The 115343-nt window shown below is 64.5% G+C and carries 79 protein-coding genes and 1 riboswitch (1 of these 80 cut by a window edge); of the genes, 49 read left to right on the top strand and 30 right to left on the bottom strand.

What is annotated here, in order from left to right:
- Positions 1 to 71: 71 nt before the first annotated feature.
- Entirely contained in the window at positions 72 to 1043 is a 972-nt protein-coding gene (locus tag B0E50_RS08890) for a LysR family transcriptional regulator (protein ID WP_077440820.1), read from the top strand.
- 145 nt (positions 1044 to 1188) lie between these two features.
- Complete coding sequence (locus tag B0E50_RS08885; RefSeq protein WP_077440819.1) at positions 1189 to 2313, top strand: serine hydrolase; 1125 nt, start codon at positions 1189 to 1191, stop codon at positions 2311 to 2313.
- A gap of 21 nt (positions 2314 to 2334) precedes the next feature.
- On the opposite strand, the gene B0E50_RS08880 is transcribed toward B0E50_RS08885, so the two are convergent.
- Both B0E50_RS08880 and B0E50_RS08875 read right to left on the bottom strand, forming a co-directional pair.
- Entirely contained in the window at positions 2335 to 3936 is a 1602-nt protein-coding gene (locus B0E50_RS08880) for a winged helix-turn-helix transcriptional regulator (protein WP_077440818.1), read from the bottom strand.
- Positions 3937 to 3996: 60 nt separating this feature from the next.
- Positions 3997 to 4794, bottom strand: coding sequence for an undecaprenyl-diphosphate phosphatase (locus tag B0E50_RS08875; RefSeq protein ID WP_077440817.1), 798 nt, complete (start codon positions 4792 to 4794; stop codon positions 3997 to 3999).
- A gap of 285 nt (positions 4795 to 5079) precedes the next feature.
- Between B0E50_RS08875 and B0E50_RS08865 the strand changes: the two genes are divergently transcribed.
- Together B0E50_RS08865 and B0E50_RS08860 are read left to right on the top strand one after the other, a co-directional pair.
- Complete coding sequence (locus tag B0E50_RS08865) at positions 5080 to 7101, top strand: tetratricopeptide repeat-containing sulfotransferase family protein (RefSeq protein ID WP_077440815.1); 2022 nt, start codon at positions 5080 to 5082, stop codon at positions 7099 to 7101.
- A 79-nt stretch (positions 7102 to 7180) separates the two neighbouring features.
- On the top strand, positions 7181 to 9739 hold the full coding sequence (locus B0E50_RS08860) for a TonB-dependent receptor (protein WP_174575034.1): 2559 nt from the start codon (positions 7181 to 7183) through the stop codon (positions 9737 to 9739).
- Between the two features lie 159 nt (positions 9740 to 9898).
- Here B0E50_RS08860 and B0E50_RS08855 read toward each other — a convergent pair whose 3' ends face one another.
- On the bottom strand, positions 9899 to 10117 hold the full coding sequence (locus tag B0E50_RS08855) for a 4-oxalocrotonate tautomerase family protein (RefSeq protein WP_077440814.1): 219 nt from the start codon (positions 10115 to 10117) through the stop codon (positions 9899 to 9901).
- A gap of 219 nt (positions 10118 to 10336) precedes the next feature.
- On the opposite strand from B0E50_RS08855, the gene B0E50_RS08850 reads away from it, so the two are divergent.
- The 5 genes from B0E50_RS08850 to ntrC all read left to right on the top strand — a co-directional run bounded on the left by B0E50_RS08850 (position 10337) and on the right by ntrC (position 16423).
- On the top strand, positions 10337 to 10882 hold the full coding sequence (locus tag B0E50_RS08850; protein WP_254427222.1) for an OsmC family protein: 546 nt from the start codon (positions 10337 to 10339) through the stop codon (positions 10880 to 10882).
- A complete protein-coding gene (locus B0E50_RS08845) occupies positions 10882 to 11871 on the top strand; it encodes an AraC family transcriptional regulator (protein WP_077440812.1) in 990 nt (329 codons plus the stop codon). Before B0E50_RS08850 ends, B0E50_RS08845 begins: the two co-directional genes overlap by 1 nt.
- A 424-nt stretch (positions 11872 to 12295) precedes the next feature.
- Positions 12296 to 13705, top strand: a complete 1410-nt coding sequence (gene glnA / locus B0E50_RS08840) for a type I glutamate--ammonia ligase (RefSeq protein ID WP_077440811.1) — start codon at positions 12296 to 12298, stop codon at positions 13703 to 13705.
- Between the two features lie 341 nt (positions 13706 to 14046).
- A complete protein-coding gene (locus B0E50_RS08835; protein WP_077440810.1) occupies positions 14047 to 15051 on the top strand; it encodes an ATP-binding protein in 1005 nt (334 codons plus the stop codon).
- Positions 15044 to 16423, top strand: coding sequence for a nitrogen regulation protein NR(I) (ntrC, locus tag B0E50_RS08830; protein ID WP_077440809.1), 1380 nt, complete (start codon positions 15044 to 15046; stop codon positions 16421 to 16423). The genes B0E50_RS08835 and ntrC overlap by 8 nt, the downstream gene beginning before the upstream one ends.
- A 96-nt stretch (positions 16424 to 16519) precedes the next feature.
- Here the strand turns inward: ntrC and B0E50_RS08825 are convergent, their stop codons facing one another.
- Positions 16520 to 20398 carry a glycosyl transferase family 36 gene (locus tag B0E50_RS08825; RefSeq protein ID WP_077440911.1) on the bottom strand — a complete coding sequence of 1293 codons (3879 nt, stop codon included), beginning with the start codon at positions 20396 to 20398 and terminating at the stop codon, positions 16520 to 16522.
- A gap of 203 nt (positions 20399 to 20601) precedes the next feature.
- On the opposite strand from B0E50_RS08825, the gene B0E50_RS08820 reads away from it, so the two are divergent.
- From B0E50_RS08820 to gnd, 3 genes are all read left to right on the top strand, one after another.
- Positions 20602 to 21921: a glucoamylase family protein gene (locus B0E50_RS08820; protein ID WP_077440808.1), complete on the top strand. Its 1320-nt coding sequence runs from the start codon at positions 20602 to 20604 to the stop codon at positions 21919 to 21921.
- Positions 21921 to 23441 carry a mercuric reductase gene (locus tag B0E50_RS08815; RefSeq protein WP_077440807.1) on the top strand — a complete coding sequence of 507 codons (1521 nt, stop codon included), beginning with the start codon at positions 21921 to 21923 and terminating at the stop codon, positions 23439 to 23441. The genes B0E50_RS08820 and B0E50_RS08815 overlap by 1 nt, the downstream gene beginning before the upstream one ends.
- 101 nt (positions 23442 to 23542) lie before the next feature.
- Positions 23543 to 24448 carry a phosphogluconate dehydrogenase (NAD(+)-dependent, decarboxylating) gene (gene gnd, locus B0E50_RS08810; protein ID WP_077440806.1) on the top strand — a complete coding sequence of 302 codons (906 nt, stop codon included), beginning with the start codon at positions 23543 to 23545 and terminating at the stop codon, positions 24446 to 24448.
- 185 nt (positions 24449 to 24633) lie between these two features.
- Here the strand turns inward: gnd and B0E50_RS08805 are convergent, their stop codons facing one another.
- From B0E50_RS08805 to B0E50_RS08790, 4 genes are all read right to left on the bottom strand, one after another.
- Positions 24634 to 25338, bottom strand: coding sequence for a LytTR family DNA-binding domain-containing protein (locus B0E50_RS08805; protein WP_077440805.1), 705 nt, complete (start codon positions 25336 to 25338; stop codon positions 24634 to 24636).
- A complete protein-coding gene (locus B0E50_RS08800; protein WP_077440804.1) occupies positions 25338 to 26387 on the bottom strand; it encodes a histidine kinase in 1050 nt (349 codons plus the stop codon). Before B0E50_RS08800 ends, B0E50_RS08805 begins: the two co-directional genes overlap by 1 nt.
- Positions 26388 to 26418: 31 nt before the next feature.
- Positions 26419 to 27081, bottom strand: a complete 663-nt coding sequence (locus tag B0E50_RS08795; RefSeq protein WP_077440803.1) for an alpha/beta hydrolase — start codon at positions 27079 to 27081, stop codon at positions 26419 to 26421.
- Positions 27082 to 27143: 62 nt separating this feature from the next.
- Positions 27144 to 27797 carry a cysteine hydrolase family protein gene (locus tag B0E50_RS08790; RefSeq protein WP_077440802.1) on the bottom strand — a complete coding sequence of 218 codons (654 nt, stop codon included), beginning with the start codon at positions 27795 to 27797 and terminating at the stop codon, positions 27144 to 27146.
- Positions 27798 to 27924: 127 nt separating this feature from the next.
- On the opposite strand from B0E50_RS08790, the gene B0E50_RS08785 reads away from it, so the two are divergent.
- From B0E50_RS08785 to B0E50_RS08775, 3 genes are all read left to right on the top strand, one after another.
- Positions 27925 to 28875, top strand: a complete 951-nt coding sequence (locus tag B0E50_RS08785) for a helix-turn-helix domain-containing protein (protein WP_077440801.1) — start codon at positions 27925 to 27927, stop codon at positions 28873 to 28875.
- Between the two features lie 127 nt (positions 28876 to 29002).
- Positions 29003 to 31468, top strand: a complete 2466-nt coding sequence (locus tag B0E50_RS08780; RefSeq protein ID WP_077440910.1) for a prolyl oligopeptidase family serine peptidase — start codon at positions 29003 to 29005, stop codon at positions 31466 to 31468.
- Between the two features lie 104 nt (positions 31469 to 31572).
- Positions 31573 to 32166 carry an HAD family hydrolase gene (locus B0E50_RS08775; RefSeq protein WP_077440909.1) on the top strand — a complete coding sequence of 198 codons (594 nt, stop codon included), beginning with the start codon at positions 31573 to 31575 and terminating at the stop codon, positions 32164 to 32166.
- A 27-nt stretch (positions 32167 to 32193) separates the two neighbouring features.
- On the opposite strand, the gene eda is transcribed toward B0E50_RS08775, so the two are convergent.
- From eda to zwf, 4 genes are all read right to left on the bottom strand, one after another.
- Positions 32194 to 32847 (bottom strand): bifunctional 4-hydroxy-2-oxoglutarate aldolase/2-dehydro-3-deoxy-phosphogluconate aldolase, encoded by a 654-nt coding sequence (gene eda / locus B0E50_RS08770; RefSeq protein ID WP_077440800.1) that lies wholly within the window; start codon positions 32845 to 32847, stop codon positions 32194 to 32196.
- Positions 32848 to 32961: 114 nt separating this feature from the next.
- Positions 32962 to 34779 carry a phosphogluconate dehydratase gene (gene edd, locus B0E50_RS08765; RefSeq protein WP_077440799.1) on the bottom strand — a complete coding sequence of 606 codons (1818 nt, stop codon included), beginning with the start codon at positions 34777 to 34779 and terminating at the stop codon, positions 32962 to 32964.
- A 57-nt stretch (positions 34780 to 34836) separates the two neighbouring features.
- Positions 34837 to 35550, bottom strand: coding sequence for a 6-phosphogluconolactonase (gene pgl, locus B0E50_RS08760; RefSeq protein ID WP_077440798.1), 714 nt, complete (start codon positions 35548 to 35550; stop codon positions 34837 to 34839).
- A 119-nt stretch (positions 35551 to 35669) separates the two neighbouring features.
- Positions 35670 to 37133, bottom strand: a complete 1464-nt coding sequence (gene zwf / locus B0E50_RS08755) for a glucose-6-phosphate dehydrogenase (RefSeq protein WP_077440797.1) — start codon at positions 37131 to 37133, stop codon at positions 35670 to 35672.
- 312 nt (positions 37134 to 37445) lie between these two features.
- Between zwf and B0E50_RS08750 the strand changes: the two genes are divergently transcribed.
- From B0E50_RS08750 to B0E50_RS08725, 6 genes are all read left to right on the top strand, one after another.
- The gene (locus tag B0E50_RS08750; protein ID WP_077440796.1) at positions 37446 to 38198 is read left to right on the top strand and encodes a GntR family transcriptional regulator; all 753 of its coding nucleotides are present in this window, start codon (positions 37446 to 37448) and stop codon (positions 38196 to 38198) included.
- Positions 38199 to 38232: 34 nt separating this feature from the next.
- The gene (locus B0E50_RS08745) at positions 38233 to 39243 is read left to right on the top strand and encodes an SIS domain-containing protein (RefSeq protein WP_254427235.1); all 1011 of its coding nucleotides are present in this window, start codon (positions 38233 to 38235) and stop codon (positions 39241 to 39243) included.
- Between the two features lie 7 nt (positions 39244 to 39250).
- A complete protein-coding gene (gene nagA, locus B0E50_RS08740) occupies positions 39251 to 40390 on the top strand; it encodes an N-acetylglucosamine-6-phosphate deacetylase (RefSeq protein ID WP_077440794.1) in 1140 nt (379 codons plus the stop codon).
- A 117-nt stretch (positions 40391 to 40507) separates the two neighbouring features.
- Positions 40508 to 40742: riboswitch (cobalamin riboswitch) on the top strand.
- 127 nt (positions 40743 to 40869) lie between these two features.
- Positions 40870 to 42807, top strand: a complete 1938-nt coding sequence (gene btuB, locus B0E50_RS08735; RefSeq protein WP_077440793.1) for a TonB-dependent vitamin B12 receptor — start codon at positions 40870 to 40872, stop codon at positions 42805 to 42807.
- Between the two features lie 270 nt (positions 42808 to 43077).
- Positions 43078 to 46233, top strand: coding sequence for an efflux RND transporter permease subunit (locus tag B0E50_RS08730; protein WP_077440908.1), 3156 nt, complete (start codon positions 43078 to 43080; stop codon positions 46231 to 46233).
- A gap of 212 nt (positions 46234 to 46445) precedes the next feature.
- Complete coding sequence (locus B0E50_RS08725; RefSeq protein ID WP_077440907.1) at positions 46446 to 49625, top strand: efflux RND transporter permease subunit; 3180 nt, start codon at positions 46446 to 46448, stop codon at positions 49623 to 49625.
- 23 nt (positions 49626 to 49648) lie between these two features.
- Here the strand turns inward: B0E50_RS08725 and B0E50_RS08720 are convergent, their stop codons facing one another.
- From B0E50_RS08720 to B0E50_RS08700, 5 genes are all read right to left on the bottom strand, one after another.
- Positions 49649 to 50122, bottom strand: a complete 474-nt coding sequence (locus tag B0E50_RS08720) for a DUF3617 family protein (protein ID WP_077440792.1) — start codon at positions 50120 to 50122, stop codon at positions 49649 to 49651.
- Between the two features lie 111 nt (positions 50123 to 50233).
- A complete protein-coding gene (locus B0E50_RS08715; protein ID WP_077440791.1) occupies positions 50234 to 52276 on the bottom strand; it encodes an alkaline phosphatase family protein in 2043 nt (680 codons plus the stop codon).
- 210 nt (positions 52277 to 52486) lie between these two features.
- On the bottom strand, positions 52487 to 54136 hold the full coding sequence (locus B0E50_RS08710) for a multicopper oxidase domain-containing protein (protein ID WP_077440790.1): 1650 nt from the start codon (positions 54134 to 54136) through the stop codon (positions 52487 to 52489).
- 214 nt (positions 54137 to 54350) lie between these two features.
- Positions 54351 to 55634: an MFS transporter gene (locus tag B0E50_RS08705; RefSeq protein WP_077440789.1), complete on the bottom strand. Its 1284-nt coding sequence runs from the start codon at positions 55632 to 55634 to the stop codon at positions 54351 to 54353.
- A gap of 83 nt (positions 55635 to 55717) precedes the next feature.
- Complete coding sequence (locus B0E50_RS08700; RefSeq protein WP_077440788.1) at positions 55718 to 56311, bottom strand: DUF2239 family protein; 594 nt, start codon at positions 56309 to 56311, stop codon at positions 55718 to 55720.
- Between the two features lie 156 nt (positions 56312 to 56467).
- On the opposite strand from B0E50_RS08700, the gene B0E50_RS08695 reads away from it, so the two are divergent.
- The 3 genes from B0E50_RS08695 to B0E50_RS08685 all read left to right on the top strand — a co-directional run bounded on the left by B0E50_RS08695 (position 56468) and on the right by B0E50_RS08685 (position 60150).
- Positions 56468 to 57838 carry a pitrilysin family protein gene (locus tag B0E50_RS08695; protein ID WP_077440787.1) on the top strand — a complete coding sequence of 457 codons (1371 nt, stop codon included), beginning with the start codon at positions 56468 to 56470 and terminating at the stop codon, positions 57836 to 57838.
- Complete coding sequence (locus B0E50_RS08690; protein ID WP_254427221.1) at positions 57835 to 59358, top strand: pitrilysin family protein; 1524 nt, start codon at positions 57835 to 57837, stop codon at positions 59356 to 59358. Before B0E50_RS08695 ends, B0E50_RS08690 begins: the two co-directional genes overlap by 4 nt.
- A 264-nt stretch (positions 59359 to 59622) precedes the next feature.
- The gene (locus tag B0E50_RS08685; protein ID WP_168170848.1) at positions 59623 to 60150 is read left to right on the top strand and encodes an acyloxyacyl hydrolase; all 528 of its coding nucleotides are present in this window, start codon (positions 59623 to 59625) and stop codon (positions 60148 to 60150) included.
- A gap of 93 nt (positions 60151 to 60243) precedes the next feature.
- Here the strand turns inward: B0E50_RS08685 and B0E50_RS08680 are convergent, their stop codons facing one another.
- From B0E50_RS08680 to B0E50_RS08660, 5 genes are all read right to left on the bottom strand, one after another.
- Positions 60244 to 61764, bottom strand: coding sequence for a DHA2 family efflux MFS transporter permease subunit (locus B0E50_RS08680; RefSeq protein ID WP_077440785.1), 1521 nt, complete (start codon positions 61762 to 61764; stop codon positions 60244 to 60246).
- Positions 61765 to 61826: 62 nt separating this feature from the next.
- Complete coding sequence (locus B0E50_RS08675; RefSeq protein WP_077440784.1) at positions 61827 to 63017, bottom strand: efflux RND transporter periplasmic adaptor subunit; 1191 nt, start codon at positions 63015 to 63017, stop codon at positions 61827 to 61829.
- A gap of 10 nt (positions 63018 to 63027) precedes the next feature.
- On the bottom strand, positions 63028 to 64482 hold the full coding sequence (locus tag B0E50_RS08670) for an efflux transporter outer membrane subunit (protein WP_077440783.1): 1455 nt from the start codon (positions 64480 to 64482) through the stop codon (positions 63028 to 63030).
- Positions 64483 to 64504: 22 nt separating this feature from the next.
- Positions 64505 to 64984 (bottom strand): MarR family transcriptional regulator, encoded by a 480-nt coding sequence (locus B0E50_RS08665; protein WP_343124473.1) that lies wholly within the window; start codon positions 64982 to 64984, stop codon positions 64505 to 64507.
- A gap of 53 nt (positions 64985 to 65037) precedes the next feature.
- Positions 65038 to 65310 (bottom strand): hypothetical protein, encoded by a 273-nt coding sequence (locus B0E50_RS08660; protein ID WP_077440781.1) that lies wholly within the window; start codon positions 65308 to 65310, stop codon positions 65038 to 65040.
- 227 nt (positions 65311 to 65537) lie between these two features.
- Here B0E50_RS08660 and B0E50_RS08655 point away from each other — a divergent pair, with 227 nt between their 5' ends.
- The 5 genes from B0E50_RS08655 (at position 65538) to B0E50_RS08635 (ending at position 69617) form a co-directional block, all read left to right on the top strand.
- Positions 65538 to 66353, top strand: a complete 816-nt coding sequence (locus B0E50_RS08655; RefSeq protein WP_077440780.1) for a helix-turn-helix transcriptional regulator — start codon at positions 65538 to 65540, stop codon at positions 66351 to 66353.
- A 132-nt stretch (positions 66354 to 66485) separates the two neighbouring features.
- The gene (locus B0E50_RS08650; protein WP_077440779.1) at positions 66486 to 67031 is read left to right on the top strand and encodes a DsrE family protein; all 546 of its coding nucleotides are present in this window, start codon (positions 66486 to 66488) and stop codon (positions 67029 to 67031) included.
- A 26-nt stretch (positions 67032 to 67057) separates the two neighbouring features.
- Positions 67058 to 67978 carry a substrate-binding domain-containing protein gene (locus B0E50_RS08645; protein WP_077440778.1) on the top strand — a complete coding sequence of 307 codons (921 nt, stop codon included), beginning with the start codon at positions 67058 to 67060 and terminating at the stop codon, positions 67976 to 67978.
- 11 nt (positions 67979 to 67989) lie between these two features.
- Positions 67990 to 68667 (top strand): c-type cytochrome, encoded by a 678-nt coding sequence (locus B0E50_RS08640; protein WP_254427220.1) that lies wholly within the window; start codon positions 67990 to 67992, stop codon positions 68665 to 68667.
- Complete coding sequence (locus B0E50_RS08635) at positions 68664 to 69617, top strand: c-type cytochrome (RefSeq protein WP_077440776.1); 954 nt, start codon at positions 68664 to 68666, stop codon at positions 69615 to 69617. Before B0E50_RS08640 ends, B0E50_RS08635 begins: the two co-directional genes overlap by 4 nt.
- An 83-nt stretch (positions 69618 to 69700) precedes the next feature.
- Here the strand turns inward: B0E50_RS08635 and B0E50_RS08630 are convergent, their stop codons facing one another.
- The 3 genes from B0E50_RS08630 to B0E50_RS08620 form a co-directional block, all read right to left on the bottom strand.
- On the bottom strand, positions 69701 to 70234 hold the full coding sequence (locus tag B0E50_RS08630) for a TlpA disulfide reductase family protein (protein WP_077440775.1): 534 nt from the start codon (positions 70232 to 70234) through the stop codon (positions 69701 to 69703).
- A gap of 67 nt (positions 70235 to 70301) precedes the next feature.
- Positions 70302 to 71339, bottom strand: coding sequence for a transporter (locus tag B0E50_RS08625; RefSeq protein WP_077440774.1), 1038 nt, complete (start codon positions 71337 to 71339; stop codon positions 70302 to 70304).
- A 300-nt stretch (positions 71340 to 71639) separates the two neighbouring features.
- On the bottom strand, positions 71640 to 71999 hold the full coding sequence (locus B0E50_RS08620; RefSeq protein ID WP_139350558.1) for a DUF2946 domain-containing protein: 360 nt from the start codon (positions 71997 to 71999) through the stop codon (positions 71640 to 71642).
- A gap of 287 nt (positions 72000 to 72286) precedes the next feature.
- Here B0E50_RS08620 and B0E50_RS08615 point away from each other — a divergent pair, with 287 nt between their 5' ends.
- From B0E50_RS08615 to B0E50_RS08575, 9 genes are all read left to right on the top strand, one after another.
- Entirely contained in the window at positions 72287 to 72844 is a 558-nt protein-coding gene (locus B0E50_RS08615; RefSeq protein ID WP_139350559.1) for a DUF2946 domain-containing protein, read from the top strand.
- A gap of 113 nt (positions 72845 to 72957) precedes the next feature.
- A complete protein-coding gene (locus tag B0E50_RS08610) occupies positions 72958 to 75234 on the top strand; it encodes a TonB-dependent receptor (protein WP_077440905.1) in 2277 nt (758 codons plus the stop codon).
- Positions 75235 to 75312: 78 nt separating this feature from the next.
- Positions 75313 to 76707, top strand: coding sequence for a PepSY domain-containing protein (locus tag B0E50_RS08605; RefSeq protein ID WP_077440771.1), 1395 nt, complete (start codon positions 75313 to 75315; stop codon positions 76705 to 76707).
- A gap of 494 nt (positions 76708 to 77201) precedes the next feature.
- Positions 77202 to 78068: an MBL fold metallo-hydrolase gene (locus B0E50_RS08600; RefSeq protein WP_077440770.1), complete on the top strand. Its 867-nt coding sequence runs from the start codon at positions 77202 to 77204 to the stop codon at positions 78066 to 78068.
- Positions 78069 to 78117: 49 nt separating this feature from the next.
- A complete protein-coding gene (locus B0E50_RS08595; protein WP_077440769.1) occupies positions 78118 to 78540 on the top strand; it encodes a TIGR01244 family sulfur transferase in 423 nt (140 codons plus the stop codon).
- Positions 78537 to 78887 carry a metalloregulator ArsR/SmtB family transcription factor gene (locus B0E50_RS08590; RefSeq protein WP_254427219.1) on the top strand — a complete coding sequence of 117 codons (351 nt, stop codon included), beginning with the start codon at positions 78537 to 78539 and terminating at the stop codon, positions 78885 to 78887. Before B0E50_RS08595 ends, B0E50_RS08590 begins: the two co-directional genes overlap by 4 nt.
- A 25-nt stretch (positions 78888 to 78912) precedes the next feature.
- Entirely contained in the window at positions 78913 to 79692 is a 780-nt protein-coding gene (locus tag B0E50_RS08585; protein WP_077440768.1) for a sulfite exporter TauE/SafE family protein, read from the top strand.
- 75 nt (positions 79693 to 79767) lie between these two features.
- Positions 79768 to 80625 (top strand): hypothetical protein, encoded by an 858-nt coding sequence (locus tag B0E50_RS08580; protein ID WP_077440767.1) that lies wholly within the window; start codon positions 79768 to 79770, stop codon positions 80623 to 80625.
- Positions 80626 to 80736: 111 nt separating this feature from the next.
- Positions 80737 to 82344: a peptidase S10 gene (locus B0E50_RS08575; RefSeq protein ID WP_077440766.1), complete on the top strand. Its 1608-nt coding sequence runs from the start codon at positions 80737 to 80739 to the stop codon at positions 82342 to 82344.
- 24 nt (positions 82345 to 82368) lie between these two features.
- On the opposite strand, the gene B0E50_RS08570 is transcribed toward B0E50_RS08575, so the two are convergent.
- From B0E50_RS08570 to B0E50_RS17970, 3 genes are all read right to left on the bottom strand, one after another.
- A complete protein-coding gene (locus B0E50_RS08570) occupies positions 82369 to 83418 on the bottom strand; it encodes a LacI family DNA-binding transcriptional regulator (RefSeq protein WP_077440903.1) in 1050 nt (349 codons plus the stop codon).
- Between the two features lie 85 nt (positions 83419 to 83503).
- Positions 83504 to 84799 carry a sugar MFS transporter gene (locus tag B0E50_RS08565; RefSeq protein ID WP_077440765.1) on the bottom strand — a complete coding sequence of 432 codons (1296 nt, stop codon included), beginning with the start codon at positions 84797 to 84799 and terminating at the stop codon, positions 83504 to 83506.
- A 68-nt stretch (positions 84800 to 84867) separates the two neighbouring features.
- Positions 84868 to 85221 carry a hypothetical protein gene (locus B0E50_RS17970; protein WP_139350807.1) on the bottom strand — a complete coding sequence of 118 codons (354 nt, stop codon included), beginning with the start codon at positions 85219 to 85221 and terminating at the stop codon, positions 84868 to 84870.
- A gap of 56 nt (positions 85222 to 85277) precedes the next feature.
- Here B0E50_RS17970 and glk point away from each other — a divergent pair, with 56 nt between their 5' ends.
- The 3 genes from glk to B0E50_RS08550 all read left to right on the top strand — a co-directional run bounded on the left by glk (position 85278) and on the right by B0E50_RS08550 (position 91860).
- On the top strand, positions 85278 to 86309 hold the full coding sequence (gene glk, locus B0E50_RS08560; protein WP_174575033.1) for a glucokinase: 1032 nt from the start codon (positions 85278 to 85280) through the stop codon (positions 86307 to 86309).
- Positions 86310 to 86413: 104 nt separating this feature from the next.
- Positions 86414 to 89383 carry a TonB-dependent receptor gene (locus tag B0E50_RS08555; RefSeq protein WP_077440763.1) on the top strand — a complete coding sequence of 990 codons (2970 nt, stop codon included), beginning with the start codon at positions 86414 to 86416 and terminating at the stop codon, positions 89381 to 89383.
- 143 nt (positions 89384 to 89526) lie between these two features.
- Entirely contained in the window at positions 89527 to 91860 is a 2334-nt protein-coding gene (locus tag B0E50_RS08550) for a family 20 glycosylhydrolase (protein ID WP_077440902.1), read from the top strand.
- A 52-nt stretch (positions 91861 to 91912) separates the two neighbouring features.
- Here the strand turns inward: B0E50_RS08550 and B0E50_RS18175 are convergent, their stop codons facing one another.
- Both B0E50_RS18175 and B0E50_RS08545 read right to left on the bottom strand, forming a co-directional pair.
- Positions 91913 to 92074 carry a hypothetical protein gene (locus B0E50_RS18175; protein WP_168170847.1) on the bottom strand — a complete coding sequence of 54 codons (162 nt, stop codon included), beginning with the start codon at positions 92072 to 92074 and terminating at the stop codon, positions 91913 to 91915.
- A gap of 16 nt (positions 92075 to 92090) precedes the next feature.
- Entirely contained in the window at positions 92091 to 96503 is a 4413-nt protein-coding gene (locus B0E50_RS08545) for a DEAD/DEAH box helicase (protein WP_077440762.1), read from the bottom strand.
- A 210-nt stretch (positions 96504 to 96713) separates the two neighbouring features.
- Between B0E50_RS08545 and B0E50_RS08540 the strand changes: the two genes are divergently transcribed.
- From B0E50_RS08540 to B0E50_RS08505, 8 genes are all read left to right on the top strand, one after another.
- On the top strand, positions 96714 to 98732 hold the full coding sequence (locus tag B0E50_RS08540) for a serine protease (protein WP_077440761.1): 2019 nt from the start codon (positions 96714 to 96716) through the stop codon (positions 98730 to 98732).
- Positions 98733 to 98919: 187 nt separating this feature from the next.
- On the top strand, positions 98920 to 99723 hold the full coding sequence (locus B0E50_RS08535; protein WP_254427234.1) for an alpha/beta hydrolase: 804 nt from the start codon (positions 98920 to 98922) through the stop codon (positions 99721 to 99723).
- A 114-nt stretch (positions 99724 to 99837) separates the two neighbouring features.
- Entirely contained in the window at positions 99838 to 104835 is a 4998-nt protein-coding gene (locus tag B0E50_RS08530) for an alpha-2-macroglobulin (RefSeq protein ID WP_077440759.1), read from the top strand.
- A gap of 58 nt (positions 104836 to 104893) precedes the next feature.
- Entirely contained in the window at positions 104894 to 107287 is a 2394-nt protein-coding gene (gene pbpC / locus B0E50_RS08525) for a penicillin-binding protein 1C (protein WP_077440758.1), read from the top strand.
- 222 nt (positions 107288 to 107509) lie between these two features.
- A complete protein-coding gene (locus B0E50_RS08520; protein ID WP_254427218.1) occupies positions 107510 to 110455 on the top strand; it encodes a TonB-dependent receptor in 2946 nt (981 codons plus the stop codon).
- A 196-nt stretch (positions 110456 to 110651) separates the two neighbouring features.
- Positions 110652 to 113237, top strand: coding sequence for a glycoside hydrolase family 3 N-terminal domain-containing protein (locus B0E50_RS08515; RefSeq protein WP_077440756.1), 2586 nt, complete (start codon positions 110652 to 110654; stop codon positions 113235 to 113237).
- Between the two features lie 186 nt (positions 113238 to 113423).
- The gene (locus tag B0E50_RS08510; RefSeq protein ID WP_254427217.1) at positions 113424 to 114860 is read left to right on the top strand and encodes a glycoside hydrolase family 30 beta sandwich domain-containing protein; all 1437 of its coding nucleotides are present in this window, start codon (positions 113424 to 113426) and stop codon (positions 114858 to 114860) included.
- A 235-nt stretch (positions 114861 to 115095) separates the two neighbouring features.
- On the top strand, positions 115096 to 115343 hold the start of the coding sequence (locus B0E50_RS08505) for a TolC family protein (RefSeq protein ID WP_139350806.1). Its footprint extends 1108 nt past the window's final position; the window shows 248 of its 1356 coding nt (coding positions 1-248); it begins with the start codon at positions 115096 to 115098; its stop codon lies beyond the right edge, outside the window.

Below are 115343 nucleotides of genomic sequence, written 5' to 3'. Positions count from 1 at the left end.
GGTATAGAAAACCCGTTCCTTGCGCATTACACTCGTGATCCCCAATCACGAATCGGTCAGGAATCCAGGCAATGGAAGACTTTTCCGCAATTTCGACCTTCGTTCGAGTCGTCGAGGCCAAGAGCTTCGCCGCCGCCGCCGGCCAGCTGGGCATGACGCCGTCGGGTGTCAGCCGGGCAGTGGCCCGACTGGAAGCCCAGCTTGGTGCACGGCTGCTGTTCCGTTCGACACGATCGCTGAGGTTGACCGACGATGGCGCTGCGTTCCATGCGCGTTGCAAGGAGATTCTCGCCGATCTGGCCGAGGCGACCGAGGCGCTCAACTATTCGAACCGCAAACCCACCGGCAAGCTGCGCGTGGGTATTTCGCTGTCGGTCGGCCGGGCCGCCGTGATTCCCCGCCTGGCCGAATTCGAGCAGCGTTACCCGGACATCCGTCTGGAACTGTCGATGAGCGACCTGCCGATGGATCTCAACGGCGAAGGCCTCGATTGCGCGATCCGTGTGGGCCAGCTGGAAGATTCGAGCCTGATCGCGCGCAAGATCGGCTACCTGCGCAACGTGGTGTGCGCCTCACCCGACTACCTCAGCAGGCACGGTGCGCCACGCAGCATCGATGACCTGAAGGACCATCGATGCATCAATTACGTCTACCCGAACGGTCGTCCGCGGCAATGGCAGTTCGATACGCCGAGCGGCCCGCTCGCCGTGGACATCGACGCGCACATGTTGATCAATGACGGTGAGTCGGTGATCCAGGCGGTGGTGGCGGGTCTGGGCATCACCCAGATACCGCGCATGCTGGCGGCCTGCATGCTGGAGAAGGGCATGCTCGAACTGGTGATGACCGATACCGCCTCGACCGGCAAGCCGGTGTGGATCGTCTATCCGCAGAAGAAGCACCTGTCGGCCCGCGTGCAGGCCTTCATCGAATGGGTGCGCGAGCTGTTCGACCGCACCAATGAGCCCGGCCAGTTCGCGGTCGGCACGCCGAAGCCCATGTCGAAGCCGGCGCACGAGGAAGCGCTGACTGCCGTCGCCTGAGCTACTGCCGGGCTCTACGAGTTCATCCGGATGCGCGCTGAGCCCAGTTGCGGCGCGCCTTCAGAATTCTTCATCCCATTTTCAGGCACTTCATTCGGCCTTGGGTTGCGATGGTTCTCCCCCTTGAAGTTACGGAGAACCACGCATGCCTTTCCTCCTTCCACGTAATCTGCTGTTCGGTCTGCTGGCCGGCTTTGTCCTGCCGCTATCCGCCACGGGCTATCAACCGCCTGTGCACCGCGATGACGGCTGGGCGGTAGCCGATGCTCATGCCATGCGCTGGGATCTGTCCCGGTTTGCCGCGCTGGAGGGCAAGCTGGCCGACGGCAGCTACAAAGGCATCACCAGCGTCGTCGTGGTGCAGAACGGCAAGCTGGTATACGAAAACTATTTCAACGGCGGCGGCCTCGAGCAGCTCAACGACATCCGCTCGGCCAGCAAGAGCGTCACTGCGCTGCTGGTCGGTGCGGCGATCGATCGCGGGCTGATTCCGAACGTGCAGGCGCGCGTCTACGACCTCTTCCCGGACAAGCAGCCGGTGCAGCATCCCGACCAGCGCAAGCAGGCGATCACGCTGGAAGACCTGCTGACGATGAGTTCGCTATGGGAGTGCAACGACGAAAACGAGTTCTCCAGCGGCAACGAGGAACGCATGTATGTCAGCGAGGACTGGCTGCAATTCGCGCTGGATCTGCCGATCAAGGGGTTTGCGCCATGGATGGACAAGCCGAAGGACAGCCCCTACGGGCGGGCTTTCTCCTACTGCACCGCAGGCGCCTTTGTCGCCGGAGCGGTGGTGGAGCGGGCCGCGCACAAACCACTGGCCGAATTCGCCGCCGAGACGCTGGAGCATCCGCTGGGCATTACCCAGGTGCACTGGAACAGCTCGCCGCTCGGCATCGGCATGGGTGGCGGCGGTACCCGTTATCGCAGCCGTGATCTGGCCAAGTTCGGCGAGCTGGCATTGGACGGCGGCCGCTGGCAGGGCAAGCAGGTCATTTCCAAAGCGTGGATCCAGGCCATGCTGACGCCGCATGCGCAGGCCTGTGACGATGCCGACTATGGCTATTTCTGGTGGCGCTTCCGCTTCCCGGTCAAGGGCGTCGAGCAGCCGGCATGGGCGATGTCGGGCAATGGCGGCAACTACGTTTTCGTGATGCCGTCGCAGGGGCTGGTGGCGGTGATCACCAGCACCGCCTACAACCAGCGTTACGCGCATCCGCAATCGCAGGAAATCTTCCGCGACTACATCCTCAAGGCGCTGCCCTGAAGCAAGCCGGTGGGATGAGGCTCAGTACGTCGAGCCATGCAATTCGGCTGGCCGCCAATCGGCGGCCAGCACTTGCTGGCGCTGTTCGGCGACGCGGCGGCTGATCGTATCGATCGCCGCCGCATAGGCCGGCTCGCTGGCCAGTGGCTGCAACAGCGGTGTGGTCTGCAGATAGGCGCGATCGCTGTAACCGGCTTTCACGGCACCGGTGATCGTCGCCAGTGCCGCTGGCCGGTCGTGGCGGGCGAGTTGCAGCATCGCCAGTTCAAGGCGATCCACCGGATAGCCGTCACCCGCATTCATCTGCACCTGTATGGCATTGATGCGTTGATCGAGCCATTGCGACGTTGGCGGCGTGTTGCCGTAAAGACCGGCCAGTGTCGTGGGCAAGCTCATCTGTGGGCGCAGTTGCACAGCCTTGCCAAAGTTTTCGCCAGCCGCTCTGCGATCGCCGCGCAGCAGCGCCAGTTCGCCAGCCAGAAGATACAAATCCACATGCGGCGTATGCCGCGTCAATGCCTGATCCAGCGCGGCCTGTGCCTCGGCATAGCGACCTTGCAGAAACAGGTGCTGCGGCCATGCGATATTGGAAAACACATTGTCGGGATTGAGCTGAAAGCTGCGCCGAAAGCGCTGTTCAGCCGCCTCGCTGAAGCCGAGCAGGTCCAGTTCGCGGGCAATCTGGATCTCGCGGAAGCGGAGTTTTTCAGGATTGCCACGGATGTCGAGATTGGCGTGCAGCGCATCGCTCAATTGTCCCCGCTCCTGGTACAGATAAGCTGCCGAGGTGCGGCTGCCATCATCGTCCGGGTCGAGCGCATAGGCGTGTTGATAGGCGTCGAGCGCGGCCTGCAACTCGCCACGGCAGTCGTGCGCATAGGCGAGTGCCGACCACGCCGGCGCACTGCGCGGCTCAGCCTGCAACACCGACTCGGCCAGTTTCTGCGCGGTCACCGTATCTTCGTAGGGAAAGTTGTACAGGCAGACCCGGGCACTGTGGGCGCGACTGAGACCGATCTGCGCGATCCGGTTTTGCGGCGCGGCTGCGAGTACCTGTTGGTACAACCCGATCGCCCGTTCGTTGTTGTCGCGCTGACCGATGCCGGCATAGTAGGCGGCACGCTGCAGCAATTCCTGGCTCGCCGAAGGCGCCGCTGTGACAGGCGTCGCGGGCTTGTGAAGCCACCATGCGCCGCCGATGCCGAGAAACAGCAGCGCCGTCAGCGCTGCGAGCAAATAACGATGCTGCCGTCGCGGTGTATCCGTGGCGGCTTGCGGCGAGGCATCCAGCAGCGACTCATCCAGAAGTTGCGGTGGCTCGCACAGCTGGTAGCCGCGTCCACGCACCGAACGGATGTAACGCGGCCGACGTCCATCGTCACCCAACACCTGACGTAACAGCTTGACGCGCTGGGTGACGGTTTCCTCATTGACCACGGCCGGCGCCCACACTTGTGCGATCAACTGGTCGAAATCCACCACGGCATGGCCGTGGCGCAGCAGGCAGGCGAGCAGCTGGAAGTTCAGTCCCTGCACATCCAGCAAGCTGCCACCACGGCTTACTTGCTGGCGCGCAAGGTCGATCTGCAGATCGAGCAGTCGATAGCGTGATGGCTGATTCATGTACAGATCATGCCAGCGTAGTTGGGGCAACTATCCTTTCAGGGATTGCTCTTCGAGCGCTCATGCGCCTGCCGGAATCAGCAGCAACAGCGCGATGCCGAGCACGATGCGATAGATCGCGAACCAAGTGAAGCGGTGCGTGCGGATGTAGCCGAGCAGCCACTTCACCGCGATGAAACCGACGATCAGCGAGACCACGAAGCCGACGATCAGTGCGCTCCAGTCCTCGTGCGCGACCCCGCCTTCCTTCAATACCTTCAGCAGTTCGTAACCGGTTGCCGCATACATGGTCGGAATGCCGACCAGAAAGGCAAACTCGGTCGCTGCGGCGCGGTTGCTAGTGCCGGCCAGCATCGCGGTGAAGATCGTCGCACCCGAACGCGAGGTGCCGGGGAAGATGCCCGCCACCATCTGCGCGATGCCGACCAGAATCGCCACCCGCCAGGTCACCTGGGTACGATCAACCTGCTTTGCGGCCAGCGCTTCCGCGCCGAGCATCCAGAAGCCGCCGATCACCAGCGCCCACGCGACCGGGGTCACCGTCTCTGGCAGCTTGAAGCCGTAGTGGGTCACTACCAGGCCGAGTACCGCGGTGATCGTGAACGCCACGAACAGCTTGGCCAGGTAGTCCCGGTTGGCCGGGTCGCGCCACTGCGTGAACAGCTGCCAGATCCGCGACCAGTAGATCAACGTGACCGCGAGAATCGCGCCGGCCTGGATACCGACATTGAACAGATCCGAGCGCTCGCCGAGCCCGAATTTCTCGGCGATCAGCAGATGACCGGTGCTGGAGATCGGTAGGAATTCGGTGACGCCCTCGATGATGCCGAGCAGGATGACGTGGATCAGATCGGTCACGGGATGATTCCGGATGCAAGGTGGAAAGGCACCGACAGTTGCAGGCACGTTGGCAGCAAGCGGCCTAGCTTACGGGTTTTGCAGGCACGAAAAATGGCTGATCCGGGTCATGGGTCACGGCGAGCCGATTTTGTCGGTGCCTACTATCAGCCCGCTGAAATCGGTTGTAGATTGCCGAAAGACCTGTGAGGAGCTGCTGCCGTCCATGCAACGCGCCATGCCTCTGCAGCACTACCCGAAAGCCGACCTGCAGCGGAAGGTTGCATTGCCACGGGGGTGCAAGTCGTGACGGAGGTGGCTGCCACCGGTACGGTGGAACAGGCACTCGCTCACGCCACGCGCTTGCTGGACAGCGATCCGGCGCAGGCCGTCGAACAGCTCACCGAGATATTGAAGGTGGCCGAGGGCCACCCGGCCGCGCTGCGGCTGTTGGCGAAAGCGCGGTCGCTGCAGGGCGATCCACAAGCCGCACTCGACATTCTGATGCCCTTGGCACGGACCCAGCCAAACTGGGCGATGGTTCATCTCGACCTGGGCGTGGCCCTGGGCCGCGACGGGCGCGGGCAGGAAGCTATCGATGCATTGCGCCGGGCGGTGGCGTTGAAGCCTGACCTGCCGCAAGCGTGGCGTCTGCTGGGCGACCATCTGATGGCGGCGGGCGAGCAGGACGCGGCCGACGCGGCATACGCCAGTCACGTGCGTCATTCCACCCGTGATCCACGTCTGCTGGATGCCGCCATCGCGTTGGCCGAGAACCGCATCCCTACGGCCGAGGCCGCGTTGCGCGAGCACCTGAAGCAGGCACCGACTGACGTCGCCGCGATTCGCATGTTCGCCGAGGTCGCCGCGCGTCTGGGCCGTAACGAGGACGCCCTGAACCTGCTCGCGCGCTGCCTCGAGCTGGCGCCCAGCTTCGATGCTGCTCGCCAGAACTATGCCCTGGTCCTGCATCGCAACAACCAGCCGGAACAGGCCCTGGTCGAGCTCGAGCGTCTGCTGGCAGCGGAACCCGGTCACCCCGGCTGCCGCAATCTCAAGGCGGCGGTGCTGTGCCGGATCGGCGACTACGAGCCGGCCATCCGCATCTACACCGATCTGCTGGAACACTACCCGCGCAATGCGAAGGTGTGGGTGAGCTATGGTCATGCGCTGAAAACCGCGGGCCATGGCGAGCGCGCCATCGACGCCTATCGCCGCAGCCTGGCGCTCGAACCGTCGTTTGGCGAAGTCTGGTGGAGCCTGGCCAATCTGAAGACGTATCGCTTCAGTGCCGACGACCTGGCCGCGATGCGCCGGCAACTGGCGCGTGCGGATCTCGCCGAAGATGACCGCCTGCATCTGGAGTTCGCCGTCGGCAAGGCGCTGGAAGACACCGTCGAGTACGAACCATCCTTCCGGCATTACGCCCAGGGCAATGCGATCCGTCGCGCGCAACTGCACTACAGCGCCGACGATACCCATGCGCGGGTACAGCACATCCGGGCGCACTACACGCGCGATTTTTTCGCCGCGCGTGCCGGGGCCGGCAGTCCGGCGCGGGATCCGATCTTCGTCGTCGGCCTGCCGCGAGCCGGCTCCACCCTGATCGAGCAGATCCTGTCCAGCCACAGCCAGGTCGAAGGCACGATGGAGCTGCCCGAGGTCACCTCGATCACGCGCATGCTGCGCGGGCAGGGCGATGCCGACAGCGCGATGCCGTACCACGGCGCACTGGCGACACTCGATGCCGAGGCCTTGCGTGCGCTCGGCGAGCGCTACCTCGCGCACACCCGGATCCAGCGCAAGACCGCGGCGCCGTTGTTCATCGACAAGATGCCGAACAACTTCATGCACATCGGCCTGATCCACCTGATGCTGCCGAACGCGAGGATCATCGACGCGCGCCGGCATCCGCTCGGCTGTTGCTTCTCGGTCTTCAAGCAGCATTTCGCGCGCGGGCAGAACTTCAGCTACGACCTCGGCGATCTGGGTCGCTACTACCGTGATTACGTCGCGCTGATGGCGCATTTCGACACCGTATTGCCGGGGCGCATCCACCGCGTCGTGTATGAGCGCATGGTCGAGGACACCGAGGAGGAGGTGCGCCGCCTGCTCGAGTATTGCGGCCTGCCGTTCGAGGCATCGTGTCTGCGTTTCTTCGAGAACGCGCGGCCGGTGCGCACCGCCAGTTCGGAACAGGTACGCCAGCCGATCTACCGGGAGGGGGTGGATCACTGGCGGCATTACGCCCCATGGCTGGGGCCTTTGGAGTTGGCATTGGGGCCGGTGTTGGAGTGTTATCCCGAGGTGCCGGAGTTGGAGGAATGACAGATTGTTGAAAAGGCTGTGCTGCCCTTTTCAACGTAGCTACTTCTGCTGGATTGTCGTGGACTCGAGAGGGGAGCTTATGCACGCGAACAGATCCAAATACATCAAGAAAACGCAACGAGTGCGGCTGGTGCGGTTGCCGCTGGCCGCGGCGATCTGTCTGGCCGTGGCTGCGCCTGCCTATGCGCAGGATGCCGCGCCGCCCGCATCAACGACCGCGATGCCGCCTGCGAAGACGAAAACCACGACGCTTGGCGTGGTGACGGTAACGGCGCAAAAGCGCACCGAGAATCTGCAGAAGGTGCCGATCAGCATCAACGTGCTGGCGGCGGATCAACTCGAGGCGCTGCAGGTGCAGAACTTCAACGATTACGTGAAGTACCTGCCCAGCGTCACGTTCCAGCAGGGCGGCGGCGGCATCGCCACTGGTCCCGGCTTCGCCACGATCTACATGCGCGGCGTGGCCAGCGGCGGCAACACCAACCATTCCGGTTCGCAGCCGAGCGTCGGCGTGTATCTGGACGACCAGCCTGTCACCACGATCCAGGGGCCGCTCGACATCCACATGTACGACATCGCCCGCATCGAGGTACTGGCCGGGCCGCAGGGCACGCTGTACGGCGCGAGCGCCGAGGCCGGCGCCTTGCGCATCATCACCAACAAGCCTGATCCAAGTGGTTTTGCGGCGAATTACACCGTGGGCACCGACCAGGTCGACCACGGTGGCATCGGCGACACCTTCGAGGGCATGCTCAATCTGCCGATCAGCAGCAACGCGGCGGTTCGCCTGGTCGGCTGGCACGAGCATGATGCCGGCTACATCGACAACGTGGCCGGCACGCGCACGTTCCCGGTGTCCGGCATCACCATCAGCAACGAACCTGGCTGCGTACCAAGCGACAACAATTCGCCCAGCTCAAGCCTCCAGTGCGTCGGGCACGCCAGGAACGACTACAACGACGTCAATACCAACGGTGCGCGAGCGGCGCTGAAAGTCGACCTCAACGACGACTGGTCGATCAGCCCGACTTTGATGGGCCAGCAGACGATCTCGCACGGCACCTTTGCCAGCGATCCCTCCGTGGGCTCGCTGGCGGTGACCCACTTCTATCCCGAGCGCGTCGACGACCGCTGGTGGCAGGGCGCGCTGACCGTGCAGGGCAAGATCGGCAACTGGGATCTGACCTACGCCTATGCCCATCTCAAGCGCAACCAGGAAGAACAGACCGACTACAACGACTACTCGTTCTGGTACGACACCCTGCTCCAGTACGGCGCCTACATCCATGACAACAGCGGTAACCTGATCAATCCGTCCGAATACATCACCGACCGCGACCACTACACCAACAGCAGCCACGAGCTGCGCATTGCCTCGCCCAGCGACGATCGCCTGCGCCTGGTCGCCGGCGCGTTCTGGCAGAAACAGAAGCACGACATCATGCAGGACTACCAGATCAACGGCTTGGGGTCCGATCTGTCCGTGCCGGGCTGGCCGAACACCATCTGGCTGACCAAGCAGATGCGCTACGACCATGACGAATCCGTGTTCGGCGAACTGTCGTACGACTTCATCCCCGACGTGCTCACCGGCACGGTGGGTGAGCGTTACTTCCGCACCCGCAACAATCTGTACGGCTTCTACGGCTTCAGCAGCGGCTTCTCGCCGGACTCGAGTTATGGCCAGGCCGGCTGCATTTCGCCTGATCCGTTCGAGGGCGCGCCGTGCATGGATTTCAACAAGCAGGTGAAGGAAAGCGGCTCGCTCAGCAAGTACAACCTGACCTGGAACATCACGCCCACCAAGATGCTCTATCTCACCCGTTCCGAAGGCTTCCGTCCGGGTGGCGTCAACCGCGCGGGCGATCTGCCGCCCTATCAGGCGGATTTCCTGACCAACCTCGAGCTCGGCTGGAAAACCTCCTGGCTCGACAACCGGCTGTCGTTCAACGGCGCGGTGTTCCGCGAGACCTGGAACCATTTCCAGTTCAACATCCTGGGCCCGAATGGCCTGACCATCATCGAGAACGCCAATTCGGCCCGCATCGACGGCTTCGAGTCGCAGCTGAACTGGCAGGCGACCTACAACCTGAATCTCAGTGCCGGCGTCGCGTTGTACGACGCCAAGCTGACCGCGAACTACTGCGGGTTTACCGATGCCGCCGGTACCCCGGTCACCTATTGCCCGGCGGGCACGATCAATCCGCAGACGGGTGAGGCCGTGACCGGGCCACAGGCGCCCACGGGCACCCAGTTGCCGATCACGCCGCGGTTCAAGGGCAACCTCATTGCGCGTTACAGCTTCAATCTGGGCGGTTACGACGCATTCGTGCAGGGCGCGTTCGTGCACGTGGGTGAGCGCACGACCGACCTGCGGCTGGTCGAACGCAACCTGCTGGGCGATCTCCCTGCCTACAACTCCGTCGATCTTTCCGCCGGTATCCAGAAGAACAGCTGGTCGGTAAACGTGTACCTCGACAACGCCTTCGACAAACGCGCGGCGCAGTACAAGTTCACCGAGTGCGGTGTGACGATTTGCGGCGCCCACGATGTGGTGCCGCAATATCCCGATGGGCAGGTCTACACCGGCTTCAGCCAGCCACGCACGATTGGCATCCGCTTCAAGCAGGACTTCTAGACGATCGGTGGCCTGTCACGCGGCGTGAGAGTCCCGGTGTGAGCCGGGGCCCTCACGGGGCGACAAAGCTCTGACCGAGGCAGGCGTTTGGTTTCCCGACGCGTGGAATCGGACGCCAAAGCTTGTCGAGAAGGGCGGGACAGCTCGCTCGACAACCTGTCAGTGACCTGCCGCAAGGGCCTTCACATCACTCGTGCTCAGCGGGTTGCCGGCAATGCCCCAATCGCCGCTCTTCACCTCTTCGATCACCACCCATGTCACCGGGCGCATATTCTCGCCTTCGATCGTGACCATCGTTTCGGTGAGCTTGCGAATCATGTCCTGTTTTTGCGTCGGCGTGAAAACGCCCTCGATCAGTTTCACGTTCAGGAATGGCATGATCGTTCTCCCGTTTCGGTAGTTGGACTTGAGTGATGCTGCGAATGCGGGCAGCGCAGTCGCGAGTCCCCGCGAACTTAGCTTGAGGCTGTAGCCGACTCGCTGTCCTGCCCCTGCGTCGCTGCGACTTGGCCGATCGTCCGGAGCAACGGCAGCACCCGCTCGAACCTCTTGGCGGCGCCTTGCAAGGCGCCCACAATCAAGCAGCATGAGGTAGCCGTGGAGGTCGCCATGACCATGCAAGACATCGCAAGCGCCTTGCAGCGCGCCAAAGCCGTTTTCCATCGCCGCCCCGAGGCCGGCCTTCACGATGACGCGCCTGCTACGGCGTGTTGGCAAGGGGGCATGCGCATCGTGTCGAGTCATGCCAACGGCATCCGCATGGTGACGGACATGCCGGGCGAGCTGGGCGGCAGCGGCGATCAGGTGACACCGGGTTGGTTGTTTCGCGCCGGACTTGCATCGTGTCTCACGACCTGCATTGCGATGGCCGCCGCGGATGAAGGTATCGAACTGACCATGCTTGAGGTGATCGCGACCAGTCGCTCGGATGCACGCGGTCTCCTGGGCATGACGGACGCAGACGGCGAACCCGTATTCGCCGGGCCGTGCGACGTGCAATTGCACGTACGCATCGGCGCGCATGGTGTTGCACCGGAGCGGCTGCGAATGCTGGTGAAAAACAGCCAGTCCTGTTCACCGGTTCCCAGTGCGGTGCGCAGCGCAACGCCGGTGGCATTGCACATTGATATCGATGCCGTCTGATGGACGCGCTATCGGAAATTCTCCGTGTGGTGCGTCTTGTCGGCGCCATCTTCATCCAGGCCAGGTTCACGGCACCCTGGAGCTACCAATCGCCATGCGCGGATTCCTTGGCGCCGTTGCTCGAACCCGGCGCCGAGCGGGTAGTGATCTTTCACCTGATCACCGAGGGCGAATGTTTCGTCGAGTTGGCCGACCAGCCGCCGACGCGCCTGATCGCTGGTGATGTCGTGCTCTTTCCTCGCGGTAATGAGCATCGGATGAACTCGCAGCCCGGGCTTGCGCCGGCGGCCAGTGGGCGGCTGGATGCGGTGTTGTCGCGCCGATCGCGGCAACTGGCTTACGGTGGTGGCGGCCCGACCACGCGCATCGTTTGTGGTTACCTCGCATGCGATGCGCGCCTCGCGCGCATGTTGCTGGCGGGCTTGCCTTCATTGGTGAAGGTCAATGTGCGTGGATCGAATGCAGGTACGTGGCTGGAAGCTTCCGTGCGCTACGCGCTGGCTGAGGCGCGTTCGCCCCGTCCCGGCGGCGCTGGTGTATTGGCCAAACTGGCGAAAGTCTTGGTCATCGAGGTGTTGCGCTTGTACGTGAACGAGCATCGCGACGGTCGCACGGGCTGGCTTGCCGGGCTGGGGGATCCGATTGTCGGGCCCGCGTTGAACGCCATGCATGCATACCCCGCGCAAGCGTGGACGCTCGAAACGTTGGCGAATGCGATCGGCACGTCGAGGTCGGTACTCGCCGAACGCTTCCATGGCCTGGTGGGCAGCACGCCCATGCAGTACCTCACGCAATGGCGGATGCTGCTCGCGGCCAATCTCTTGTGTCGAAGCAACGCACCGCTTGCGCGCATTGCCGAAGACGTGGGCTATCAGACTGACACTGCATTCAGTCGCGCCTTTCGTCGCGAGTTCGGCGCGCCGCCCGCCGCGTGGCGGCGCCATCAATGGACGCGCACTCACGTCCAACACTCGAATAGCGTGAGTTAGACGCTCCGCTTGAAGTCCGGGGAGTTGCTGCGGGCGAGGCGTGTGCTGGCGTCGATGAGCCGCTGGACGATCGGAGCGTTGATTTTTGTCGCCGGTGTCAGGCGTGCCATTCGGCGCGACGATGTCCTTGAAGCCGGCACCCTGCGTACGCCAAATGTTTGCAGGTACCCCGGCAGCAAGGGATGTGCAACAGGTACAAACTACCTATGCTGCGGTGTCTGCCGGTGCCGCGGAACGGGAGTCCGATCAGCCTGGCGAAATGCACCATAATGGTGCAAAATCTATCATCACTCCGTATTATGATGGTGCTACCGCAAGCGTCCGCCATACCCGTTTTCTGCGCCAGTGCTTGTGCCACAACGATTTCACGTCATGGCACGCGGCTTGCTCTAAAGCGATATCCCATTCCCTCCGAGGCTCCGCCATGTCTGCCCAGAAAGTGCTCGACCTGATCCAGGAACACGAGGTCGAGTTCGTCGACTTCCGCTTCGCCGACATGCTCGGCGTGCATCACCATGTTTCCTTCCCGGCCCATGCGATCGACGAGTCGACGTTCGAGGACGGCAAGATGTTCGACGGCTCCTCCATCACCGGCTGGAAGGGCATCAACGAGTCGGACATGATCCTGCTGCCCGATCCGGAGACCGCGCACCTCGATCCGTTCAGCGCGCACGTGCAGCTGATCCTGCACTGCGACGTGCTGGAGCCGAGCACCATGCAGGCCTATGGTCGCGACCCGCGCTCGATCGCCAAGCGCGGCGAGGCGTATCTGAAATCCACCGGCATCGCCGATACCGCGTTCTTCGGCCCGGAACCCGAGTTCTTCATCTTCGACTCGGTGCGCTGGCAGAACGACCCGGGCCGCGTGTTTTACGAGATCGGTTCCGAGGAAGCGGCGTGGTCGTCGCGCTACAAGTACGAAGGCAACAACTCCGGCCACCGCCCGGGTGTGAAGGGCGGCTACTTCCCGGTCAGTCCGGTCGACTCGCTGGGCGACCTGCGCGCCGACATGTGCAAGGTGCTCGAGTCGCTCGGCCAGAAGGTCGAAGTGCATCACCACGAGGTGGCGAACGCGGGCCAGTGCGAGATCGGCGTGAAGTTCAACACGCTGGTGAAGAAGGCCGACGAGCTGCTGACGATGAAGTACGTCATCAAGAACGTCGCGCACCAGAACGGCAAGACCGTGACCTTCATGCCGAAACCACTGGTCGGCGACAACGGCAGCGGCATGCACGTGCACCAGTCGCTGGCCAAGAACGGCGAGAACCTGTTCGCCGGCGACCTGTACGGCGGCCTGTCGCAGACTGCGCTGTGGTACATCGGTGGCATCTTCAAGCACGCCCGCGCGATCAACGCATTCGCCAACTCCACCACCAACAGCTACAAGCGCCTGGTGCCGGGCTTCGAGGCGCCGGTGATGCTGGCCTACTCGGCGCGTAATCGCTCGGCGAGCTGTCGCATCCCGTACGTGGCCAGCCCGAAGGGCCGCCGCATCGAGGTGCGCTTCCCCGATCCGATGAACTCCGGCTACCTGGTGTTCACCGCGCTGATGATGGCCGGCCTCGACGGCATCCTCAACAAGATCGACCCGGGTGCGCCGGCCGACAAGGATCTGTACGACCTGCCGCCGGAAGAAGAGAAGAACATCCCGCAGGTCTGCTCCAGCCTCGACGCCGCGCTGGAAGCGCTGGACAAGGACCGCGATTTCCTCAAGGCCGGTGGTGTGTTCACCGACGACTTCATCGACGCCTATATCGAAGTGAAGATGAAGGAAGTCACCAAGTACCGCGCCAGCACGCATCCGCTGGAATTCCAGATGTATTACTCGCTCTGAGTCTGGGATTGCCGCTTCTTTGAGGTAACCCCAAAAGCCCTGCTGGGCCTTGATCTTCAAGGCCCAGCAGGGCTTTTTTGTGCGTGTCCGCAGCCGTCCTGACCTTCCGGGGGCAACCCCGCGTCGTCCGCTCCGGGAAAAGAGTCCGGTTACACTTCATTAACGAACCTTCAAGTACACTAAATGCATGTCGTGAGACATTGTTCCCAACGCATGACGTGGCTCCCCTCCGTGCCATGCAATCAGATGGATACCCCCCAACCCGCAGACTCCCCTCTGCGGGTTTTTTATTCCAAACCGCGGTATTTGCACCAATTCGAGTCATTGCCCATCATGGTGCAATGAACGAGGTCGACTGGCGGACGTGGGCGGAACAGATGGCGACCGGGCTGGCCCGGGTCGATGCCGGGTTGCGCCTGCAGTGGATCAATCCGGCGCTGGCTGAATGGCTGGAGCTGGGTCCACGCAGTGCGGTCGGGCAGTCGCTGGGCTTGTGGCTGGATGAAGAGGCCTTGGCACAAGCCTTACGCGCTCTGACCGAACAGCGCCCGCTGCAATGGCGCGGGATGTCGTTGGTGGCGGCCAGTGGCCGCGAAATCATGGCGGACATCGCGCTGCAGCCGTTCGGCAACAGCCTGTTGCTGGAAGTGCATGCGCTGGCCGCGCCGCTTTCGACCAGCTCGCCGCTGTCGGCGACGCTGCGCGGTTTCGCACACGAGGTGAAGAACCCGCTGGCCGGTCTGCGCGGCGCGGCGCAGTTGCTGCAACGAAGGGTGGGGGATGAAGACCTGCAGGCACTGGCCGGGTTGATCATCGATGAGGCGGACCGGCTTGGCACGCTGGCAAATCGGCTGCTGCACAACGATGGCGCGGCTCAACTCGGTCCGGTGAATATCCATCAATTGCTGGAGCGGCTCACCGACTTGCTGCAGGCCGAACCGTCGCCGCCGCAACTGCGGCATGACTACGACCCCAGCGTGCCGGATCTGCTCGGCGATGCGGACCGGCTGCAACAGGTGCTGCTCAATCTCGCGCGCAATGCCCTGGAAGCCGGCGCAAACACGCTGACTTTGCGCACGCGGGTCGAGCATGGCCTGCGCCTGGGCGAGCGGATGCTGCGCATGGCACTGCGCGTGGACGTGATCGATGACGGCGCGGGTGTTCCTACGTCGCTGCGCGACACGCTGTTCCAGCCACTCGTGTCCGGTCGTGCGGATGGCACCGGTCTCGGACTGGCGTTGTCGCGCGAGATCGCGCACGAACACGGCGGCGAACTGCGCTGCACGAGCCGACCGGGCGAAACAGTGTTCTCCTTGTATCTGCCGCTGGAACGCGCACATGACTGAAGAAATCTGGATCGTCGACGACGACCGCGGCGTGCGCTTCGTGCTGGCCGAGGCCTTGCGTGATGCTGGCCTTGCAGTACGTGAGTTCGGCGAAGTGGCCAGCGCGCGTGCGGCACTGCAGGAGGCGCGGCCGGCCTTGCTGCTCACCGATGTGCGCATGCCGGGTGAGGATGGTCTGAGCCTGCTCAATGAATTGCAGGTGCAGGGCATCGGTCCGGTGATCGTGATGAGTGCGTACACCGATGTCGCCACCACGGCCGCGGCGTATCGCGCCGGTGCGGTCGATTACCTCGCCAAGCCGTTCGATCTCGACCAGGCGGTCGAGATGGTTCAGCGCGCGCTGGCCAGCGTCGCGGCGCCGGCGCCCGTTGGCCCCGTCGTCATCGCACCGAACCATGCACTGCTCGGCGAGAGCGCGCCGATGCGCGAGGTATTCCGCCTGATCGGGCGCGTGGCGGCGAGCGACCTCAACGTGCTGATCACCGGCGAAACCGGCACCGGCAAGGAACTGGTGGCGCGTGCGCTGCACGAGGAAAGCGCTCGGCGTGGCAAGCCGTTCGTCGCATTGAACACGGCAGCGATTCCGTCCGAATTGCTGGAAAGCGAACTGTTCGGTCATGAGGCTGGGGCATTCACTGGTGCGCAGCGTCGCCATGCCGGCCGCTTTGAACAGGCCGAGGGCGGCACGCTGTTCCTCGACGAAATCGGCGACATGCCACTGGTGCTGCAGACTCGCCTGCTGCGGGTGCTCGCCGGCGGCGAGTTCTACCGCGTCGGTGGCCGCGAACTGATCCGCGGCAATGTGCGCATCGTCGCCGCCACCCATCAGGATCTGGCCGCGCGGGTGGCCGCGGGCCAGTTTCGCGCTGACCTGATGCACCGCCTGGACGTGGTGCGCATCGAGCTTCCACCATTGCGCACGCGGCGCAGCGACATCCCGTTGCTGGCGCAGCACTTCCTCGCTGCCACGGCGCATGAGTTGAAGCTGCCGCCGAAGCGTTTCTCGCGCGCGGCGCTGAAGCTGATTGCGCAGCGCGACTACCCGGGTAACGTGCGCGAACTGGAAAACCTGTGCCGCCGTCTCACCGTGATCGCGCCGGGCGCGGAGATCCTGCCCGCCGATCTGGGTAGTACGGAAGGCAGCGCGGGCAGCGGTGAGTGGACCGATGCGCTGCGCGAGTGGGCGGTGGCGGCACTTGCAAGCGGCGAGGCAGACATCCATGCCCGTGCCCGCGAGGCACTCGACCAGACCTTGCTGCAGGCAGCGTTGCTGGCCAGTGAAGGCCATCGCCAGAACGCGGCACAGGCACTCGGTGTCGGGCGCAATACGCTCACTCGCAAGCTGGGTGCGTCGCGCACGCGGCGCCACTAGCCCGCACGCCCTGTTGTAGGAGCCCACCTTGTGGGCGATGCTTTCGCTGCCCATAGAAAAGCATCGCCCACAAGGTGGGCTCCTACAGGGGCGGCGTCAGCCGAGTACGATGTGCAGTTGGTGCGTCTGGCCATCATCGAGCAATACGATGGCGGCATCGGAAGCCAGCGTTTGGCCATCCAATTCAACGTGGGTCACGCCGCGACAAACCTTGCCTGGATTCTCCACGCTGATCTCGTAACGACTCACGTGCTGCTTGCCGCGGTGTTGATAGCTGAGCTGGAAGCCGGGCCACTCCCGGGGAATGCACGGATCGATGCGCAGCCTGTCGCCCCGCAACCGGAAACCGAGCACCGCCTCCAGTCCACCGCGATAAAGCCACGCGGCGGAACCGGTGTACCAGGTCCAGCCGCCGCGACCGGTCAGTGCGCCCACCGAATAGACATCGGCGCAGGCGACGTAGGGTTCCACCTTGTAGCGCGCCACGGCTTCGGCACTGTCGCTGTGACGGATCGGATTGAGCAGATCGAACAAGGCGGCGGCACGATCGCCGTCACCGAGTTTCGCCCACGCGAAGATCGACCAGGTCGCGCCATGCGTGTACTGGCCGCCGTTTTCGCGTACGCCGGGCGGATAGCCCTTGATGTAGCCGGGGTTCTCCTTGCTGTGGTCGAACGGCGGGGTGAACAGGCGTGCGATCTTGTGCTCGTGATCGACCAGCAACTTGTCGACGGAAGCCATTGCCTGTGCCGCACGTGCTTGGTCGCGCGCACCAGCCATCACGCTCCACGATTGCGCGATGGTGTCGATCTGGCATTCGTCGCTGGTTTGCGAGCCGAGCGGCGCGCCGTCGTCGTAATAGCCGCGCCGATACCACTGCCCGTCCCAGGCGTGTTCCAGCGCCGTGCGCAGATCGTCGGCGTAATCCAGCCAGCGCGCGGCGCGTTCATTCTCACCGCGTTGCGTGGCACAGGGCGTGAACGCGGCGATGGTGGACAGCAGGAACCAGCCCAGCCAGCTGCTTTCACCACGGCCCTGTTCGCCGACTGCATTCATGCCGTCGTTCCAGTCGCCGGTGCCGATCAGCGGCAGACCGTGAGCACCGCGGGTGAGGCTGGAGTCCAACGCGCGGGCGCAATGCTCGTAGATCGAGACTTGCTGATCCGAAGTTGCCGGCTGGAAGAATGCATCGGTGGCGCCGTCGGGGATTGCCTGACCGGTAAGGAACGGCAGCATGTCATCCAACACCGCGTTATCGCCGGTTACGCCGACATAGTGCATGGCGACATAGGCGAGCCAGATGCGGTCATCGCTGATCTTCGTACGGATGCCCTGGCCGCCCGGTGGCAGCCACCAGTGCTGCACGTCGCCTTCGGCAAACTGGCGGCCGGCGGCCCGCAGCAGATGTTCGCGTGCTAGATCAGGACGGCCGACGCACAACGCCATCACGTCCTGCAGCTGATCGCGAAAACCGTACGCGCCGCTGGCCTGGTAGTACGCGGTGCGTGCCCACAATCGGCAGCCCAGCACCTGGTACAGCAGCCAGTCGTTGAGCAGGATGTCCATCGCGCGATCCGGCGTGCATACCTGCACGGTGTCGAGCAGACCATTCCATTGCGTGGCGACGTCGGCGAGCACGCTATCGATAGAAGTCGCGCGGTATTTCGTGATCAGGGCTTGCGCATCGGCTTCGGAAGCCGCGTCGCCGAGCATGAAGACGATGTCGACCTGCGTGTCCGGCGGCAGCTCGATCCGCGTCTGCAGCGCACCGCACGGATCCAGTCCGGCACCGAGCCGGTTGGACAGCGGTCGGTCGTCGCGCAGCACGGCAGGGTGCGCGATCGTGCCGAGCGGATCGAGGAATTCGCGGCGATCGCCGCTCATCGACTGCTGCTGACCGGCCAGATCGATGAACGCCACGCGGTCACCGAAATCGGGACGCCAAGGATTGCGTGCAAACAGCGCGCCGGTTGGCTCATCGCGCGAGGTGATCACGTAGGGCGCCGGCGTGGTGCCGTTCGCGCCCAGCGCCCACTCGACATAGCCGGTGATCGACAGCCGACGCGCCCGTCCCGAGCGATTGCACAGGCGCAGTCGCGACAGTTTGATGGGATCTTTCGTCGGCACGCACTGGATCAGCTCCAGCTCGATGCCATGTGCGTCATTGTTGAAACGGGTCCAGCCCTTGCCATGGGTGGTCGTGTACTTCGCGCTGTCCACGCGGATCGGCAGCGCGGTGGCACTCCACAGCACGCCGGTGTCCTCGTCGCGCAGATACAGCACCTCATGCGGGCTGTCGCTGACCGGGTCATTCGGCCACGGCGTCAGTGGATTCTGCTGGCTGTTCAACGACCACGCGTAGCCGCCACCCTCGGCAGATACGAGGAAGCCGAACGCGGGATTCGCGATCACATTCACCCACGGCGCCGGTGTGTACCGTTCGTCGTCGAGGTCGATGCGATAGCTGCGCCCGTTGCCGCTGAAGCCGCCATGGCCGTTGGCGAACTCAGGCTTCTCAGCGCCAACTGTGGGCGTAGAAGAAGCTGGCGTATTCGCGCGGATGACCGCCGGCATGGCTATCGCCGCTGCTGCTGGTGTGGCGGCGGTGGGTGTCGACTGCGCGTCGCCGAGCACCACACGGGCCACCGTCAGCAAGCCGTTGCGCAGGTCCTCGCTGATCGTGTTGTCACGCAATGCAAACAACTCGGCCTTGGGCAGCTGATCACTGGCTTTCAACAGCGCCTGCTGCGTGCTCACCAGCGACGCGATCGCACTTTGCAGTGCATCGCCATCGGTGCCGGCGGCGCTATTCAACAGCACCACGTCGACCGCCAACCTTTGGCTGCGCCAATAATCCTGCGCCAGCAGTAGCTCCTGCACGCGTGGGAGATCGTCCGAGTGACCCAGTCGCAGCAGCACGATCGGACGATCTCCGGAAATGCCAGCCGCCCACAGCGTCGGTGGTCCACCGTGACCGCGCGCCAATGCGTCAGGTGTCGCGCGTTGGCCTGGATCGCTGCTCAATACGGCGTCCATCCAGTGTGCAAAGCGTGTCGCCTGGGCGGCATCGATGCCGAGCCGCTGCTGATCGGCTTCGGCATGGTTGGCCGCATAGGCGAACAGCAGCTCGGCGGCATTGGCGTTGCCCAGCTGCGCGGCCAGCGCCAATGCACCCTCACGCGAGTCGGCCAGCTTCGTCCACAGCAGCAAGATCACGCTGGCGTTCGGACCGAGCGTGACGTGTCGACGCAGGCTGAACACCGGATCAAGCACACAGCCGCTGCTGTTGGACAGCACGGCACCCGGCCGCATGGCCTGCGCCTGGCGCAGCGTGCGGCCGCGACCGAGAAAGCGCGCACGGTCGGTTTCGTATTCAGGCGCAGCGTCGGTCGGTTGCCCGACCACCTGCAGTGCGTGCGCCGCCCATACTTCGGCCTCGCTGCTCGCGCGCCGGCGCCGGGTGGCCAGCAGCACGCCATGCTGCGCATCCCATTCGGTCTCGACGAACATCTTGGAGAACGCCGGATGCGCGTTGTCGGCACCGATCGGCCCGATCACCAGCTCGGCATACGAGGTGATCGAGAACGTGCGCGTGCGGTCGCCGTGATTGCTGAGGGTAAGGCGGCGCAGTTCGATGTCGGCATCGTGGGCTACCGCCACGTCCAACACGCTGTGCAGGCTGTGGTGACGCCGGCTGAAGCTGGCGCGGCCGGCGCTGAACACCACCGCGTCATCCGGCATGCGCAGGCCCAGCGGCTGCTGGCTCGTCGACCACACCGCGCCGCTGTCTTCGTCACGCAGCAACAGGTAACTGCCCCAGGGGTCGCGGGTGGGATCTTCGCGCCAGCGCGTCACCGCCAGGTCATGCCATTGACTGTAGCCGGAACCGCTGCTGCTCAACATAACGCTGTAATGACCGTTCGACAGCAGGCCATGCTGGCGTGGGTTGATGGTGCGCGAAGAAGGGGATGGCATGGATCGTCCAGGTTGTAGCGGCGAAAGCGGCAGCATGCGCCATGTATCGGCATCCATGGCGTCAAGACGAGGCGTCGACCTTTGCTTCACCTTGCCGCAGAGTAGGATGACGCGATGAATGACCGAAGCGAGCTGTGTACGGCCAACGCCCCCGGGTTGACACACAAGGCGCAGAACCAGCTCGACCCGACGTGGAATTCCCGATGACCCAGCTCTCCACCCTCCCGGACGAGGCCCTGCTCGACCGGTTACAGTGCGCCGCCTTCGGTTACTTCGTGCAGAACATGAATCCGCGCAATGGCCTGGTAGCCGATACCTCGCGCGACAACTCCCCGGTCAGCATCGCCGTGGTCGGTTTTGCGCTGTCGTCCTATCCGATAGCGGTGGAGCGGGGCTGGATGGAGCGTGCCGATGCGGTCCAGCGCAGTCTCGCGGTGCTGCGTTTCTTCCGCGACAGCGATCAGAGTGGCAGCCCCACGGCAACCGGCTACAAGGGCTTCTACTATCACTTCCTCGACATCCACACCGGTGCGCGCGTGTGGCAGTCCGAGCTGTCGATGATCGACACCGCACTGCTGATGGCCGGCGTGCTCACCGCCAGCATGTATTTCACGGCCGATACGCCTGATGAAACCGAGCTGCGCGAACTGGCCGATTTCCTCTATCGGCGCATCGACTGGTGCTGGGCACAGGATGACGGAGATACCATCAAGCAGGGCTGGAAACCCGAGAGCGGATTCCTGCACTACGGCTGGGAAGGTTACAGCGAGGCGATCGTGCTCTACGTGCTGGCGCTGGGCTCGCCGACCCACCCGATCAAAGGCGATTGCTACACCGCGTGGACGGCCACCTATCAGTGGGAAAACCTGTACGACAACGATTACCTCTATGCCGGTCCGCTGTTCGTCCATCAGTTCTCGCATGCATGGATCGATCTGCGCGGCATCCGCGACAGTTTCATGCGCGAGAAAGACTTCGATTACTTCGAGAACAGCCGCAGCGCCGTTTCCATCCAGCGCCGGTATACCCAGCTCAATCCGCATGAATTCGCTGGCTACGACGAAAACTGCTGGGGGCTTTCCGCCGGCGACGGTCCCACCGACGAGCAGCCTGACGTGTTCAACGAGGAGCGGCGCCTGTTCGGCTACGCGGCGCGCGGCGTGCCGTACGGCCCGGATGACGGCACGCTGTCACCGTCAGCCGTGCTGGCCTCGCTGCCATTCGCGCCGGAGCGGGTGCTTGAAGCCATGCGCAACATGCTGACGCGCTATCCGCAGATGCTGACTGACGATCGGCTCGCCAGTAGTTTCAACCCGACCGTGGGTGCCAGCGTCGAGCAGCCATGGGTGTCGGCAGGTCATTACGGGCTCGATCAGGGCATTGTGTTGATGATGATCGAGAACCATCGCAGCCAATTCATCTGGCAATTGACGAGCGCTTGCCGCCATATCAGCGACGGCCTGCGGCGCGCCGGATTCGAGGGCGGCTGGTTGCGGCAAGGCCATCCCGGGGGAGCGCACTGATGTCGTCTTTTGATGCGTCGATCACCACGCCGAAGGATGACTATGAAGACAAGCGACTCGCCGACGTGCATCCGCAGGCGTGGGTCAATCCGGAACCGGCGGACCGCTACGCGCTGATCATCGTCGGCGCCGGATCAGCCGGCGTCGCCGCCGCGGAACTGGCCATCGCCATGGGCGTCAAGGTAGCGATGATCGAGCGACACCTGATCGGCGGCACCTGCCTCAACACCGGTTGCGTGCCTTCCAAGGCGCTGATCCGCACCTCGCGACTGTATGCCGAGATGCGTGATGCGGCCCGTTACGGCGCGAAGGTTCCGGACAACATCCAGGTGGACTTTGCCGCTGCGATGGAGCGCGTGCGGCGCATCCGCAGCCATCTCAGCGGTCGCTCGTCGGTACGCCGGCTGGCCGCGCTCGGCGTCGACATGTTCTTCGGCAATGTGCGCTTTGCCGGGCCCGACACGTTGATGGTGAACGAGCAGAAACTGCGTTTCGCCAAGGCGATGATCGCCACCGGCACGCGTCCGCACGTACCGACCATCCCGGGGCTGCGCGAAGCTGGTTTCCTGACCAATGCCAACATCTTCAATCTGACCGAACTGCCGCCGCGGCTGCTGGTGATCGGCGGTGGCCCCGTCGGCTGCGAACTGGCCCAGGCCTTTCGGCATCTGGGTGCGCAAGTCACCATCGTGCAGGACAAGCCGCTGTTTCTCGAAAAGGAGGAACGCGACGCCGCACAGATTCTCTCCGATGCCTTCGCGCGTGACGGCCTCGAGGTGCGGCTCAATACGCAGGTCACCGCCGTGCGCGTGGAAAACGGCCGCAAGCTGGTCGACCTGGTCAGCGCCGATTACCACAGCACCATCGAGGTCGATGCGATCCTCACCGGTGTCGGCCGTGCGCCGAACGTGCAGGGTCTGGATCTGGAAGCGGCGGGTGTCGATTACGATGCCGACAACGGCATAGGCGTCGATGACTTCCTGTGCACCAGCAACCCGCGCATCTATGCAGCCGGCGATGTCTGTCTCGAGGAGCAGTACACCGACACTGCGGCCGCCTCGGCGCGCATCGTGGTGCACAACGCCTTGATGCGGGGTCGCAAGCGCCTGAGCAAACTCGTCATTCCGTGGTGTACCTATACCGATCCGGAAATCTCCCATGTCGGCATGTACGTGCGCGAGGCCAATCGCAAAGGCATCCCGGTCAAGACCTTTACCGTGCCGATGCACCAGATCGATCGTGCCGTGACCGACAGCGAAGAGATCGGCTTCGTGAAAATCCATATCCGCGACGGCACCGACACCATCCTCGGCGCCACCATCGTGGCTCGCCATGCAGGCGAGATGATCAACGAGATCACCCTGGCCATGGTCGCCGGCATTGGCCTGCGCACGCTGGCTAAAGTCATCCACGCCTATCCCACGCAGGCCGAGGCGATCCGCGAAGCCGCCAAGGCCTATGTCCGTACCCGCATCACCCAGCGGCTTCGCGCAAGGTTGCAGCGCTGGCTGGCTCGCTGATCGTCATGTTCATGCAAACGGGTTGCGCTCACGCCGATTTATCGGCGGCCTGCGTAAGATGAGAGACTTGTAATCTCGTCACCTCAACCTAAGGACACGTTATGGAACTTGGCATGATCGGTCTCGGCAAGATGGGCGCCAACATGGCGGAACGTCTGCTGCAAGGTGGCCACAAGGTGACCGGCTTCGACCCGAGCGCGGACGCCCGCAAGGCGCTGGAAGCGCAGGGCGGCGCGTCGGCCGACTCGCTGCAGGCACTGGTCAAGGCGCTGCCCGCGCCACGCGTGCTGTGGCTGATGGTACCGTCCGGCAAGATCACCGATGACACCGTCGACGCACTGCTGGCCGCGCTCGCGCCAGGCGACACCGTGATCGACGGCGGCAACTCCAACTACAAGGACACCCTGCGTCGCGCGGCCACCTACGCCGACAAGAGCCTCAACTACGTCGACTGCGGCACCAGCGGCGGCGTGTGGGGTTTGAAGGAGGGCTACAGCATGATGATCGGCGGCGACGAGAAAGCCGTCGAGGCACTGCGGCCGATCTTCGCGACGCTGGCGCCCGGCAAGGATCAGGGCTGGGGCCGCGTCGGTCCGGTCGGTTCCGGCCACTACACCAAGATGGTCCACAACGGCATCGAGTACGGCATGATGCAGGCCTACGCCGAGGGCTTCTCGATCCTCAAGCACAAGGAGGATTTCGGCCTCGACCTGCACCAGGTCGGCGAGATCTGGCGCTACGGCAGCGTGGTGCGCTCCTGGCTGCTCGACCTCACCACCGACGCACTCAGCAAGAACCCGAACATGGACGGCATCGCGCCGTACGTCGTCGATTCCGGCGAAGGCCGCTGGACCGTCGACGCCGCGCTCGAACTCAACGTGTCCGCGCCGGTGATCACCCTGTCGCTGATGGAGCGCTTCCGCTCGCGCGACAACGACTCGTTTGCGGACAAGCTGCTGGCCTCGATGCGCAACGAGTTTGGTGGGCATGCGATCAAGAAGGAATAGGACGGCACGCGCTGCGCGACCTGCCGACCTCCGATCATCGTCATACCAAGGTCTCGGGCGACGGCAGGTGGCGTCGTGCATATCGCACGAATTGGCACGCTATCTGTTGCTCAGCCGCCGCTCGAGGCAATAAGCGTCGGCATTTCGGATTGCGATTGCTTGGTATACATGGCGATCACGCGCGTTCACCCGAGCCGCAACAATTTCCTCACCGCCGGCAGATTGCGTCGGCTGATTTCCGGGCTGAGTTCGGTGCCGTCGAGACGGGCCAGCACGCGACCGTCGGCAAGGGTCTTGATGCCGAGCAGGCGTGATGGTGGCACCAGGCAATTTCTGTGCAGGCGGATCAGTTGATCGGGGTAGGCTTCTTCCAGCTGGCGCAGCGAATCCTCGATCAGCAGTTCGCCGCGGCGGTGCTGCACGATCACGTACTTTTCGTCGGCGAGCAGGCAGATGACTTCGTCCAGGGCGATGCGCAGCTGCTCGCCACGCATCCGGCCGTGCAGATACGCTGCCGGTTCGCGCGCCGCATCGGCGAGTCGGCGTTGCGCACGCTGCAGTGCATCGCGCAGGCGCTCCAGACGCACCGGCTTGAGCAGGTAGTCGACCGCGCCGAGCTCGAAGGCCTTGAGTGCGTGCTCTTCGTAGGCGGTGCAGAAAATCACTTGCGGCCGGGGACGTCCAGCCAGCCGCTGGGCCAACGCGGTGCCGTTGAGGCCGGGCATGTTGATGTCCAGCAGAAGTACATCCGGATGCAGCTCGCCGAGCGAACCGAGGGCGGCTTCGCCATCGGCGAGGCTGCCGATGATTTCCACGCCATCGCATTCGCCGAGCAGTGCAACCAGGCGAGCGCGCGCCAGTGGTTCGTCGTCGACGATCAGGATGCGCATCACGATGGCTGCCCCGGCAGTTGCAGTACCACCACGTAGCGGTCGCCCTGCGGGCCGACCTGCACGCGGCCTCGTGGCCCGTAGCGATAGGCGATGCGCTGGCGCACGCTGTCCAGGCCGTGACCGTTGCCGGAGGCGGGCGGCGTGGCTGGCAGTGGATTGCCGATCTCGATACGAATGCCGTCACCGTCGCGCTGCCCGCGCAGGATCACCTCGCCGCCTTCACGCAAAGGCTGGATACCGTGGCGCACCGCATTCTCCACCAGCGGTTGCAGCAGCAGCCGGGGCAGCGGGAAGTCGGCGGGAAGATCATCCAGCTCGCGACGCACGTGCAGGCGGGTGCCGAGGCGCAGCTGCTCGATCGCGAGATAGCGCTCGATCAGTGCCAGCTCGTCGCCGAGCGTGCCATCACCGGTGTCGTGCTGGCCCAGTGCGGCGCGGAACAGTTCGGACAGGTCCTCCACCGTGCGCTCGGCCGCGTCGGGATCGACCCGGATCAGCGCCGCCACCGTGTTCATGCTGTTGAACAGGAAGTGCGGGCGGATGCGCGCCTGCAACGCCTCGACCTGTGCCCGCGTGACGGCTGCCAGTCGCAGCTGCCACTGGGCCAGCACGTAGAAGTAGCGCAGCATCGCGGCGCCGAGCAGCGCCGCGATCGCCACGTTGTCGCGTACGAAGATGCCCAGGCTGTTCCGTACAAGCTGCAACTGCAATGCGCCGTCCAGCCAGCGCGTCACCACGCTGGCGACAAGCACGATCAGCATGATCAGCAACCACGCGCCGATGTACGAGGCGTGCCCTGGCAGCCGCTGCAGCCAGGGCCGCAATTTGCACAGCGCCACAATGATGACCAGCACCAGCCACATCACGAACAGCATGCTGACGCTGAAACCGGTCCAGTCGCGCCGGTTGTCGCGGGCCAGCCAGATCACCGTCACGGTCAGCGCGCCGACCATGAACAGCGCAAACATGGCCGGCAGCCGGCAGAATTCCGGCAAGGGGCTGTGTTCGGTGCGGCCGCGCAGGCCGCTGGCGTGGGATGCGCGCATGCAGGCAAGTATGCCGCATGCGCGAGCAAACCTAGATCAGGCGCTGGCCGAGCCAGTAGCGCAGATCGCCGATCTCCTCGGGGCAGACCGCGTGAGCCATCAGATAGGTATGCCATTCCACGGCATAGCCCAGCGATCGCAGCAGGTCGCGTGAATCGGTACCTCGCTGCGGCACCACCACCGGGTCCATGCTGCCGTGACCCCAGAAGATCGGGATGGACGCATTCGCCGCACTGCGTTCGGCAGGGAGTGCCACATATGCCGGCAGATAGGTCGACAGCGCGATGATGCCGGCCAGCTTCTCCGCATGATGCAGACCTGCGGCCAAGGCGATCGCACCGCCCTGCGAGAAGCCGGCCAGGACGATCCGTTCGCTTGGAATGCCGCGCTGATGCTCGCGGGCGATCAGGGTTTCCACCTCGGCTACCGACGCGCGCATACCGGCCTCATCCTGCCGCGCGTTGAGGTCGAATGCAGCGATGTCATACCAGGCACGCATCGACATGCCGTTGTTGATCGTCACCGGCCGCACCGGCGCATGCGGAAACACGAAGCGCAGCGCCGGCCATGTCCGGTCCACCAGCTGCGGCACGATCGGCGCGAAGTCGTTGCCGTCGGCGCCGAGGCCGTGCAGCCATATCACGCTGTGGCTCGGGTTGGGAGCGGTTTCAAGTTCGAGGGCGGGCAGGGTCATGGCTTGGTCGTGATGACGGTGAAGGCAGCATCGTAGCAGTGGCCCTCATCCGTTGCCGCGATTCAGGCCGCGACAGGTCGTGCTTGCAGCCGGGCCAGTGCGCGCTGATGCGAGGCATGGATGTTGTCGCGCTCCGGCAGCGTGCCGTGCGTGATGCAGTCAATCCATTCGTCGGTGGTGAGCACGGCGGCAAAGCGCGATTGCTCGACCACCGTGAAAACGCGGTGGATCTCCTCGGCGGTGGCAAAGCCGGCGCGGTTCGCGTACGACACGCTGCCGGAAGCATCCATCAGGAATTCCACCTGCAAGCCCATGTCGAAGGCATGCTTGATCGTGGTGTCGTTGCAGTTGTGCGTCATGTAGCCGACTACTGTGAGCGTGTCGATGCCGTGCTGCTTGAGCCAATCGCCAAGATCGGTACCGGCGAAGGCGCTGGGCAGCAACTTGCGCAGGTGGTGATCGTGCGGCCGGCTGGCCACCACCTCATGCAGTTGCCAGCCGTGCGAGCCGTTCGCAAAGAGTGGCGCGTCGGCTGGCGACGTTTGCTGCACGGCGATCACCGGTATGCCTGTGGCGCGAGCAGCATCCATTGCCTTGCCGATGTTCTGCAGCGAATCGCCGACCGGCGGGTATTCGATACGCAGGCCACCGGTTTCGTATTCGTTCTGCACATCGATGACGACAAGGGCGCGACGTGGGGTTTGGGTCTGGGTCATGGCGGTATTCCTCGGTGGGACGGGACGCATGTCCCGGTGAGCAAATGATCCGCCGGAGGTGATCTTGCCGGGAGTGGCCTGAATGCCATAATTAGTTAAAATCGGGCCATCTCCAAAGAGTCGTGTCATGGCAAAGATCAAGGTTGCGATCGCGGCGTTCAACGGTATCCGACCATTCCATCTATCGGTGCCATGCGCGGTGTTTGGCGAGGCGGCCGGCGCCGAACCGCTGTTCGATGTGCGTGTATGCGCGGTCGAGCCGGGCGAGCTGCGCAGCCAGATCGGGTTCACCATCGGCACGCGTTACGGCCTGCGCGAGCTGGAGCGGGCACAGATCGTGGTAGTGCCGTCATGGCGCGATACGGGCGAGTCGGCACCACTACCGTTGCTGGCCGCGTTGCGCCGCGCGCACCGGCGCGGTGCGCTGATCGTGGGCTTGTGCCTGGGCGCCTATGTGCTGGCCGAGGCCGGTCTGCTGGATGGCCATCGCGCCACCACGCACTGGCGTTGGACCGAGCTGTTCGCCCAGCGCTACCCGCGGGTGCAGGTCGATCCGGGCGTGCTGTATGTCGACGAAGGCGACGTGCTCACCTCCGCCGGCACTGCCGCGGGTATCGATTGCTGTCTGCATGTCGTGCGAAAGCAGTTCGGGGCCGAGACAGCCAACCGCATTGCACGCACCCTGGTGGTGCCACCACATCGGCAGGGCAGCCAGGCGCAGTACATCGAGCAGCCGGTGTCGTCGACGGCCAGGGTGGGACCGTTGGCGAAGACCCTGGATTGGGCTGCGCACCATCTCGATGCCACGCATAGCCTGGATTCGCTGGCTGCGAAGGCATTGATGAGCCGGCGCAGTTTCACCCGACACTTTCGCCAACACACTGGCACCACGGTAGGTCAATGGCTGCTCGGTCAGCGCCTTGCGCTGGCGCAGCGATTGCTGGAAACCACCGCCCAGCCGGTCGAGCAGATTGCCGAACGCGCCGGCTTCGGCTCCGCGTTGTCGATGCGCCAGCACTTCGGCGTAGCGTTCAACACCACGCCGTCGTTGTACCGCCGGGAGTTCCGTGGGGCTTGATCGTCCTCGGATCGGTGGAAGCACCATGCACAGCTTCAGATGGCCGTTTACCCGTGACTTATGGCACAGCTCGGCACGCGTAGGCATGGCGCTCGGCTATGCTGATTTTTTGCCCGGGAACCTTTCCATGCGTCGACTACTGCTTGCCGGCTTGATCGCCTTTTGTGTGCTGCCTGCGGCGGCGGCTGTGCCGCCGGCATCGACAGCGGGTCCGCTCGACATGGAAACCATCATGGCCAATCCCGACTGGATCGGTCAGTCGGTGGAGGATCCGTACTGGAGCGTAGACGGCCGCAGCCTGTACTACTCGCTCAAGCGCGACGGCAGCCCGGTGCGCGACCTGTACCGGGTCGATCCGGCCAGCGGCAACAGCGTGAAACTCGATCCAGCCGCGATGGCCCAGGCCGATGGGCCGCCCGTGTTCGATCATGCGCACCAGCATGCCGCCTTCATCCTGCACGGTGATGTGTTCGAGGTGGATCTGGCCAGCGGCCGGCGCCGCCAGGTGACGATGACGCCGCAGCACGAGTCGTCGCCGCAGTTCTCCGCCGATGGCCGCGCGCTGCAATATCGCGACGGCAACGATTGGTACAGCTACGACCTGGCCAGCGGCGTGGCTGCACCGGTCGCCGAGCTGAAGTTTGCCGACGATCCGCAGGCGAAGCAGCCGGATGATCTGGACGAGCTGCAACTGAAGCTGTTCAAGACCCTGCGCGAGGTCAAGGCCGACAAGCAGGCCATGCTCGATCAACGCAAGGCGCTGGAAGCGGCCGACCCGGGGCGTGCGCCGCAGCCGTTCTGGCTGGGCGACAAGATCAGGCTTGTCGACAGTGAGTTGTCGCCAGACGGTCGCTGGCTGCTGCTGGTGACCGCGCCAAAGGGACATCAGGAGGGCAAGGCACCGCAGGTCAATCATTACGTGACCGACAGCGGCTACACCGAGCCGGAGGACGCGCGCAATTACGTCGGCCGCAATGACCCGGCGCCGCAGTCGCTATGGCTGCTCGACCTCGCCCATCACCAGAAGTACGCACTGAAAACCGACAGCCTGCCTGGAATCAAGGACGATCCACTGGCCGCACTGCGCAAGCAGGCTGTGGCCGCGCTGGAGAAGGACGGCAAGACCGATGAGGCGACCGCGTTGAAGGCGCCTGAAGTGCGCCCGGTGCGCATCGTGGCCGGTGGCGACGACGGCGGTGGCGGCGGCATCGTGTGGAGCAACGATGGCAGCCAGCTGGCCATCCAGCTGCGCGCGATCGACAACAAGGATCGCTGGATCGCCAGCGTCGATTTCGCCGAACACAAGCTGGTCACGCAGAACCGGTTGACCGATTCGGCCTGGATCAACTGGAGCTTCAACGAATTCGGCTGGCTGCCCGACAACCGCACCCTGTGGTTCGAATCCGAAGCCAGCGGCTGGGCGCAGCTGTACGTCAAGTCGCTGGACGGCAAGGCGCGCCCACTGACCGGCACCGGCTACGAGGTATCGAGCCCGGTCGTGTCGCCGGACGGCAAGTGGTTCTACGTACTCGCCAACAAGCAGGCGCCCTATGCCTACGACGCCTACCGGCTGCCGACCACGGGCGGCGATCTGCAGCGCATCACCCGCTATGAAGGTCTCGGCTGCGCCGAGTGCAGCGTGCCGTTCGTGCTGTCGCCCGACGGCAGCAGGCTTGCCGTGCCGCACTCGACCGCCTACATCCCGCCGCAACTGGCGGTGGTGAATGTCGATGGCTCCGGCGTGCACGAACTCACCGACACGCGTACCGCGAAGTACAAGGCGATGCACTGGGTCGAGCCGCAGTTCGTGAAGGTTCCGAGCAGCCATGGCCATTTCGACATCTGGGCGAAGTATTACCAGCTGGCGGATTACGACGCGACGCAAAAGCATCCGGCCGTACTGTTCGTGCACGGCGCGGGTTACCTGCAGGACGTGACCAAAAGCTGGTCGTACTACTTCCGCGAGCAGATGTTCCAGAACCTGCTGCTGCAGCAAGGCTATGTCGTGCTCGACATGGACTACCGTGCCTCGGCCGGCTACGGCCGCGACTGGCGCGTGGCGATCTATCGCCAGATGGGTCACCCGGAGCTGGAGGACCTGCTCGACGGCAAGGCATGGCTGGTCAAGGACCACGCCGTCGATCCGAAACGCGTGGGCATCTACGGTGGCAGCTACGGCGGCTTCATGACCGAGATGGCGCTGTTGCGCGCGCCCGGCGAATTCGCCGCCGGTGCGGCTCTGCGCGGGCCATCGGACTGGACCAGCTACAACCACGAATACACCTCCAACATCCTCAACGACCCGCAGCTCGATCCCGAGGCCTATCGGATCAGCTCGCCGATCGAGTACGCTGACAAGCTCCAGGATCCGCTGCTGATCGAGCACGGCATGATCGACAACAACGTGATGGCCAGCGATTCGATCCGCCTGTACCAGCGCTTCATCGAACTGCACAAGAAGAACTTCTGGATCTCGCTGTATCCACTGGAACGCCACGGCTTCGAGCATGCCGATTCGTGGTACGACGAATACCGGCGCATTGACGAGCTGTTCAATACGTATGTGAAGCCGGACAGGGCGGCTTCGCAATGAACAGGGATGTGAGTCGGAGGCAATCAGGGTGATGGATGGCCGGTTTCATGGCGACAGCAAAGCTGTTGTCGCCATGGCGTGATCATGAAAGGAATCGAAGCACCGTGAACCTGGCCCTGTTCGATTTTGATGGCACGATCACCACCAGGGAGATGTTTCCCGACTTCATGCGTTTCGCTGTCACGCCGGGAAGGCTCGCGGCCGGCAAGCTCGTGCTCATGCCGCTGGTAGTGGGTTACAAGCTTGGCCTCATCAGCGGCAACACCATTCGTGCGAGCGTGGTGCGCTTCGGATTTCGCGGTGTACCCGTGGCACAAGTCGAGCAAGCCGGAGAAAGGTTTTCCCGTGAGGTCTTGCCGGGCGTCGTTCGGCGGATGGCGCTGGAGCGAATCCAGTGGCACAAGGCGCAGGGCGACGTGGTGGTGGTCGTTTCGGCTGCGCTGGATCTCTATCTTGCGCACTGGTGCCGCCTGCACCAGCTGGATCTGATCTGCTCAAGACTGGAAGCTGCGGATGGCGTGCTCACTGGGCGTTATTGCGGTGAGCAATGCGCCAGCAAGGAAAAGTCCAGACGCATCCTTGAGGCATACGACCTTCGCGATTTCTCCGCGGTGTATGCCTATGGAGATACCAAAGAAGACATGGACATGTTGAGCCTCGCCAGCAGGAAGTACTTCCGCTGGGAGGAAGTGGCCTGATGGTGTCCCACAGCTTGTTGAGTTAGTTCAGGCCGGTCGATGCAAGCCGGCTGCCTCGCGTGCCAGCAACTCGATCGCGTGCCAGTCGCCAGTAGCGAGCAGGCTGGCCGGGGTCAGCCATGAGCCGCCGACGCAGATCACGTTGGGCAGCGCGAGGAAATCCGGCGCGCTGGCGAGGCTGATGCCGCCGGTGGGGCAGAAGCGGACCTGCGGCAGCGGGCTGGCCCAGGCGCCGAGCAGCTTGTGGCCACCGGCCGGCACCGCCGGGAAGAACTTCAAATGACGGTAACCGCGCTCAAGCATAGCCATCACTTCACTGGCGGTGGCAGCGCCGGGCAGCAGCGGCAATTCGCTGTCGTCAGCAGCATCGAGCAAGTGCGGCGATACTCCGGGCGAGACGGCGAAGCGGGCGCCGGCCTGTTGCGCTGCTTTCAGATCACGTGCGCTGAGCACTGTGCCGACGCCGATCATCGCGCCTTCCACTTCGGCGGCAATCGCGCGGATCGCGTCCAGGGCGGCCGCCGTGCGTAGGGTCACTTCGATCGCCGGCGTGCCGCCGGCGACCAGGGCGTGCGCCATCAGCACGGCCGCGTGGACATCGTCGATCACCACCACCGGAATCACCGGTGCCAGCCGCATCGTGGTTTCGATTTGCTGCTGCTTGAGTTCGATGCTGCTCATGGATTCACTCGCTAGGCGGATTTGTGTGTAGAAGCGCACCCTGTGCGCGAATGCTCTTATTCACACATCGGCAAAGTGCATTCGCGCACAGGGTGCGCTCCTACAGGGATTGCGTCACAGCACACCGGCGCCGAGATCGGCGCTGGTCGCAGCTTGCCGGAACAGACCGAACAATTCGCGACCCATGCCGCTGTGCTGGGCGGACAGGTCGGCGGTGTGCGGCAGGCGTGCATCCAGTTCGTGCGCTTCCATCAGGACGTCCAGACGTCCGTTCACTGCATCCAGGCGGATCATGTCGCCGTTGCGGATCTTGGCGATATTGCCGCCGGCGACGGCTTCGGGTGTGACGTGGATCGCCGCCGGCACGCGTCCGGATGCGCCGGACATGCGCCCATCGGTAAGCAGTGCAATGCGGTGACCGCGATCCTGCAGCAGCGTCAGCGTCGGGGTGAGCTTGTGCAGCTCGGGCATGCCGTTCGCCTGCGGGCCCTGGAAGCGCACCACCGCCACGAAATCGCGATTGAGTTCACCGCGCTTGAACGCTGCCGGCAATTCATCCTGATCCTGGAACACGATCGCTGGCGCCTCGATCAGCAGGCGGTCGTCCGGTACCGAGGAGACCTTGATTACCGCGCGACCGAGATTGCCCTGCAGCATGCGCAGGCCGCCATCGGCACGGAACGGTTCGTCGGTACCGCGCAGCACGCCACGGTTGCCACTCTGCTTCGCCACCGGTTTCCAGTGCAGCGCATTGGCATCGTCGAGGTATGGCACCTGCGCATAGCCACCCATACCGGTGCCGAAGATGGTGTTGACGTCGGCGTGCAGCAGGCCGGCGCCGACCAGCTGGTCGATCAGGAAGGCCATGCCGCCGGCCTCGTGGAACTGATTCACGTCGGCGTAGCCATTCGGGTACACGCGCGCCAGCAGCGGTATCACCCCGGACAACGCATCGAAATCGTCCCAGCGCAACTGGATGCCGGCGGCATGTGCGATCGCCACCAGATGCAGCAGGTGGTTGGTGGAGCCGCCGGTCGCGTGCAGGCCGATCACGCCGTTGATGATCGCGCGCTCGTCGATGATGTGGCCGATCGGCAGACGGTGTTCGCCCGGTGCGCTGAGTGTGCCGATGCGACGCACCACGTCGGCGGTAAGCGCATCGCGCAGCGGTGTGTCCGGTGCAGTGAAGCTGGCGCCGGGCAGGTGCAGGCCCATGATCTCCATCAGCATCTGGTTGGAGTTGGCCGTGCCATAGAAGGTGCAGGTGCCCGGGGCGTGATACGAGGCGGCCTCGACTTCCAGCAGCTCGGCCTTGCTCGCCTTGCCGTCTGCCCAGGCCTGGCGCACCTTTGATTTCTGCTCGTTGGGAATGCCGCTGGGCATCGGCCCCGACGGCACAAACGCGCCAGGCAGATGACCGAAGCTCAACGCGCCGATCAGCAGGCCCGGCACGATCTTGTCGCAGATGCCCAGGTACAGCGCGCCATCGAACATGTCGTGCGACAGCGACACCGCGGTGGCCATCGCGATCAGGTCGCGCGAGAACAGCGACAGCTGCATGCCGGGCTGGCCCTGGGTGACGCCGTCGCACATCGCCGGCACGCCGCCGGCGACTTGCGCGGTGAAGCCGGCATCACGCGCGATCTGACGGATCAGCGCGGGATAGCGCTCGTACGGTTGATGCGCCGACAGCATGTCGTTGTAGGCGGTGATGATGGCGAGGTTGGCACCGCGACCGTTGCGCAGTGCATCCTTGTCCGTGCTGCCGCAGGCGGCGAAGCCGTGCGCGAGGTTGCCGCAGGACAGGTGCTCACGTTGCGGGCCTTTGCGGTCGATCGCGTCGATCCGCTGCAGATAGGCAGTGCGCGTCTGGCGGCTGCGCTCGCGCAGGCGTTCGGTGACTTCGGCGACAACGGGGTGCAGCGTACTCATGACTTGTTCCGGCGATGACGGGGTGGTGTGGTGGAGGTTTCGGGATTGGGTGATGCGTCACGGGCACCAGTAAACGGCCACTGGTACGCGCTGCTGGGTCAGTACCGCGCGCACGGGGTAGTTCTTGGCAGTATCAAGACCGAGGCGGACATCGGCGAGCAGGTCGCGCTTGTGCTCCCCGGTCACCAGCAGGTACAGCGCATGGGTATCCAGCAAGGTCGGCAAGGTCAGCGTGATGCGCGGTTCGCCGGCGCCAGGTGCACGCATCGGCAAGACGCGGGTTTGGCCTTCCAGATCGAGTGCCTCGGCCAGATGGTCGCCGCCGGGAAAGAACGAGGCGGTGTGGCCGTCGTCACCCATACCAAGCACCACGGCGTCGAAGGGAAGCTTCAATGCGTCGATACGTGCGGTGACCGCGGCCAGGCCTTGCTCCGGCGTCGGCGCATCGGTGTAGAGCGGCACGAACTGCGCCACGCCCGCGGCGTGTTGCAGAAGCAGTGTTTTCGCCAGCCGGGCATTCGAGCGCTCGTCGCTGTCCGGCACCCAGCGCTCGTCGACGAGGGTGACCTGCACCTTTGCCCAGTCCAGCGTTTCGCGCGACAGGTGCGCAAAGAACTCCTTCGGTGTGCTGCCGCCGGAAACCGCCAATACCGCATGGCCGCGTTCGGCCAGTGCACTGCGCAGGCGTTCGGCGACGCGTTCGGCCAGTGCCACGGCCTGCGCGTTGCCATCGGTGAAGCTATGAGTGGTGACGTTCAAGTGGATGGTCATGTTGGATGATGGTGTGCCCGGCGTTCTAGTGAATGCAGGCACGCGTCCCGTGAGGAAGAGAGGCAAAGTTTGCTGCATGCGTCGGCATGACCGGGTGAAGCGACAGTAAACGTGATGCTCTATTCACTGTCCTCGTTCCAGGTACGGCCGTCGCGTTCGATCAGTGCCACGGCGGCGCTCGGCCCCCAGCTGCCGGCGGCATACGGCCGCGGTGCTTCACCGCTGGCGGACCAGGCGGCGAGGATCGGGCCGGCCCAGCGCCATGCCGCCTCCACCTCGTCGCGGCGCATGAACAGGGTGGGGTTGCCGCGCACCACGTCCAGCAGCAGGCGCTCGTACGCATCCGGCTGCTGCACGCCGAACGCTTCGGCGAAACTCATGTCCAGCGGTACGTGGCGCAGGCGCAGGCCGCCGGGGCCGGGATGCTTGATGGTCAGCCACAACTTCACGCCTTCGTCCGGCTGCAGCCGCAGCACCAGCCGATTCTGCGACAGGGTGCCGGCGTCGGGATTGAAGATCGAGTGCGGTACTGGCTTGAACGTGACCACGATCTCCGACACGCGGTCGGGCAGCCGCTTGCCGGTACGCAGGTAGAACGGCACGCCGGCCCAGCGCCAGTTGGCGATTTCCGCCTTCAGCGCCACGAAGGTTTCGGTATTCGACTTGGTGTTGCCCAGTTCGTCCGGATAGCCGGGCACGCTGGCACCCTCGGCCACACCGGCGCGGTACTGGCCACGCACGGTGAGCTGGGCGACATTGCTTTCGTCGATCGGTTTCAGCGAATGCAGCACCTTCAGCTTCTCGTCGCGCACCGCATCGGGTGCCAGCGACGACGGCGGCTCCATCGCGACCATGCACAGCAGTTGCAGCATGTGGTTCTGCACCATGTCGCGCAGCGCGCCAGCGCGGTCGTAGTACGCACCGCGATGGCCGACGCCAAGTGTCTCGGCGACGGTGATCTGCACATGGTCGATGTGCGCGGAGTTCCATAGCGGCTCGAACAGTGCATTGCCGAAGCGCAGCACCAGGAGGTTCTGCACCGTCTCCTTGCCGAGGTAATGGTCGATGCGAAAGGTCTGCGATTCGCTGAACACCTTGCCGACCGCGTCGTTGATCTGATTGGCGCTGTCGAGGTCGCGGCCGATAGGCTTCTCCAGCACCACGCGCGACTTGCCCTGGTTGAGTCCGTAATGGCCCAGCCGGCCGCAGATGTCGACGAACAGTTCCGGCGAGGTCGAGAGATAGAACACGCGCACGTGTTCCGGTTGCGCGCCGATGAAGGCGGCGAAGTCGTCCCAGCCCTCATCCTTGCGTGCGTCCAGCGGACGGTAGAACACCTGCTGCAGGAACACGTCGAGTTTCGCGGCGTCGCAGATGCCGACGAGTGCCTCGCGCAGCGACGCGCGGTAGCCGGCGTCGTCCAATGCCTCGCGGGCGATGCCGACGATGCGGCTGCTGGCCGGGATCTGGCCGTCGAGAAAGCGGTGGAACAGGGCCGGCAGCAGCTTGCGCACGGCGAGATCGCCAGTGCCACCGAAGATCACCAGGTCGAACGGTTCGACCGATTGGGAGGAAGCAGTCACGCAGTCACCTCGACACGATGCCGGACGGTGGGCAGGTGGCCGGATGGCGCTCCTGCCCGGATGGAATTGATCGTACCAGTGAAATACCAGATCGGCTACCGCTATGCATACGAATTCATGGAAACGCACGCCGACTGATACGGAAGTCGGGCTATCTCGCCATATCGTTCATCCTGAGCGCAGGCTACAGGCCGAAGTCGAGGGTTTCCGGGCCCGCTTCGACTTCGCTCGCCGGCGCGAGCTACGTTCAGTGTGAGCGCCTCCCGGCAACGGGCTTGTGTTTAGTGGTTTGCTATTGGTATCTTTACTGGAATGGAAACCGCACTGGCCAACGAATACCGCCGGATCTGCCACGACCCGGCCACGCACCAGCCGCTGGCCTATCTGCGCCTGCGCCGCGCGATCCGCAATGTGGTCGAGCATCGTGATATCGAGCCGGGCCAGGCACTCCCCAGCGAGCGCGACCTGTCGCAGGCGCTCAAGCTGTCGCGGGTGACCGTGCGCAAGGCGATCGCCGGTCTGGTCGAGGAAGGGCTGCTGACGCAACGCCATGGTGCCGGCACCTTCATTGCCGAACGCATCGTCAAGCCGATGTCGCGGTTGACCAGTTTCACCGAAGATCTGCGCGAACGCGGGCTGTCGCCCCGTTCGGAATTCTTCGAGCGCGGCATCGGCGAGGTGACGCCGGAAGAGTCGATGGCGCTGAACCTGTCACCCGGTTCGCTGGTGGTGCGCCTGCATCGCGTGCGTTACGGCCAGGACGAACCGTTGGCGATCGAGCGCAGCGTGGTGCCGGCCAGCGTGCTGCCCGATCCGATGCTGGTGCGCGACTCGCTGTACGAGGCGCTGGAACATCTCAACTGCCGCCCGCGCCGCGCGCTGCAACGGCTGCGCGCGGTCTCGCTGAATGCGCAGCAGGCGCGTCTGCTGCATGTGGCGGCGGGCAGCGCGGGATTGAACATCGAACGACGCAGTTTCCTGGACGACGGCCGCGTGGTCGAGTTCACCTGCTCGTGGTATCGCGGCGACATCTATGACTTCGTTGCCGAACTGCAGACCGACTGAGGCCAGCTTGAACACACATGCCCGCGACACCCTGATGTACCGCGAAGCGCACGAGGCGGCCGACGTGGTCGCGCGCCAGTTTGCCGCCAACGAGAAGGCGGTCAGCGAACTGGCGCAGACACTTCGCGCGCAGCCGCCGCGCTTCATCGTCACCTGCGCACGCGGCAGTTCCGATCATGCTGCGGCGTATGCGAAATACGTGTTCGAGACGCAGCTGGGCATCGTCACGGCCTCGGCTTCGCCGTCGGTCACCTCGATCTATGCGGCCGAGCAGCGCTGGCAAGATGCGTTGTTCATCGCGATCTCGCAGTCGGGCAAGAGCCCCGACCTAGTGCGCAATGCCCAGGCGGCCAAAATTGCCGGTGCGCATGTGGTGGCCATGGTCAACGTGGAGGATTCGCCGCTGGCGGCGATTGCCGATACGGTGATCCCGCTGCACGCCGGACCGGAACGCAGCGTGGCAGCGACCAAGAGCTACATCGCGGCACTGGCTGCCGTACTGCATCTGTGCGCGCGCTGGCGCGGCGATGCCGAATTGGATGCCGCCTTGCGCGTGTTGCCCGATGCCTTGCGCGCCGGTTGGGATGCCGACTGGTCGGCGTTGAGCGAAGGCCTGGTCGATGCGCACAACCTGTTCGTGGTCGGACGCGGCTTCGGTTTCGGCATCGCACTGGAAGCCGCACTGAAGTTCAAGGAAACCTGCGGCTTGCATGCCGAGGCGTTCAGCGCGGCCGAGGTGAAGCACGGCCCGATGGCGCTGGTCGGGCCGCACTTCCCGGTGCTGTGCTTCGCGCAGGACGACGATACGTTGGACAGCACGCTGGCGGTGGCGCGCGAATTCCGCGGTCGCGGGGCACAGGTCTTCGTGGCGGCGCCCGGCCTGGACGGCGCGGGTACGTTGCCGGTGATTGGCGGGCTGCCGGCGCTTTGCACGCCATTGCTGATCATCCAGAGTTTCTATCGCGCGGCGAGCGAACTGGCACTGCGCCGCGGCTTCAATCCCGACGTGCCACCGCATCTCAACAAGGTGACCGAAACGGTCTGAGCTAGCCATGACTCTCGCCCTCATCAATGGTCGCGTACTTACTCCAGACGGCTGGCGCAACGATCTCGCCGTGCTGCTGGAGGGCGCGCGCATTGTCGATCTGTTGCCGCTTGCCGATCCGAGTGTGCGCAGCGCAACACCGCACGACTTGCATGGTGCAATGCTGCTGCCGGGCTTCATCGACACCCAGGTGAATGGCGGCGGCGGCGTGTTGTTCAACGACGCGCCCACGGTGGAGACGATCCGCCGGATCGGCGCAGGGCATCGACGCTACGGCACCACCGGCTTCCTGCCGACCCTGATCAGCGACCGTGTCGATGTCATGCGCGCCGCACTTGGCGCGGTGGAGCAGGCGCTGGCCGAAGATGTGCCGGGTGTACTCGGCATCCATCTGGAAGGCCCGTACCTGGCGCCGGCGCGCAAGGGCGTACACGACCCGAAATTTTTCCACATGCCAGGTAGCGAAGAACTGGCGCTGCTGTGCGCGCCGCATCGTGGCGTGCGCCTGCTCACGCTGGCGCCCGAGCAGGTACCGCTGGCCAGCATCGGCGCTCTGGCCGCGGCCGGGGTGATCGTCTGCGCCGGCCATACCGCGGCCGATTACGCGACCACGTGCGCCGCACTCGCCGGCGGCGTGCGTGGCTTCACTCACCTGTTCAACGCGATGACGCCATTCGGCAGTCGCGAACCGGGCGTGGTCGGTGCCGCGCTGGAGGATGCCGACAGCTGGTGTGGGCTGATTGTCGACGGTCATCACGTGCATCCGGCCAGCCTGCGCGTGGCGATCGCGGCGAAACCACGCGGCAAGATGCTGCTGGTCACCGACGCGATGCCGCCGGTCGGTGCGGACGATCCGACCTTCGTACTCAATGGCGAAACCATCATCGCCAAGGACGGTATCTGCCAGACCGCGCAAGGCGTGCTGGCGGGCTCCGCGCTGGACATGGCCGGCGCGGTGCGCAATGCGGTGGAGATGCTCGGCCTGCGGCTGGATGAAGCGGTACGCATGGCCAGCACCTATCCCGCCGAGTTCCTCGGCCTCGGCGCCAGCCATGGCCGGATCGCCGCCGGCTACCAGGCCGACCTGGTGGTGCTGGACGACGACTACCGCGTGCAGCAGAGCTGGATCAGCGGGGTGGCTCTGTAGGAGCGCACTCTGTGCGCGATGCTCTGGTGCTGATCGTGCCAAGAGAGCATTCGCGCACAGGGTGCGCTCCTACACGGCGTTCACACGGGCCGCGTTTGCTGAAATAGCCGTCCGAAGCTAAAGTGGCGCGGTTCAGGTGTCCCGACAGGCATGACGTCCAAGGGATGAAACGGGAAGCCGGTGCGTGGTGTTCGACAACACTGCAAGGCCGGCGCTGCCCCCGCAACGGTAAGCGAGATTCACGAACGGCGAACGCCACTGTGCTTGAGCACGGGAAGGTGCTGTTCCGGACATGCGGATCCCCGCATGTCGCTCGCAAGCCCGGAGACCGGCCCGAACGATTCCTGGTGGCTCGCGGTGGGCGAGGCCGAACCACGCGTGTGGCGATCCTGCCTGCCCGTCGTTCCGTCTCCCCTATGCCTGCTGCCAGCTCATTGCAACCATGAGCCGTGCGCGGGTGTGCGGCCGAGGGGAATACCTTGAAGAAGACCTTGCTGGCAGCGGCAATCCTGAGCTGCACGATAACCGCTCATGCGGCGGACCAGAACGACACGACCGCCCAGAACAATGCGACGGCACTGGATCCGGTGATCGTCACGGCCACCCGCACCGCGATCACCGTGGACGATGCACTGTCGTCGGTCACCGTGATCACCCGCGCCGATATCGAGCGGCTGCAGCCGGTATCGGTGATCGACCTGCTGACTGGCCTGCCCGGCGTGACCTTCACCCAGAGCGGCGGCCTTGGCCAGCAGAGCTCGCTTTTCCTGCGCGGCACCAATTCCACCCATACGCTGGTGCTGATCGACGGCGTGCGGATCGGTTCGGTGACGGCCGGGCTGGCCTCGCTGGAGCAGATTCCGGTGGAGCAGATCGAGCGCATCGAGATCGTGCGCGGTCCGCGCTCGAGCCTGTACGGCGCCGACGCGATCGGCGGCGTGATCCAGATCTTTACCCGCCATGGCCAGGCCGACGGCGGCATCACGCCGTCGCTGAGCATGACGGCCGGCAGCAATGGCCTGTTCGGCAGCCAGGCCGGCCTGTCCGGCGGCGACCAGCATGCCTGGTACAACGTCAGCCTGGGCGGCGAGTACACCAGCGGCTTTCCCGGCTGCAAGTTCGGCGCGGCCGAGGCCAACGGCGGCAACGGCGCCGGCTGCTTCGTCGACGATCTGCGCGATGACGCCTACCGCAACTGGAATGGCTCCGCCAATGCCGGCTACCGCTGGGACAACGGCACCGAGCTGGCCTTCACCTGGCTGCGCAGCAAGAACGACGTGGAATATGCTGGCAGCCCTTACGGCGGCAACGATGCGGTCAACGAGCAGCGCGTGGCTGGCGTGCGCTTGAGCTTCTCGCCGCTGGACATCTGGAAGGTCACGTTGAATGCGGGGCAGAGCAAGGACCTCGCCACCACGTATTACCAGGGCACCTATTACGGCACCTACTACCCGTTCGCGCAGACCGGTTTTTACAACTCGCGGCGCAACCAGTACTCGTGGCAGAACGACATCGAGCTCGCCTCGAACCAGCTGCTGACGGTCGGCGTGGATTACCAGCAGGAACACCTCGACAGCAGCACCGGTTACCTGGCCGACAACCGCAACGACACCGGCACCTATGTGCAATACCAGGGCACGTTCGGCCGCAACGAGCTGCAGGCGTCCGCGCGACATGACGACAACTCGCAGTACGGCGGCCACGACACCGGCGCGCTGGCCTGGGGTTACAGCTTCGATCACGATCTGCGCCTGATGGCCAGCTACGGCACGGCGTTCCACGCGCCGACCTTCAACGACCTGTACTACCCGCCGTACTACGGCATCCCGTCGGCCAATCCCAATCTCAAGCCGGAGAAGTCGCGCAGCGGCGAACTGGGCCTGAGCCAGAAGCTCGGCATCTGGAACTGGGCGGTGAATGCCTACCAGACCGACATCGACGACCTGATCCTGCTCGACCCCAGCCAGAACTACGTGCCGTTCAATGTCAGCAAGGCACGCATCCGTGGCTTGGAAGGCCAGCTCGGCGCGAACCTGGATGGCTGGCAGGTGCAGGGTTATCTGACCCTGCAGCAACCGAAGGACGACGGCGGCGCTGCCGATGCCAACAGCGGCAACCTGCTGCCGCGTCGCCCGGAGCGCACCGCGCGCATCGACATCGACCGTCGCTTCGGCGACTTCGGCGTCGGCACCACCTGGTATGTCGCCGGCAGGAGCTACGACGATGCCGCCAATGTGAACCGCCTCGGCGGCTACAGTACGCTGGCGCTGCGCGCGAGTTGGCACTTCACAGCCGACTGGCAGGTCGAGGCCAAGCTCGCCAATGCGTTCGATAAAGAGTACGAGACCGTTTACTACTACAACCAGCCTGGTCGCACCTGGTACCTGACCCTGCGTTACAGCCCGTCCACGCACTGAGTTGTTGCATGAACCGCCGGCACGGAAGCCGGCGGTGTCGGTCCATGGAGTGGAGGGAAGAGCGGCATGGGCTGGGCGGCACGTATAAGGGAATTCGCACCCATGCCTTCCGACAGGGTGTGGACTTCAGGCACATACGCCGGGACGCGACTGCAGGCATAAAGCCGGCATGATCGAGATACCATTCCCCGTTGTGGCCAGCACGCTGCCTCCGGCACGACTGTATGGCTGCCACATTTCGCCGCCATGCTGGCCGGCCATGGACGCGCCGTGAATATCTTCGCACCCCTGATCCGCCGTCCGGCGGGTACCTCGCTGCTGGCGCTGGGCCTGACCCTAGCCGGCATCTGCGCCTATCTGCTGCTGGGCGTGGCGGCGTTGCCGTCGCTGGACTTCCCCGGCGTCTACGTGGTGGCCAACCAGCCGGGCGCCAGTGCGCAGACCATGGCCAACACCGTGCTGGCGCCGCTGGAGCGTCATCTGGGGCAGATCCCCGGCATCGACGACATGTACGGCAACGCCACCGAGGGTGCCGCCTCGGTGAGCGTGCGCTTCAACTTCTCGCGTACCGCGGACAGCGCTGCGCGCGACGTGCAGGCGGCGATCAATGCCGCCGCGGTCGACCTGCCTTCGGGCATGCCGTCGCCGCCGCAGTACTTCAAGTTCGACACTTCGCAGATCCCGATAGTGTTCATCACGCTCACTTCGAGCGGGTTGCCGCAGGACAAGCTGTACGACCTCGCCGATACCCTGCTCAAGCCGGCGGTCGCGCAGATCGACGGCGTGGCGCAGGTGCAGGTATTCGGTGGCACGCCGCATGCGGTGCGCATCGAACTGGACAACAACGCGCTGGCGGCGAAGGGACTCACCTCGAACGATGTCGCCAATGCGCTGCGTGCAGCCAACGTCACCTCGCCGCAGGGTGCGCTGAGCGATGGTCACACGCAGATGACGGTGACCGCCAGCGATGGCCTGCAGGAGCCGGCCGAATTCGCCCGCCTGCTGATTTCGGTTAAGAACGGCACGCCGGTACGGCTGTCCGACGTGGCCAAGGTCTACAGCGGCGAGCAGGACGAATACCAGGCGGCGTGGTTCAACCAGGAGCACACGGTCGGCCTGCAGATCACCAAGCGACCGGAAGCCAACGCGGTAGCCACGGTGGAGGCGATCCGCGCGCGACTGCCGCAGCTGCGGGCTTCGCTGCCTTCCAACATCACCCTCACGCCGGTGTTCGACCTCACCCAGACCACCAAGTCGGCGCTGCACGAGGTGAAGGTGGCGCTGCTGATCTCGATCGTGATGGTGGTGCTGGTGATGCTGGTGTTCCTGCGCCGGCTGCGACCGACCATGATCGCCACCTTGAGCGTACCGCTGTCGCTGGCCGGTGCGTTCGTGGTGATGTGGGCGCTCGGTTATACGCTCAACACCTTGTCGCTGGTGGCGCTGGTGCTATGCATCGGCTTCGTGGTGGACGATGCGATCGTGGTGATCGAGAACATCGTGCGCCACATGGAACATGGCATGTCGCCGATGCAGGCGGCGCTGACCGGCGTGGGCGAGATCGGTTTCACGGTGATCTCGATCACGCTGTCGCTGGTGGCGGTGTTCGCGCCGCTGCTGTTCGGCAACAACATGTTGATCATGTTGTTGCGCGAGTTCTCGGTGACGCTGACCGCGGCGGTGGTGATCTCCGCGCTGGTCTCGCTCACGCTCACCCCGGCGCTGTGCGCCTATCTGCTCAAGCACGAACCGGCCAACCCGCCGCCGCCGGGCCGGCTGGAACGCGCGGTGGAGCGTTTCGACCGCGGCATGCTGCGCATGTACGAGCGTGCGCTGGACTGGGCGATGCGGCACCGGCGGATCATGCGCTGGCAGCCGTTGATCCTGCTGATTGTCACCGTTCTGCTCGGCATGGCGGTGGTGAAGACTGCCGGCGGTACCTTCATGCCGGAAGAGGACACCGGGCAGTTGCAGGTGGAGATCAGTGCGGATGCCAACATCTCGCCGGCGCAGCTGACCGAGCGCACCCAGTCCGTGATGAAGATCATGCTGGACGATCCGGCCGTGCTCGACCAGCTGACCATGCTCGGTGGCAACGACGCCGGTGGCGCGGTAGGCAATACGGCGCAGATGTTTGTCGACCTGAAGCCTCGCGGCAGCGGCCCGGGCGAGCGGCCGGAGAACATCAAGAAAGTCATCGAGCGGCTGTCCAAACAGTACGACAAGCTGGCGGATGTGAAAGTTTCGGTCAGTGCCTCGCAGTTCCTCGGCGGTGGCGGCAGCGGCGACAAGGGCGGCCAGTACGAATTCCAGCTGGTCGACAGCAATGGCGGCGACCTGCAGCCGTCGGCGCTGAAGATGGTGCGCCAGATGCGCACGATGAAGGAATTCCGCGATGTCAGCAGCAACTTCGACCAGGTCGGCAAGCAGCAACTGCTGAAGGTGAATCGCGAGGCAGCCAGCCGCCTGCAGGTCAGCATGGGCGACGTGGATACGGCGCTGTACAACTCGTTCGGGCAACGCCAGGTCTCGACGATCTATTCGGACATCAACCAGTACTTCGTGGTGCTCACCACCGGCTCGGCCGATAGCATCAGCCCGGAAGGGCTGCTCAACCTGCGCGTGCGCAACAACCAGGGGCTGATGATTCCGCTGTCCGCGCTGGCGCACATCGAACCCAACAGCACCCCGCTGCGCATCCGCCATCACAACCAGATGGAAGCGGCCACGATCACCTACAACCTCGCCAAGGACGTGCCGCAGGACAGCGGCATCAAGCTGGTCGAACAGGCCGCCTATGTGGCCGGGTTGCCGGCCGGCATCCGGGTCGATTTCACCGGCCAGAACCAGCGCCTGCAGCAGGCCCAGTCCAACGGCATGGTGCTGCTGATCGGCTCGATCATCGCGATGTACATCGTGCTTGGCATCCTCTACGAGAGCCTCGGCCATCCGCTGACGATCCTGTCCACCTTGCCGGCCGCCGGTGCCGGTGCGTTCCTTGCGATGCTGGTGACGCAGACCCAGCTTTCGCTGATGGCGATCATCGCGATCCTGATGCTGATCGGCATCGTCAAGAAGAACGCGATCCTGATGGTGGACTTTGCCCTGGTCGGCGAACGCGAGCGCGGGCTGCCTGCGCCCGAGGCGATCCGCGAGGCGGCACTGGTGCGCTTCCGCCCGATCACCATGACCACCCTTGTCGCGATGGGTGCGGCGCTGCCGCTGGCGATCGGTTTCGGCATCGGCTCGGAAATGCGCCAGCCGCTCGGCATCGCGATCGTCGGCGGCCTGCTGGTGTCGCAGCTGCTGACCCTGCTCAGCACGCCGGCGATCTACCTGTGGAACCACGACCGCAAGATCCGCAAGGCGGCGCGGCGCGAGCGCCGCGCCGAGAAGCGCCGGCTGAAGGCGCTGCCGGCAACCTGAGCGCGAGTGCCATGGCATGGCAGCCAGCGGATGTGCGCCACCGCGCCCTGCTTTTCAGCAGGGCATGGACTTCAGGCACATCCGCCGGCGCGTTGTGGCAGGCATAAAGCCCGCATGACCCGGATGCCGGCGATTGCCGTTACCCTGTTGTCCGCCGCGGGCATGCCTGACCACGGCGACTCACCGTTATGCTTGCGGGCCATGGACGTGCCATGAATATCTTTGCACCGTTGATCCGCCGCCCTGCCGGCACCTCGCTGCTCGCCATCGGCCTCATGCTGGCCGGGTTCTGCGCCTACCTGCTGCTGGGCGTGGCGGCTTTCCCGTCGATCGAGTTTCCCGGCGTGGCCGTGTTTGCGCAGATGCCTGGTGCGAGTGCACAAACCATGGCCACCACCGTGGTGGCGCCACTGGAGCGTCATCTCGGACGCATTCCCGGGGTCAAGCAGATGTTCTCCAGCGCCAGCGAGGGCGGCGCGCAGATCCAGGTCCTGTTTGACACGAGCCGCAAAGTAGACGCCGCCGCGCGGGACGTGCAGGCGGCGATCAACGCCGCCGCCGCCGACCTTCCGCCGGGTCTGCCCATTCCGCCGAACTACATCAAGTTCGATACCTCGCAGATCCCGGTGCTGCTGGTATCGCTGACCTCGACCAGCCTGCCGCCGGACAAACTCTACGACCTCACCGCCACCTTGCTTCAACCGGCCGTGGCGCAGATCCCCGGCGTGGCGCAGGTGACGGTTTCCGGCGGCGCGCCGCATGCAGTGCGGATCGCGCTGAATACCTCCGCGCTGGCCAACAAGGGGATTACCGCAAACGACGTGGCGAACGCGCTGCGCGCGGCGAATGTCACCTCGCCGCAGGGCACGCTGAGCGACGGTGTCTCGCAGATGACGGTGACCGCCAACGATTCGCTGCAGACCGCGCAGGACTTTGCCACGCTGGTGATCTCCAGCCGCAACGGCATTCCGGTACGGCTGGCCGACGTGGCCACGATCAGCAGCGGTCAGCAGGATCAGTATGCCGCGGCGTGGTTCAACGGCACGCGCGCGGTGACCATGCAGATCAGCAAGCGGCCGGAGGCGAACGCGGTGGCCACGGTGGAGGCGATCCGGGCCGCGTTGCCGGGCTTCCACAACCTGATGCCGGCCGATGTGCAGATCACCCCGATCTTCGATCTCACCCCGACCACCGAATCCGCCCTGCACGAAGTGCAGGTGGCGTTGGCGATGAGCATCGTGATGGTGGCGCTGGTGATGCTGGTATTCCTGCGCCGCGTGCGGCCGACCGTAATCGCCATGTTCAGCGTGCCGCTGTCGCTGGCCGGTGCCTGCGTGCTGATGTGGATGCTCGGCTTCACCCTGAACATCTTCTCGCTGGTGGCGCTGGTGCTGTGCGTGGGCTTCGTGGTGGACGACGCGATCGTGGTGATCGAGAACATCGTGCGCCACATGGAGCGCGGCATGGCGCCGCTGCAGGCTGCGCTCACCGGTGTGAAGGAGATCGGCTTCACGGTGATCTCGATCACGCTGTCGCTGATCGCGGTGTTCGCGCCGATGGTGTTTGGCGACAACATCTTCACCATGCTGATGCGCGAGTTCGCAGTCACGCTGATCGCCACCATCGTGATCTCCGCGGTCGTCTCGCTCACGCTCACACCGGCGCTGTGCGGTCGCTGGCTGCTGCACGAGCCACCGGCCGGCAGTCGTGCGCCGGGCCGGCTGGAACGCATGGCGGAGCGCTTCGACCGCGGCATGCTGCGCATCTACGAGCGCGGGCTGGACTGGGCCATGCGCCACCGCCGCATCATGCGCTGGCAACCGCCGATCCTGCTGGTGCTGACCGTGTTGCTGGCGATCGTGGTGGCAAAGGTCGCCGGCGGCGGCCTGATGCCGAAGGAAGACACCGGCCTTCTGCGCGCCCAGATCACCGCCGACGCCAACATCTCGCCCGACCTGCTGGCCAAGCGCACGCAGGCGATGGCGGCGGTGCTGCAGGCCGATCCGGCGGTGCTCGATGTTTCCACCATCCTCGGCGGCGGCAACAACAACAGCACGGTGACCAACCGCTCGATCCTGTTCGTCGACCTCAAGCAGTATGGGGACGGTCCGGGTGACCGCCACGATTCGGCGCAGGCGGTGGTCGACCGGCTGGACAAGTACTACAAGACCGTCACCGACCTCGACGTGTCGCTGACCGCAGTGCAGTTCATCCAGGGCGGCGGACCCAGCAGCGGCGGCCAGGGCCAGTACGCGTTCCAGCTCAGCAGCAACGACGGCACGCCTTTGCAGCAACCCACCCTGCAGCTGGCGCGGGTCATGCGCGGCATGAAGCAGTTCCGCGATGTGACCACCAGCTTCGACAGCATCGGCAAGCAGCAGATGCTGCAGGTGGACCGTGATGTCGCCGCACGGCTGAACGTGAACATGGGTCAGGTCGATTCGGCACTGTACGACGCGTTCGGCCAGAACCAGGTGTCGACGATCTATTCGGACCTCAACCAGTATCGCGTGGTGCTTACCGCCGAGAGTGCCGCCGCGCTGAGTCCGGCCACCCTGCTCAGCACCTATGTGCGCAACTCGCTTGGGCAGATGATTCCGCTGTCCGCGCTGGCGCGGATCGCGCCGGGCATTGCGCCGGTCACGGTCAGCCACTACAACCAGCTCGAATCGTCATCGATCAACTACAACCTCGACAAGGGCATCACCCAGACGGATGGCCTGAAGCTGGTCGACCAGGCGATCTTCGTCGCCCACCTGCCGCCTGGCGTGCAGAAGCAGTACACCGGCGACAACCAGAACCTGGTCGATACGCTGAACAATGCACTGATCATGCTGCTGGCAGTGATCCTGGTGATGTACGTGGTGCTGGGCATCCTCTACGAGAGCCTGATCCATCCGCTGACCATCCTCTCCACCTTGCCGGCCGCCGGCATGGGCGCCTTCCTCGCGATGCTGGTCACGCACACCCAGCTCACCCTGATGTCGGTGATCGCGGTGCTGATGCTGATCGGCATCGTCAAGAAGAACGCGATCCTGATGGTCGACTTCGCGCTGGTCGCCGAACGCGAACACGGCAAGTCCGCCCCCGAGGCGATCCGCGAGGCGGCGCTGGTGCGCTTCCGTCCGATCACCATGACTACCCTGGTCGCGATGGGCGCGGCGCTGCCGCTGGCGATCGGTTTCGGCTACGGCTCGGAGATGCGCCAGCCGCTCGGCATCGCCATCCTCGGTGGCCTGCTGGTGTCGCAATTGCTGACCTTGCTGAGCACGCCGGCAATCTACCTGTGGCAGCACGATCGCCGCGAACGCAAGGCGAGACGCAAACAGCTACGCACCGAGATCCAGCGCCAGCGTACCTTGCAGCAGCAGATGCCGGCATTGCCGAAATAGCGCTTGCTCGCGGGACAAGAGGATCAGTCGCTGGGACCGGTGCAGGCGGCGTAGCGCTGGCCCTCGACGCGCACGACCTCGCCGCGATCCTGCAGTTCGACGCTGGCGGTATAGTGCTCGGCCGAATCGAAATCCACGCGGCCATGCCCGCTATGCGGTGGATGGCCGGAACAGTTCACTGTCCAGGCCAGGGCGGTATTGCTGCGATGCTGGTCACTGCGCTGACATGACGCATCCGGAATGGGCAGGTCCGCGAACATCAGCCAGGGGTCCGCATCTTCGTCCACGCATTGCCAGCGAATCGTTGGCGGCCCTGCATGACCATGTTCAACGACACGCGTCACGGTCTTCCACAGCCCGGGCATCGCCTGGAAATCGCCGGGGTCGGCGCGGCTTGCCGTGCTGCCAAGCCCCGCTGCGAGAAGCAGGGCGAAAGCCAGGCCATGGCGGATGGCGAAAACGTGCAGCGACCGGGGATACTTGAGGGGATGGTTCATCGTTGGAACACTCCGCGGCAATCGGGATCAGGACAGGCATCGCTCAAGGCGTGATGCCCGGACGCACGCATGCCCCGCCTGCGAATGCAGGGCAGGGCATGCGTGCGACGCTCAGTCCTGCGTGTCGCTGGCTGCCACACTGGCTTTGGGGAAATGTCCGAAGTCGAACATGTCCATCAGGTTGCCGATCGCGGGCGAGTTGACCGGCACATAGGGATTGTTGGGTAACTCAACCGGGTTGGGCAGGTTGTCGCGGCTGCGCGGCGAGATCGTCTCGTGCAGCCCCCAGTTGGCCTCGACGAATTTGTCGAAGGAGACGTGGTCGTAATAGGTGTGCACCACGCGACCGCCCTGCGAGTACTTGGAAATCACCAGCAGCGGGATGCGCGTGCCGTCACCGAAGAAGTCGATCGGCTGGATGTAGCCCGAGTCGTAGTAACCACCGCCTTCGTCGAAGGTCACCATGATCACGGTGTCGTTCCACACCTGCGGGTTGGCCTGGGCCATCTGCACGATCTTCTGCACGTAGCCCTCGAACAGCTCGAGCTTGGACGAGGACGGATGGCCGTCCAGCAGTCCATCCGGTTTGGCAATGGAAACCGCCGGCAACGTGTTGTTCTGGATATCGTTGTAAAGGTCGTTGATATCCTGGTTGTTGTCGCGCAGCTTCGGGTTGGTCATCACCTGGGTGGAATACAGGAACGGATCGCAGATGTTGCAGAAGGTGCCGGCCTCACCGTTTTCCTTGCCATTGCCCCAGCCCTCGCCGTAGTACTTCCAGCTGACGTGATGGCGGTTCAGCAGCAGCGCGAGGTTGTCCTGGGTGGTGGGCGGGATGGTGAACTGGTTGGCGCCCAGTGGTGCGGGCGTGCCATCGCCGAGATAGCCCGGGTTGTAGTTGTTGACCAGGTAGTAGGCGCCCGGCTTGCAATCCGTGCCGCGGAAGGTGCGATACGGCAGACCGCGCAGATAGCCCTTCACCGAAGCGACGCCCGGCTGGGTATCGTCCGCACAGTCGACGTAGGAACCACCGCCGTAACCGTCCTGCACATACCAGTTGTTGGTGCCCGGTTGTGCATCGGGATTCTCGATCTGGTTGGCCGGCGGCACGGCGGGATGGCCTTGCGCGTCGGCGTAATAGATCGGGCTGCCGAAGCCGAGCATGATGTGATTGGCACCGGTGCCGCCCATCACCGACTGGTGGAAGTTGTCACTCAGCGCATAGGTTTTGGCCAGCTGCTCGAAATACGGCGCATCACCCTTGTTCATGTTGAGGAACTGCATCGAGGTGGAACCCTCGCCGGTGCTCTGATCGGTAAAGCCGGCCGCTTGCGCCACGCCGTTGTTGCCGGCACCGATGGTGGTCTCGACCCACGGGAACAGGTCGTTGCGGCAGCCGCTCGGATTCTTCCTGGTGGCTGCCTGGGCACTGCAGTCGAGCTGTTGCCACATCTGGAAGAAGCGATGCACCGGGCTGTTGGCGTAATCGTTGTAGCTGATCGAGGCGTGCATATCGACCGGCGCGTTCGTCAGCTGGGTGGGGAAACGCGTGTCGATGACGTCGTTGGGCAGGCCCGTGCCGCCCTCGGCCAGTTCGACATAATCATTCGCCGGCAACGCCGGTTCGATCGCCTGTGCCTGTGCTGCCGAGGCGAGATACGGCTGGGTGGGCGCACCACCGGTGTTCATTGACGGAAGCTGCGTGTACGGCGAGGTGTGCGTGGGTGCATTCGAATAGGTGCCAGTGTTCGAGGCCTGCCACTGGCGTGCCGCAGCGACGTTCGGACCTGGTGTGCCGTCGGCGTTGACGATGCCCTCCGACAGCAGGTTGTGCACGGTCTGCCCCGCCGGCGGCGTATAGGTGGCATAGACGTGGTCGAACGTGCGGTTCTCGCCGATCAGCAGGATGACGTGCTTGATCGGGGTGCGCGTATCGCCGCTGCGGTCGGGGCCGTTGCCGGGGTTATGCAGCACGACGACGCCACCAGGCAGGCTGGAGCGGTTGGTGGTGGCCGTGGTCGGCACGTTCTGGCGGAACGCGGCATCCTTGTCGGGTGGGGTGGTGCTCTGCGCACTGACTATGCCGGCAACGCCGGTGGCAAGCGCGCCGAGGAAGAGCGGCATGAGCCGCTTGCGGCCAAACAACGTGAGCATGACTGGATCTCCTGCAGGAACCCTGTGAAGGCTGCCATCGTGTGATCCCCCTGATTCCGGCCCGTGCGATGCTGCAACGTGCGGGCCGCTGGCAGTCTGGTCCGTGCAGATGACGTCGCGTTGGCACTTCCACGACAACGCACACGCCCAACATGACAGTGCGGCGACAATGCGCGTCGCTGTGCACTGGTTCACATCAGATGCGTGGGATCAGGCCTGCGCGGGCAACAACTGATACGGCCGCATCATCTCGTTGTCTTCGTGTTCGAGCAGGTGGCAGTGCCACACATAGCGGCCGGGTTCGCCCTCGAAGCGCATCGCGATGCGCGTGACCATGCCCGGATCGGCGCGCACGGTGTCTTTCCAGCCGGCCTCGTGCGGTGGCGGCGCCTGCGCGGGACCGGTGTACTTGAGCGTGCGATGTGCATTCCAGGCGAACAGGTCGAACGGCCGTCGATCGATCACCTGGAAGCGCACCAGATGCAGGTGGATCGGATGCGCGTCGCCGGTGAGGTTGACGAAGCTCCAGGTCTCGATGCTGTTCTGGCGCGGATCTTCGGTGACGGGATCGGACCAGTGCTTGCCGCCGAGCAGCATGCCCATGGCATTGCCGCCGGCGTCGTCCACTTCCTCCAGCGTCAGTACGCGATCGCGCACGGCACCAGCTGGATCGATGCGCGCGACCGGGCGCAAGCTTGCCGGCAGCGCGGACGCATCGCGACGGCCACGATCGCGCACACGAAATTCCATGACTCCCTCGCCCTGCTGGCGCAACTGCACGGACTGCCCGGCGAGAGCGGAGAAATCGATCACCACATCGGCGCGCTCGGCGGGATACAACTCGATCCGCGTGCGCTCGACCGGCGCGGACAACAAGCCCTGATCACTGCCGATTTGCTGGAACGGCTGATCGTGCGACAGCGAGAGATCGAAGAAACTCGAATTCGCCACATTGATCAGGCGCAGTCGATAACGGCGCGGCTCGACCTCGAAATACGGAAACAGCTTGCCGTTGCACAAGGTGAGGTTGCCCTTGCACTGCATCACCCACGGCGCTGACGGATCGTCCGAGACCGGGTAGTAGAGCTGGCCGTCCTGGGCGACCAGCCGATCGCACAGGATCAGCGGCAGGTCGCAGTCGCCCGATGGCAGGCCCAGTGCCTGCTCCTCGGCATCGTGCACATTGAACGCACCGAACAAGCCGGCATAGATGTTGAGCCGGGTGATGCCCATCGCGTGGTCGTGGTACCACAGCGTGGCCGCGTCCTGCCCGTTTGGATAGTGATACAGCGCCGAATGACCGGGCTCGAACCAGTCCTCCGGATAACCGTCGCTGCCCGCCGGCACACGCGCACCGTGCACATGTGCCACAGCGCGCACTTGCGGCTTCGAACGCTCGGCGCCATGGATGGTGTGATCGATCGGCAGGAAGTGCTGTGCCGGCAGTGCATTGATCCACTCGACCAGCAACGGCTCGCCGCGTGTGGCCTCGATGGTTGGCCCGGGCGACAGGCCTTCGTAACCCCACAGCGGTGTCGGCGGCAGGTCGCGGTGCAGGCGCGCATGGAAGGCGCGCATCTGCATGCGGTAATACGGGAGGGTCCGACCGGGATAGGCGGGATGCGCACGCCGTCCGGCAGCACGCGCGATCGGTGGCACCGGCAAGGGGTCGACGAAGCGCGCCAGCGACACCGGATTCACCAGCGGTACCTTCGGCGCCGCCAGCGTGGCGGCCGACAGGCGTGCCGGCATCGCCATCGGCATCGTGCTCGCTGCGGCCAGCTGCAAGGCATCGGCGACGGCATACGCACCGAGCAGGCTGCCGGCACCGCACAGGAAACGGCGCCGCGACAGCGTCATGACCGGCCACCCTGGCCGGTTCGATCAACGGGCGCACGGCTACGGAAGCACATCGGGAGTAGCCCGCAGAAATGAGATGCATGAATCATGGGTTCCACCCTAGGCAGCCCCCATGACAGTCATGTGGCAACCGAGAGATCGACGGGCAGACAGGCTCCAGACCGTGAAGCCGGTTACATCCTCATGGAAGTGTCCAGTCGGCGCGGCACCATCTTCACGCCTCGGCCGGTCGTGCCGCACCGATGCTGCGCAGCGCCGGGCTGGTCATGCAGCAGAGCGCGATCACGGTCAGCATCAGCCCCGCACCGATGAACAGCGCCGGCAGCGAGATCACCTTCAGCAGGCTGCCGGCGATCGCCGCCGACAACGGGCCCAGACCCATGAAGGTGAACATCAGCACGCTCATGGTGCGGCCCATCATTTCCGGTGCCACACGGCGCTGGATCCAGCTGACGATGGCGATCTGCGCGATGCCGCCGAGCATGCCGGTGCCGGCCAGCAATACGGCGCCGGCCAGCGTCGAGTGCACCAGCGCCAGCGTGGCCACGGCCAGTCCGGCAATGCTGTCGATGCACAGCACCATCAAGCCGAGCCGGCTCTTGACCACGCGAGCCACGAGGCCGGAGAGAAAGCTGCCCAGCAGCATGCCGACACCGTTCGAGGTCATCAGGATGCCCAGCGAGGCGGCGCCCAGATCCAGCCGGGTATCGGCCAGCACCGGCAGGCCGACCTGGATCGGGCCACCGACGAACACCGACACCACCGCGGCGTAGAGGATGAACGCGCGCAACGGCAGGTCGGCCCAGATGTTGCGGATGCCACTGGCGACGTTGGCCAGCACGCTGCCGATCGGCGTCTTCGGGTGATGGTCGCTATGGATGCGCACCAGCATCAGCGAACCGAGCGAGAACAGGAAGCTCACCGCGTCCACACCGAAGGCCAGCCCGAGTCCGCCGGCGTCAGCGACGGCCTGTGGCTGTCCCGCATGTGCACCAGTACCGATCACCAGACCAGCCAGCACCGGGCCGACGATCATGCTCAGCTGGCGCATGCCCATGAACAGCGCATTGGCCGGCTGCAGCTGCGTCGGCTCCACCAGCTGCGGCAGGATCGCCGAACCCGCCGGATAGGCAAACGCGGTGGACAAGCCGATGCCCAGCGCGATCACGTAGATCATCCACATCTGGATCGCCCCGGCCAGTACCAGCAGCGCCAGCAGGCTGACCAGCAGTGCATTGACCGCGCGCCCGGCCAGCAGCACGCGCCGCGGCGACATGCGATCCACCACCGCGCCACCGATCAGCATGAACACGGCACGCGGCAACGCGATCGCCGCCAGCACCAGGCCGAGTGCTGCCGGATCGCCGGTGAGCTTCAGCACCAGCCACGGCAACGCCACCAGGGTGAACTGATCACCGATCGCCGAGATCGTGCTGCCGCCGAACAGCAGGGTGAAGTTGTGATTGGCGAACAGCGAGCCGCGAGAAGAGGTCTGCATCGGGAGGTCCTTGATCGCAGTCGCAAACTGCCGTGCTGCATGGAATGAGTTTTAAGGCGATGTCACGGTTGCAACGATGGAAGTCAGCTGGCGGCCACCTCATCCCAGGCAATCGTGACCAGCCGGCGCAGATGATCGCGCACATCGACTGGCCATGGTTCGGTCAACGTGGTGAAACGCTCGCGGTCGCGCCGGTAAAACGCCCGCGATGCTTCCTCGTGACCAACGAGATCACCGGTCATCACGAGCATGAAGCGGTCGACCGCTTCCATCGCGTGCCGTGCGCGGTCTTTTGCGCCATGCCCACGCAAGGCCTGCTCGACCAGTCGTCGCAGCACTGCCGAGGCACCGCCCGGCTGCTGGCCAAGCCAGTCCCAATGACGCGGCAGCAGGGTGACCTCGCGTGGAACCACGCCCAGCTTCGGCCGGCCCGGACCGCGTGCGGCGGGTTCCGGCGCGACTTCAACCTGGGGCAGGCGCGCCAATACCTGATGCTCGGTACCGCGAAAATCCACTTCGATCTGGCGACTGTCATGGTTGTCGAAAATCAGCAGGGGGTCGCGCACACCGGCATCGAGCGCCTGCTTCGTGGCGCGCACCACATCGGCCAGCGCGCCGTCGGCAATCAGGCGGTTGCCGGCGAAGGCGCTGCAAGGGGGGGTGTCACGGCGATGCATGTGCTTTGACCCGATGGCTATGAAGGCAGATTTTACCCGGATTAAATAGAGTGTCAATAATGCCCGGGTAAAACGTTGCCGCCGTGGCCCGAAAGTCATGCTCATGTCGCGCCATGGGCTTGCTATGGTTGGATTTTGACCGAAGGGATTGAAGGGATGACCAAGCGCTTGCGCCCGGCCGTTTTGCTTGCCTCACTCACCCTGTTCGCCGCGTTGTCGCCGCCGCTGGCTGCGACCGAGCTGAGCATTCCGCCGATCCAGTACCACCAGCGCATCTTGCCGAATGGCCTGCAGGTGATCAGCGTGGAGGATCACGCCAGCCCGAATGTGGCGGTGCAGATGTGGTACCACGTCGGCTCGAAGGACGACCCCGAGGGGCGCTCCGGCTTCGCGCATCTGTTCGAGCACCTGATGTTCAAGAGTACGAAGCACATGCATGCCGAGCAGATGGACCGGCTGACCGAGGACGTCGGCGGTGCCAACAATGCATCCACCGGCGACGACGTCACCAACTACTTCGAGATCGTGCCGAGCAACTACCTGCAGACCTTGCTGTGGGCCGAAGCCGAGCGGCTGTCCAACCTCAACGTCGACGAACCAAACTTCAAGTCCGAGCGCGCCGTGGTCGAGGAGGAATACCGCCAGAGCGTGCTGGCCAATCCGTACGGCAAGCTGTTCAACGCAATCGACCCGTATTCGTACACCGTGCACCCCTACAAGCGTCCGACCATCGGCAGCATCGAGGATCTGGAGGCGGCCTCGCTGCAGAACGTGATCGATTTCCACAACACCTTCTACCGGCCTGACAACGCCACCCTGATCGTCGCCGGTGACTTTGATCCGAAACAGCTCGATGCCTGGGTCGACCAGTACTTCGGCTGGATACCGAAACCGGCCACGCCGATTCCCCAGGTCACTGCACAGGAACCGGTACGCAAAAAGAACCTGAGCTACACCGTCACCAGCGCGACCGCGCCGCTGCCCGCCGTGGCGATCACCTGGCTGATCCCGCCGGCCGCCGACAGCGCCGACATCGTCCCGTTGCAGGTGGCCGCGGCGCTGCTGTCGCAGGGTGACTCCTCGCGGCTGTACCAGTCGCTGGTGTATCGCCATCAGATCGCCCAGCAGGTCGGCGTGGATGCCGATGGCCGCGCTGGCCCGGGCCTGTTTACCGCCTATGCGATCCTCGCCAGCGGCCATCAGCCGGCCGAGGCGGAGAAGCTGCTGCACGAGGAAATCATCTGGCTGGCGACCCAGCCGATTCCAGCTGCCGAACTCGACAAGGTGAAGACCCAGCTGCTGACCGAGGAACTTCGACAGCGGCAGACCGCCCAGGGCATCGCGTTTGCGCTGGGGCAGGCGAGCCTGATTGACGGCGGCGCGGAGCACGTCAATACGGATCTGGCCGCGCTGCAGAAAGTTACCGAGGCGGATGTGCATCGCGTACTGCAGAAATACGTCACCGGTGCGCACAGCGTCACCATCGATTACCTGCCGCAGGCCGCCGGCAAGGGAGCAGCGAAATGAGCCGTACCATGATCTCTCATCACATGCCTGCACTGCGCTTGGCCGTCTTTACCGCTGTCATGCTTGCCACTGGCGGCGCGCTCGCGACGCCGGCTGCCGCGGACGCCGGGTACGGTTTCCCGACGGTGCCGCCCGCGCCGGGCCCAGCCCCGAAACTCAGCGTACCGACACCATTCGCACAAATCTTGCCGAACGGATTGCAGGTGATCAGCGTGCTTCGGGCCGGCATGCCGCTGGTTACCGCGCAGCTGGTGCTGCGCAGCGGCGGTGAGATGGACCCGCCACAATTGGCCGGCTTGGCCGATCTCACCGCGAACCTGCTGACCAAGGGCGCCGTCGGCAAGACGGCACCGCAGATCGCCGCAGCCGCCGAGACGCTGGGCGGTTCGCTGACAGCGGCGGCCGGCTGGGATGAAAGCGCGGTGGGCATCACGGTGACCACGCCGAAGCTGCCGCAGGCGCTGGGCCTGCTCGCGGAGGTGGTGCGTCAGCCGGATTTCAGCGCGGACGAACTCAAGCGTGCGCAGGCGCAGGCGGTCGACGACCTGCACCTGATGCTGAGCCGGCCGACCGCGCTGGCTTCGCTGGCCGCCAGCCGCGGCGTGTTCGGTGACGGTGCGTACGGCCACTCGCGCAGCGGCACACCGACCTCGATCGCGCGGATCAGTCGCGCCGACGTGCAACAGTTGCACGCGCGGCTGTATCGACCGGACAACGCGATCCTGATCCTCACGGGAGACATCACCCCGGCGCAGGCGCAGCAGCTGGCGCAGACCAGCTTCGGCGACTGGCAGAAACCATCCGCACCGCTGCCGCAGCGACCGGTCGGCACGACGGCCAGCCGCATGCCGGCACTACTGCTGATCGACCAGCATGGTGCAGGCCAGGCCGGCGTCGTCGCCGCGCACGCGGCACCGCCGCGCAACAGCGCCGATTACTACGTCGGCACCGTGGCCAATGCGGTGCTCGGCGGTTCGTATTCCGCCCGCCTGAACGAGGAGATCCGCATCAAGCGCGGCCTGTCCTACGGTGCCAACAGTCGGTTGCAGGCACTCGGCGACGCCGGCATGTGGCTGGCCTCCGCACAGACCAAGAATCCGTCGGCACCGCAGGTGGTGGACTTGATGCTCGGGGAATTCAAGCGTCTCGGCGGCAGCAAGGTCGATGCGCAGGAACTGGCCGCACGCAAGGCGACCTTGATAGGCGGTTATGGCCGCAGTCTGGAGACCACGGCCGGCCTCGCCGAGGAGGTCGGCGAGCTGGCAGTCTACGGCGTGAAGCTGGGCGAGATCGGCAAGTACATCGAGCAGGTGCAGGCGGTCACGCCGAAGCAGATCCAGGCGTATGCGCACAGGCACCTGGATGCCGATGGCAGCAAGGTGGTGGTGGTCGGCGACGCGGCGCAATTCGGTGACGCCATCCGCAAGCGGCATCCGCAAGCGGTGTTGATGGAATCGACGGCGCTCGACCTGGACAGCCCCGACCTGCAGCCGGTGGTCGGATCCGGCACAACCCGCTAGGGCCAACCGCCCTGCCATAAAAAAACCCCGGCAACTGCCGGGGTTTTTTAATGGTGCGAACGATCGGACCGGGTCACTTCCTGCGCGCATCGCGATGACTGCGGATGGCTCGCGTGGTGAAACACAGCGTTCACTGACGTGTTCACTGGACTTCACCCAAAGGCGACACGATCTTAGTAAACTGCATGGTACACAAATACATCTTGCCCCTATCCCCATAGGCTTTCCCTCATGTCTTTGTCTGCCAGACCACTCCGTTCCGTCATGACCCGATCCATCATGGTCATGGCGCTTGCTTCAATCGCGTTGCCGGCTGCAGCGGCTGTCCGTGTGGAAATCGAGGCCGGGCGAAGCTACATGGACAGCTACGCGACGAACACGGCGTTTGTCGAAGGCGTGTTCGACGAACACCGCATCGGTGACAGCCGCTTCAGCTGGTCGCCGGATGTTTCGCTGGGCTGGATCGATGGTCGCGACATCGCCGGCTACGACAACTATCGCCACGACGGCCACCTCTACAGTACGCGCGACCAGAGCTGGCTGCTGGCGGGCGGAGCACGCTTCCGCTATGGCGATCCGGGCGATTGGTATCGATCGCTGTTCTTCAGTTTCCAGCCTGCCCTGCACACGGGACGCACGCTGGCCCTCAGCACCCCGTACGAATTCGTCAGCACGCTGGGCTGGCAGGGCCGGCATTTCATGCTGGGCATCCGGCATATTTCCAACGGTGATCTGCACAGCCCCAACCGGGGCGAGACCATGGCACTGGTAGGTATCGGCTTCGATCTGTAGCTGGCGGGTTTTCCGATGCGACAGGCACACACGAAACCGGCGGCCAAGGGCCGCCGGTTTCGTGATCATGGCGTGTTGTTCTCGCGTTGCTGCTCAGTGTCCACCGGCCGCAGCCGCAGCCTTCGCGGTGAACGGTGGCCGCGTCAGCCACACCACGAAGATCAGCAGCATGAACACCCAGCCAAGCATGTGGAACACCTCGTTGAACGAAATCTGGAAACCCTGCTGGGTGATCATCTGGTTCACCAGCGCGGCCGACGTCTGTGAGTCGCCGAGCTGGCTCATGGTCGCCTGCGTGGCCGGGTCATAGATCGTGATGTGCTCGGTCAGCTGCGCGTGATGCACGATTGCGCGGTGCTCCCACATGAAGGTCGTCAGGGATGCCGAGAAGCTCGCGCCGAGTGTGCGCAGGAATGTGGCCAGGCCACCGCCGGCAGCGATCTCGTTGGGCTGCAGATCGGACAGCAGGATCGTTGTCACCGGCATGAAGAACAGTGCCACGCCAAGACCCTGCAGCAACTGCACGAGTGCCACGTGGGCGAAGTCGATATCGAGATAGAAGTCCGAACGCAGGAAACAGGTAGTTCCCATCACCAGGAACGCCGCCGAGGCGAGCAGGCGCAGATCGAAGCGCGAGGCGTATTTGCCCACTGCAAAAGTCAGCAGCACCGGCAGGATGCCCAGCGGCGCGGTGGCGTAGCCGGCCCAGGTCGAGGTGTAGCCGAGATTGCGCTGCAGCCATTGCGGTACCAGCAGGCCGATCGCGAAGAACGCCGCATAGGCCAGCACCAGCGCCAGCGTGCCCATGCGGAAATTGCGGTGGCGCAGCAGCTTCAGGTCGACGATGGGCTCCTTGTCGGTCAGTTCCCAGATCAGGAACACCACAATGCTGATGGCCGAGACGATGCTGGTGATGACGATGAAGGTCGAGTTGAACCAGTCCTCGTCATTGCCCTTGTCCAGCACGATCTGCAGTGCGCCCACGCCGATGATCAGGGTGATCAGGCCGACGTAGTCGATCTTGGGGCGCTGCGTGACATCGTTGCGGCCTTTCATCTGGTTGCCGATCACCATGCTCGCAAAGATGCCGATCGGCACGTTGATGAAGAAGATCCACGGCCACGAATAGTTGTCGGTGATCCAGCCGCCGAGGATCGGACCGGCGATCGGCGCCACCACGGTGACCATCGCCAGCAATGCCAGCGCCATGCCGCGTTTTGCGGGCGGGTAGATCGATATCAGCAGCGCCTGGGTGACGGGGTACATCGGGCCGGCCACCGCACCCTGGATCGCGCGGAACAGGATCAGCATCGGCATGCTTTGTGCGACGCCGCACAGGAATGACGCCAGCGAGAACAGCAGGGTCGACCAGATGAACATCTTCACCTCGCCGAAGCGGCGGGTGAGGAAGCCGGTGAGCGGCAGCGATATCGCCATGCTCACCGCGAACGAGGTGATCACCCAGGTGCTCTGGTTGACGCTCACGCCGAGGTTGCCGGCAATGGTCGGCAGCGACACGTTGGCAATCGTCGTGTCCAGCACCTGCATGAAGGTCGCCAGCGACAAGCCGATCGTGGCCAGGACCATGTTGGGTGGACGGAATGGGGTGGTCATCGGGATCGGTCAGTCAATGGGTTGGATCTGCGCCGCCCGCTGCTCGCGGGCGGCGCGCTGTCTTACTTGGAGCTGCCAGCCATGTTGGCGTGGATGATCTGCGCGATCAGGCCATCGGCCTGGGCCAGCTGCTTCTCGTACACATCGGTGCTGAAGGCCGGCTGGGTCGGTGGCTGCTGCGCCAGCATCGGGCCGTTCTGGTCATGCAGGCTCACGTCCACGTCGGTGGACAGGCCGATGCGCAGCGGGTGCTGGTCGAGCTGTTTCGGATCGGTGAACACGATGCGCACCGGTATGCGCTGCACGATCTTGATCCAGTTGCCGGTGGCGTTCTGCGCGGGCAGCAGGGCGAACGCGCTGCCGGTGCCGACACCGAGGCTCTCCACCTTGCCCTTGTAGGTCACCGCACTGCCGTAGACATCGCTACGGATGTCCACCGGCTGGCCAATGCGCATGTGGGTGAGCTGGGTTTCCTTGAAGTTCGCGTCGATCCACACCTGGTGCAGCGGCACTACCGCCATCAATGCCAGGCCCGGCGCGATGCGCTGGCCGAGCTGCACCGAACGCTTTGCCACGTAGCCGTCGACCGGCGCCACGATGGTGGTGCGCAGGTTGTCCAGGTAGGCCGCGCGCAAGTTCGCCGCGGCCGCCTGGACGTCCGGATGCGAGGCGACCACGGTGTCGTCGACCAGCACCTTGCTGGTCTGATACTGCTGCTGTGCAGTGATCAGCCCGCTTTCGGCGGTGGTCAGCGCATCCTGTGCGTGGGACAGTTCCTCGGCGGAGATCGCGCCGGACTTGGCCAGATCGCGCCGGCGGTTGTAGTCGGCACGCGCCTTGTCCACCGCCACCTGGCGTGCGGCCACGTCGGCCTGCGCGCCGCTGACGCTGCTGTACAGGCCGCGCACCTTGCGCACCGTGTTGGCGAGATTCGCCCTGGCCGAGGCCAGCGCCACTTCGGTATTGCTGTCGTCGAGTTTCACCAGCACGTCACCGGCGTGTACGAGGTCGCCGTCATCGGCACCGATCGTGACCACGGTGCCGGACAGTTGCGGGGTCACCTGCACCACGTTGCCGGAGACGTAGGCATCGTCGGTGCCTTCGTACCAGCGCCCGTCGAGGAAGTACCACAGCGTCCATGCGATCAGGGCGAGCAGCACGACCACGCCGAGCAGGCGCAGCAGGAATCCGCGGCGGTTCTTTTCCGGCGGCTGGGCGACCGGGGCGGTCGCGGTAGGGGTCTGGCTGGACATGAGGGGTGCCTCAGGAATGCGAAGAGGAAGGGGAGGAAGGAGTCATGTCGCCGGCTTGCGGCATATAGCCGCCGCCGAGCGCCTGAATGAGCTGGATCGAGATATCGATGTGCTGCGCCTGCAGCGCCGCCATGCCCTGTTCGGCGACCAGCAGCTGCTGGCGCACGCTGAGTGCTTCCAGATAGCTGCCGACACCGGCCTGGTACCGCTGCTGGGCGAGATCCCAGGCCTGCCGGGCGGCATCCAGTGCGCGCTGCTGCGCGGCGAGCTGCTGGTCCAGCGACTGCTGTGCGGTGATGTCGTCGGAGACCTGGTTCAGTGCGCCGACAAGAGTCTGGTTGTACTGCGCCACGGCGATGTCGTACTGCGCATCCTTGCCGGAAAGATTGGCGCGCAGGCGGCCACCGTCGAAGATCGGCAGGCTCAGCGTGGGGCCGAATTCGTAGAAGCGGGACGAGGCCTGGAACAGATTGCCGCCGCCGATATTGAGCAGGCCGGCCATCGCACCGAGGTTCACGTTCGGCAGAAACTCGGTCTTGGCGACCTTGATGTCCTTGCCGGCCGCCTCGACACGCCAGCGTGCGGCGACCAGGTCGGCACGATGGCCGATCAGTTCAACCGGCAGGTCGGTTGGCACGGTCAGCACGGCCGATGCCAGCGTCTGCGGACGACCGATGTCCAGGCCGCGATCCGGGCCCTTGCCGAGCAGCACCGACAGCGCCGAACGGGCGGCATCAATTGCGCGGTTCGCCACGGCCTGTTCGCGCTCGGCGCTGGCCACTTCCGCATCGTCCTGCTTCAACTGCAGCTGGCTGTCGATGCCGGCGGCCACGCGCTGGCGGGTCAGCTGACGCGCCTTGCCGGCGCGCTCCAGTTCGGCCTTCGCCAGATCCTGCTGGGTGTATGCATAGCCGAGTTGCACATAGGCGCGTGCCACGTTGCCGGACAGTTCGATGCGCGCCGCACGTGCCTCGATATCGGCGGCGCGTGCCTGGCCCAGTGCGGCCTGCCACGCGGCACGCTTGCCGCCCCACAGGTCGAGGCCCCAGTTGAAGCTGGCATAGCCGTACTTGGCGGCGGCGAAATGCGACTCGGGGCTGAGCAGGCCATCGGGCAGGCGCGCGCCGGCAACACTGGCGCCGCCGTTGACGGTCGGGCCACGCGCAGCGTCGGCGACGCCGACTTCCGCCTGCGCCTGACGTGCACGCGCATCGGCGATCGCCAGGCCGGGGTTGTCCTTGAGTGCTTCGCCGATCAGGTCAGAGAGCTGCGGATCACCGAGCCCGCTCCACCAGTCCTGTGTCGGCCATGCGGCGGGTGAAAGGGTGATTCCGGCTAGGCTGCGCTCGGCCTTGAGCGTGGATGGATCGATCGGGGTGCCGTCGGGATGCAGACCGCCGCTGCTGGCGCAGCCGGCCAGGGCAAGAGTCAGTGCGGTCGCAGCCGCAAATAAGTGCAGACGCATGGGTGGTGTCCAGGTAAACGAATCAGTTCTTGTCGCGCAGTGCCTGCAGCACGCGTTCCAGGTAGTTGTGCAGCTGCTCGCTTTCGAGCTGGCTCAGCGAGCGCTGCGACGCGGTCATCACGCGCTCGCTGCATACGGAGGCGGTGTTCTGCCATACGGCCACGCCGGCGTCGGTCAGCTCGATGCGAAGAGCCCGGCGATCCTGTTCATGCGGGGAGCGGCGCAGGTAACCCTTGCGCTCCAGCTGGTCGAGCTGGCGGGTCATTGCGCCACCATCGAGTTCCACGGCGCGGGCCAATTCGGTAGCCGAGACCGCACCCAGCTGCTGCGCCTTCTTCAGGATCAGATACTGGGTAAAGCTCAGGTCCACGCCCTGGCTGGACAGTTCCGCCTCGATCGCACGCACCATTTCGGAGCGCACCATGGTCAGCAGCATGCCGAGGCTGGCCGTATGTGGATCAGGCGTGCCGGAGAGTTCGTGGGAGGGCGTGTTTGGCTTCATGCCGCGGCATTCTATTGCCGAAAGTATATTTGTCAAGGCAAATATATGTCAGTTTATGTTTGTTTCAGCAAAATTTCGCGTCGGCCAGGCAATTCGGCCAGCTCGTCGGCCAGCCACGCACGCAGGGCCGGGTCGCGGATCTCGAAAAGCTCGAACACGCCCAGTGCCCGCAGGGCGGGCAACTGGGCCAGCAGCCGTGGCTCCATGGCGCGGCGCACGGCCTCGGGCGTCACTGGATCAAGCATCTGGTGAGCACAGGCGATGAAGGCTTCCACCGGCGATGCGGCGGCCCGGGATTTGACGGAAATCAGTTCAATGGGCGACATGGCATCCTCGACGTGGGATGTCGCGACACGGCGACATCCCTGATCAGGACGGGCGAATCCCGCCCGATGTGACACTGTTCGGTGCAGGCATTTGTCCGCATGGATGAAACCGCGAGCGGCGGCAGCGGCATCTGTCCCGGCCGGTAGGCGGTCGGGAAGGTCACAGCTTAGGCAGACTCGCTGCAATCTGATAACGTTATTTGGTCAACTTATATCGAGAATCGGCCATGCCACCTTCCAAGGAGCAGGTCCACGAACTGATCGAGCAGGTCGGCGGCCCTGCGCTGATCGCCTATCGGATCGAGCGTGAAGCCGCCAGCGAATACGGCGAGGACACCCAGACCTACGACTGGCACCGCCATCTGCGCGGGCAGTTCTTCTGCGTCGAGAGCGGCCTTGTCCACGTGCACACCGAACACGGTTCGTGGATGCTGCCGCCACACCGTGCCGGGTGGATGCCGCCGGGCGAGCTGCATACGGTCAGCATCAGCGGGGTGATGAGCGGTTGGGGCGTGTTCATCACGCCGGACATCGACCACGGCCTGCCCGCACGTCCCTGCGTGATCGGCATCACCGAGCTGCTGCGGGCGCTGGTGCATCGCGCCAGCTCGTGGACCTGGCACGAGCGGCTCGACGCGGAGCAGGAACGGGTGATGTCGGTGCTGCTGGATGAAATGCGCCGCGCACCACACGAACCCTTGCACCTGCCGATGCCGTTCGACCGCCGGCTGTTGCGTATCGCCCAAGCCGTGCTCGAACAGCCGCATGACAACCGCAGCCTGGAGGACTGGGCCACCTGCGCCGGGCTGTCCGCGCGCAGCCTCAGCCGGCTGTTCCGTGTCGAGACCGCGCTGAGCTTCGCGCAATGGCGCCAGCAGGCACGCCTCAGCCGCGGCCTGGAACAACTGGCAGAAGGTACACCGGTGGCGGTTGTCGCCGACGCGCTGGGCTACGTCAGCGTCAGTGCCTTCGTGGCGATGTTCCGGCGCAATTTCGGCCAGCCGCCGGCGCGCTATTTCGCGCGCAAGCCGGCGTCAGCCTGATCGCGGCAGCATTAACGAACATAAGCGGCGCTTATCGCCACGATCACTAAAACCGCATTGGCTTATCGGATGGGCCGGACTTAGCATGCGCCAACGCCATTCCCGCGTTGTCGAGAAACCTGCGAGGTCGTCATGCTCCGTCCCTTCGTCACGATGCTGCTTGCCCTCACCCTGCTGCCCGCCGCGGCATTCGCCGGCGACAATTTCTGGCAGACGCCCACCATCAATGGCGCCGGCAAGATCCACGCGTTGCCGCAGGCGGCGTACCAGCCTGATCGCAACGCCACCTACAAGGTGGTGTTCAGCCTGAGCAAGGCCGGCGACAAGCCTGACGAGGTGAGTCCATCACTTGATCACGTGGCACGCGCGGTGAATCTGTATGTCAGCGCCGGCGTGCCGCTCGACCATCTGAAATTCGTGGCGATCGCCTCCGGCGGTGCCACGCCCATCGTGCTGAACGATGCGCAGTACAAGAAAGCGTATGGCGTGGCCAATCCGAACCTGCCGTTGATCGAACAGCTGCGCAAGGCCGGTGTCGATATCGCGGTGTGCGGCCAGGCCGTCGCGGAACACAAGTTCCAGTACGACTGGGTGGATTCGCACGTCACGCTGGCGTTGTCCGCGCTGACCACGATCACCGTGCTCGAGCAGCAGGGTTACGCCCTGATGCCGCTGTGATCCACGCGTTGCCAGGGAAACATGTGATGCGCCATTTCGTCATGGGCCTGTTGCTGGCGGCCAGCTTCGTCGCCAACGCGGCCGACAGGACCGACTACCTGCCACCGTGGAATCCGCCACCGGCGGGCCTGCAGTTCAGCGTGCCGCCGGTGGATGCGATCGCCGACCTGCACGGCGATATCGTCGATCCGCAACTGGTGTTGTTCTTCGCCGGCAACCAGTTCATGGTGGTGCATGACTTGCTGGAGGCGTTCAAGCAGGCACATCCCCAGTACCAGCGGATCTATGCCGAAACCTTGCCGCCGGGCATTCTCGCCAAACAGATCCAGAGCGGCACGCTGGTGATGGGCAACCTGCGCATTACGCTGAAGCCAGACATCTATACGGCCGGCAAGGATGCGATCGCCGACAACCAGCAGAAGCACGGCTGGTTCGCCGACAGCTACGACTACGCGCGCAATCCGCTGGCGATCCTGGTGGCGAGGGGCAATCCGAAACACATCACCGGGCTGACTGATCTTGGCCGTAGCGATGTGCGCGTGAGCATGCCGAACCCGGCGTGGGAGGGCATCGCGAAGCAGATCGAAGCGAGCTATCGCAGGGCCGGTGGCGATGCGCTCGACCACGCCATCATGGACAGCAAGGTGAAGGACGGCAGCACCTTCCTCACCCGCATCCATCACCGCCAGTCGCCGCTGCGCGTGCTGCAGGGCGAGTCGGATGCGGCGCCGGTGTGGTCGACCGAGGCGTATTTTCAGCAGCAGATCATGCATTTCCCGGTCGAGACGGTGACGATTCCGGCGAGCCAGAATGTCACCGCCACCTATACCGCCGCACGCATGAAGGATGCGCCGCACGAGCAGGCCGCAAAGGATTTCCTGGCCTTCATGCAGAGCCCCGCGGCGCAGGCGGTGTATCGCAAGTACGGCTTCCTGCCGGTGCATTGAGGATGGGCAGAATGCAGCACGTCGGCTCACGGATGCTGTTGCTTGGTTTCGGTCTGGCCGCCGCGACGGCGCTGCCGGTCGGTGCGGCGCATGCCGTCGACGCGGCAGCGATCACGACGCAAGGCAACGGCAAGGGTGCAGCACCGTGCATGGCCTGTCACGGTGTCGACGGAGGCGGTCAGGCCAGCACCGGCAACCCGAGGCTGGCCCGACTCGACGCGGCCTATCTGCAAAAGCAGCTGGATGATTTTGCCGGCGGCGCACGTACGAGCCCGGTCATGCAGGCCACCGCCATGGCGCTCAGTGACGACGAGCGCGCGGCACTGGCGGCGTACTACAGCAAGCTGCCGATTCCGCCCGTGCTGATGAAGCCGGTCACGCCGATGCCCGCGACGGATAGCGTCGGTGCCGTACTCGCCACGCGTGGTCGTTGGGACAAGCAGGTACCCGCATGCGTGCAATGCCACGGCCCCTCCGGGATCGGCGTGGGTGCGCATTTCCCACCGTTGGCCGGGCAGCCGGCCGCGTATATCGAAGCGCAGCTCAAGGCATGGCAGCAGGGCACGCGACACAACGATCCGCTGCAGTTGATGCAGCATCTGTCGAATGCGCTCAGTGCGCAGGACATCAACGCCGTGGCCGGCTGGTTTGCCGCGCAACCGCTCGATGCGAAAGGGGCCACGCCATGAAAACCCTGCTCGCCTTGCTGGCGGCGACCGTCGCGATAGGCGCGTTGAATGCCTGCTCGCAGAAAACACCGACAACGGTAGCCGCCAGTGCAGCGCCCGCCGCTTCAAGCACGGTGACAAACAGCGTCGTCACCAAGCCGTCATCGCCAGCATTCACGCCGCCATCGGAAACAGACATTCCCGGCGGTCCGCTGGGCGATGTGATCCGCCAGGGTCGCGACATCTTCACCGACACGCCGACGCATGCCAGCGCCTATGTCGGCAACACGCTCAGCTGCAGCAACTGCCATCTGGATGCCGGCCGGCTGGCGAACTCGGCGCCGTTGTGGGGCGCCTACGGCATGTATCCGCAATACCGCAAGAAGAATGGCCACGTGAACACGTTCGGCGAACGCTTGCAGGGCTGCTTCCGCTTCAGCATGAACGGCAAGGCACCGCCGCTGGACAGTGCCGAGATGGTGGCGCTGGAAACCTACGCGTGGTGGATGGCAAAGGGCGCGCCGGTCGGCGTCAAGTTGCAGGGCGCCGGTTATCCGAAGCAGGGTTTCAAACCGCCGCAACCCGCGGATTACGCGCGCGGTGAAAAGGTCTACGCGGCGAACTGCGCGCTGTGCCACGGTGCCGACGGGCAGGGCCAGCAGGTGGCCGGGCGCAACGTGTTCCCGCCGCTGTGGGGGCCGCAATCATTCAACTGGGGCGCCGGCATGCACGAGCTGGACAACGCCGCCGCCTTCATCAAGGCAAACATGCCGCTGAGTCGCGGCGGCAGCCTGAGCGACCAGGACGCGTGGGACGTGGCGATGTTCATGGATGCGCACGAGCGTCCGCAGGATCCGCGCTATACCGGCAACCTGGCCGAGACACGCGCGAAATATCACGACACGCCGCAGTCGCTGTACGGCACCGAAGTGAACGGCCACCTGCTCGGTTCGCAGCCCGCGCAAAAATAAGCGGAACGTGGCGCGCCGCCGCGTCGAGTGTGGATCGCCGCGGTGCTCCGGCGGATTCGAACCACCGAATCCATGGCCACGCGTCAGTGCGCGCGATCCAGCAAAGGCGTGACGATTTGTTCCAGTTGCTGGCTGGTCCATGCCGGCTCACGGTCTTTCCATCCGTTGTCGACCAGTCGGCCGTCGCGGTCGATCGTGAAGCTGACCGGCAGGTGCCAGATGCGTCCGTAGCCGGGCACATGCGGATCGCCCAGCAACCCCACGGGGAAGCTCAGGCTGCGTGCAACAGCGCGTACCTGTTCGATGTCATCCGGACTGTCGAGGCTGAAGCCGAGTACGGCCAAGCCATCGCCAGCGTGCGCTTGCGCATATCGCGAAAGCACGGGCAGCTCGTCCCGGCATGGCACGCACCAGGTGGCCCAGAACGTCACGATGACCACCTTGCCGCGCAGGTCTTGCAGGCTGATCTGCTTGCCGTCGAGCGTATGCAGCGTGATGGGTGGCGCCATTCGGCCCACTTCCAGCTCGTTGGCGGACGCAACTTGTGCGATGACGCTCAGCGCAAGACACGCCATCGCTTTGCAGAGGTTGAGCGTGACGCGATGAAGGATAGGCATGCTCGGATGATCTCGCGGAGCGCTGCCGGACCATGCCGGCAACACTCATTCCATGGGACGTTCGTGCTCAGAGTTTCATGCTGATGCCGACGGTGCCCGTCCATCCCGGAAACAGCTGATAGCCCTGCAGGTGGCTATACACCGGGACCTGCACAAAGGCATACATCTGCACGTTCTTGGTCAGGCTGCCGCTGATGCCCGGACTCAGGTAGGCCACGGTGCCTTCGGTGTCGGGTGCGTCGGCCAGGAAGCCCTGGTCGGCCATCTTGTGGAACCAGTTGATCTGCACCTGCGGCACCCAGTTCGCGTGCGCCTCGTAGCGCAGGCCAAAACTGATCGAGGCAAGGTTGCCGGGGCGATAATCCGCGCCAGGCTGATCGAGGCTCTCCTTGACGGCGGCCTGGAACTGCCCGTTGACGAAGGCATCGAAGTTCTGGCTCACCGGCTGGAAGTAATACGCGCCGACGATGAGATCGGTACTGCCGGTGCCCGCCTGCAGGCTGGTATCCAGCGACTGTCCCAAGCCAGGACCGCTCCGGAACGTCACCGGATGACCGACCAGGTTGCCATCCTCGGCCTGCCCGCCGTCATTGCCGGTCGGCAGCTTCACGCCGAACTGCACGCCGAAATTGTGGGTCGGCAGAAAGCCCTGGTAGCTGGCCAGGATCTTGGCATCGCCGATGCCGGCGACATGGGCGCTGCTGACCTGGTCCGGTGCGCTCTCGGCAAGCGTATAGGGCTGCAGCTGCGTGCCGTAGGTCTCGTGATCGCGCAATACGTACGGCACCACGAAGGTCACGCCCCAATCCGCATTGAAACGATAGGTCGCGGCGAAATTGATATAGCGGTTGATGGTGCCCTTTTCGATTTCACCGCCGCCGAGCGATGGATCGGAAGGCTGGTTGACCACTTGAGCTGGCGTCGCCTTGCTGCTTCCGTGACGAAGCTGATCCTGGTCGATGAAGGTGTAATCCACATTGAGGCGCCAACCGGAGGCCGTGGAGTAACCGGTGGCGGCATCGGTGCTCAAGGTGCAGCCGCAGGTCGCGCAGGCTTGCGCCACTTGCGGAAGCAGCCCGAGTGCGAGCAGACCCGCCGACATCATCCCTGTGTTGCGCAGCCCCGACTTGGTGGAGAAATGGAGCGTGGTTCGTATAGCCGGTGCACGACGCCTGCCTAGAGGCATGGACGTGCGAAGAAGATTCACGATACGCATGAATGGAGTTCCCGATGAATTGAGCGAGACCAGCGTGTGGCTCGCAAAGGCTGGGGATTGCCGGGGGCACCAACCGGACAGCCACGAAACACGGCGCGATGCAGCGCAGTGGGGCGTCGGGAAAGTCAGCGGCAAAGGTCGAATGGCACGCGCTTGCCGCCATCGTGGCGGCCCGCATGCGCCCATGAATCAGCCGATGCGCGGTGGCCCGCGTGGATCCGCACTCAACCGTGGGGTCGCATCCATGCGGCGCACCCGGAGGGGTGTCGACTCGGCCACGCCAGGCGCTGCGGGCAACAGGTGGAGCACCTGGCTCGAGGCGAGTATCGATTGATGGCCAAGCAGGACGCAGTAGCCGCATCGATCGGTCGGGTCGGCGGGCGCCGGATGCTTCTCTCCGGCCATCCGCTGCGGACACGTGTCACCCATGCCTGGCATGGATGCCGTCATCGGCATGACGCGGGAAATCACCGGCATCACGACAATAAGCGCCATGGCCAGCAGAGCCAGCCATGAAACTATCTGTCGGGAAGCCTTACGTCGGAACACGCGTATTACCGGATCGAGGGTGCACGCTCAATGCATCAATTTAACATGACCTGGAGTGTGGTCCGGATGTCGTTGATGCCGCACCCTGGCGCAAGAACTTGAATTTCTTCAAGCCATTCCAGACTGTGCGACGCAGGGTGGAACGGGGCGAATGCCACCAAGTCACCAGAACCTGGGGCGAGCTTGATCCATAGCGCGTGTCCGGATTTTTTCACGCACACGGTATGGCGATGTATCGATCAGATCACCGCGATATGAGGGCGTAGCTCAGATATTGGGATGGATCGGTGACGCGCGATCATTGCCTTTTTGCGCCCGTCGGCATGTCGCCCAACAAGCCCGTATCGAACAACCGCGGGCAGCATCCTATCCAGGCTGTGACGTTTCGCCACGGCCCGTTTTTTTTTGCGAACCGCGCGGGGCATGGCATCATGTCTGGATCAGGGTCAAAGGTTGGCCCCGCCGGGGTCCTCTTGATTCGTCAGCGCGTTCAACGTGGATTTGTCACTTGGCTGGCGGGCTTCGCGCTGGCGTTGATCCTCTTTGCGCCTTCGATTTCCCGGACCCTGGCCCATGCAGCACCGGGACAGATGCCTGGCATGGACTGCCCAGGGTCGGGCGTCCACGCGCATCATCCCGACGCGCCTGGACACCCGGACACACCGAATGCGGACGAGGCATGCGGTTACTGCACCTTGATGTGCCACAGCCCGGTTCTGACATCGGGCATCGTCCTCACCGTGCCGGCACTTCCTGCCGCCTCCTGGTCGGCTCCTGGTTCACGGCAGGATTCACCGCAGCCTGCGCTGCTTGAACGGCGCTCGCGCGGGCCACCGGCCGTCTGATCCACCAACGAACGTCGGAACGTCACATCACCTGTCCCTGCCGATCCATGCGGGGAGAGTTGCTGCTGCGTGCCGCACCACCTGCCTCCCTACGTTCACCGGATTTGACGACCATGTCCTGCTCCTCTTCCCGCCGCGCGCCGGTCGCGCTGGCGTTGACCCTGCTTGCCTCGTCCATCACGCACGCCCAAGACGCTCCATCATCGACGGCCCAGAAACCCACCACGCTCGCGGGCGTCGAAGTATCGGCGCCGTCGAGTTCAAGAACAAAGCCGGATTTCCCGGCCACGCAGGCGTCCATTCCCGCGGAAAAAATCCAGGCGACCGTCAACGCGGTGGACGTGGAGGATGCCGCGAAATATCTGCCCAGCATTTTCATCCGCAAGCGCAACTACGGGGACACCCAGCCCGTGCTGGCGACCCGGAACTGGGGCGTCAATTCGAGTGCGCGCACCCTCGTCTACGTCGATGACATTCCCATCTCGGCGTTGATCGCCAACAACAACACGATGGGGGCACCGCGCTGGGGTATGGCCTCGCCTGAAACCATCGACCACATCGACATGCTCTACGGCCCGTTTTCGGCGGCGTATTCGGGCAACTCGATGGGTGGCGTGATGCGTATCGTGACCAAGCTGCCGGATAAACCCCAGGTCACGATCAAGCAGACGGAGGCCGTGCAGGACTTCGATCTCTACGGCACGCACGATCGCTTCTCCACCAGCCAGACCAGCGTCACCGCCGGTGCACAAAGTGGCCCGTGGGGCTGGTTCGTTTCCGCCAATGCGCTGAACAGTTTCAGTCAGCCGTTGTCCTACATCACCGGCGCGGGCTTCCCCAACAACACCAGCGGCGCCATTCCTGCCCGCAATAAAACAGGCCAGGTGGCCAATGTGCTGGGCGCCGGAGGCCTGCTCCACACCCGGATGCTGGGTCTGAACGGCAAGCTCAGTTACGACATCACCCCCTGGCTGCAAGCCAGCTACATGGCGGGGTTCTGGAGCAACCACGGGCAATCGAATGCCGACACGTTCCTGACCGATGGCGCCGGCAATCCGACCTACGGCAAGACCGCAGGCTTCGCCAGCAGCATCTATGGACTGAGCGCGCATCACCTGATGCAGGCTGCCTCACTGAAAACCGATACCAAAGGTGATTTCGACGGCGAACTGGTGATCACGCATTACGCCTTCCTCAAGGACAGTCAGTGGAATCCGGCCGGCGTCACCACCAGCACCGACGTCACCACGAATGGTCGGCTGGCCAGCTATGCGGGCACCAACTGGTCCACCGTCGATCTGCGCGGGGTGTGGCGGCCGCAGGGGTATGGCGGTGCCCAGGAAGTCTCCGCGGGCGCGCATGCCGACCGCTATGAACTGGCCAACACGGCGACCAATCTGACGAATTGGCAGGTTCCCCCCAGCACCACCACGCTCTATTCCGCCGGCAGCGGCAAGACCGCCACCGATGCGGTGTGGGTGCAGGATGCCTGGCGCCTGGATCCCGCGTGGCTGCTCACCGTCGGCGGACGCTATGAATGGTGGAAGGCCAGCGACGGTTTCAATTTCAGCGGCCAGGCCGCGGTCCATCAGCCGTCTGAAACAAGCAACGCCTTTTCGCCCAAGGCCAGCCTGCAATGGAGCGTGGCACCCGACTGGCTGATCACCGGCTCGCTGGCCAAGAGCGTGCGCTTTCCGACCGTCGGCGAGCTTTACCAATTGGTCTCCACCGGATCGACGTACACGTCGCCCAACCCGAACTTGAAACCGGAGCGCTCGCGCGATGGCGAACTCGCGTTCGAGCATTCAACCGGCCAAGGCTCGGTGCGCCTGTCGCTGTTCCAGGAGAACACCCGCGATGCGCTGATCCAGCAAACCGCCTTCTTGTCCCAATACCCCGTGCCGGTCAACTACGTCGTCAATGTCGGCGAGGTGCGCAACCGTGGCATCGAACTCGCCGCGCAGCAGGACAACGTGCTGGTGCGTGGCCTGGAGCTGTCCGGCAGCATTACCTTCGTGGATTCCACCATCTTGTCCGACGACACGTTCGCCAGCACGACCGGCACGACAGCCAAAGGCCAACACGCGCCATATGTGCCGCGCTTGCGGGCCACCGCGGTGGCGACCTATCGCCCGAAGGAGGTGTGGTCCTTCACCCTGGCAGGGCGATACAGCGGGCGGCAATATTCCACGCTGGACAACACGGACAACACGCCGCACGTGTTCGGCGCGTTCGACAAGTTCACCGTCTTCGATGCGCGAGTGCAGTATCAGATCGATGAACACCTGAGCCTGGCGGTGGACGTGGACAACCTCACCAACGAAAAATATTTCCTCTATCACCCGTTCCAGCAGCGTACCTACGTGGCTGACCTGAAACTCACCCTTTGAGGCGAACTGCGTGAAGCGAGGAATGCCCATGAATGACCGGCTTGACCGCCAAGCCGTCGCCGCGATGGGGGTGTGCGCATGAAGCGTGCCCACCCCTCGGCGCACCAGCTGAAACCACGAAACAGCCCAGCAGGGGCATATCGACTGCTGTGGCGGTGGCACTTCTACGCGGGCGTGTTCTGCCTGCCGTTCGTGCTATGGCTGGCTTGCACGGGGTTGATCTACCTGTTCAAGCCGCAGATCGAACCGCTGCTTGAACAACGCTACGCCCAGGTTGCCGCGGCGCCACGACAGTTGGCTTCAGCCCAGGTGGCCGCGGCCCTGGCGGCCGTGCCGGGCACCGTGCTCAATGCCTATCGGGTTCCGGAGGCGCCGACGGCCGCAGCGCAGGTGCTGCTTGGGCGTGGCAGCGAGATCGTGCGCGTGTATGTGGATCCGTCCTCGCTTCAGGTCCTGTATGTCGTGCGTGACAATGACCGTTTCATGCGTGTGATTTTCTACCTGCATGGCGAACTCATGCTGGGCAGCGCGGGCTCGATGGTCGTCGAACTGGCGGCCTCATGGACCATTCTTCTGCTGCTTACCGGCCTCTATCTCTGGTGGCCGCGTGGACGCCGCATCGGCGGGGTGATCTACCCACGGCTGCGGCAGGGTGGCCGGGTTTTCTGGCGTGATCTGCATGCAGTTACCGCGGTGTGGGTGTCGATGCTGGCGCTCTTCCTGCTGTTCTCCGGCTTGCCCTGGACCAAGTCGTGGGGTGGCCTCCTGCGCGATGCGCGTCAACATTGGGCGAACGCCCATGTGGTGCAGGACTGGACCATCGGCAGCGCGGATGAACGCGCTGGCATCGCCGCCGCCAACACGCCTCCCGATGAACATGCCACACATCACGGCATGGCCGGCATGACGGCGACATCCCCAGGCGCCATCGACGACACGGCCCTGGACCGGATATTGCCCGCGGTGGAAGCTGAGCATCTGGCGACCCCGGTACTCATCGCGCCCCCCTCACTCAAACATGCCGGTTGGACAGCCCGTTCGGATGCCGACGACCGCTCTCAACGCGCCGACCTGAGCCTGGATCCCGTCAGTGGAGAGGTGACGCGGCGGATCGACTTCGCCGAGCGTCCCTGGCTTGATCGCATGCTCGGTTACGGCGTGGCCATCCATGAAGGCGTGCTGTTTCCACCGTTGAATCAGATTCTCAGTGCCTTGACGGCCTTGGGTTTGATCACGGCGTGCATCAGCGCGGCCATCCTGTGGTGGCGACGTCGGCCTTCCGGCACGCTCGGTGCGCCGGCCGCTCATGAAGGCGCCCGGCACCCCACGGGTTTCATCGCGCTTCTTGTGTTGCTTGGCTTGTTCCTGCCGCTGCTTGGTCTCTCGATGCTCACCGTGCTGGTGGTGGAACGACTGGCGCTTCGGCGGTTGCCTGCCATCCGCCGTTTTCTTGGACTGGGCACGTTGCCGTAAGGGAGAGCAAAACCGGCGCTTCATCTACAACTCGTCTTGTCGTGGGTATCGCCATAGAGGCTGCGTGGTCGAATCGAGGAGGCCATGTCATGCCGGTCTGGCAGCAGCTACTGTTTGCATTTGCCACATCCGTTTGTATGTGAACGTGGCGAATGAGGTCTACCAGTATGTCAATGGCAAGCAACGGGTGCCGTGCTGGCAGGGCAGGTTGACGGCGAGCCTGGGCTTTCTCAGCCGGTATCTGCAGGGTGATTCGCTCGGACCAACTGGCGCTGTTGGACTGCTTGCGATAACGCCATGCAAGGGACTTGCATGGCGGCCCAGCCCCATCATACATTCATACCTTCGAATATATGGTGCGACGCCCAAGCATCCGTATGTCTACGCAACACTCGGCGGTGTGCCTATTGGCGCTGCTGCAATGCTGCTGATGGCCGGGCACGGTCGGATTGCCGACTGCCAAGGCCTGACCGCGGCAAAGCGAGGAACCCACCATGCAACGTCCCGCAGTGAAAGCGTTCTTCGACGAGTCCAGCCATACCTTCAGCTATGTGGTGTGGGATCCGGCCACGATGAAGGCGGCGGTGCTAGACAGCGTGCTTGATTACGATGCGGCGGCAGGGCGTACCCGCCACGTGTCGGCCGATGCCCTGATCGCCTTCGTGCAATCCGAAAGACTCGTCGTGGAGTGGGTGATCGATACGCACGTACACGCCGACCACCTGTCGGCAGCGCCGTATGTGCAAGCCAGGCTGGGCGGCAGGCTGGGCATCGGCGAACACATCCGCACGGTGCAGGACACCTTCGGCAAGCTGTTCAATGCGGGTGACAAATTCCGGCGCGACGGCAGCCAGTTCGACCATCTGTTCAGCGATGGCGAACGCTACATGGTCGGCAGCATCGAGGCGACGGCGATGCACACGCCGGGCCATACGCCAGCGTGCATGACGCATCTGGTCGGCGATGCGGCCTTCGTCGGCGACACGCTGTTCATGCCCGACTACGGCACCGCCCGTTGCGACTTCCCTGGCGGCGATGCGGGCGCCCTGTACCGCTCGATCCAGAGAATCTTTGCGTTGCCCGATGACACCCGGATCTTCGTGTGCCACGACTACAAACCTGCCGGTCGCGACGTGTTCGCCTATGAAACCAGCGTGGCGGCGGAACGCCGGAACAACATCCATGTGGGCGGCGGCGTGGGCGAAGCCGAGTTCGTGGCGATGCGCACGCAGCGCGACGCCACGTTGTCGATGCCGCAGCTGATCCTGCCCGCGGTGCAGGTGAACATGCGCGCCGGCCAGTTGCCACCGGCCGAGGACAACGGCGTGCGGTATCTGAAGATTCCGCTGGACGCAATCTGAAAGACGCGATCCGAGCCGGCCGCGCGCTTCATCACCGAGGAGAACCCGTGTGCAGATCCATCCGCTAGCCGACCAGCTCAGCGTCGCCGCGCAGATCGATGTCGGCGACATCGCGACACTGGCCGCGCAGGGTTTTCGCAGCGTCATCAACAATCGGCCTGATGGCGAAGCGGCGGCCCAGCCTGCCAGCGCGTTGCTGGAAACGGCAGCGCGACAGGCCGGGCTGGTCTATCGACACATCCCGGTGGTGTCCGGCCAGTTGTCCGATGCGCAGGTGCAGGTGTTTGCCGAAGCGCTCGACATGTTGCCCCGACCGACCTTGGCGTTCTGCCGTACCGGTACGCGCTCGACCATGCTGTGGGCGCTGCAGGCCAGCGGCCCGGCCGATGCCATTCTGCAGATCGCCCAGGAGGCCGGCTACGACCTCTCGGCGCTTCGCCCGCGGCTGTCCACCGATGGCCGCGACCGATGAGTGCGACCGGCAAGCGCAACGCGCGCACGGGCAAGCTCACCCGAGACCTGTCCGCCGGGCAGATGCATCAACATGCCGACGAGGCGATCGCCGTGCTCAAGGCAATGGCCAGTCACAATCGCCTGCTGCTGCTGTGCCAGCTGGTGCGGGGCGAGTGCTCGGTCGGCGCGCTGGCGCAGTCGCTGGAGCTGGCGCAAAGCGTGGTGTCGCAACATCTGTCGCTGCTGCGGCGCGATGGCGTGGTCAGCGGTCGACGCGAGGCGCAGACGATTTATTACCGGATCAGCGACGAGCGCGTGCAGGCCTTGATGACCACCTTGTTCGAGCAGTTCTGCAGCAACGACTGAACCGCGCCTTCATCCGGGAACATCCATGAATGATCTGGTTACCTTGGCCGACCTGCTGGCGATCGTCTGCGGCTCGCTGGTCGGTTTCTCGCTGGCGCTGATCGGCGGCGGCGGTTCGATCCTGGCCACGCCGCTGCTGCTGTATGTGGTGGGCATACACGATCCGCACTTGGCAATCGGCACCAGTGCGACGGCGGTGGCGGCGAATGCGTACGCCAACCTGATCCCGCATGCGCGCGCCGGTCACGTGCGCTGGAAGGTCGGTTTCACCTTCGCGGCCACCGGCGTCATCGGTGCGCTGGTCGGCTCGACCATCGGCAAGGCGATCAACGGCCAGCACCTGCTGGCGCTGTTTGCGCTGCTGATGCTGGTGGTGGCCATGTTGATGCTGCGCGGGCGGCGCGGCGGTGGTCCGGATCGTTACCCGCTGCCGCAGATGTATCCGCGGCTGGGTGCGGTGGGTTTCGGCGCGGGCAGCCTGTCGGGCTTCTTCGGCATCGGCGGCGGCTTCCTGATCGTGCCGGGCCTGATGTTCGCCAGCGGCATGGAGATCATCCATGCGATCGGCACCTCGCTGTTCGCGGTGGGCACGTTCGGTCTCACCACGGCGGCCAACTACGCGCGCTCCGGCCTGGTCGACTGGCCAGTCGCGGCCGAGTTCATCGGCGGCGGGATCCTTGGCGGCTGGCTAGGCGCGCTGAGCGCGAAGCGGCTGGCGAAGACACGTGGCGCACTCAACCTGATCTTCGCGCTGGCGATCATCGCAGTGGCGATCTTCATGCTGCTGAAAAGCCTGCACGCCTGAGCTGGGACAGGTGGTATCTCTTCACGTCGAACGGTCATGCCGCACAATATCGACTGGCCGTTCCGGGAATGACGAGTGATCTACGTACTGTTGAGCGTCGTGTGCAGCGTGTTGGTGTCGGTCTTGCTGAAACTGGCGCGCCGTTTCGGTATCGACATCGGCCAGGCGATCGCATGGAACTACGTGGTGGCCAGCGCGCTCACCGCGCTGGTGCTGCAGCCGTCGCTGACGGCGTTGCGTGGATCGAGCGCACCATGGCCGGCCCTCGTCGGGCTGGGCGTGCTGCTGCCGACAATCTTTCTCGCGTTGGGAGCGTCGGTGCGGCACGCCGGCATCGTGCGCAGCGACGCATCACAAAGGCTGTCGCTGCTGATCTCGTTGCTGGCGGCGTTCGCGCTGTTCGGCGAACAGCTCAGTGGACTCAAGGTGGCAGGTATCGTGACAGGGCTGTTCGCGCTGCTGTGCATGGTCTGGCGCAGCGAACGCGGTAGCGTCGACAGCGGCAGCGCAGGCTGGCTGTATCCGTTGCTGGTACTGGTCGGTTTCGGCACGATCGACATCCTGTTCAAGCGCGTGGCGCTGGCCGGCGTGCCGCTGGGCGCGTCGCTGCAGGCCATGTTCGCGCTGGCGCTGGTGGTCGCCTTCGCGCTGCAGCTGTGGCGTCGCCTGCGTGGCGACACCCGCTTCAACGCGCGCGGCGCATGGGCCGGTGCGGCACTCGGGCTGGCCAACTTCGGCAACATCCTGTTCTACCTGCGTGGCCATCGCGCGCTGCCGCAACATCCTGCGCTGGTATTTGCCAGCATGAACATCGGCGTGGTGGCGCTCGGTGCGCTGGTTGGCGTGCTGGCATTTCGCGAGCGGTTGAGCCGGCTGAACCTCGTCGGCGTGCTGCTGGCCCTGCTGGCGATCGCGTTCATTGCACGCGGCTAGCGTCACGTTACGAGAAGGTGACTTCTGGGATATGAAAGCTCGTGACATGGCTGCCTATGCTGCAAGCTCCCCGGGGCGGGTCGCGCCTCTGCCAGTCCAGGATGCATCCCGATGCGCAAACTTCCCCTCGCCGCGGCCCTTGCCGCCCTGCTGCTCAGCGCCGTTGCCGCTGCCGGCCCCGACGACAAGAAGGACGACAAGGCCAAGCCCGAAACGAAGCCGGATGCGGCACTGCTGCAACCTCAATCATCGAACAGCGAGGGTTCGGTGTCGGTCGAGGGCCACAGCATCAGCTACAAGGCGGTGGCCGGCACGCTGGTGCTGCACGGCAGTGGCGACAAGGAGAACGAGCCGGAAGTCAGCATGTTCTACGTCGCCTATTTCAAGAAGGGTGCCGAGGCGACCAAGCGGCCGATCACCTTCATCTACAACGGCGGCCCGGGCTCGGCGACGGTGTGGTTGCACATGGGTGCGTTCGGGCCGAAGCGGGTAGTCACCAGCGACGACACGCACACACCGGCGGCGCCGTATGGCCTGGTCAACAACGACTACAGCCTGCTGGATGCCTCCGACGTGGTGTTCATCGATGCGCCTGGCGCGGGTTTCAGCCGGCTGATCGCGGCTGACGAGGACAAGAGCAAGCGCGACGAGCAGATGAAGGATCGCAAGAAGACGATCTACAGCGTGGATGGCGACGGCCATGCATTCGCCCAGTTCATCACCCAGTTCCTGTCGAAGTACGGGCGCTGGAATTCGCCGAAGTACCTGTTCGGCGAAAGCTACGGCACCACCCGCTCGGCGGTGCTGGCGAACATCCTGGAGAACGAGGACAGCGTCGATCTGAACGGCGTGATCCTGCTTTCGCAGATCCTCAGCTTCGACAACGGCATCGACGGTCCGGAGACCAACCCCGGCGATGACCACCCGTACGAGCTGGCGCTGCCCACGTACGCAGCGACCGCCTTCTACCACCACAAGCTGCCGCAGCAGCCGGCCGCGCTGGAGCCGTTCCTGCAGGAAGTGGAGCAGTTCGCGATGGGCGAGTACACGCAGGCACTGATGGCCGGCTCGCGGCTTGACGATACGCGCAAGCAGGCGGTGGCGGAGAAGCTGCACCAATACACCGGCCTGCCGACGGCCTACTGGATCAAGGCCAATCTGCGTGTCGGCGGCGGCATGTTCGAGCACGAACTGCAGGGCGACAGCGATCTCACCACCGGCCGTCTGGACAGCCGCTTCTCCGGTCCTTCGCTCGATCCGCTGAGCAAGGAGTCCGAATACGATCCGCAGTCCTCGGCGATCAGCTCGGCCTATGTCGCTGCGTTCAACGACTACGTGCGGCGCGACCTGAAGTTCGGCGAGGGCCGGCGGTATCGGCTGTTCGCCGACATCGACCATTGGGACTTCTCGCACAAGGCGCCGGGCAGCCCCGACACGCTGCAGCAGTCCACCAACGTGATGCCGGATCTGGCGATGGCGATGAAGACCAATCCTGATCTGCAGGTGATGCTCAACGGCGGCTACTACGACCTGGCCACGCCGTTCTTCGCCGCTGATTACGAAATGCACCACATGCCGATCCCGGCCATGCTGGACAAGAACATTACCTATACGTGGTATCCGTCGGGCCACATGGTGTATGCGCACGAGGCGTCACTGAAGCTGCTGCACGACAACGTGGCGCGGTTCATCGAGCAGACCGATAACGTCAAGCATTGATGGTGTTGCGCGCCGCCCGAGCGTTCAGCGTCTGGGCGGCGTGGTGTGCCGCGGCGCGGTCGAGCCGCGTACCACCAGTTCCGGGCTGAAGCCTTCGTTGGCGGTGCTGATCGGCTCGCCGTTGGCTTCGCGCTGCAGGTCGTCGATCAATCGCTGCGCCGCATGGCGGGCGATCTCCTCGGTAGCCTGCCGCGCGGTGGTCAGCGCGGGCCACGATTGCTTGGAAAACGGGCTGTCCTCGAAACCGGCGATCGACAGGTCATACGGCACATTGATGCCGTCGGAATGTGCAGCTGCCAGCACGCCGGCAGCGATCTCGTCATTCGAGCCGAAGATCGCGCTGGGGCGATCCTTCAATGCCAGCAGTTTGCGTGCACCGCGGAAACCGTCGTCGAAGGTGTAATCGCCGGGCACGATCAGCTTGCGGTCGAGCGCGATGCCGTAATCCTTCAACGCATCCTCGTAACCCTGATAACGCTCGGGACTGGAGCGGTGCTCGCGACCGCCCCATAGAAAACCGATGCGCTGATGACCGAGCTGGATCAGATGTTCGGTGATCGCATAGGCCGCATCGCGATCGTCCACGTAGACGCAGGGGTAGCCATCCTGCGGGTCCTTGCGTGCCGAGATGATCCGCATGAACGGGATCTTCGCTTCGGTCAGTGTGCGGATCAGCTCCGGTTGTTCGGACATCGGCGGCGCCAGTACCAGCCCGGCCAGACGCGAGCGACGTACCAGTTCGCACAATTCGTCCACAAGCTTCGGCGAGGACGAGTCGCAGGGGTGGATCTGCAGGCCGAAGCCGCTGCTGCGGCACACGGACAGCACGCCATGCTGCAGGTTGATGATGTAGTGCGCGTTCGGGTTGTCGTAGACCAAGCCGATCGCGTAGGCACGGGTGCTGCGCAGGCTGCGTGCGGAAGGATCGGGCTGGTAGCCGAGCGCGTCGATCTCGCGCTGCACCTTCTCGCGCGTGCGGGCATGCACCGAAGGCTCGTTGTTGATCACGCGCGAAACGGTCTTCAGCGAGACGCCAGCCCGCTCCGCAACATCCTTGATGGTGGCACTGCGCAACAGCTGAACCTCTTGCATCGAAATGGGGCGCCGGCAGCGCCTCGTGCATCCTAGCGTATGGATATGACCGGAGCGAATGCGCGAGTCACCCGGCATGCTCCTGGCCGACCCGGTGACCGCGCATGCCGTAGTACAGGATGTACAGATAGCACGGCACGATCACGATCACGAACGCCAGCTGGAAATCGATGTGCTGCTTCAGGTGCACGAAGGCCTGCGGCAGCAGGGCACCGCCCACGATGCCCATGATGAGCAGGGCCGAACCCAGCTCCGTGTGGCTGCCCAGGCCCTTGATCGCCAGCGGGAAGATCGCCGGCCACATCATCGCGTTGGCGAAACCCAGCGCGGCGACGAAGGCCACCGACACATAGCCGTGGGTGACGAATGCACCCAGCGCAAACAGCACGCCCAGCACCGCCGACACGGCCAGGTAACGCTGCTGCGAGATGACGCGCGGAATCAGCAGCGAGCCAAGGACGTAACCGGCCAGCATGGCCACCATCGTGTAGGTGGTGAAGTGCGAAGTGACCTGCAGTGGCAGGCCGAATCCCTGGCCGTAGGTGTTGATGGCGTCGCCCGCCATCACTTCCACACCGACGTAGAGGAACAGGCACAGCACGCCGAGCCACAAATGCGGAAAGCTGAAGATGCCGCCCTTGGCGTGGCCTACCGAGCTTTCGCTGTTGGCACCGGCCGGCTTGATTTCCGGCAGCGCGGAAAAAAAGATCACCACCGCGATCGCCACCAGCAGACCAGCCACCGCCATGTAAGGCCAGAACACGCGCGCGGCGAATTCGTTGAGCAAGGCTTCGCGATCCGGGCCGGTCGGCATCGCGGTGACCCTTTCGAGAAATGCATCGATGCCCTTCATCACCAGCGCGCCGAACGCCAACGGCGCCAGCGCGCCGGCGATCTTGTTGCAGATGCCCATGAGGCCGATGCGCTGTGCGGCGCTTTCGATCGGGCCGAGGATGCTGATGTAGGGATTGGATGCCGTCTGCAGCAGCGACAGGCCCGCGCCGATCACGAACAACCCGGTCAGTGCACCGGGATACACGCGGATGCGCACGAACGCGCCGAACAGCGCCGCACCGATGGCCATCACGAACAGGCCCAGCACCATTCCGCGCTTCATGCCGGTGCGCTTGAGCACCGCACCTGCGGGCAGCGCAAGCACGAAGTAGGAAACGTAGAACGCGAACGGCACCAGGAACGCATTGATGTCGTCGAGGGTGAAAGCCACCTTCACGAAGGAGATCAGCGGCCCGTTGAGCCACGTGAAGAAACCCATGATGAAGAACAGCATGCCGATGATCAGCATCGGCCCGAGATGGGTTTGACCTGTGCGGTCGGACGGCGCGGCCGCCAGCGTTGTTGCCATGAAGCTCTCCCCCAATGATCGGCTGTGCCGGCGTCGGTCGGATGACCGGGACAGCCGGGAATGTCTCCTTAATCGCTGGAAAGTGCAACGTTGTCAATCCGCACCGCGCCAAGGCGGTCGCATCGACTTGCCGGTTGAGCCGTAAAGACGGCCCAATCGGGCCGCTTTGCGGCATTGCAAAAGTCGGCAAGGCGCCGCAAGAATTTTTCGAAATGGGCATTGCACGGCCGATATTCGGACTTGTTCGAGTGATTTCGTGGAATGTCGTGGCGGCTATGTTGCGATGCCGTATCGAATGTTGCGAAAATTTTCCGAAACGCTGTTGACAACGTTGTCATTTTGAAGACAGACTCCGCCGGAATCAGGCCCATGCCCGGCTGTCGGCGAACCATCGCCGCATCGATCAGGGCAAGGCCGGTCACGGGGAGGGTGCGGAGTGGGGGAAGTCGCCAACCAGCGTCATGCAGCGGAGCCGTCGATGGCGAGCCGAGCCGGCGCGTCGTCTTTTGGCGCGCCGTTCCTGGCCGCCGATGTGGGTGGCACGCATGCGCGCATTGGCCTGGTCGTCGGCAGCGCCGCCGGCCGGCGCCCGGTCAGCGTGCTGCACTATCACCGCTACAGCTGCGCCGACTGGTCGGGCCTCACCGCGATGCTGCAGGACTTTGTCGGGCAGCTGTCCGGCACACCGCACGCGGCTGCACGCGAAAATCTTCGTCATTGCGCGGTGGCATGTGCCGGCTACGTGCTGGACGACGCCATCGTCAACGAGAACCTGCCGTGGCCGGTGTCGATCCGCGAGCTGCGTGACAGCCTCGGCCTCCGCCGGCTGGCGGTGATCAACGATTTCGAGGCGGTGGCTTACGCCACCCAGTTCATCGAGGCCGGCGAGACACGTTCGATCATTGATGCCGTGCAACCGGCGGCCAGCGGGCCGGTGCTGGTGATGGGTCCGGGCACCGGACTCGGTTCGGCGGTGTTGCTGCCGGGCCAGCCGCGGGCACAGGTGCTGGCCACCGAGGCGGGACAGATCTCGCTGGCGCCCGGCACCGAACGCGAGATCGAGATCCTGCGCGTGCTCGGGCGCGGACGTCCGTATGTGTCGTTCGAGGATGCGTTGTCCGGGCCGGGCCTGCTCAAGCTCTATCGCGCGTTGTGCGAATTGCGCGCCAGTCCGGCGCGGTTGCTGACGCCGGCCGAGATCACCGGTGCCGCGCTGGCACGCAGTGATGCTGCCGCGGTGGAGTCGCTGGACGTGTTCTGCGGCCTGCTTGGGAGCTTCGTCGGCGATCTCGTGCTGCTGTACGGCGCCCGCGGCGGCGTCTATCTGGCCGGCGGCATCCTGCCGCAGATCCAGCCGTTCCTGCTGGCCAGCACGTTCGCGGCTCGCTACTTCAACAAGGGCGTAATGCGCGCCTATCTGCAACAGGTTCCGGTACGACTGATCGAGCACGGCCAGCTTGGTGTCATTGGCGCCGCAGGCTGGTTTCTGGACGGGCAGCAGGGAGAGTGAGATGAGCCCAGTCCAGTGACACGGCGCCAAGCCAACCGCCACACAAATCCACGACCGTCGTCATGCCGGTCCCGATTCAAGCCAGCCTCTGAGGGGAGGACATCATGAATTACCGCAAGACATTGCTAGCCGCCAGCATCATCTCCGGCCTGTGTATTTCCGGCACCCTGTTCGCGCAAGACAGCGACCAGGCGGCCACCAACACCAACACCAACACCACCAGCCAGAGCAAGCAGGATCAGGCCAAAGCCAGGGAGCAGGCCAAGACACTGGGCACGGTGATGGTCACCGGCCTCCGCGAAAGCCAGGCGCTGTCGCTGGACACCAAGAAGGATGCCGACTCGCACGTCGAGGTGGTGTCCGCCGTGGACATCGGCAAGCTGCCGGCCAAGAACGTGGCCGACACCATTGCGCAGTTGCCGGGCGTGAACATCTCCGACGCGGCGGGTTCCGAAGGCGGCTTCGACGAAGCCGACCGCGCCAGCCTGCGTGGCAGCGCGCCTTCGCTCACCCTGACCACGGTGGACGGCCACAACATCGGCTCGGGCGACTGGTTCATCACCGGCGGCGGCGGTACCCGCAGCGTCAGCTACGCCATGCTGCCGTCGGAAATCGTCAGCCAGGTGGTGGTGCACAAGACCTCCGAAGCCAGCCTGCTCGAAGGCGGTGCCGCCGGCACCATCGACATCATCACGCGCAAGCCGCTGGAGTTCTCCAAGCAGCTTTCCGCCGAAGCCAGCGTGGGTGGTGTGTATTCCAGCCTGCCGGACACCACCAAGCCGCAGTTCAACGGCCTGGTCAACTGGAAGAACGACAGTGACACCTTCGGCATCCTGGCCCAGGGCTTCTATGAAGTCCGCGAGCTGCAGCGCGATGGCCAGGAAATGCTGGGCTACTCGTACATCCCCACCGGTTCGGCAGCCGCCAAGCAACTGGGCCTGCCCAACAATGCCTCGGGCAGCACCGGCGTGTTCTACCCCAACCTGCCGGGCTCCGTGCTGTTCACCCAGGAACGCAAGCGCAAGGGCGGCTCGATCGACCTCGAGTGGAAGCCGCTCGACAACCTGACCTTCAACCTCGATGGCTTCTATTCCCACATGGACGCCACCGACTACAACCGCAACTACATGCTGCGCCTGCGTGACCGCGTGCCGACCAGCACGCTGTCCAACTACACCATCGACGGCAACATCCTCACCGGCGCCACGCTGGCGGGTGCGCCGGGTGTGTCGCAGGGCATCTACGACATGATCTCGCGTCCGGGCGAGAGCGAGTCCAGCCAGTACGTCACCCTGGATTCCAACTGGCAGGCCACGCAGAATCTGGACTTCAAGTTCCAGCTCGGCACCACCAAGGGCACGGGCAACACCCCGGTGCAGGACATCATGGAGATGGACACCGGCTATGGCGCGTCTTCCAGCTACTCGACGCATGGCCTGAGTTCGCCGATGGGCGTGTCGCTGGGCGGCAACAACGGCGTGTACAACCCGGCCACCGTGGGTCTGGACTGGATCTTTGGCGACCAGGGCATCCACGTGGTGGACAAGGAAAACTGGTTCCAGGCCGACGGTGAGTTCGACTTCGACGATGCCGGTGCGCTGTCCTCGTTGCAGTTCGGCATCCGCGATTCGCGCCATACGCACGACAGCCTGTTCGCAGTCGCTCAAGGTCCCAACTTCGCCACGGACATCAATTTCACCACCAATTCCACCCTGTGGCCGGCCAGCACCCAGAGCTACACCAACCCCCTGTCCAGCGGTCTTGGCAGCGTGTGGTACTGGACGCCGGCCCAACTGGCCCAGTTGAACAACACCTATGCAAACCGCGCCAGCACCGGCCTCGCCAGCGATGTCGCGTCGCGCTTCTATCCGTTCGACATTTACCAGATGACGGAGACGAACAAGGCGGCCTACCTGCAAGTCAACTTCGCCGGCACCAACTGGAGCGGCAACGCGGGCGTGCGCCTGGTGGGCACGGATGAGAACATCGGCTACACCGCCGGTTCGATCCAGCAGAACAACTACTCCGGTCCGTACTGCAATTCCGCGTTCTATCCCTGCGGCACCGATGGCACGGGCGGCTGGTACTGGAACTTCTACCAGGCCCACTACACCAAGGCGCTGCCGAGCTTCAACCTGAAGTTCAACCTCAACGACGATGGCAGCCTGCTGGCGCGCTTCGCCGCCTCGCAGACGCTGACCCGCCAGGACTACGGCCAGCTGGCCGGCTTCCTGACGCTAAGTGATCCGGAGAAAGTGGGGTCCATGGGTTCGGGCCTCGGCCCGAATCCGGAACTGAAGCCGCTGGTGTCCACCAACTTCGATGCGTCGCTGGAGTGGTACTTCGCGCCGCGCGGCCTGCTGTCGGCCAGCGTGTACGCGATGGACCTCAACAACTACTACGACTACGGCACGGTCACCCGCACGTACCTCAACAGCTACCTGACCTTCAACCAGGCGAACAATCCCACCGGCGCACCGATCTACAGCCAGTACCTGATCAGCCAGCCGGTGAACGTCAACGGCACCCTCAAAGGTGTGGAGCTGAACTACATCCAGCCGATCGGCGAGCACTTCGGCACGCAGGTCAGCTACACCTATGCCAACGGCCACTCGTCGGGCGGCACTTACCTGTACAACGCCGACGGCACCTTCGCGAACAATGTGGCCGCCGGCAGTCGTCCGCTGTATGGCACCTCGAAGAGCACCGTCAACGTGTCCGCGTTCTACGAAGACAAGCAGTGGAACGCGCGCGTCAACTACACGTACCGCTCGTCGTTCTACGACGGCATGATGCCGGTGCAGGCCGGTACCCTGGCCAACGCGGTCACGGGCCAGAGCAACACCATGCCGCTGCTGCCGTACTACCAGGCGGGCGCAGGCTATCTGTCGCTCTCGCTGGGTTACACGCTCAACGACCACGTGAGTTTCTCGTTCGACGCGATGAACCTCAACAACCCGAAGCTGCGCTACTACGACTACGGCTACCAGGCCGGCCTGGGCTTCGGCAAGGTGCCCGAGGCGTTCTACCAGAACGGTCGCCAGTACTACCTCAACGTGAACTTCAAGCTCTGATCCTCTAGCGCATCACCGCGAGCCATGGACGGCTTCGCCATCCTCCCCGAACGGGCCCTGTGACACTTTCCGGGCCCGTCTTTTTTTGAGGCGTCCGCGCAGTCACGCATGGCATGCTGCAACGCCTGCGATGGAGATTGCTGATGACATGCCGCCCATTCCGGTCACTGTGTGGATACCTGCTGGTCGCTGCCACCCTGGTGTCAGGCCCGGCATGTGCCGCGCACGCGACCGAGACAGCACCCTATACCCTGATTCCCCTGCCGGCACGGATCGATGTCGGCGAGGGACGCTTCACTGTCGATGCGCACACGCCGATCGTGGTCGCCGATCACAATGGATCGACCCGTCACGCGGCAGACTATCTCGCTGAACTGCTCGCGCGTACACGCGACCTGCATCTGTCGGTGCGTCACGACGACGCGGTCGCGCACGCCATCGTATTGCGACTGGACCCGCATGCGCCGGTAACCGCTCGCGAAGGTTACGCACTGGACGTCACGCCACAGGGCATCCAAATCAGCGCGCGGGATGACGCCGGGTTGTTTTATGGCGTGGTGACGCTGTGGCAACTGCTTACCCCGGATGCGCAGCATGGCGCGGTGCAGTTGCCGACCGTGCATATCCGCGACCAGCCGCGATTCGCCTGGCGCGGGCTGATGCTGGATTCGGCGCGGCACTTCCAGTCCGTTGCAGAAATCGAGCGACTGCTCGACCAGATGGCCCAGCACAAGCTCAACGTATTCCATTGGCACCTGACCGACGATCAGGGCTGGCGCATCGAGATCAAGCGCTACCCGGAGCTCACCAGTATCGGTGCCTGGCGCACGCCGCCGGATGCCGGGCACGACGGCGAGCCGTTGCGCTATGGCGGGTTCTACACGCAGCAGCAGATCCGCCAGGTCGTCGCCTATGCCGGTGCGCGCCACATCATGGTGGTGCCCGAGATCGACATGCCCGGTCATGCGCAGGCCGCAGTGGCGGCGTACCCCCAACTTGGCGTGATCGGCAAGCGTCCCCTGGTCTCGGTCGACTGGGGCGTCAATCCCTTCCTGTACAACGTGGACGACAGCAGCTTCGAATTCATCGATCAGGTGCTCGATGAAGTGATGGCGCTGTTCCCGTCGAAGTACATTCATGTCGGCGGCGACGAGGCAGTCAAGGATCAGTGGCAGGCCTCGCCTGCAGTGCAGGCGAAGAAGCATGCGCTGGGCCTGAAGGACGAGGACGCGCTGCAGGGCTGGTTCATCGATCGCATCGGTCAGTACCTCGCCGCGCACGGCCGCCAGTTGGTGGGTTGGGACGAGATCCTTGACGGCGGCGTGCCGGCCGATGCCACGGTGATGTCGTGGCGCGGCAGCAAGGGCGCGATCAAGGCGGCGCAGCAGGGACATGATGTGGTGCTGTCGCCGGCGCCCGACCTGTACTTCGACCAGTTGCAGAGCGATAACGTCGGTGAGACGGCCGGGCGCATTCCCGCGCAGAGTCTGGCCCACGTGTACGCATTCGAGCCGGTGCCGAAGGAGCTCGATGCAACACAGGCGGCCCATGTGCTGGGCGCGCAGGCGAACGTGTGGACCGAGCACATGCCGACGATGAAGCATGTCGAGCATGCGGTATTCCCGCGGCTGGACGCGTTGAGCGAAGTGGACTGGTCACCGGCCGCATCACACGACTGGAATGGGTTTCTCGGCCGGCTGCCGGCGCAGTTCGCGCGCTATCGCGCGCAGGACATCGGCTATGCCGACAGCGCGTTCGCAGCGGACATCAAGATGGATCGCGCTGCCGCGCTGGCCAGCGGTACGGCGCAAGTCACGCTGTCCAACCAGGCCGGCTACGGTGAGCTGCATTACACGCTGGATGGCCACGCGCCCGACCGGCATGCACCGGTGTACGGGGCACCCTTCATCGTGAAGCTGCCGGTGACGGTGCGTGTGGCGACGTTCGCCGCTGGTGGTATCGAGCTGGCAGCGCCACGCCAGCGCGTGCTCGATCGCGCCAGCCTGCTCAGCATCGACGGCAACGAGATGCCGAATTGTCCTGGCAGCGATTTCCGCCTGCGCGTGCAGCCGATGCCCGACGCCACGTCGCTGGCGCCGGTGTACAGCATCAACGTGTTCAACAGCTGCCAGCTTTATCCGTCGGCACCGATGGATGGCGTCGAGACTATCCACGTCGAGGCCGTGCGGCTTGAGCGCAACTATGCGCTGGCGCATGAGCAGAAACTGGTGATGTCGCGTCCGCACAGCACACCATTCGGCGAGCTGGTGGTGCATCGGGATCAGTGTGACGGGCCGGTGCTGGTCACGCTGCCACTGCCCGATCCGGCGCACAGCGCGCGTCGCTTCACGCTCGACGCGGCGCTGCCCGCGCAGCAAGGCAAACACGCACTGTGTCTGATCTATACCGCGCCGATCGATGGTCCTCTTTACGCGCTGGATCGGGTGGCACTGATAGCGGGTCCAACGAAGCCGTGAACACATCGCAGCGCCGGTTGGCGTCGCTCGGATGCGCTCTCAAACTTTGACGTCATTGGCGCTTGCCGCGCAGCGCCTTGATGAACAGGCCCATCGCCAGCAGGCCGAGCAGGAAGCCGATGCCGGCGCCCCACAAGGCACCGGTCTGGCCGGCGATCAGATAGCCCGCGCCGAAGCCCAATGGAAACAACAGCAGCATAGGCAGGCAGCCCATCGGATCGTTCCTGGTTTCAGTGCGCTGCAGTCAACGCATCGGGCAGCGACGGCGGATGCCGCAGCAGTGCGTGTTTCGCGGCCTGGGCTTCGGCGTCGGACAGTTCGATCAGCGGCACGAGCTTGTTGCCAACCAGGGCGGCCATCGCCACACCATCGCGGTACAGCACACGCGAGCCGGTCAGTGCCGGCACCTTGTCGCCGATCAGCACGGTGCCGACCAGATTCAATGGATCGCAACCGCTGAGGCAGACCAGCTCACCATCGTCTGCGCGCTGGCGCACGGCGCGCAGCGGCGCGATCGCTTCGGGCAGGGCGAACTGCTCGCCGACCAGACCTTCGACGAAGCGGCCACCGCGGATCTCGCCGCGTGCTTCCAGTCGGTGGTACACCCGCAGCAGATCGCGCCATGATGGCAACCACGGCGCCTCGCGTTCCAACAGCTTCCAGAACACCACGCCATAGCGACGCAGCAAGGTGCGCGCGATATGTTCGACCACTTCCGGATCTGGCTTGTCCCCTCCCTTGCCTTCAGGAGAACGCAGGAGCGCGGTGCTTTCCGTCGTGCCACGCGTCAACGACCAGCGGCCCGCATCCTCGATGCCGTTGAGCAGATGCCGGCGCAAACGACGCTGCCGACCAGCGTCGCGCTTGGCCGCCGGCAGCAGCAGGGCGCGCAGGCCGGCGAAGCTGTCAGCGCTGACACGGCCGGCGGCCACCAGCTCGCCCAGCGCGTCCTCCAGTTCGGTGCGTAGCAGATGGGTGACGCCGAGCAGCTCGTCGAAAAACAACGCGCCCTGTTCGCGCAGCGCATCGGCCACGGCCTTGGCGCGTGACGACAGCAGAATGTCCTGGGTGTTCTCGCCAGCTGCGATCGACGTCCACACGTTCATGCTGCGACGTGGCAACAGCACGATCGGTGTGCTGCGCAGCGGACCCCCACCGCCGCCACTGCCGGCACGCAGGCGCCCCCAGCTGATCCGCCCGGCGCGGCACAGCTCGTCCAGCCAGCTGATCGAATAATCGTTGATTCGCGCTGGCAGGATCTCCGCTTCCCACGCGCCGGCGGCTGCCTCGAAACCTTCCAGTTGCGTCAGTACGGCACTCAGCGCATCCGGTCCGCTCAGTCGGGTCGCCGCCGACACGTGCTGCCAGTCGAACAGGAAGCGCATCAGCTCGCGTCGACTGACCGGCTCGATCTCCCGGCGCAATCGGCCGAGGGTGTAACGGTGAATGCGCGCCAGCAGATGCCGCTCGCACCATTCCGTCGTGGTTGCGTCGGCACTGAAGCGACCCTGCATCACATAGCCCTCGGACTGCAGGCGCAGCAGGGCGTGTTCGATTTCGCTCACTTCGACCATCAGCGAATGGGCGAGTGCCGGTGCAGTGACCGGGCCGAGTCCGCCAAGGCGTTGGCGTATCAGCTCGAGCAAGGCATCCTCGCGCGTCCAAGCCTGTGTGGCGTATTCGGCGGGGGCGCTGATCGCCGGTTGCATCGATGCGGACGGATGCAGGGTCTGCCATAGCGGCAGCTTCTCGGCGGACGTCCAGCTCGGTCTTTCGATGATGAACAGGGTCGCGCGGTTGTTCCTGGCGAGTGCCTGCAGTCGCCCGCTCCAACCATTATTGGCTGCCACTTCGTCGGCAGTCACGAAGCCCAGCAAGCTCAGCGCCTCGTGCATCTCGTCCACGTCGCGCACCTGTGGCCACGCTTCGTCGCGCACGGCGGCAATCGCCTCGGGATCAAGTCGGCCCAGGTCGTCGGCGCTTTCGCCGTCGTTCCAGCGACGTGTCTGCACCGCCTGGGTGCGGCGCTCTTCCAGCGGTGCGTCGTCGAGGAAGGCGTATGGCGCGGCGTTCAACACTTCGGCGGCGAGCGGGCTCGGTGCGGTAAGGTCGCGCGCGATCACGCTGATCTCGCCGCTCTCCAGCCCGCGCAGGATGTGCAGCAGGCCATCCACATCCATGGCCTCGCGCAGGCAATCGTGCATGGTCTGGTTGACCAGCGGATGATCAGGCACCTCGCGCTCGCCCACGATGTTCTCCAGGCAGGCGACCTGGTCAGGGAACACCGCGGCGAGCAGGTCTTCGCTCTTCATCCGCTGCAACGGTGGCGGGGTTTTCTTGCCGCCGGTGAAGCGCGGCAGCGCCAGCGCCGTCACCGCGTTCCAGCGCCAGCGCGCGGGGAACAGCGGGGCATCGAGCAGGGCCTGGATCAGCACGTGCTCGGCAGTGTTCGAGTGCAGGTAATGCGCGACTTCCTCCAGCGGGAAACTGTGGCTGGTCGACAGCGACAGCACGATCGCGTCCTCGGTCGCCGCCGCCTGCAGCTCGAAGTTGAACTGGCGGCAGAAGCGCTTGCGCAACGCCAGCCCCCACGCGCGATTGATGCGGCTGCCCCACGGCGTGTGGATCACCAGCTGGGTGCCGCCCGATTCGTCGAAGAAGCGTTCCAGCACCAGCGTGTGCTGGGTCGGCAGCGCACCGAGGGCAGCTTTCGCGCGCGCCAGATAATAGGCGAGTTGCTGCGCGGCCGCTTCGCTCAACCCCAGTTGTTCGCGCAGCCATGTCACCGCGGCGGCTACGCCACCGGCATCCAGCTGCGCAGAGATTTCGTCACGCAGCCGCGATACGCCGAACGACAATTCCCTGCTGCGTCCCGGCGCCTCGCCCAGCCAGAACGGAATGCTCGGTGGTGCGCCGTGCGCGTCCTCCACCCGCAGGCGGTCGCGTTCGACGCGCTGGATACGATAGCTGGTGTTGCCGAGCTGGAAGATGTCGCCGGCCATGCTCTCGACCGCGAAATCCTCGTTGACCGTACCGACGATGATCGCCTGCGGTTCCAGCACCACCTTGTAGTCGGCGGTATCGGGAATGGTGCCGCCCGAGGTCAGTGCGGTGAGCCGCGCGCCGCGCCGCGCACGCAATTGCCGATGCACGGCATCGCGGTGGATGTATGCCGCGCGTGCGCCGCGCCGTGTGGTGAAGCCTTCGGCCAGCATGCGCACCACCGCATCGAAATCGGTGCGTGCGAGATCGCGATACGGATGCGCGCGGCGCACCAGGTCGTACAGTGCATCCTCGTCCCATTCCTGACAGGCGACTTCGGCGACGATCTGCTGGGCCAGCACGTCGAGCGGTTGCGGTGGCAGGATCAGCGCATCCAGCTCGTTGCGGCGCACGCAGTCCAGCAGCGCGGTGCATTCGATCAGGTCGTCGCGGGTGGCGGGGAACAGCCGCGCCTTCGGCGTGCCGTCGATGCTATGGCCGGAACGGCCGGCACGCTGCAGGAAGGCGGCGATCGAACGCGGTGAGCCAAGCTGGCAGACCAGGTCGACGTCGCCGATGTCGATGCCCAGTTCCAGCGACGCGGTCGCCACCAGCACCGACAGTTCGCCGCGCTTGAGCCGTTGCTCGGCATCCAGCCGCAGTTCCTTCGACAGACTGCCGTGATGGGCGGCGACGGTTTCCTTGCCGAGTCGCTCGGAGAGATACCGCGCCGCGCGTTCAGCCATCCGCCGCGTGTTGACGAAGACCAGGGTGGTGCGGTGCGCCTGCACCAGCTGGGCCAGCCGGTCATAGACCAGCTCCCAGCAGTCGTTCGACATCACCGCTTCCAGCGGCACCGGTGGTACTTCAATCGCGAGATCGCGTGCACGGGTGTGGCCCACGTCGATGATGGTGCAGCCATCATCGACAAGGTGGGCGGGACTGTTGACGGTCACCCCCGGTCCGCCCATGGAAGATGTTGATGGAGCGCCCACCAGAAACCGCGCAACCTCTTCGATCGGTTTCTGTGTCGCCGACAATCCGATCCGCAACAACCGCCGTTGGCACAGCGATTCCAGCCGCTCCAGCGACAGTGCCAGATGCGAGCCGCGCTTGCTGCCGGCGATCGCGTGGATCTCGTCGACGATCACCGTGCGTGTACCGGCCAGCATCGCGCGACCGGAGGCCGAACCGAGCAGCACGTAAAGCGACTCCGGCGTGGTCACCAGGATGTGTGGCGGCAGCTTGCGCAGCAGGTTGCGCTCCGCCTGTGGGGTGTCGCCGGTACGCACGGCGGTACGGATCGCCACATCGGGCAGGCCGAGCATCTCCAGTTCGACGCGGATGCCTTCCAGCGGGGCTTCCAGGTTGATGTGGATGTCGTTCGACAACGCCTTCAATGGCGACACGTAAACCACGGTGGTGGCATCCGTCAGCACGCCGCCATGCGCCACGCCCTCGCGCACCAGCGCGTCGATGGCTGCCAGAAACGCGGTCAGTGTCTTGCCCGAGCCGGTCGGCGCGGCGACCAGAGTGTGGTTGCCGGCACGTATCGATGGCCACGCCGCGGATTGCGCCGAGGTGGGTGCACTGAAGGTGCGACGAAACCAGCCGGCGACAGCCGGGTGGAAATCGTCAAGCGGACTGCGATCCAGGCGCATCGGTGGTTGCCCGTGCGGCGAAGCGAGAGAAGACACCCGATCTTATATGGGGATGCCGGCAAGCCACGCAATCCGCCATCGAATCCGCCCCAAATGGGGATATGGCTGACGGTGCAGATGCCGTTTCGGCATGTCACTATTCATGTACGGCCGTCGCAGGTCAGGGGCCCCGCTGGGGAATCCGGCGCGGCTCTCATGCGAAGGACTCCCATGTACGTTCTGCCATTGATTCTGCGCAAGGCCGCGTCACGGACGGCGGCATTCGGTTGTCTGATCCTGCTTGTGCTGGTGGGCCCGTGCGGCGCCACGGCGCAAGCCGCCAGCCTCGATCCGGCCGTGCTGCCGAAGATCCAGGCGGCCACGTTCGAGGTGGTGGCGGCCAAGCCGGTCGACGACCCGCTGACCTACGAGAAGCCGTTGCCGCTGGAGCTGCTGCCGTATCAGGAGCGCACCGACAAGTACTATTCGATCGGTACGGCATTCGCGATCGGCAACAACCGCTACGTCACCGCAGCGCACGTGCTGCAGGTCGGCAACGGCAGCCTGTGGGGCGAGCCCGCCCTGCGCGACGTCAGTGGTCACGTGTACGCGATCGACAAGATCGAGAAATTTTCGCTGCAGCAGGATTTCGTGGTGTTCTCGCTGGCCACGCAGCCCGCTGGTGCAACGGCACTGGAGATCGATGCCAAGCCGGCATTGAACCAGGTGGTCTACGCGGTGGGCAATGCACTGGGCACCGGTGTGGTGATCCGCGACGGCCTGTATACCTCCGACACGCCGGAAGACCAGGATGGGCGCTGGAAGTGGATGCGCTTCTCGGCAGCGGCGTCGCCCGGCAACAGTGGTGGTCCATTGCTGGACAAGGACGGCAAGCTGATCGGCATCGTGCTGATGAAATCGCAGAACGAGAATCTCAACTACGCGCTGCCGATCAGCATGGTGCTGAATGCACCGGACGGCCAGGCCGTGATGGACGCGCGCGGGGCCTATCAGCTCGATATTTTCGACACCACCCAGAACGGCACCTTCAAGGCGCAGTTCGCGTTGCCGCTGAGCCTTGGCGACTTCTATCGCAACTTCCAGACGCGTTTCAATGATTACAGTGATGAGCAATTGAAAGCATTGCTTGCCAAGACATCCGCCGACCTGTTTCCGAAAGGCGAAGGTTCTGCGCGGCTGCTGTATCAGCAGGCACAACTCAACAACTTCCCCACATTGATCGTGCGCGGCAGCAATGGAGAGTGGGCCCGTGCGGGTGGGCGGTCGCAGCATTTCGATCTAGATGGCAACGGTTATGTGGATACCGGTGCGGCAGGTCGCAACGGCCTGATCCATCTGCGCCGCCCGGACGGCGTGGACCCGGCGAAGTTCTATGCCGATGCGAAATTGCGCATGGATCTGCTGGCCAGAACCGGGATGTTCCAGCGCGAAGTGGGCAATGAGAAGGTCAAGATCACTTCGCTCGGCCACCCGACTTCCGAGTCGACGCACATCGACCGCTGGCAACGCCCCTGGCATGTCGAAGTCTGGCCGCTTCCCTATGCGAACGCGGTGGGCGTGCTGTATGTGCTGCCAGTGCCGGATGGCAGCGTGATGCTGAGCCGGCTTGTGCCTGCCGCCAGCGTGCATGACACGAGGCTCGATCTGGATGAACTGAGCAACTTCGTCTATCTCACCTACGAAGGCACGCTGGCGCAATGGAAGGCATTCCTCGCCGAGCCTGCCTTGCAGCCGGCTGCGCTCAAGAGCATCCACATCGACTTCGATTATGGCCACCGTTTCAGCTACGCATCATCGCGGGTGGCTTTTTCCTACACGAATGATGTGCAGCCGATCACGCCGGACAACATGTTGTGGCTCGGCTTCAGGTTCTTCCCTGACAACGGCCAGCCGGTCTGGGACGTCTCGGATATCGACATCTGGAAAACCACCGCCTCCGACGACCACAACAACGTCAACATCCAGCGTTACGCCACGCCGCCGGCCGGACTGGACGACGACCTCACGAGTCGCTGGCAGAAGTTGTCGCAGCGCCAATATCCCTACAATGGCGTGGCACGCCAGGAGGACGACTTGATGAAGATCGACGCCGTGGTCGCTCCTGCGGGCGTCAATGCGCCCTCGATCGTGTACACCGCTTTCTATGGCATCGAAGGCACACATCCGCAGGCCGAGATGAAGAGCAAGCTCGACCTGTTGATGAAGGACATGCGGGTCATGGAACATTGATCGAGGTGCCGTCGCCGGGATGCATGGCGAAGAGTGATTAGTGCCGCAGACAGTTCCTGGCGTCTGCGGCAGCGTTGGGCAGGTATCGCATGGACATCTGATGGCGAGCACAGACGTGGAACAACGAGGGCAATCGACGCAGCAGGATGACGACGCAACCGGGGCACGGGATGCGAGCTGGCTGACGATGGCCGATGGCCAGCAGCTGTTCCTGCGCGACTGGCCAAGGCCACAGGCGCGCGCTGCGGTGCTGATCGTGCATGGACTGGGTGAACACAGCGGCCGCTATCAGCAGCTCGCAGCCTGGTTCAACCAGCGCGGTTACGCGGTGCGCAGCTATGACCAGCGCGGGCACGGGCAGACGCCGGGCCGGCGCAGTGCACTGCGCCATCGCGACGATCTGCTGGAGGACCTGGCCACGGTCTACATCGACTACGCCAACGGATTGCCGCATGCGCCCTTGCTGCTTGGCCACAGCATGGGCGGGTTGGTCGCGGCGCGTACCGTGCTGGACGGCCGCATCACGCCGCCGGCGCTGCTGTTGTCATCGCCGGCGCTGCGCAGCTGGGAGTCACCCGGGATGGTGCGCCTGGCCCGTCTGCTGAGCCGGCTGCTGCCGAATTTGCCACTGCGTACCAGCCTGAAGGTCGACAAGCTCTCGCACGATCCGCAGGTGGTGCAGGCCTATCGCGACGATCCCTTGTGCACGGGCTGGATCACGCCGCGGCTGGCCGATTTCATCTTCCAGGCAGGCGCGGCATGCATTACCGAGGCCCCTACGCTGGCGGTCCCGACCCTGCTGCTGGTGGCCGACAGCGACGAACTGGTTGATCCGTCCGGCAGTCGCGCGTTTGCCAGAAAGGCGGCTGCCAGCGGCCAGCTGACCACGCGCTTCTTTTCCAATCTCTATCACGAGCTGTTCAACGAAGCCGAGCCCGGGCGCAGCCAGGTGCTGATGCAACTGGGCGACTGGCTGGGGCGACGGGTATGAGCAAGCGCTGTCCGTGACGCGGGATTGATTCTGCAACCCGGGCGCCTCGTCGGCGCCTCGCCGTTGCCATGAATTCCGGCGATACTCTCCTGCAAAGCCTAGGGAGAGGTTTCCATGTCACGTTCGCCGATCGTGTGCCTTTCGCGCAGCGCCACACTGCGCGCCTTCGTTTCACTGCTGCTGTGCCTGTCCATCGCCGCCTGTCATCGTGGCCATGAAGGCGACAAGCCGCCCTTGCAGGGAGTGCCGGCCAGCAGCACCTCGACACACGCGACAGCGAAGACGGACTTCGCGCTGGTCTCGGCCAGTTCCGAAGCCCAGGATTCGCGCACCGCGCTGACCCTGCGCTTCAATGCCGCGCTGGCTTCGGCGCAGGCCTTCGACACGCTGATTGCCGTGACCGGCCCGAACGGCGAAGTGGTCAGCGGCAGCTGGAGCCTGCAGGACGACGGCAAGACGCTGAATTTTCCGTTCGTGCAGTCGAACACGCACTATGCAGTACAGGTGCAGGCGGCCCTGCTGGCGGCGGATGGCCATACGCTGGGCCATGAAGTGAAGCATGACGTCTACTCCGGCAATCTGCCGGCGGCGGTCGGCTTTGCCTCGCATGGCAGCGTGCTGCCGGCGCGCGGCACGCGCGGCCTGCCGCTGGTGTCGGTGAATGTGCACGATGCCGACGTGGAATTCTTCCGCGTGCACGACGATGCGCTGTCGGACCTGTTCTGCGCCTATCCGCGCAACGGCCAGCGCGACAGCTACGAGCTCGACCACGACGTCAGCAGCTACAACACCTGCGGCAAGGACGACGACCAGCGCAGCAAGCGGCCGATCACGGACATCGCCGATTCGGTCTACGCCAACCACTACACGCTGGGCGGCGACCCGAACGAGCGCACGGTTACCTACCTGCCGGTGCAGGACATCCGCCAGTTGTCCGAACCGGGCGTGTACATGGCCGTGGTCAAGGCCGGTGGCACCTTCAAGGGCAGCTACGACACCGCCACGTTCTTCGTCAGCGACCTCGGCCTGCACCTGCGCGTATACCGCGACAACGTGCTGCTGCATGTGGCTTCGCTGCGTGACGGCTCGCCGGTCGACGGGGTCAATGTCGAGATCCGCGATGCCGACGGGCGTACCACCCTCAAGGCCACGACCGGCACCGACGGCAATGCGCTGGTTGCGTACAAGGTCAAGTCGTCCGACGTGCTGGTCGCGCGGCACGGCAAGGATGTCTCGGTGCTGCCGTTCAACCGGCCGGCGCTGGATGTGTCCAACTTCGACATCGCCGGTCGCAAGCAGGCGCCGTTCGAGGTGTATGCCTGGTCCGGCCGCGACCTGTACCGTCCCGGCGAGACGCTGCGCGCCTCGGCGCTTTTGCGTGATTACGACGGCAAGCCGATGAAGGCGCAGTCGCTGTTCGTGCGGGTGAAACAACCGGACGGACGTACCCTGGTGGAGAAGCAGCTGCAGCCACAGCAGCTCAACTATTTCGAACTGAGCCAGCTGATTCCGGCCGATGCGCCGACCGGCCTCTGGCAGCTGGAGTTCCGCCTCGATCCAGCCAGCAAGGAATCGGTGCAGGCCTTCCCGTTCCACGTCGAGGAATTCCTGCCTGAGCGGCTGAAGGTCGATCTGTCCAGCCCGCAAAAGCAGCTGGCGCCGGATGAACCGTTGAAGCTGAAAGTCGCATCCAGCTATCTCTACGGCGCGCCGGCCGACGGCAACCGCTTCACCGCCACCCTGCTGGTGGCACCGGAAGTGCACCCGATCGCGACGATGAAGGACACCTTCTTCGGCAATCCGCTGGTCGACCTGCCCAAGAGCGCCGACAACGTGGTCGACGCCAAGCTCGATGCACAAGGCGTGCTGCAGCAGGACGTGCCGCTGCCGGATGACGTCAAGCCGGTCGCGCCGCTGGCGGTAACCCTGTCCGGCAGCGTCTACGAGAGCGGCGGTCGTGCAGTCACCCGCCTGTTGCAGCGTACCTACTGGCCAGCCGATACCCTGGCCGGCGTGCGCCCGTTGTTCGATCCGAAGCAGGGCGCCGAGAGCGAAAGCCCGGTCGGTTTCGAGATCGTGCGTGCGAATGCCGATGGCAAGCTGGTCGCCGGCAGCCACCTGAAGGTGCGCCTGCAGCGCGAGCTGCGCGATTTCTACTGGCTGTACGAACGTGACGGCGGCTGGAAGTCGGATGCGAACCAGCACCTGCAACTGATCGAGGAAAAGGATGTCGACGTCGCCGCCGGCAAGTCGACCCATGTCGAATTTCCGGTCGAGTGGGGCAGCTATCGGGTCGAGGTATACGACCCGGCAACCAAGTTGACCACGGTGTTCCCGTTCTTCGCCGGCTACAGCTGGGATGACGAGAACCTCGGCAAGGAGGCGCGGCCTGACAAGGTCAAGCTGGCGCTTGACAAGGCGCGCTACCACGCCGGCGACACCATGAAGGTCACGGTGACGCCACCGCATGACGGTCCGGGCGTGTTGCTGGTGGAATCGGACCACCTGCTCTATACGAAGAACATCGACGCGAAAGCCGGTGCCACCTTCGACATCCCGGTGACGAAGGACTGGGAGCGCCACGATGTCTATGTCACCGCGATGGTCTTCCGCGGTGGCGAGGCGGACGAGCACACCACGCCGGCTCGTGCGATGGGCATCGAATACGTGGCGATGGATCGCAATGACCGGCGTATCCCGCTCAAGCTCGTCGCGCCGGCGATGATGCGTCCGGGCAACCCGCTCGATGTCACCGTGCAGGCGAGCGGACTGGCCGGCAAGCAGGCGTTCGTCACGCTGTCGGCGGTCGACCAGGGCGTGCTCAACATCACCAACTATCCGGTGCCGGATGCGTGGACATGGATGTTCGCCAAGCGTGCGCTCGGCATCGATGCGTATGATCTGTACAGCCGCATCATCGAGGCGATGGATGGCGAGCAGGCCAAGCTGCGCTATGGCGGCGACATGAGCGGCAAGGCGTTGCCAAAGGCCGCGCGGCTCAATCCGAAGGTGCAGATCGTGGACCTGTTCGCCGGTCCGGCCGCGTTCGATGCGCAGGGCCACGCCACGCTGCATGTGACCGTGCCGGACTTCAATGGCAGCCTGCGCCTCGCCGCGCTGGCCTATACCGACGAGCGCTACGGCAATGCCGACGGCAGCGTCACCGTGCGAGCGCCCCTGGTGGTCGAGCCGAGTACGCCGCGCGTGATGGCAGCGGGCGACAAGGCCGTGATCAGCCTCGACCTGAAGAACCTGTCCGGCAAGGACGGCGTTGCCAAGGTCAGTGTGAAGGGCGACGGGCTGATCGCGATCGACGACGCCAATCGCAGCGTGCCGCTCAAGGATGGTGCCGGCACCACGCTCAACATGCCGGTCACGGCCGCCGCGGGCGCTGCGGTGGCGAAGGTCGATATTCATGCCGAGCTCAACGACTACAAGGTGGACCGCCACTTCGAGTTCGCGGTGCGTCCGGCGTGGCCCGAAACCGTCAGCACCACGCCGCTGGCGCTGGAGGCAGGCAAGCCGCAGCATTTCGGGGCCGCTGTTGTGGCGGGCCTGCTGCCGGCGACCGTGCGCGCGCAGATCACCCTGAGCACGTTGCCGCCGCTGCCTTATGCGGCGGCCCTGCGCGGCATCCTCGACTATCCCTACGGCTGCATCGAGCAGACCACCAGCAAGGGCTACGCGGCACTCATTCTGGACGGCCAGACGGCCAAGGCGCTCGGCGCACCGGTGATGAGCGACGACGTGCGCAAGGCTGCCGTGGAAGGTGCGCTGGGAAGGATCGCCTCGTTCCAGGCCAGCAACGGCCACTTCAGCTTCTGGGGCGGTGACAGTCCGGTCGAGACATTCACCACGCCCTACGTGGTCGACTTCATGCTCGATGCCCGCGATGCCGGTTTCGCCGTGCCGCAGGATGTGTTGCAGAAGGCGCTGCAACGCCTCAACGACGACCTGCTCGCCGGTGGCCATCCGTACTACGGTTACGAGCATCACGATCACATGCGGATTGCCGACGAGGCCTATTCCGGTTTCGTGCTGGCACGCGTCAACCGGGCGCCGCTGGGTACCTTGCGGGCGATCTTCGACAACGACCGCAGCAAGCTGGTCGCGCCGCTGCCGCTGGTGCACCTGGGCATCGCGCTGAAGCTGATGGGCGACAACGAGCGTGCGCAGAAGGCGATCGCCGAAGCCTTTGCATGGAACAAGGAACGGCCGTGGTACGTCGGCGACTACGGCTCGGATCTGCGTGATCTCGCGCTGATGGTCGCGTTGACCCACAGCTACGGCATGAACAAGCCGGAGTACGACGCCAAGCTGGTCGACTGGGCCCGCAATGCCACCGCCAACGTGGTCGAACGCCAGAAGAGGGAGGCCAACTACCGCTGGTCGTGGTCCTACCTCAGTACGCAGGAACAGGCGGCGATCGCCCGCGTCGCCCGTGCCTTCGACGCGAAGGACGAGACCCCACTTGCGGCCACCATCACGGTGAACGGCAAGACCGAGCAGGCACCCAACCAACGCATGTGGAGTCGCGACCTCAGTGTGGCCGAGCTCAATGCGGGCGTCACTGTGACCCCCACCAGCCAGGCGGCGATCTTCGCCACGCTCGACGTGGCCGGCATTCCACAGAAGGCACCAGCGGCCGACCCGAGCCAGATCGACGTGCGGCGCAGCTACTTCACCACCGATGGCAAGCCGTGGACCGGCGACCAGTTGAAGGAGGGCGACACGCTGATCGTCGAGCTGACCATCGAGGCGCGTATGGACCTCCCCAACGCACTGGTCACCGACCTGCTGCCCGGCGGCCTGGAAGTGGAGAACCTCAATCTGAGCGGTGCACAGCAGTGGGCCGGCGTAGTGATCGACGGCATCGATCTCGATCAGCACACCTCGGCGGCCAACATCGTGCACGAGGAATATCGCGATGATCGTTACGCGGCCGCACTCAACCTGACCCGCGGTGATGCGGCACACGTGTTCTATCTGGTGCGTGCGGTCACGCCCGGCAGCTATAACGTGCCGCCGCCGCTGGTGGAGGACATGTACCGGCCTGCCGTGCGCGGCATCGGCAAGGTCGAGCCGGCGCGGATCAGCGTGGTCGAGCCGTAGCCATCACGAGGGCACCCGCGCGGAGGATTTCGCGTGGGTGCCTTGGGCCACCTCAAGCATGACCACGGAATCCCCCGAATCCGCTCCCGAATCACGGCACCGTTCGCGCTTGTGGCGCTGGTCACGCGGCAGCGTGGTTGGTCTGGCCGTGTTGCTGCTGATTGTCGTGCTGCTCGATCGGCTCTTTCCGTTGCGCCTGCCGGCACCCGACACCGGCAGCACCGTGGTACTGGCGCGCGATGGCACGCCGTTGCGCGCGTTCGCCGATAGTGATGGCGTGTGGCGTTATCCGGTCACCTCGAAGCAGGTGTCGCCGTTGTATCTCGCGGCGCTGCTGCATTACGAGGATCGCTGGTTCTACCGCCACCCCGGCATCAATCCCTATGCACTGGCACGCGGTTTTGCGGGTGGACTGCTACACGGACATATCGTCTCCGGCGGCTCCACCTTGACCATGCAGGTGGCGCGGATCATCGAACCCGGCTCCGATGGGTTTCGCCCGCATACGTTTGGCGGCAAGCTGGTGCAGATCCTGCGCGCGCTGCAGCTTGAGGCGCATCTGAGCAAGGCGCAGATCCTCGACCTCTATCTCAACCATGCGCCGTTCGGCGGCCCGATCGAGGGCGTCGATGCCGCCTCGTGGGCCTATCTGGGCAAGCCGGCCAGCCAGCTTTCGCGCGCCGAGGCCGCCCTGCTCGCGGTGTTGCCGCAATCGCCGAGCCGGTTGCGCCCGGATCGCCATCCCGAGGCGGCACGTGCGGCGCGCGACAAGGTGTTGCGGCGCATGCGCGATCTTGGTGTCTGGAGTGCTGCGCAGGTACGTGACGCTGCGATCGAGCCGGTGGTCGCACGCTCGCTACGCGCGCCGTTGTCGGCTGCCTTGCTGGCCGAGCGGCTGCACCAGCAGCAACCGCAGGCACGACGCATCACTACCACCATCGATGCCGACTTGCAGCGTGCGGCGGAGGATCGTGTCACCGCCTATCTCGCGCGATTGCCGGCGCGCACGTCGGCCGCCTTGCTGGTGGTCGACAATGCCACGCTGGAAGCGAGCGTCTACGTCGGCACGGCGGAATTCGCCGACCCGCTCCGGCTTGGCCATGTCGACATGGTGCGTGCGCCGCGCTCGCCCGGTTCCACGCTCAAGCCGTTCCTGTATGGCCTTGCGCTCGACGATGGCCTGATCACGTCGCAGAGCCTGTTGATCGATGCACCGCAGGATTTTGGCGGCTACAAGCCGGGCAATTTCGACGAGGCATTCAGCGGTCCGGTCAGCGTGGCCGAGGCTTTGCAGCGTTCGCTCAACGTGCCGGCGGTGGACGTGCTGGACCGGGTCGGCCCGAACCGTTTCGTGGCGCGTCTGGCCAATGGCGGCATCGACCTCGGCCTGCCCGATGGCGCGAAACCGAATCTGTCGATCATCCTGGGTGGTGCGTCGACCCGACTGGAGAACCTGGTCGGCGCGTATACCGCGTTTGCCAACGGCGGCGTCGCCGGCACGCCACGCTACACGCCGCAACAGCCGGCACAACCGCGACGCCTGCTCTCGCCGGGCGCGGCGTGGATCATTCGCGATGTGCTCGCACACAATCCGGCGGACGTCGAAGGTGCGCCGCTGGAAGGCGCCATCAACCGACACGCCGCGGTCGCCTGGAAAACCGGCACCAGTTACGGCTATCGCGATGCATGGGCGATGGGTGTCACCGACCGCTGGACCATCGGTGTGTGGATCGGTCGTCCGGACGGCACGCCGTCGCCGGGCCAGTACGGTGCGGTGACCGCGCTGCCGCTGCTGTTCCAGATCACCGACATGCTGCCGCAACGCGGTGGCGTGCACCGCGTGCAGCCGGCCAGCGTGCGTGCGGTCGACATCTGCTGGCCACTCGGCGTTGCCGCTGCCGCCACACCGGCGAACCTATGTCGCCAGCGTCGCAGCGCATGGGTACTCGATGACGCGCTGCCGCCCACCTTTGCCGAACGCGATCTCGGTGCATGGGCATCCGGTCTGCTCAGCTTGCGCGTCAACGCCAGTGGCCAGCGCCTGAGCGGCGCTTGTCATGCTCGCCGCGAACACACGATCCAGTTGGCGCGCTGGCCGGCACTGGCGACGCCATGGCTCAGCGTGGACGACCGCGCCAGTTCGGCGCTGCCGCCGCTCGCTCCCGGCTGCGCCGCCGATTCGCTCGATATCGCCGCGCCGATCCGCATTGTCGGCCTTGGCAACGGCGCCACCCTGCGACGCGCACCGAACAGCACCAAGCCGCTGCACGTCACGCTGCGTGCCTTGGGTGCGCAGGGCACCGTGCAATGGCTGCTGGACGGGCGCCTGCAAGGCACCAGCGAAGACGCCGCCCCACTGTCGCTGATCCTGCAGCAAACCGGGCAGCACACGGTCACTGCGCTGGCGCGCAGCGGCGCCTTCAGTTCGCTGCAACTCGATGTCGCGGACTGAGCCAGCCGCTGAGCTGGCCGCGCGAAACTGACGCAAGATCAAGGGGGCAGTCCGTTTTCGCGGCGCAGGAAGGCAAAGGCGTGGACGGCATCGCAGACGCAAGATGTTGTCGCGCTGCCGAATGACATGACCACACACTCGGCGCAGTATCGCCCTGCGGTCGCGGCAGGATCAGGCCGCACGCAGTCCTCGGGGGAGGTATTCATGACAAGGGAGAGATCGATGAGTCGTCGTCAATCGTGGGTGTTTCTTGCGCCATCCGCTTCGCAATATCTGCATTTGCCTGTCCTGGGCATCGCATGTGCAGCCGCATTTTCCTTCTGCATGGCAACCGGCGCGGCGTTGGCGCAGGAGGCTCCGACCCAGTCGAGCCAGACCCAGGCGACACCGGTGGCTGCCACGCAAACGCCGGCCACAACGGATGCAAAGACACCGCCGGCGGCCAGCAAAAAAGCCAAGCCCCCCGTGAACGACCTCAGCGTGATCCAGGTGACCGCCATCGCGAGCAGCATCCAGAGCGCGCTGAAGGTGAAGGAAAACTCCGATGACATCGTCGAAGCCATCGCCGCCGAGGACCTCGGCAAACTGCCGGATGTGAGCATTGCCGACAGCCTGGCGCGTCTGCCCGGTCTGGCGACACAGCGGGTCGACGGCCAGGCCAGCGCGATCTCTATCCGCGGCCTTTCCCCCGACTTCGCGGGCACCACGCTGGACGGGCGCGAACAAGCGACGATCGGCGAGAACCGTGGCGTCGAATACGATCAATACCCGGCCGAGCTGATCAATGGCGCCACGGTATACAAGACACCCGATGCCAGCGTGATCGGGCAAGGCCTGTCCGGCACGGTGGACCTTCACACCATCAATCCGCTGGACCTGTCCAAGCGCACGTTCGTGTTCAACGTGCGTGGCGAGAGCAACAGCAACGGCAATCTCAATCCCGGCACGGGGACCACCGGTCACCGCACCAGCTTTTCCTATGTCGACCAGTTCCTCGACCACACGCTGGGCGTGGCCATCGGCTTCGCCCAGCTCGACCAGCCGATCCAGGAGAAGCAATACCAGGCCTGGTGGTGGAGCGCGGACAACGGCTCGGCGGGCATCGACCAGAACTGGGGTGGGCCGCATACGCCGGGCCTGCCCGACAACGTGATCTCGCAGGAAGGCATGCAGCTGCGTGCGCAGTCGCAGGACGAGAAGCGCAACGGTTTGATGACCGTGCTGGAGTGGGCGCCCAACGAGACCTACTACTCCAAGCTGGACATGTACTACTCCACCTTCAACAAGAAGAAGTTCACCAACGGCGTGCAATGGGACAGCAGTCCTTATAACTACGTGGCACCTATTTCCTACAGCGACGTAGGCACCACGCCTGCGCTGCCGCTGCCGGTCGTGACTTCGGGCGTAATGAGCGGCATCTCGCCGATCCTGGAAAACGACTACAACAAGGAACACGACAAGCTGTATTCGATCGGCTGGAACAACAAGTTCTACCTCGGCGACTGGACCGCCACGGCCGACCTGTCATCGTCCTCCGCCACGGTACGGCTGCACGACGCCTACCTGTTCACCGGCCTCGCCAATGGCGCCACCACCGACGTGGCGTTCAACACGCCGGCGTTTTTTGGCGGCTACCCGAGCTTCTCGCCCAGCGTCGATCTGGCCAATCCTTCGAACGTGGTCTTCACCGACCCGAACAACTACGGCTACAACGGCCGCGAGGAGTTCGACAGCCAGAAGGACACCATCCACGCCGTGCGCCTGGAGGTGAGCCATCCGCTGGGCTGGATTTTCAGCAGCATGGATCTTGGCCTGGCTTATTCGGATCGCACCAAGACCAAGCACGCCGATGTGAACTTCGCGTGGCTGGACGGCAATGGCTCCACGGACACGACCTACCTTCCGCATTTCAGCACACCGGTCAATCCGGCGTTCCTGTACAACCCGACCTCGCTGGGTTATGGCGGGATCCCCGGCATTCTCAACTACAACGTGCTGGGCGCCATGTACAACCAGTTCTACCTGACGCCGGAAAACGAGCAGGGCGACTGGAGCCGCAACTACTCGGTGGAGGAGAAGGTTCCGCTGGCCTACGCCAAGTTCAATATCGAGACGGACATAGCGGGCATTCCCGTGCGTGGCAATGCGGGTGTGCAGTTCGTGCATACGGACCAGTCGTCCACCGCGTTGCAGAGCAACGGCAACGCGCTGGTAGGCACGCTCACCGGCGGCACGTCGTACAACAACGTGCTGCCCAGCCTGAACCTGGCCGCCAAGCTCGGCGAGGGGCAATACCTGCGCTTCGGCCTGGCCAAGACCATGGCGCGCGGCCGCATTGACGACGAGAAGGTGTCCTCGTCCGCCGGCGTGGCGACAGTTACCGACGGCCCGGCTGCGGGGCAGGTGCTCTGGTCTGGCAGCGGCGGGAATCCCCAGTTGAAGCCGTATGTCGCGGTGGGTACCGACCTATCGTGGGAGAAATATTTCGGCAAGGCGAGTTACGTGTCGGTCGCGGTGTTCCACAAGAACCTGCTGAACTACATCTACAACAAGACCATTCTCGACTACGATTTTTCGCATTTCACCAACGACACGCCGACCCTGGTACCCACCAGCAACTACGGTGCATACACGCTGCCCGAAAACGGCACGGGCGGCTCGATGGACGGTCTGGAACTTTCCGGCGCGCTGGAAGGCGGCCTGATCTCGAATGCGCTGGAAGGCTTCGGTGTGCAGGCCAACTACTCGTTGACCAACAGCCGCATCCCGACCAGTTCCATTTCGTCGATCCCGGGTGGTCCCAAGACGTTGCCCGGCCTGTCACACAAGGTGGGCAATGTGACGTTGTACTACGAACGCTACGGGTTCTCCGTGCGCATTGCCGAGCGTTACCGCTCATCGTTCACCGGCGAGGCCGTGGCTCTGTTCGATCAACTCGGCTACACCACGATCCTGGCCAACCGGCAGACCGACCTGCAGCTGGGCTACGACTTCACCAGCGGAAGCTTGAGCGGGTTGTCGCTGCTGTTGCAGGTCAACAACCTGAGCAATGCACCGGACAAGACCGCGCAGTATTCCACCCTGCCGAACAACGTGCCGATCACCAACCCGCTGGAATACGACACCTGGGGGCGCACGGTGCTGTTCGGCATCAACTACAAGCTGTAACCCGCCAGCGTGCACCCGACGAGGCGCCGCCACACGGCGCCTCGTTTCGCCTTGCGTGGCATGGGCAGAGTGATGTGGGTGGATACCGTCGCGATAGTGCATTGTGAAAACGGAGATTGGTGAAGCCAGCGTGCTTCCGTGGATGCCACTTGCCTGTAAAGTCTCAGGTATCTGCTCCAGGCAAAGGAGGTTTCCCATGCTGCGTATCCGATCGATGTGGTTGTCATTCGCCGTGCTGGCGACACTCGGCTCCGGCAGCATCGCGTATGCAGGCGCAACGGGCACGTCGACCGCCATGCCGCAGTCGACCCATTACAAGGACTGGCCGGCGATCAAGAGCGAACTGGCCGCCGATGCTGCGCAGGAAGCGCGCGTGAAGCAGATCGTGGCGAGCATGACGCTGGCCCAGAAGATCGGCCAGATGACGCAGGCGGAGATCAAGTCGATCACGCCCGACGAGGTGAAAAAATACTATATCGGCTCGGTGCTCAATGGCGGCGGCTCCTGGCCCAACAAGGACAAGCACGCCAGCATCAAGGACTGGCTGTCGTTGGCGGATCGTTACTATGACGCCTCGATGGCGACCGATGCGGCGATCAAGGTGCCGATCATCTGGGGCATCGACGCGGTGCATGGTGACAACAACGTGTTCGGCGCCACGCAGTTTCCGCAGAACATCGGCCTGGGCGCCGCGCACGACGCCGCGTTGATCAAGGAAATCGGTGCAGCCACCGCCAGGGCGGTGCGTGCCACCGGTGTCCAGTGGGCGTTCGCGCCTACCGTCGCCGTTGCGCAGAATGTTCGCTGGGGACGTACCTACGAAAGTTTTTCCAGCGAAGGTCCGCTGGTGCACCAGTATGCGCGTGCCTACGTGGAAGGCTTGCAGGGCGACTTCGGCGAGCACAACGTGATGGCGACCGCCAAGCACTTCATCGGCGACGGCGCGACCTGGAATGGCACCGACCAGGGTGATGCCAGGATCAGCCAGACGGACATGATCAACGTGCACGGTGCAGGCTACTTTGGTGCCATCGAAGCCGGTGTGCAGAGTGTGATGGCGTCCTACAACAGCTGGGACGACGTGGGCGCAGGCATCAACTACGGAAAAATGTCCGGTGCAAAGGCACTGTTGACGGATGCGCTGAAGGACAAGATGGGCTTCCAGGGTTTTGTCGTTTCCGACTGGAATGCGATCGGCCAGTTGCCTGGCTGCACCAACGCCAGCTGCCCGCAGGCGATCAATGCCGGCATCGACATGGTGATGGCGCCCGATGACTGGCAGGCCTTCATCGCGAACACCACCCGCCAGGTCAAGGGCGGCCAGATCCCGATGGCCCGGATCGACGACGCGGTGAGCCGGATCATTCGCGCCAAATTGCGCATGGGCCTGTTCGGCAAGCGGCCCTCGCAAGGTGCGGGCGCCGGTGACGTGAAGTTGTTGCAGAGTCGCGAACTGGCGCGGCGGGCAGTCCGCGAATCGCTGGTCCTGCTGAAGAACAATCACGACGTGTTGCCATTGAAACCGGGGGCACGAATCCTGGTCGTCGGCAAGAGTGCCGACAGCATGTCGAACCAGACCGGTGGCTGGTCGCTGACCTGGCAGGGGACGGACAACGGCAACGGCGACTTCCCCAATGGCGAAACGATACTGGCGGGTCTGCGCGACATCGATGGCGCGGCGAATGTCACGTACAGCGAAACGGCGCAAGGCGTAGACCTGAAGCAATTCGATGCCATCGTGGCGGTGATCGGCGAGACACCGTATGCGGAAACGATGGGCGACATCATGCCGTCGGCTACCTTGCGCCACAGCGATCGCCATCCGGAGGATCTGGCGGTACTGCAGATGGTGGCGAAGGCGCACAAGCCGGTCGTGACGGTGTTCGTGGCGGGACGCCCGCTCTATGTCAACAACCTGATCAACCTCTCCGATGCCTTCGTGGCTGCGTGGTTGCCCGGAACGGAAGGTGGCGGTGTGGCCGACGTGCTGTTCGCCGCAGGCCCCGACGCGGCGGTACGCCACGATTTCAGCGGAACACTCGCCAGGCCGTGGCCCGGCGTGCCCTGTCCCGATACAGAGGCTGCCGGCGCCGGTTCGGCGCGCTGGCTCTTCGCACCGGGCTACGGGCTGCGTTATGCCAGCAAGCGTGACGTACCGGTACTGCCCACTCATCCTGCCGTCGATGCTTGCGCCGAAGCTTCGGGGTTGTCGGTGTTTCACACGCTGGCCGTGCCACCGTTCGCGCTCTATCTGGCGGACGGAAACTCCGGGGACAGTGTGCGCGCGGTCGGTTCCGATCTGAACTCCGACATCGACTGGCCGGCCGGCCAGCCGGCACTGCATCTGCGCACGGTCCAGGTCAACACCCAGCAGGACGCGAAATCCATCACGTGGTTCCGTCCCGCCCGTTTCTTCGCGCAGAGTCCGCAACCCAGAAACCTGACGCCGATGATCTCTGCGCATGCGGCGTTGCAGTTCGACGTGGTAATCGGCACGCCCGCAAAAGCGCCCGTAAAGGTGTACATGGGATGCGGCCACGGCTGCACGAGGACGGTTGACCTGACCCGCGCCTTCGCCGTCTATGCGAACGGTTCACGGCATACCGTGTCGATTCCGTTGCAGTGCTTCGCCAGGGACGGTGCCGATCTCTCGCATGTCGACATTCCCTTCGGCATCATGGCCTCGCCGCCGTTTTACGCCGCCTTTGCCGACATACGAATCGTCACCGGTCCGGCGACCGGACGCGTTGATCTGCCATGCGCAAGCCTGGGCGCCCCGTGATCGCGGAGTTGTCGCAAGTGTGTGGCAACCCGTGTCATCTGTCTTGCGTGCACCATGGGTGAGCGGAGGGAAACGCCTGTCTGGGCGGCCATCACGTCTCTTGCCCTGATCACGGCGCTCGCACTGGCGGCCCTTCATGCATCGCGCCGCGCGTCGCCGGCGCCAGTACCCGCGAACATTCCGGCGATGAATCCGCTGGGGCCGGTGGTCCAGCTCTGGCTGAGTACGGCGGATGGCACACTGCGTCTGGCACGGCAGCCGGACATCGAGACGGATGTGGATGAGGCGTCGTCTGCCGACGTGGTCATCGACACCCGCAAGACCTATCAATCGATCGTCGGTTTCGGGGCGGCATTGACGGATTCGTCGGCATGGTTGATCCAGAACAAGTTGAGCGAACAGCAGCGCGGTGCGTTGTTGAATGACGTGTTCGGTCCGTCACCCGGCCTCGATCTGAACATGGTGCGCCTGACCATCGGTGCCTCGGATTTCTCGCTGCAGCCGTACACACTGGATGATGTCCCGTTCGGCGATACCGATCCCTCCCTGCAGCATTTCAACGTCTCGGCCAACCTGCACGATGTCATACCGGCCATGCACGAGGCGCTCGCCGTCAATCCGCAGTTGCGGATCATCGCGTCGCCGTGGAGTGCGCCGGCATGGATGAAGACCAGCGAGAATCTGATTGGCGGAGCATTGCTTGAACAGTACGAAAGCAACTACGCGCAGTACCTGGTCAAATATGTCGACACCTACCGCAGTTACGGCATCCCGATCTTTGCATTGACGCTGCAGAATGAACCCGGTTTCGTGCCCGTGACCTACCCGGGCACGGAACTGTCCGCCGACCAGCGGGCGCGGATCATCGCGCAGTATCTCGGCCCGGCCCTGGCCAGTCGCAAGCCACGAACACTCATCCTTGACTGGGACCACAACTGGGACGAGCCGGAGCAACCGTTGAGCGTGCTGGCCGACCCCGACGCCGCGCGGTATATCGACGGCGTTGCCTGGCACTGCTACCGCGGCGGCCCCGGAGCGCAGACCCAGGTGCATCGCGCATTTCCAGGCAAGGACGCTTACGTGACCGAGTGTTCCGGTGGCGACTGGGCCTACGGCGACACCGGCGAGCTGCTCTGGTTTTCGCGTGATCTGCTACTTGCCGGACTCAGGAACTGGGCGCGGGGGATCGTGTACTGGAACCTGGCGCTTGATGAGCACCATGGTCCGCATTTCGGCGGGTGCACCAGCTGCAATGGGCTGGTCACGATAGACTCGCGCACCGGCGAGGTGAGTCGCAACGATGAGTACTATGCGTTCGCCCATTTCAGTCGATTCGTCCTGCCGGGTGCCTTCCGGGTGCAATCCACCGCCACGGACAAGGGAATCGAGAACGTGGCATTCCAGAATGCCTCTGACGGATCGATCGTTCTGGTGGTGGTGAACAGCAATAAAGATGCGCGTCGTATTTCTGTCATGCAGGGCAAGATATCTTTCGAATATGCATTGCCGTCACGTAGCGTGGCGACTTTTGTATGGGACCCGAATCAGACAGAAAGCACGTGGGTACGATTCATTCGCCGCTATTTCGAAAAGGCGGCCGGCACGCACAACACAGTCAAGTAACGCAGCCCCGATGGCGTCACCGGCCATTTGTCTGCAAGGTGGTTCTACCCTGTTTTCGCGGGCGCTCGAGTCGAGGTTGCAGGCCATGGACCAGGGCGTCCTCTTAAGAAAGAACTAAGCCGCGGCGTCCAGAATGGGGAACATGCATCATGTCCACCATCCCCGATACATGCTGCCCGTGTGGCGATATCGCTTTACCGTGACCGTGCCACGACGCCATGCATTCAGGGTGGCGATGAGCATCGTCGCTGGCCTGCTGCTGTCCGCATGTGCCACCTACGCGCCGGCTCCACTCGGTGATGGTCAGGGCGCAGCCAGCGTGAGGCAACTGACGGCGCCGGCAGCGGCGATGCCGACGCTGGCGATGCCGGAGCATCGTTTCGATCCTTCGAGCGGGCTCGATGTCACCGAAGTGGCGATGCTGGCGGTGGTCAACAGTCCGGCCTTGAAGGTCAAGCGCGATGAGCTCGGCATCGCGCGCGC

The sequence above is a fragment of the Rhodanobacter sp. C01 genome, assembly GCF_002001045.1.
Taxonomy (GTDB): domain Bacteria; phylum Pseudomonadota; class Gammaproteobacteria; order Xanthomonadales; family Rhodanobacteraceae; genus Rhodanobacter.
The sequence above is the reverse complement of the archived record's forward strand: the minus strand, read 5'-3'. Positions and strand labels throughout refer to the sequence as shown.

Coding starts and splice junctions, on each gene's coding strand:
- B0E50_RS08640 (WP_254427220.1), top strand. CDS start 67,990: ATGCAGCACGTCGGCTCACGGATGCTGTTGCTTGGTTTCGGTCTGGCC.
- B0E50_RS08670 (WP_077440783.1), bottom strand. CDS start 64,482: ATGCGTCTGCACTTATTTGCGGCTGCGACCGCACTGACTCTTGCCCTG.
- B0E50_RS08535 (WP_254427234.1), top strand. CDS start 98,920: ATGGCCGATGGCCAGCAGCTGTTCCTGCGCGACTGGCCAAGGCCACAG.
- B0E50_RS08825 (WP_077440911.1), bottom strand. CDS start 20,398: ATGCCATCCCCTTCTTCGCGCACCATCAACCCACGCCAGCATGGCCTG.
- B0E50_RS08540 (WP_077440761.1), top strand. CDS start 96,714: ATGTACGTTCTGCCATTGATTCTGCGCAAGGCCGCGTCACGGACGGCG.
- B0E50_RS08855 (WP_077440814.1), bottom strand. CDS start 10,117: ATGCCATTCCTGAACGTGAAACTGATCGAGGGCGTTTTCACGCCGACG.
- B0E50_RS08800 (WP_077440804.1), bottom strand. CDS start 26,387: ATGCGCGCATCCCACGCCAGCGGCCTGCGCGGCCGCACCGAACACAGC.
- B0E50_RS08590 (WP_254427219.1), top strand. CDS start 78,537: ATGAGTGCGACCGGCAAGCGCAACGCGCGCACGGGCAAGCTCACCCGA.
- B0E50_RS08520 (WP_254427218.1), top strand. CDS start 107,510: ATGAGTCGTCGTCAATCGTGGGTGTTTCTTGCGCCATCCGCTTCGCAA.
- B0E50_RS08605 (WP_077440771.1), top strand. CDS start 75,313: ATGAAGCGTGCCCACCCCTCGGCGCACCAGCTGAAACCACGAAACAGC.
- B0E50_RS08685 (WP_168170848.1), top strand. CDS start 59,623: ATGACCCGATCCATCATGGTCATGGCGCTTGCTTCAATCGCGTTGCCG.
- B0E50_RS08885 (WP_077440819.1), top strand. CDS start 1,189: ATGCCTTTCCTCCTTCCACGTAATCTGCTGTTCGGTCTGCTGGCCGGC.
- B0E50_RS08625 (WP_077440774.1), bottom strand. CDS start 71,339: ATGATGTCGGCGGGTCTGCTCGCACTCGGGCTGCTTCCGCAAGTGGCG.
- B0E50_RS08745 (WP_254427235.1), top strand. CDS start 38,233: ATGTACCGCGAAGCGCACGAGGCGGCCGACGTGGTCGCGCGCCAGTTT.
- B0E50_RS08820 (WP_077440808.1), top strand. CDS start 20,602: ATGACCCAGCTCTCCACCCTCCCGGACGAGGCCCTGCTCGACCGGTTA.
- B0E50_RS08575 (WP_077440766.1), top strand. CDS start 80,737: ATGCGCAAACTTCCCCTCGCCGCGGCCCTTGCCGCCCTGCTGCTCAGC.
- B0E50_RS08715 (WP_077440791.1), bottom strand. CDS start 52,276: ATGCTCACGTTGTTTGGCCGCAAGCGGCTCATGCCGCTCTTCCTCGGC.
- B0E50_RS08550 (WP_077440902.1), top strand. CDS start 89,527: ATGACATGCCGCCCATTCCGGTCACTGTGTGGATACCTGCTGGTCGCT.
- B0E50_RS08585 (WP_077440768.1), top strand. CDS start 78,913: ATGAATGATCTGGTTACCTTGGCCGACCTGCTGGCGATCGTCTGCGGC.
- B0E50_RS08650 (WP_077440779.1), top strand. CDS start 66,486: ATGCTCCGTCCCTTCGTCACGATGCTGCTTGCCCTCACCCTGCTGCCC.
- B0E50_RS08600 (WP_077440770.1), top strand. CDS start 77,202: ATGCAACGTCCCGCAGTGAAAGCGTTCTTCGACGAGTCCAGCCATACC.
- B0E50_RS08725 (WP_077440907.1), top strand. CDS start 46,446: ATGAATATCTTTGCACCGTTGATCCGCCGCCCTGCCGGCACCTCGCTG.
- glk (WP_174575033.1), top strand. CDS start 85,278: ATGGCGAGCCGAGCCGGCGCGTCGTCTTTTGGCGCGCCGTTCCTGGCC.
- B0E50_RS08815 (WP_077440807.1), top strand. CDS start 21,921: ATGTCGTCTTTTGATGCGTCGATCACCACGCCGAAGGATGACTATGAA.
- B0E50_RS08515 (WP_077440756.1), top strand. CDS start 110,652: ATGCTGCGTATCCGATCGATGTGGTTGTCATTCGCCGTGCTGGCGACA.
- B0E50_RS08710 (WP_077440790.1), bottom strand. CDS start 54,136: ATGACGCTGTCGCGGCGCCGTTTCCTGTGCGGTGCCGGCAGCCTGCTC.
- B0E50_RS08860 (WP_174575034.1), top strand. CDS start 7,181: ATGCACGCGAACAGATCCAAATACATCAAGAAAACGCAACGAGTGCGG.
- B0E50_RS08645 (WP_077440778.1), top strand. CDS start 67,058: ATGCGCCATTTCGTCATGGGCCTGTTGCTGGCGGCCAGCTTCGTCGCC.
- B0E50_RS08780 (WP_077440910.1), top strand. CDS start 29,003: ATGCGTCGACTACTGCTTGCCGGCTTGATCGCCTTTTGTGTGCTGCCT.
- B0E50_RS08665 (WP_343124473.1), bottom strand. CDS start 64,984: ATGAAGCCAAACACGCCCTCCCACGAACTCTCCGGCACGCCTGATCCA.
- B0E50_RS08805 (WP_077440805.1), bottom strand. CDS start 25,338: ATGCGCATCCTGATCGTCGACGACGAACCACTGGCGCGCGCTCGCCTG.
- B0E50_RS08565 (WP_077440765.1), bottom strand. CDS start 84,799: ATGGCAACAACGCTGGCGGCCGCGCCGTCCGACCGCACAGGTCAAACC.
- B0E50_RS08655 (WP_077440780.1), top strand. CDS start 65,538: ATGCCACCTTCCAAGGAGCAGGTCCACGAACTGATCGAGCAGGTCGGC.
- B0E50_RS08675 (WP_077440784.1), bottom strand. CDS start 63,017: ATGTCCAGCCAGACCCCTACCGCGACCGCCCCGGTCGCCCAGCCGCCG.
- B0E50_RS08690 (WP_254427221.1), top strand. CDS start 57,835: ATGAGCCGTACCATGATCTCTCATCACATGCCTGCACTGCGCTTGGCC.
- ntrC (WP_077440809.1), top strand. CDS start 15,044: ATGACTGAAGAAATCTGGATCGTCGACGACGACCGCGGCGTGCGCTTC.
- B0E50_RS08795 (WP_077440803.1), bottom strand. CDS start 27,081: ATGACCCTGCCCGCCCTCGAACTTGAAACCGCTCCCAACCCGAGCCAC.
- B0E50_RS08695 (WP_077440787.1), top strand. CDS start 56,468: ATGACCAAGCGCTTGCGCCCGGCCGTTTTGCTTGCCTCACTCACCCTG.
- B0E50_RS18175 (WP_168170847.1), bottom strand. CDS start 92,074: ATGGGCTGCCTGCCTATGCTGCTGTTGTTTCCATTGGGCTTCGGCGCG.
- B0E50_RS08790 (WP_077440802.1), bottom strand. CDS start 27,797: ATGACCCAGACCCAAACCCCACGTCGCGCCCTTGTCGTCATCGATGTG.
- B0E50_RS08835 (WP_077440810.1), top strand. CDS start 14,047: ATGAACGAGGTCGACTGGCGGACGTGGGCGGAACAGATGGCGACCGGG.
- glnA (WP_077440811.1), top strand. CDS start 12,296: ATGTCTGCCCAGAAAGTGCTCGACCTGATCCAGGAACACGAGGTCGAG.
- B0E50_RS08750 (WP_077440796.1), top strand. CDS start 37,446: ATGGAAACCGCACTGGCCAACGAATACCGCCGGATCTGCCACGACCCG.
- pbpC (WP_077440758.1), top strand. CDS start 104,894: ATGACCACGGAATCCCCCGAATCCGCTCCCGAATCACGGCACCGTTCG.
- B0E50_RS08630 (WP_077440775.1), bottom strand. CDS start 70,234: ATGCCTATCCTTCATCGCGTCACGCTCAACCTCTGCAAAGCGATGGCG.
- B0E50_RS08530 (WP_077440759.1), top strand. CDS start 99,838: ATGTCACGTTCGCCGATCGTGTGCCTTTCGCGCAGCGCCACACTGCGC.
- pgl (WP_077440798.1), bottom strand. CDS start 35,550: ATGACCATCCACTTGAACGTCACCACTCATAGCTTCACCGATGGCAAC.
- B0E50_RS08845 (WP_077440812.1), top strand. CDS start 10,882: ATGGACGCGCTATCGGAAATTCTCCGTGTGGTGCGTCTTGTCGGCGCC.
- B0E50_RS08635 (WP_077440776.1), top strand. CDS start 68,664: ATGAAAACCCTGCTCGCCTTGCTGGCGGCGACCGTCGCGATAGGCGCG.
- B0E50_RS08705 (WP_077440789.1), bottom strand. CDS start 55,634: ATGCAGACCTCTTCTCGCGGCTCGCTGTTCGCCAATCACAACTTCACC.
- B0E50_RS08880 (WP_077440818.1), bottom strand. CDS start 3,936: ATGAATCAGCCATCACGCTATCGACTGCTCGATCTGCAGATCGACCTT.
- B0E50_RS08720 (WP_077440792.1), bottom strand. CDS start 50,122: ATGAACCATCCCCTCAAGTATCCCCGGTCGCTGCACGTTTTCGCCATC.
- nagA (WP_077440794.1), top strand. CDS start 39,251: ATGACTCTCGCCCTCATCAATGGTCGCGTACTTACTCCAGACGGCTGG.
- B0E50_RS08680 (WP_077440785.1), bottom strand. CDS start 61,764: ATGACCACCCCATTCCGTCCACCCAACATGGTCCTGGCCACGATCGGC.
- B0E50_RS08510 (WP_254427217.1), top strand. CDS start 113,424: ATGAATCCGCTGGGGCCGGTGGTCCAGCTCTGGCTGAGTACGGCGGAT.
- B0E50_RS08700 (WP_077440788.1), bottom strand. CDS start 56,311: ATGCATCGCCGTGACACCCCCCCTTGCAGCGCCTTCGCCGGCAACCGC.
- B0E50_RS08545 (WP_077440762.1), bottom strand. CDS start 96,503: ATGCGCCTGGATCGCAGTCCGCTTGACGATTTCCACCCGGCTGTCGCC.
- eda (WP_077440800.1), bottom strand. CDS start 32,847: ATGAGCAGCATCGAACTCAAGCAGCAGCAAATCGAAACCACGATGCGG.
- B0E50_RS08610 (WP_077440905.1), top strand. CDS start 72,958: ATGTCCTGCTCCTCTTCCCGCCGCGCGCCGGTCGCGCTGGCGTTGACC.
- edd (WP_077440799.1), bottom strand. CDS start 34,779: ATGAGTACGCTGCACCCCGTTGTCGCCGAAGTCACCGAACGCCTGCGC.
- gnd (WP_077440806.1), top strand. CDS start 23,543: ATGGAACTTGGCATGATCGGTCTCGGCAAGATGGGCGCCAACATGGCG.
- B0E50_RS08555 (WP_077440763.1), top strand. CDS start 86,414: ATGAATTACCGCAAGACATTGCTAGCCGCCAGCATCATCTCCGGCCTG.
- B0E50_RS08660 (WP_077440781.1), bottom strand. CDS start 65,310: ATGTCGCCCATTGAACTGATTTCCGTCAAATCCCGGGCCGCCGCATCG.
- B0E50_RS08890 (WP_077440820.1), top strand. CDS start 72: ATGGAAGACTTTTCCGCAATTTCGACCTTCGTTCGAGTCGTCGAGGCC.
- B0E50_RS08785 (WP_077440801.1), top strand. CDS start 27,925: ATGGCAAAGATCAAGGTTGCGATCGCGGCGTTCAACGGTATCCGACCA.